The sequence below is a fragment of the Hoyosella altamirensis genome (assembly GCF_014191505.1).
Lineage (GTDB): Bacteria > Actinomycetota > Actinomycetes > Mycobacteriales > Mycobacteriaceae > Hoyosella > Hoyosella altamirensis.
Map to the genome: position 1 here is coordinate 1 of NZ_JACHWS010000006.1, position 98,284 is coordinate 98,284.

At 63.0% G+C, this 98,284-nt stretch carries 95 protein-coding genes and 7 pseudogenes; 57 read left to right on the forward strand and 45 right to left on the reverse strand.

What is annotated here, in order from left to right; all coding sequences use genetic code 11:
• Positions 1-2,090: class I SAM-dependent DNA methyltransferase (locus tag FHU29_RS22005; RefSeq protein WP_183377657.1), on the reverse strand; the 2,090-nt coding region annotated here is incomplete at its 3' end.
• A complete protein-coding gene (locus FHU29_RS22010) occupies positions 2,087-5,335 on the reverse strand; it encodes a helicase-related protein (RefSeq protein WP_074390927.1) in 3,249 nt (1,082 codons plus the stop codon). The genes FHU29_RS22005 and FHU29_RS22010, both read right to left, overlap by 4 nt.
• Before the next feature lie 157 nt (positions 5,336-5,492).
• Here FHU29_RS22010 and FHU29_RS22015 point away from each other — a divergent pair.
• From FHU29_RS22015 to FHU29_RS23465, 4 genes and pseudogenes are all read left to right on the forward strand, one after another.
• Positions 5,493-6,635: pseudogene (locus tag FHU29_RS22015) on the forward strand (IS3 family transposase).
• A 110-nt stretch (positions 6,636-6,745) separates the two neighbouring features.
• Positions 6,746-7,672 (forward strand): TniB family NTP-binding protein, encoded by a 927-nt coding sequence (locus tag FHU29_RS22020; RefSeq protein ID WP_083962518.1) that lies wholly within the window; start codon positions 6,746-6,748, stop codon positions 7,670-7,672.
• Positions 7,669-8,661 carry a TniQ family protein gene (locus FHU29_RS22025; protein ID WP_064442202.1) on the forward strand — a complete coding sequence of 331 codons (993 nt, stop codon included), beginning with the start codon at positions 7,669-7,671 and terminating at the stop codon, positions 8,659-8,661. Before FHU29_RS22020 ends, FHU29_RS22025 begins: the two co-directional genes overlap by 4 nt.
• Before the next feature lie 305 nt (positions 8,662-8,966).
• The gene (locus tag FHU29_RS23465; RefSeq protein ID WP_260153021.1) at positions 8,967-9,092 is read left to right on the forward strand and encodes a hypothetical protein; all 126 of its coding nucleotides are present in this window, start codon (positions 8,967-8,969) and stop codon (positions 9,090-9,092) included.
• 693 nt (positions 9,093-9,785) lie between these two features.
• Here the strand turns inward: FHU29_RS23465 and FHU29_RS22030 are convergent.
• Positions 9,786-10,915 (reverse strand): IS3 family transposase gene (locus FHU29_RS22030; protein WP_183377658.1). Its coding sequence is split into 2 segments (ribosomal slippage): positions 9,786-10,648 and positions 10,648-10,915, totalling 1,131 coding nucleotides; the frame shifts between segments, so codons are not numbered across the junction.
• 109 nt (positions 10,916-11,024) lie between these two features.
• Here FHU29_RS22030 and FHU29_RS22035 point away from each other — a divergent pair.
• Positions 11,025-11,612 (forward strand): hypothetical protein, encoded by a 588-nt coding sequence (locus FHU29_RS22035; RefSeq protein ID WP_183377659.1) that lies wholly within the window; start codon positions 11,025-11,027, stop codon positions 11,610-11,612.
• Between the two features lie 96 nt (positions 11,613-11,708).
• Positions 11,709-12,029, forward strand: a complete 321-nt coding sequence (locus tag FHU29_RS22040; RefSeq protein WP_183377660.1) for a cation:proton antiporter — start codon at positions 11,709-11,711, stop codon at positions 12,027-12,029.
• Here FHU29_RS22040 and secF read toward each other — a convergent pair.
• Complete coding sequence (gene secF, locus FHU29_RS22045) at positions 12,026-13,054, reverse strand: protein translocase subunit SecF (protein WP_183377661.1); 1,029 nt, start codon at positions 13,052-13,054, stop codon at positions 12,026-12,028. The two genes, FHU29_RS22040 and secF, sit on opposite strands and share 4 nt — an antisense overlap.
• A gap of 66 nt (positions 13,055-13,120) precedes the next feature.
• A complete protein-coding gene (locus tag FHU29_RS22050) occupies positions 13,121-13,972 on the reverse strand; it encodes a universal stress protein (RefSeq protein WP_157095468.1) in 852 nt (283 codons plus the stop codon).
• A gap of 48 nt (positions 13,973-14,020) precedes the next feature.
• On the opposite strand from FHU29_RS22050, the gene FHU29_RS22055 reads away from it, so the two are divergent.
• Positions 14,021-15,496 carry a potassium/proton antiporter gene (locus FHU29_RS22055; RefSeq protein ID WP_064442683.1) on the forward strand — a complete coding sequence of 492 codons (1,476 nt, stop codon included), beginning with the start codon at positions 14,021-14,023 and terminating at the stop codon, positions 15,494-15,496.
• Positions 15,497-15,582: 86 nt separating this feature from the next.
• A complete protein-coding gene (locus FHU29_RS22060; protein ID WP_183377662.1) occupies positions 15,583-16,092 on the forward strand; it encodes a hypothetical protein in 510 nt (169 codons plus the stop codon).
• 361 nt (positions 16,093-16,453) lie between these two features.
• Here FHU29_RS22060 and FHU29_RS22065 read toward each other — a convergent pair whose 3' ends face one another.
• The gene (locus FHU29_RS22065) at positions 16,454-16,822 is read right to left on the reverse strand and encodes a hypothetical protein (RefSeq protein ID WP_064442665.1); all 369 of its coding nucleotides are present in this window, start codon (positions 16,820-16,822) and stop codon (positions 16,454-16,456) included.
• Positions 16,823-17,039: 217 nt separating this feature from the next.
• Between FHU29_RS22065 and FHU29_RS22070 the strand changes: the two genes are divergently transcribed.
• From FHU29_RS22070 to FHU29_RS22085, 4 genes are all read left to right on the forward strand, one after another.
• On the forward strand, positions 17,040-17,714 hold the full coding sequence (locus FHU29_RS22070; RefSeq protein WP_232323102.1) for a helix-turn-helix domain-containing protein: 675 nt from the start codon (positions 17,040-17,042) through the stop codon (positions 17,712-17,714).
• Positions 17,708-18,409, forward strand: coding sequence for an RES domain-containing protein (locus FHU29_RS22075; RefSeq protein WP_064442664.1), 702 nt, complete (start codon positions 17,708-17,710; stop codon positions 18,407-18,409). Before FHU29_RS22070 ends, FHU29_RS22075 begins: the two co-directional genes overlap by 7 nt.
• Positions 18,410-18,934: 525 nt before the next feature.
• Positions 18,935-19,300, forward strand: a complete 366-nt coding sequence (locus FHU29_RS22080) for a hypothetical protein (protein WP_064442663.1) — start codon at positions 18,935-18,937, stop codon at positions 19,298-19,300.
• Positions 19,301-19,581: 281 nt separating this feature from the next.
• Positions 19,582-20,736 carry a hypothetical protein gene (locus tag FHU29_RS22085; RefSeq protein WP_064442662.1) on the forward strand — a complete coding sequence of 385 codons (1,155 nt, stop codon included), beginning with the start codon at positions 19,582-19,584 and terminating at the stop codon, positions 20,734-20,736.
• Positions 20,737-21,098: 362 nt separating this feature from the next.
• On the opposite strand, the gene FHU29_RS23470 is transcribed toward FHU29_RS22085, so the two are convergent.
• From FHU29_RS23470 to FHU29_RS22095, 3 genes are all read right to left on the reverse strand, one after another.
• A complete protein-coding gene (locus FHU29_RS23470) occupies positions 21,099-21,233 on the reverse strand; it encodes a hypothetical protein (RefSeq protein ID WP_260153022.1) in 135 nt (44 codons plus the stop codon).
• A gap of 77 nt (positions 21,234-21,310) precedes the next feature.
• Positions 21,311-21,859 carry a DUF3995 domain-containing protein gene (locus tag FHU29_RS22090; protein WP_064442661.1) on the reverse strand — a complete coding sequence of 183 codons (549 nt, stop codon included), beginning with the start codon at positions 21,857-21,859 and terminating at the stop codon, positions 21,311-21,313.
• Complete coding sequence (locus FHU29_RS22095) at positions 21,856-22,896, reverse strand: alpha/beta fold hydrolase (protein WP_183377663.1); 1,041 nt, start codon at positions 22,894-22,896, stop codon at positions 21,856-21,858. The genes FHU29_RS22090 and FHU29_RS22095 overlap by 4 nt, the downstream gene beginning before the upstream one ends.
• An 89-nt stretch (positions 22,897-22,985) precedes the next feature.
• Between FHU29_RS22095 and FHU29_RS22100 the strand changes: the two genes are divergently transcribed.
• The 5 genes from FHU29_RS22100 (at position 22,986) to FHU29_RS22120 (ending at position 25,966) form a co-directional block, all read left to right on the forward strand.
• Positions 22,986-23,564, forward strand: coding sequence for a TetR/AcrR family transcriptional regulator (locus FHU29_RS22100; protein WP_183377664.1), 579 nt, complete (start codon positions 22,986-22,988; stop codon positions 23,562-23,564).
• A 79-nt stretch (positions 23,565-23,643) separates the two neighbouring features.
• A complete protein-coding gene (locus FHU29_RS22105; protein ID WP_064442658.1) occupies positions 23,644-23,937 on the forward strand; it encodes a DUF1330 domain-containing protein in 294 nt (97 codons plus the stop codon).
• A gap of 664 nt (positions 23,938-24,601) precedes the next feature.
• Entirely contained in the window at positions 24,602-24,787 is a 186-nt protein-coding gene (locus tag FHU29_RS23865; RefSeq protein ID WP_083962616.1) for a helix-turn-helix domain-containing protein, read from the forward strand.
• Positions 24,788-25,353: 566 nt separating this feature from the next.
• Positions 25,354-25,776 (forward strand): hypothetical protein, encoded by a 423-nt coding sequence (locus FHU29_RS22115; RefSeq protein WP_064442656.1) that lies wholly within the window; start codon positions 25,354-25,356, stop codon positions 25,774-25,776.
• Between the two features lie 16 nt (positions 25,777-25,792).
• Positions 25,793-25,966 carry a response regulator gene (locus tag FHU29_RS22120; protein WP_157095462.1) on the forward strand — a complete coding sequence of 58 codons (174 nt, stop codon included), beginning with the start codon at positions 25,793-25,795 and terminating at the stop codon, positions 25,964-25,966.
• 78 nt (positions 25,967-26,044) lie between these two features.
• On the opposite strand, the gene FHU29_RS22125 is transcribed toward FHU29_RS22120, so the two are convergent.
• The 4 genes from FHU29_RS22125 to FHU29_RS22140 form a co-directional block, all read right to left on the reverse strand.
• Positions 26,045-26,620 carry a hypothetical protein gene (locus tag FHU29_RS22125; RefSeq protein WP_064442655.1) on the reverse strand — a complete coding sequence of 192 codons (576 nt, stop codon included), beginning with the start codon at positions 26,618-26,620 and terminating at the stop codon, positions 26,045-26,047.
• Positions 26,617-27,534 carry a ParA family protein gene (locus FHU29_RS22130; RefSeq protein WP_064442654.1) on the reverse strand — a complete coding sequence of 306 codons (918 nt, stop codon included), beginning with the start codon at positions 27,532-27,534 and terminating at the stop codon, positions 26,617-26,619. The genes FHU29_RS22125 and FHU29_RS22130 overlap by 4 nt, the downstream gene beginning before the upstream one ends.
• An 827-nt stretch (positions 27,535-28,361) precedes the next feature.
• The gene (locus tag FHU29_RS23870; RefSeq protein ID WP_083962621.1) at positions 28,362-28,583 is read right to left on the reverse strand and encodes a tyrosine-type recombinase/integrase; all 222 of its coding nucleotides are present in this window, start codon (positions 28,581-28,583) and stop codon (positions 28,362-28,364) included.
• A gap of 229 nt (positions 28,584-28,812) precedes the next feature.
• Positions 28,813-29,388 carry a hypothetical protein gene (locus FHU29_RS22140; protein ID WP_064442653.1) on the reverse strand — a complete coding sequence of 192 codons (576 nt, stop codon included), beginning with the start codon at positions 29,386-29,388 and terminating at the stop codon, positions 28,813-28,815.
• 771 nt (positions 29,389-30,159) lie between these two features.
• On the opposite strand from FHU29_RS22140, the gene FHU29_RS22145 reads away from it, so the two are divergent.
• The 11 genes and pseudogenes from FHU29_RS22145 to FHU29_RS22195 all read left to right on the forward strand — a co-directional run bounded on the left by FHU29_RS22145 (position 30,160) and on the right by FHU29_RS22195 (position 41,917).
• Positions 30,160-33,057, forward strand: coding sequence for a Tn3 family transposase (locus FHU29_RS22145; RefSeq protein WP_064442682.1), 2,898 nt, complete (start codon positions 30,160-30,162; stop codon positions 33,055-33,057).
• A gap of 242 nt (positions 33,058-33,299) precedes the next feature.
• Entirely contained in the window at positions 33,300-33,911 is a 612-nt protein-coding gene (locus tag FHU29_RS22150) for a recombinase family protein (RefSeq protein WP_064442681.1), read from the forward strand.
• Between the two features lie 197 nt (positions 33,912-34,108).
• A complete protein-coding gene (locus tag FHU29_RS22155; protein WP_064442705.1) occupies positions 34,109-34,687 on the forward strand; it encodes a hypothetical protein in 579 nt (192 codons plus the stop codon).
• Positions 34,681-35,304 (forward strand): RES family NAD+ phosphorylase, encoded by a 624-nt coding sequence (locus FHU29_RS22160; protein ID WP_064442704.1) that lies wholly within the window; start codon positions 34,681-34,683, stop codon positions 35,302-35,304. Before FHU29_RS22155 ends, FHU29_RS22160 begins: the two co-directional genes overlap by 7 nt.
• Before the next feature lie 285 nt (positions 35,305-35,589).
• On the forward strand, positions 35,590-36,255 hold the full coding sequence (locus tag FHU29_RS22165) for a VTT domain-containing protein (protein WP_198156575.1): 666 nt from the start codon (positions 35,590-35,592) through the stop codon (positions 36,253-36,255).
• A gap of 178 nt (positions 36,256-36,433) precedes the next feature.
• Entirely contained in the window at positions 36,434-37,267 is an 834-nt protein-coding gene (locus FHU29_RS22170) for an undecaprenyl-diphosphate phosphatase (protein ID WP_064442651.1), read from the forward strand.
• 13 nt (positions 37,268-37,280) lie between these two features.
• Entirely contained in the window at positions 37,281-37,445 is a 165-nt protein-coding gene (locus tag FHU29_RS22175) for a hypothetical protein (RefSeq protein ID WP_157095459.1), read from the forward strand.
• 39 nt (positions 37,446-37,484) lie between these two features.
• Positions 37,485-37,820, forward strand: coding sequence for a tripartite tricarboxylate transporter TctB family protein (locus FHU29_RS22180; RefSeq protein WP_083962614.1), 336 nt, complete (start codon positions 37,485-37,487; stop codon positions 37,818-37,820).
• Positions 37,820-39,325: pseudogene (locus tag FHU29_RS22185) on the forward strand (tripartite tricarboxylate transporter permease). Before FHU29_RS22180 ends, FHU29_RS22185 begins: the two are co-directional and overlap by 1 nt.
• Before the next feature lie 176 nt (positions 39,326-39,501).
• Complete coding sequence (locus tag FHU29_RS22190) at positions 39,502-40,896, forward strand: hemolysin family protein (RefSeq protein ID WP_064442649.1); 1,395 nt, start codon at positions 39,502-39,504, stop codon at positions 40,894-40,896.
• A complete protein-coding gene (locus FHU29_RS22195; RefSeq protein WP_064442648.1) occupies positions 40,889-41,917 on the forward strand; it encodes a hemolysin family protein in 1,029 nt (342 codons plus the stop codon). The genes FHU29_RS22190 and FHU29_RS22195 overlap by 8 nt, the downstream gene beginning before the upstream one ends.
• Before the next feature lie 317 nt (positions 41,918-42,234).
• On the opposite strand, the gene FHU29_RS22200 is transcribed toward FHU29_RS22195, so the two are convergent.
• Positions 42,235-43,389 (reverse strand): Replication protein Rep, encoded by a 1,155-nt coding sequence (locus FHU29_RS22200; protein ID WP_341478993.1) that lies wholly within the window; start codon positions 43,387-43,389, stop codon positions 42,235-42,237.
• A gap of 713 nt (positions 43,390-44,102) precedes the next feature.
• Entirely contained in the window at positions 44,103-44,318 is a 216-nt protein-coding gene (locus FHU29_RS22205) for a hypothetical protein (protein ID WP_157095457.1), read from the reverse strand.
• A gap of 593 nt (positions 44,319-44,911) precedes the next feature.
• On the opposite strand from FHU29_RS22205, the gene FHU29_RS23780 reads away from it, so the two are divergent.
• Positions 44,912-45,634 carry an ANTAR domain-containing protein gene (locus FHU29_RS23780; protein ID WP_183377665.1) on the forward strand — a complete coding sequence of 241 codons (723 nt, stop codon included), beginning with the start codon at positions 44,912-44,914 and terminating at the stop codon, positions 45,632-45,634.
• A gap of 310 nt (positions 45,635-45,944) precedes the next feature.
• A complete protein-coding gene (locus FHU29_RS22215) occupies positions 45,945-46,541 on the forward strand; it encodes a TetR/AcrR family transcriptional regulator (protein ID WP_064442650.1) in 597 nt (198 codons plus the stop codon).
• Positions 46,542-46,550: 9 nt separating this feature from the next.
• On the opposite strand, the gene FHU29_RS22220 is transcribed toward FHU29_RS22215, so the two are convergent.
• From FHU29_RS22220 to FHU29_RS22230, 3 genes are all read right to left on the reverse strand, one after another.
• Positions 46,551-47,471 carry an alpha/beta hydrolase gene (locus FHU29_RS22220; protein ID WP_064442644.1) on the reverse strand — a complete coding sequence of 307 codons (921 nt, stop codon included), beginning with the start codon at positions 47,469-47,471 and terminating at the stop codon, positions 46,551-46,553.
• Between the two features lie 796 nt (positions 47,472-48,267).
• Positions 48,268-49,305, reverse strand: coding sequence for a hemolysin family protein (locus tag FHU29_RS22225; protein WP_064442643.1), 1,038 nt, complete (start codon positions 49,303-49,305; stop codon positions 48,268-48,270).
• Complete coding sequence (locus FHU29_RS22230; RefSeq protein ID WP_064442642.1) at positions 49,298-50,695, reverse strand: hemolysin family protein; 1,398 nt, start codon at positions 50,693-50,695, stop codon at positions 49,298-49,300. The genes FHU29_RS22225 and FHU29_RS22230 overlap by 8 nt, the downstream gene beginning before the upstream one ends.
• Positions 50,696-51,158: 463 nt before the next feature.
• Between FHU29_RS22230 and FHU29_RS22235 the strand changes: the two genes are divergently transcribed.
• The 7 genes and pseudogenes from FHU29_RS22235 to FHU29_RS22265 all read left to right on the forward strand — a co-directional run bounded on the left by FHU29_RS22235 (position 51,159) and on the right by FHU29_RS22265 (position 57,219).
• Positions 51,159-51,860 carry a hypothetical protein gene (locus FHU29_RS22235; protein WP_157095455.1) on the forward strand — a complete coding sequence of 234 codons (702 nt, stop codon included), beginning with the start codon at positions 51,159-51,161 and terminating at the stop codon, positions 51,858-51,860.
• Between the two features lie 12 nt (positions 51,861-51,872).
• Positions 51,873-52,184: a response regulator gene (locus FHU29_RS22240; RefSeq protein WP_183377666.1), complete on the forward strand. Its 312-nt coding sequence runs from the start codon at positions 51,873-51,875 to the stop codon at positions 52,182-52,184.
• Between the two features lie 49 nt (positions 52,185-52,233).
• Positions 52,234-53,466, forward strand: coding sequence for an IS256 family transposase (locus tag FHU29_RS22245; protein WP_064442702.1), 1,233 nt, complete (start codon positions 52,234-52,236; stop codon positions 53,464-53,466).
• Between the two features lie 77 nt (positions 53,467-53,543).
• On the forward strand, positions 53,544-53,990 hold the full coding sequence (locus FHU29_RS23785) for a response regulator transcription factor (protein WP_341478996.1): 447 nt from the start codon (positions 53,544-53,546) through the stop codon (positions 53,988-53,990).
• Complete coding sequence (locus FHU29_RS22255) at positions 53,987-55,405, forward strand: HAMP domain-containing sensor histidine kinase (protein WP_064442692.1); 1,419 nt, start codon at positions 53,987-53,989, stop codon at positions 55,403-55,405. Before FHU29_RS23785 ends, FHU29_RS22255 begins: the two co-directional genes overlap by 4 nt.
• Positions 55,406-55,560: 155 nt before the next feature.
• Positions 55,561-55,872: a hypothetical protein gene (locus FHU29_RS22260; protein WP_064442691.1), complete on the forward strand. Its 312-nt coding sequence runs from the start codon at positions 55,561-55,563 to the stop codon at positions 55,870-55,872.
• Between the two features lie 227 nt (positions 55,873-56,099).
• Positions 56,100-57,219, forward strand: a pseudogene (locus FHU29_RS22265) (IS3 family transposase).
• A 37-nt stretch (positions 57,220-57,256) separates the two neighbouring features.
• On the opposite strand, the pseudogene FHU29_RS22270 reads toward FHU29_RS22265, so the two are convergent.
• From FHU29_RS22270 to FHU29_RS22275, 3 genes and pseudogenes are all read right to left on the reverse strand, one after another.
• Positions 57,257-58,465: pseudogene (locus tag FHU29_RS22270) on the reverse strand (IS3 family transposase).
• A gap of 449 nt (positions 58,466-58,914) precedes the next feature.
• Positions 58,915-59,037: a hypothetical protein gene (locus FHU29_RS23495; protein ID WP_260153023.1), complete on the reverse strand. Its 123-nt coding sequence runs from the start codon at positions 59,035-59,037 to the stop codon at positions 58,915-58,917.
• Positions 59,038-59,244: 207 nt separating this feature from the next.
• Positions 59,245-59,523: a hypothetical protein gene (locus FHU29_RS22275; protein WP_064442242.1), complete on the reverse strand. Its 279-nt coding sequence runs from the start codon at positions 59,521-59,523 to the stop codon at positions 59,245-59,247.
• Between the two features lie 238 nt (positions 59,524-59,761).
• Here FHU29_RS22275 and FHU29_RS22280 point away from each other — a divergent pair, with 238 nt between their 5' ends.
• From FHU29_RS22280 to FHU29_RS22290, 3 genes are all read left to right on the forward strand, one after another.
• A complete protein-coding gene (locus tag FHU29_RS22280; protein ID WP_074390930.1) occupies positions 59,762-60,067 on the forward strand; it encodes a hypothetical protein in 306 nt (101 codons plus the stop codon).
• Entirely contained in the window at positions 60,064-60,285 is a 222-nt protein-coding gene (locus tag FHU29_RS22285; RefSeq protein WP_064442240.1) for a YlcI/YnfO family protein, read from the forward strand. Before FHU29_RS22280 ends, FHU29_RS22285 begins: the two co-directional genes overlap by 4 nt.
• 125 nt (positions 60,286-60,410) lie before the next feature.
• Positions 60,411-60,986 carry a recombinase family protein gene (locus FHU29_RS22290; protein ID WP_064442239.1) on the forward strand — a complete coding sequence of 192 codons (576 nt, stop codon included), beginning with the start codon at positions 60,411-60,413 and terminating at the stop codon, positions 60,984-60,986.
• A gap of 195 nt (positions 60,987-61,181) precedes the next feature.
• Here the strand turns inward: FHU29_RS22290 and FHU29_RS22295 are convergent, their stop codons facing one another.
• The 3 genes from FHU29_RS22295 to FHU29_RS22305 all read right to left on the reverse strand — a co-directional run bounded on the left by FHU29_RS22295 (position 61,182) and on the right by FHU29_RS22305 (position 63,131).
• On the reverse strand, positions 61,182-61,796 hold the full coding sequence (locus FHU29_RS22295; protein WP_064442238.1) for an RES family NAD+ phosphorylase: 615 nt from the start codon (positions 61,794-61,796) through the stop codon (positions 61,182-61,184).
• Positions 61,793-62,311 carry a hypothetical protein gene (locus tag FHU29_RS22300; protein WP_064442237.1) on the reverse strand — a complete coding sequence of 173 codons (519 nt, stop codon included), beginning with the start codon at positions 62,309-62,311 and terminating at the stop codon, positions 61,793-61,795. The genes FHU29_RS22295 and FHU29_RS22300 overlap by 4 nt, the downstream gene beginning before the upstream one ends.
• 391 nt (positions 62,312-62,702) lie before the next feature.
• Positions 62,703-63,131 (reverse strand): hypothetical protein, encoded by a 429-nt coding sequence (locus tag FHU29_RS22305; protein WP_064442236.1) that lies wholly within the window; start codon positions 63,129-63,131, stop codon positions 62,703-62,705.
• 669 nt (positions 63,132-63,800) lie between these two features.
• Here FHU29_RS22305 and FHU29_RS22310 point away from each other — a divergent pair.
• The 9 genes from FHU29_RS22310 (at position 63,801) to FHU29_RS22350 (ending at position 70,910) form a co-directional block, all read left to right on the forward strand.
• Positions 63,801-64,799, forward strand: coding sequence for a hypothetical protein (locus FHU29_RS22310; protein ID WP_183377668.1), 999 nt, complete (start codon positions 63,801-63,803; stop codon positions 64,797-64,799).
• The gene (locus FHU29_RS22315; protein ID WP_064442234.1) at positions 64,780-65,517 is read left to right on the forward strand and encodes a DUF8176 domain-containing protein; all 738 of its coding nucleotides are present in this window, start codon (positions 64,780-64,782) and stop codon (positions 65,515-65,517) included. Before FHU29_RS22310 ends, FHU29_RS22315 begins: the two co-directional genes overlap by 20 nt.
• Entirely contained in the window at positions 65,484-67,307 is a 1,824-nt protein-coding gene (locus FHU29_RS22320) for a hypothetical protein (RefSeq protein WP_064442233.1), read from the forward strand. Before FHU29_RS22315 ends, FHU29_RS22320 begins: the two co-directional genes overlap by 34 nt.
• Positions 67,308-67,412: 105 nt before the next feature.
• Positions 67,413-68,045 (forward strand): DUF6668 family protein, encoded by a 633-nt coding sequence (locus FHU29_RS22325; RefSeq protein ID WP_064442232.1) that lies wholly within the window; start codon positions 67,413-67,415, stop codon positions 68,043-68,045.
• On the forward strand, positions 68,042-68,341 hold the full coding sequence (locus tag FHU29_RS22330) for a hypothetical protein (protein ID WP_064442231.1): 300 nt from the start codon (positions 68,042-68,044) through the stop codon (positions 68,339-68,341). The genes FHU29_RS22325 and FHU29_RS22330 overlap by 4 nt, the downstream gene beginning before the upstream one ends.
• A complete protein-coding gene (locus FHU29_RS22335; RefSeq protein ID WP_064442230.1) occupies positions 68,341-68,604 on the forward strand; it encodes a hypothetical protein in 264 nt (87 codons plus the stop codon). The genes FHU29_RS22330 and FHU29_RS22335 overlap by 1 nt, the downstream gene beginning before the upstream one ends.
• Before the next feature lie 55 nt (positions 68,605-68,659).
• Complete coding sequence (locus tag FHU29_RS22340) at positions 68,660-69,307, forward strand: DUF8175 domain-containg protein (protein ID WP_064442229.1); 648 nt, start codon at positions 68,660-68,662, stop codon at positions 69,305-69,307.
• The gene (locus tag FHU29_RS22345) at positions 69,304-70,152 is read left to right on the forward strand and encodes a DUF8175 domain-containg protein (protein ID WP_064442228.1); all 849 of its coding nucleotides are present in this window, start codon (positions 69,304-69,306) and stop codon (positions 70,150-70,152) included. Before FHU29_RS22340 ends, FHU29_RS22345 begins: the two co-directional genes overlap by 4 nt.
• A complete protein-coding gene (locus tag FHU29_RS22350) occupies positions 70,137-70,910 on the forward strand; it encodes a hypothetical protein (RefSeq protein ID WP_064442227.1) in 774 nt (257 codons plus the stop codon). Before FHU29_RS22345 ends, FHU29_RS22350 begins: the two co-directional genes overlap by 16 nt.
• A gap of 41 nt (positions 70,911-70,951) precedes the next feature.
• On the opposite strand, the gene FHU29_RS22355 is transcribed toward FHU29_RS22350, so the two are convergent.
• The 6 genes from FHU29_RS22355 to FHU29_RS22380 all read right to left on the reverse strand — a co-directional run bounded on the left by FHU29_RS22355 (position 70,952) and on the right by FHU29_RS22380 (position 75,483).
• Positions 70,952-71,905 carry a tyrosine-type recombinase/integrase gene (locus FHU29_RS22355; RefSeq protein ID WP_017682183.1) on the reverse strand — a complete coding sequence of 318 codons (954 nt, stop codon included), beginning with the start codon at positions 71,903-71,905 and terminating at the stop codon, positions 70,952-70,954.
• A 117-nt stretch (positions 71,906-72,022) separates the two neighbouring features.
• On the reverse strand, positions 72,023-73,402 hold the full coding sequence (locus FHU29_RS22360; protein ID WP_010596918.1) for a dihydrolipoyl dehydrogenase family protein: 1,380 nt from the start codon (positions 73,400-73,402) through the stop codon (positions 72,023-72,025).
• Positions 73,399-74,295 carry a cytochrome c biogenesis CcdA family protein gene (locus FHU29_RS22365; RefSeq protein ID WP_064442226.1) on the reverse strand — a complete coding sequence of 299 codons (897 nt, stop codon included), beginning with the start codon at positions 74,293-74,295 and terminating at the stop codon, positions 73,399-73,401. The genes FHU29_RS22360 and FHU29_RS22365 overlap by 4 nt, the downstream gene beginning before the upstream one ends.
• On the reverse strand, positions 74,292-74,798 hold the full coding sequence (locus FHU29_RS22370; protein ID WP_010596916.1) for a TlpA family protein disulfide reductase: 507 nt from the start codon (positions 74,796-74,798) through the stop codon (positions 74,292-74,294). The genes FHU29_RS22365 and FHU29_RS22370 overlap by 4 nt, the downstream gene beginning before the upstream one ends.
• Positions 74,795-75,094 carry a hypothetical protein gene (locus tag FHU29_RS22375; RefSeq protein WP_010596915.1) on the reverse strand — a complete coding sequence of 100 codons (300 nt, stop codon included), beginning with the start codon at positions 75,092-75,094 and terminating at the stop codon, positions 74,795-74,797. The genes FHU29_RS22370 and FHU29_RS22375 overlap by 4 nt, the downstream gene beginning before the upstream one ends.
• On the reverse strand, positions 75,094-75,483 hold the full coding sequence (locus FHU29_RS22380; protein WP_026138108.1) for an ArsR/SmtB family transcription factor: 390 nt from the start codon (positions 75,481-75,483) through the stop codon (positions 75,094-75,096). Before FHU29_RS22380 ends, FHU29_RS22375 begins: the two co-directional genes overlap by 1 nt.
• A gap of 128 nt (positions 75,484-75,611) precedes the next feature.
• Between FHU29_RS22380 and merA the strand changes: the two genes are divergently transcribed.
• From merA to merB, 4 genes and pseudogenes are all read left to right on the forward strand, one after another.
• Positions 75,612-77,051, forward strand: coding sequence for a mercury(II) reductase (gene merA / locus FHU29_RS22385; RefSeq protein WP_010596913.1), 1,440 nt, complete (start codon positions 75,612-75,614; stop codon positions 77,049-77,051).
• 18 nt (positions 77,052-77,069) lie between these two features.
• Entirely contained in the window at positions 77,070-77,513 is a 444-nt protein-coding gene (locus FHU29_RS22390; RefSeq protein WP_010596912.1) for a MerR family transcriptional regulator, read from the forward strand.
• An 11-nt stretch (positions 77,514-77,524) separates the two neighbouring features.
• Complete coding sequence (locus tag FHU29_RS23500) at positions 77,525-77,872, forward strand: hypothetical protein (protein WP_232323074.1); 348 nt, start codon at positions 77,525-77,527, stop codon at positions 77,870-77,872.
• Between the two features lie 12 nt (positions 77,873-77,884).
• Positions 77,885-78,229, forward strand: a pseudogene (merB, locus tag FHU29_RS23505) (organomercurial lyase); the annotation flags it as partial.
• A 68-nt stretch (positions 78,230-78,297) separates the two neighbouring features.
• Here merB and FHU29_RS22400 read toward each other — a convergent pair.
• A complete protein-coding gene (locus FHU29_RS22400; RefSeq protein WP_017682184.1) occupies positions 78,298-81,309 on the reverse strand; it encodes a Tn3 family transposase in 3,012 nt (1,003 codons plus the stop codon).
• Between the two features lie 170 nt (positions 81,310-81,479).
• Positions 81,480-85,703 carry a MobF family relaxase gene (gene mobF / locus FHU29_RS22405; RefSeq protein ID WP_083962526.1) on the reverse strand — a complete coding sequence of 1,408 codons (4,224 nt, stop codon included), beginning with the start codon at positions 85,701-85,703 and terminating at the stop codon, positions 81,480-81,482.
• A 315-nt stretch (positions 85,704-86,018) separates the two neighbouring features.
• Here mobF and FHU29_RS22410 point away from each other — a divergent pair, with 315 nt between their 5' ends.
• On the forward strand, positions 86,019-86,444 hold the full coding sequence (locus FHU29_RS22410; RefSeq protein WP_183377669.1) for a hypothetical protein: 426 nt from the start codon (positions 86,019-86,021) through the stop codon (positions 86,442-86,444).
• Positions 86,445-86,650: 206 nt separating this feature from the next.
• A complete protein-coding gene (locus FHU29_RS22415) occupies positions 86,651-87,148 on the forward strand; it encodes a hypothetical protein (RefSeq protein ID WP_064442223.1) in 498 nt (165 codons plus the stop codon).
• A gap of 410 nt (positions 87,149-87,558) precedes the next feature.
• Here FHU29_RS22415 and FHU29_RS22420 read toward each other — a convergent pair whose 3' ends face one another.
• From FHU29_RS22420 to FHU29_RS23510, 12 genes and pseudogenes are all read right to left on the reverse strand, one after another.
• Complete coding sequence (locus FHU29_RS22420) at positions 87,559-87,798, reverse strand: hypothetical protein (protein ID WP_232323073.1); 240 nt, start codon at positions 87,796-87,798, stop codon at positions 87,559-87,561.
• Positions 87,795-88,022 carry a hypothetical protein gene (locus FHU29_RS22425; protein ID WP_064442222.1) on the reverse strand — a complete coding sequence of 76 codons (228 nt, stop codon included), beginning with the start codon at positions 88,020-88,022 and terminating at the stop codon, positions 87,795-87,797. The genes FHU29_RS22420 and FHU29_RS22425 overlap by 4 nt, the downstream gene beginning before the upstream one ends.
• Before the next feature lie 320 nt (positions 88,023-88,342).
• Positions 88,343-88,612: a hypothetical protein gene (locus FHU29_RS22430; RefSeq protein ID WP_064442221.1), complete on the reverse strand. Its 270-nt coding sequence runs from the start codon at positions 88,610-88,612 to the stop codon at positions 88,343-88,345.
• Positions 88,609-88,983: a DUF3846 domain-containing protein gene (locus tag FHU29_RS22435; protein ID WP_064442220.1), complete on the reverse strand. Its 375-nt coding sequence runs from the start codon at positions 88,981-88,983 to the stop codon at positions 88,609-88,611. Before FHU29_RS22435 ends, FHU29_RS22430 begins: the two co-directional genes overlap by 4 nt.
• 20 nt (positions 88,984-89,003) lie before the next feature.
• Positions 89,004-89,429, reverse strand: a complete 426-nt coding sequence (locus FHU29_RS22440) for a hypothetical protein (RefSeq protein WP_064442219.1) — start codon at positions 89,427-89,429, stop codon at positions 89,004-89,006.
• Between the two features lie 743 nt (positions 89,430-90,172).
• Entirely contained in the window at positions 90,173-90,499 is a 327-nt protein-coding gene (locus FHU29_RS22445) for a hypothetical protein (protein WP_064442218.1), read from the reverse strand.
• Between the two features lie 67 nt (positions 90,500-90,566).
• Entirely contained in the window at positions 90,567-90,794 is a 228-nt protein-coding gene (locus FHU29_RS22450; protein ID WP_064442217.1) for a hypothetical protein, read from the reverse strand.
• Between the two features lie 68 nt (positions 90,795-90,862).
• Complete coding sequence (locus tag FHU29_RS22455) at positions 90,863-91,078, reverse strand: hypothetical protein (RefSeq protein ID WP_064442216.1); 216 nt, start codon at positions 91,076-91,078, stop codon at positions 90,863-90,865.
• Between the two features lie 1,453 nt (positions 91,079-92,531).
• The gene (locus tag FHU29_RS22460; RefSeq protein ID WP_183377670.1) at positions 92,532-93,302 is read right to left on the reverse strand and encodes a Fic/DOC family protein; all 771 of its coding nucleotides are present in this window, start codon (positions 93,300-93,302) and stop codon (positions 92,532-92,534) included.
• A complete protein-coding gene (locus FHU29_RS22465; RefSeq protein ID WP_157095365.1) occupies positions 93,299-93,505 on the reverse strand; it encodes an antitoxin VbhA family protein in 207 nt (68 codons plus the stop codon). Before FHU29_RS22465 ends, FHU29_RS22460 begins: the two co-directional genes overlap by 4 nt.
• Positions 93,506-93,750: 245 nt before the next feature.
• Entirely contained in the window at positions 93,751-93,945 is a 195-nt protein-coding gene (locus FHU29_RS23560) for a hypothetical protein (RefSeq protein ID WP_269747872.1), read from the reverse strand.
• A 10-nt stretch (positions 93,946-93,955) separates the two neighbouring features.
• Positions 93,956-94,609, reverse strand: a pseudogene (locus FHU29_RS23510) (Mu transposase domain-containing protein); the annotation flags it as partial.
• 251 nt (positions 94,610-94,860) lie between these two features.
• Between FHU29_RS23510 and FHU29_RS22485 the strand changes: the two are divergent.
• The gene (locus FHU29_RS22485; protein WP_064442210.1) at positions 94,861-96,591 is read left to right on the forward strand and encodes a GmrSD restriction endonuclease domain-containing protein; all 1,731 of its coding nucleotides are present in this window, start codon (positions 94,861-94,863) and stop codon (positions 96,589-96,591) included.
• 229 nt (positions 96,592-96,820) lie between these two features.
• Here the strand turns inward: FHU29_RS22485 and FHU29_RS22490 are convergent, their stop codons facing one another.
• Positions 96,821-97,531 (reverse strand): hypothetical protein, encoded by a 711-nt coding sequence (locus FHU29_RS22490; protein WP_183377671.1) that lies wholly within the window; start codon positions 97,529-97,531, stop codon positions 96,821-96,823.
• A 422-nt stretch (positions 97,532-97,953) separates the two neighbouring features.
• Between FHU29_RS22490 and FHU29_RS23515 the strand changes: the two are divergent.
• Positions 97,954-98,284 (forward strand): annotated as a pseudogene (locus FHU29_RS23515) (helix-turn-helix domain-containing protein); the annotation flags it as partial.

Here is a 98,284-nt window from a genome sequence, read left to right on the forward strand (position 1 = left end):
TGCTTGTTGCTCAGGATGACCTTCGACCCGACAAATGGGCGAACGTATCGCGCCGCGACCGGATCCGCCATGAATTTCTCGTACTCACCGACAGTGTTGATGAGCAGATTGCCATTGTCACAGGGCATCGTCCCGTAGTTCACTTCAGCGACCTGCGGCGAAAGTGGCCTGGTTCGCGGAGTGACAAGCACGTTCGGACGGTCGAGCAAATATGCGTTGATCTGGTCTAAGACGGGAACTTCTTTGGCCGGTGAGCTGATCGTCTCGTAGTCCCAGAGTCGCGGTTGTGTAATGGCATCGCGGGTGAACCCAATGATGACGCAATGAACGCCTGCCGGACCCGTGGCTTCTGATGTCCATTTGAAGGTGCGGTGGGCGAACTTGATGCGCCAGCCTGCCGCGAAGATCGCGCCGAACAGCGGCTGGACGCCCTGCCCTTGCGCGATCGAGTTCGTAGTGACAAACGCGAACTCGCCATCACGGTCAGCAAGAAGTTCGAGCGACTTGGCATGCCAGGCGGTGACGTAGTCGAGCGCGCCACTGGGGTTCGCGCCCCAGGCCCGCGAGAGGTCACGTTTGATGTGGTCCTTGCGCTCCCTGTGCCCGACGAACGGCGGATTTCCAAGCACGATGGTTCTGCCGTCGGTGCGGGGGACCAGCTTGGTCCAGTCCACCTCGACGGCATTCGCGTGCCGAATCGTCGGTGCGATTTCGATAGGGAGCCGGTCCGGAGCCACACCGAACTCGAGTGTCATTCGCTGGTTCGCGAGATGATCGACGAGCAGCATCGCCGTCTCAGCAATTCGCGCCGGCCATTCCTCGATCTCGATGCCGTAGAAGTTGTCGAGAGTCACCCTGATCAGGTCGGTGACGTCGAGGGTCATCTGGGTCCGGTCGACCTTCAACTTCTTTGTCTCTGTGTCGTCAATGTCGAGGTCGCGACGCCGTATGAGCAGCTCGAGTTCCAGAGCACGCAACTCACGGTAGGCGACGATGAGGAAGTTTCCGCAGCCGCACGCGGGGTCCAGGAACCGCAGCTTGCCAAGTTCGTTGTGTAGCTTCGTGAGCTGAGCCTTGTTATCCCACGCTCGATCGAGGCGGTCACGGTACTCGTCGAGGAACAGCGGCCTGATGGTTTTTAGGATGTTCTCCTCGGTGGTGTAGTGCTCACCGCCGCCGCGGCGCGCTTCCTTGCTCTTGACCGTCTGGAACATCGACCCGAACACTGCGGGGCTAATGACCGACCAATCGAACTCGCATGCCTCGAGCAATGCGGTGCGGAAGTTTGTGGTCAAGGCGGGCAGGGGGAGCTGGTCGTGAAACAGACCGCCATTGACGTAGCGGAAGATCGTGTACGGACTGCCTGCTGGCAGGTTACGCCTTCGCTCATCGGTGTCGAGAGCGACGAATAGCTCGATGAGGTCGGCATGCAGCGTTGCGTCCGCAGTGTTCTCGCGAAGGAAAGTCTCGAACAGGTTTTCCGGTTCCCACATTCCTGCGTCGTCTCCGAACAGCAGGAACAGCAGTCGTGCAAGGAGCAGGGTGGCGTCATGGTCTACAACGCCTGCCACTTCAAGCTCGGAGTAGAGGGTGCCCATAAGTCGAGCTGCTGCGACTGATGCGGTTTCAGCTTCCTGATCGAACGCGTCCCGCATCTTTTCCAGCAGCGCAACCAACGACACGTTCTCGTCGAAGTCCAGCTCAATCGCTTTGAGGCGTTGCGTTAGGTGCGTGTTGCGATCTCCGACAACGTGTTCGTGGGCAAGCAGTTTCGCGTTCGTCCCGCCGAGCTGGGCGCGCCGCGGCCAGCGCCAATCTTGACGAGTGGGGCTGGTGAAGATGAGGAGCCGTTCCTGATTCGACTGGCCCACCAGTACATCGAGGGCGCGCTGGATCTTTCGTGGCGGCAGGTCAGCACAGTGCCATATCCGCATGCCTTTGTAACCGGCGACCTGGCTGAACGTGTACTTGTGCCCGTCAACGTCGAAGCTGGTGTCGGGTTGGTTCGGGTTTTCCCAACCCAGCTCGTCGATGAACAGGGTGCGAAAGTCGCGGGCGTCGACAAGGTCCAGGAGCCGGTTGTCGGTCATGCGCGTACTCCCATGCTGGACACGATGCGGATGGGGTCTTTCCCGGTACGAGTGGTGAGGACGAGCTGGCCGTCTCGATGCAGCGCCGCCAGGAACGTGGACAGGTCATCGTCGGTTGCGCCGTTGCGGATGCTGCGGCGCAACCGGTTCTCGGCATCTTTCGTAAGTGGATGCTGGTAGAGCTCATCTAGGGCTGCCTGTGTTTCGGCGTCGTGGTTGTGCAGCGTCGCGCCTAAGCGGTTCCACAAACTTCGTCTCACACCACGCAGTCGGCCCGCGGCCAAATTCGGAGTTGCCAGCGATCCGCGGACCAGGGCTTCCAGTAGCTGGTCGTGGTTGTCTGATTGTTCGAGCCCAAGTTCGTGCGGATCGGCCTCGAAGGCTTTGAGAACCTCATGCCCGGTCAACAGGCGTTGGCCGGCGTCGGTTGCTTGCCCGAATCCGTCAATGCCGGATTCTGTCCGCACGTAACAGATCACCGCATCGGTTTCGCCGATACGACGCTTTCGAGTGGCGGTAATCATGTCCGGCAGCGCTGCGATCTTTGCTGCCAGTTCGGGGTCGTCAGTTTGTGCGGTGAGCCAGCGTTGGTAGGCCAAGCTGGAGGCGTCAACATCGTCGGTGTCTTCGGTGTCGTCGAGCTTTCCGTTGTATAGGTCGGTGATTGCGATTTCGTCCTCGCGGTCAAAGAACCTTTCGTCCGACCCGAATGCGACAGCGCTGGCAGTCAACCGTTGCGAAATGCGTTGCCGCAGGTTGATGACGTTGTCGACCGACTCGTGAAAGAAGCTGTAGAGCAGCACCGTGTCGGACTGTTGTCCGACTCGGTCGATGCGGCCGGCCCGCTGAATAAGGCGGATGATTGCCCAGGGCAGGTCGTAGTTCACCACGATGTGAGCGTCCTGCAGGTTCTGGCCCTCGCTGAGAACGTCGGTTGCCACAAGGACACGTAACTCGTCTTCGGCGGTAACAGTCTGTGGGTGTCCAGGCAGGGTGTTTGAACGCGGGGAAAACCGTTGCGCGAGCACGGTGGGATCGTCACTGTCTCCGGTCGCGACGCCCACCTGCTCGATTCCGGCAGCTTTGAGTGCGGCCGCGATATATACCGCTGTGTCCTTGTATTCGGTGAAGATCAGCACTTTGTCGGCGGGGTGTTTGACCGTTAGTAGCTCCACGAGTTTCGCGAGTTTCGAGTCACGTTTGGCGTCCCATTCGCCGTAGGCGGTGAGCAGCGCGCGGATCGCTTTAGTGTCCGCGGCCAGATGCTCGCGCAGTTGTGCGGTGAAAATTGCGGGGTTGACCCAATTCAGGCCGGCTGGGTTGGCAGCCAGCAACGCTTCGTACCGTTTTGAAGACTCGGTGCTGGTGTCCTCGTCGGTCGCGTCGGCGTTGGGATCTTCGTCCTCGCCGAAGGCGTTCTCCGTTATCGTGCCCGTCGGTAAGGCGAGACCATTGTCGATGGCGTACATGAACAATTCATTGCGGGCGACGTGACGCTTCAGCGACACGGTGAACGAGTGTCCGCAGGAAGACAGGCGCTTGTAGAACGTGGTGCGGACGAAGCCTGCTACGTTCCCGCGACCACGCGCGAGGTTATCGACGAATTCACGCTCTGCGTCCGTGAGCGCTACGGTCGGCGAAATATATGCACCCAGTTCGTATCTCGGCAGTATTAGCGCATAGATGGTGTCGAGCGTTTGATTGCTCGCCATGACCGTTGCGGGATCGTCTTTCCCGAACGAATGGTCGACCGGTTTCGGCAGCCGCGTCGGAAAGCGGAACTTGGTCCCATCGGCGAACTGCAAATAGGGGCCGACCTCATCGGTCAGCGAATAGTTGTTCTTGATGAACGTCCGCGTCCTGCGCACCAGGTGCTCGCTCATCAAACGTTTCCAGTCGTCCGGATGTTCAGACTTGCGGAACGCTGCCATCGTGGTCGTCTTACCATCGACCTTGTCTGGCAATCGGGGGTCCAACTCGATCGCTTTGACCGGGGCGATCCCCAGATCGTCGTCATCGTCGATGTACAAACCGAGCTGGTTCGCTACGTCTTGAAAGCGAATGTTGTACGGCGTCGCGGTCAACAACAACGCCTTGGAAGCGTTGGCGTCGATATAGTCCCGAATCGCCTTGTAATCACGACGGGTGTCGTTGCGCAGGGTGTGGGATTCATCAACGATCACGAAGGCGTAGCGGCGCAACTCGGGCAGGATCGCGTGCGCCATCGAGTACGGAACAACCCGACCGTGTAGCTCATAGGCCTCAAAATGGTCTTCCCACATCGACTGAAGGTTCTTAGGGCACACCACCAGCGGCATGTAACCGTGCTCATCGCGCAGCATCAATGCCACAGCGATCGCGGTCAACGTTTTACCCAAACCGACAACATCGCCAAGCATCGTGCCTTTGCGGGTCATGATCCTGCGCGCCAACGTCCGCACAGCCGTCGCCTGATACTCGAGCAACTGACCTGAAATCGTTGACGGCACCGAATATTCCGCCAGACCTTCACGAACGTCGCGGGACAGGTCGTAACAGACCTTAAGGAAAACTTCGTAGGGCCGGCGGGGGGTTGTGGTGGCCCACGACTCGTCAATCAAGTCGAGAATGTCTTTGGTGATCACCCGGCTGAACTTGTCGTTCCAGCGGTCCTCAAACCAGCCCGCCAACGATGTTGCCGCCTGACCATCGACAACATCGACGTTGAGCTCGTAGTTGTGCATCAGTCCGGGTGCGGTGAGGTTCGACGATCCCACGATCCCAAACACAGGGGTGATGGGGTCTTGGCGGTGGCAGATGTATGTCTTGCCGTGCAGCGGTCGGCGAGTAAAGACCTTCAACTCGACCACACCCTGGTCAAGCAAGTTCCGCAGTGACTGCAACGCGGCCCGGTCGGCATTAGTCGGTAGGCCACGCATCAGCTGGGCCCGTAAATGTTCGACTAATTGAGCTTTGCGTTCACGCATGACGGTGCTGTCGGCGTCATGTTCTGTGACGCCGTCCACTGCTGCCTGTAACTGGTCGAGTGCTTCTTGCTGTGCGTCTCCCATCACCATGCCGACAAGAACACGAACAACCGGATTGGGTGCGCCGGCTGCAACCTTGTCGTTGACCAGCGCATCGAACGCGGACCAGCCGCGGAGATTGAAATAGCCGACAGCGACATCCATGCGGTCCGAAATCTGGAACGACTGCTGAAGGTGCTGGCCTAGTTGGACTTTGATGTTGTCGTAGATCCGCGTCAACGCTGGTCCGATCCCCCGTATCGCTGCTTGTTTAGGGTAACCCTAGTGCGGGTGACTATGACAGCTTGATTCAGTGGCGTGTTCCCTGCAAATCGGTCCGGGTGGTTCTGGAGTCCTGAGACCCCTGCTGGTTGGGCTGAGAGGATAATCAGGGCTGATGTCTGGACGGAGGAAGCACTCGGCTGAAGAGATCGTTCGGCAAGCTGCGCAAGGCGGACGAGCTGGCCGCTGCGGGCAAGACTGGGGAGGAGATTGCTGCGGCGCTCGAAGTGTCGCCGGCGACGCTATACAACTGGCGCCGCGCCTACGGCGGCATGGATACCGACGCGGCGAAAGAGCTCAAGGAGTTGCGTGAGCAGAACGCGCGGTTAAAGCGGCTGCTGGCCGATGCGGAGCTGGAGAAGGACGCGCTGCGGGAAATCAGCCGGGGAAAATTCTGAGCCCAGCTGCGAAACGCCGCGCGATCGACATGCTCAAACAGGTTAAGGACATGTCAGAAAGATTCGCGTGCAAGGTGGTTCGGCTACCTCGATCTACGTACCGGCGACTGCCGCTGGCGCAGACACCAGGCGACCCGGACGCTGCGCTGCGCAGCCAGTTGCGGGAGTATTCGACCAAGAATCCCTGCCACGGGTTCCGCCGCGCCTGGGCGCATCTGCGCTATGACCAGCAACAGCTCGTGAACAAGAAGAAGATCCACCGGCTGTGGTGCGAGGAAGGCCTGCCGCGGCGAGTCAGGGTCCGCCGCAAAAAGACAGGCCGGTCGACATACCCGCAGGTTGCCGCGGATGCCGCGAACGTCGTGTGGGCAGCCGGAGTTGAGGGGGAGCTTTCCAGTTCGATTTCACCATCGACGGCAAGGCGATCAAGATCGCGTCGATGGTCGACGAGCACACCCGCGAATCCCTGTTAAACATCGTGGACCGGTCGGTCACCAGCGAGTGCGTGGTCGACGGACTCTAGAAGGTCTTCTCCGCGCGCAGCGAAACCGCTTGTCCTGCGGCTGGACAACGGACCAGAGATGATCTCGCGTGCGCTGCAGACGTTCTGTGCGAACCAGGTCGGCATCGACTACATCCCGCCCGGCACGCCGTGGAACAACGGCTACATCGAATCGTTCCACTCAAGGCAGCGGCGCGAGTGCCTGGAACGAAACCACTGGACCAGCGTCCTAGAGGCCAGGGTCGTCATCGGCGACTACAAGCACGAACACAACACACGACACCGGCACTCAGCACTCGGCCACCGCACCCCGGCCGAGTACGCTGCCCACTGTCGATGCATGCCTCAACTAACTTGAGAATGCCTCAACAAGGGTGAGACAGGACAACAAGTAGGGGCATCGAGTTCGCAAGTTCTGCGACTCGATATCTATTAGCTGACATAATATAAGTTATCGGCCAATACTAGGTGAACCTGCTTGAACCTCGGATCTACGATGGACTCGACGATCTGGACCGCGAGAAGTACGACGAGCGGCGAATCGCCTACCACTCTGAGCTCGTGATCATCGAAACCTCCACCGTGCGCGAGATTATTCATCAGGGTCGGCTGCTGATGCTGCTCAACCAGCGCGACATCAGTGCGCGACGATCGCTGATCGTGGACGGTCCCTGGGCCAGCGGCAAGTCCACCACGATCAAGCTGCTCGGCCGTATCCACGAACAACGTGTACGGCGCCGCCACCCCAGCCAAGACCGGATCCCCGTCGTCTACATCACCACCCCACCGAAGGGATCGCCGCGCAAGCTCGCAACCGAATTCGCGCACTTCCTCGGGCTGCCGTATCGGCCGCGATCGAACACGACCGATATCGCCGACGCGGTCTGCCACGTGCTGACCCAGGCACGCACCGACCTGGTGATCGTCGACGAGATCCACAACCTGAACCTCGCAACGTCGGCCGGTGAAGACATGTCCGACCACCTCAAATACTTCACCGAGCACATGCCCGCAACATTCGTCTACGCCGGAATTAACGTTGAACGCTCCGGCCTATTCACAGGCGTTCGGGGCAAGCAAATCTCGGCACGGTCGGTTCTCGTGCGCACAGGTCCGTTCCCTTACGGCGATGAGTGGCGCGCTCTCGTAGCATCGCTGGAACAAGCCCTGCGCCTCTTCGGACATCGCCACGGCACGCTGACCCGCAATGCGAAGTATCTGCACCAACGCACCGGAGGCAGTATCTCCAGCCTCTCGCAGCTGATCAGGACTGCCGCCATCTCGGCGATTCTGACAGGTGATGAGGCCGTCACGCGTGATCTGCTCGACGCAACCGCCCTTGACCACGCCGCTGAGTCAGTCACTCCGCGCCCAGGGGCAGCGAACGCGGGATGATCCTGTCAGCCGACCTGCAGGCGCCGCTTCGGCGCCTGCCGAGAACTGTCGTACCGGCTGCTGATGAATCCCTCGACTCCTACCTGCGGCGGCTCGCGCACGCCAACCGGCTCAATCCCGACGAACTCCGGCGGTGGCTCACCGGCAACCGAAAGTCGGACCCGGTGGCAGTCGCGTCACTCGCAGCGGTGAGCGGCCGGCCAGCTGCTTCGCTGCGATGGGCAATGCTCGAACTCTGCAGCCGGGACGATCTGGCCAGCATGCGGTTGAGAACCCGGCCCGACCCCTTTGGGCCCACACGCCCCGAGTGCAGACTCTGCAGCCTCGCGCGTGGCCACGAAGTCGCACCGCATTGTCGACACCTGCACGAGCATGTCGTCTGCCTCCGACACCAGCGTTGGATCGGCAGCGCAAGGGACCAGACGATGCGGACAAAGCCCAGCCTTCGCCAGCATCCCGAAATCCTGTCCGCGAACGTCCAGCATCGGCGGCTCATCCGCCGCCACGGCCGCCACTCCGTGATCTCAGCGTTCCGGGAGGCCACCTACATTGGACGCAGCTGGCACCAACGGCAAGAACACGACGACTCTTACCGCGAGTTAATGGAACGGTTCCACGGCGCAGACTGGATGATATCCACAGTCGATCCCACAATCCCCGCTGCCACCTACCCGCAACGTGTCGCGCTCACGATGTTGCTCATGAAACACCGCTGGCCAGACAAGCCAGCCGACGAATCGCCGCAGCTGGCCGCGTTCATTGGGGAGCTGCGACGGACAGCGGCACCGAACTACGAATGGAGCCGCCGCAGCTACTACCGCAGACGCGACCCACTCGTCGAAGTCATAGACGCACGCTACGACGACCCTGACGTTCTCGGCGAGTTCGACATCAACCCCAGGAACGACACAAACTGGCTCGAACGTCACCTCACCTACCACTATGCGGGCAGTGCGGGTCGGTTCCGAGGATTGCCAAACATTGACTGATCAGCAGAGGCAATGCCTGATCCGCTTCCCCACGCTCAACAGAAGCCCGATTCTCGGGTGACCGGAGGCTGGGCGCTCGTCGCCCTGCTGATCAAGAGCGGAACATGATCGTCAATGTAGATCGGGAAACGTCGATCCGCGACAACTAAAGTGAGCAAACTTGCCCGACGGTGCTCAGTTTAGTTGTCGCACCGCAGGTCAGATTACTGCCCTGTGTCAACTTAGTTGAGCAAGGACAATTGCATGCAACCCGTGACCCGCCGCACCCAGGGATACGTCAGGCTCACATACGGCATAGTGGTTGCGTGGGGAACAGCGAGAAAGAGTTCATCGACGAGCAGGTGCGCCGCATGCAGCGAGTGCGGCTCGTGATCAGTGCTGTGGTATTCGTTATCACCGTCATCCTCGTCATCGGACTTGCGCTCATTTGACCCATTTGGGTGAGGGTTAACTATGGAAGACCGCTCGTTCCTGGCCGGGAAGCGGCACAAGTAACCCTCTGCTATTCTGGGGACCTCCAGCGACGTAAGACGTTTCGGAGTGCCGGTCTTGACCTTGCCGGGTGGCGTAGTGGAGTGGAATGATTCGTGGATTCGGGTTGGAGAGGTTTCAGCGGCGACGGTAGAGGGTTCCTCGCTGCCGGAGCAGCTCTGGTTATCGGGGGTGCGCTCTCCCTGCTTACCGGACGGCCTATTTTCGGCGCTATTCTACTCATCATTGGCGGCCTTTTGATGTACGTAGGTGATGAGAAGCTAGCTAAATAGTCCCTGAGGACGTCTCCGGTGCGCGACGGACGATTTCGGCTACCGTCGTTAAGAGCTTTCAACCATGCGTCCCCTCCTGTTGCTGTTGGGTATCATCGGCGGAGCTGGAGCAGCCCTTAATACAAACACGGCTCTTTACTCGCGCCAATGTGTGGTTGCGGCTGTAATGTTGTGTCCGGCCGCTCGCTCGTGTAGGGGCGTTGAAGATGCTGACCGGTTCTTTCAAAGGTTCCGCTACCTCACCCGTACGTGGGATCGTGCATGAATGCGGTATATCCAGAGCCCTAGGCAAGCGGCAATCAATGCTGCCGACAAGCTGCGGCAGATGGGGTGGAATGCCCCCGGTAAATGGTCCATGCGTTATGCGGCCTTGGTTTGGGGTTGACAGGTTGCAGCGTACTCGCTGGGTGTGAGGTAGTTCAGCGCCGAGTGCCGGTGGGTGAGGTTATATGTCTGCTTCCAGTCGCCGATGACGACCCGTGCTTCGAGGATGCTGTGGAACACGTTGAGGTTGAGGCATTCATCGCGCAGCCGGTTGTTGAATGATTCGATATGACCGTTGCACCAGGGACTGCCGGGCGGGATGTAGGCGATGCCGATGCTGCCCTCGCAGAATCGGTTGAGTGCCCGGGAGATCAGTTCCGGGCCGTTGTCGCAGCGCAACACTGTTGGGGCGGTGCCGCGGCGCGCGATCACCGCGGTCAATTCGGCCACGAGATCGTCGGCGGTGATCGACCGGCCGACGATGTTGAGCAGCGATTCCCGGGTGTGTTCGTCGACCATTGACGCGATTTTGAAGGTGCGCCCGTCGGCGGTGGTGTCAAATTGGAAGTCGATGGCCCACACCTCATTCGGTGCCATGGCTTCGGTGATCGGTACCGTCGATGCGCCGACACGTTTGCGTCTGCGCCGCCGCTGCGCGACTCGCAGTCCTTCCTCCCGCCACAGCCGGTGCACTTTCTTGCGATTAATGACCATGCCCTCTGCCCGCAGCGCCGCCCACGCCCGCCGGTAGCCCTTGCGGGGGTGAGATTTCGCCCAGTCACGCAGCCATTGCCGCACACCAGAATCCGGATCGGCAGGCGTCTGGTCCGCAGGTGGTTTGCGCTGGGCCGAACGATGCTGCCCGGCAACGCGGCACGCGAGCCGCTCCGATAACCCCAAACGAGTTTGGAGCATCGTCACGGCCCGCCGCTTCGCCGCCGGGCCTAGAAGTTTCCCCGCGCGATCTCCCGCAACGCGTCCTTCTCCAGCTCCGCCTCCGCAAGCAGCCGCTTCAAGCGCTTGTTCTCCGCGTCAAGCTCTTTGAGCCGCTTCGCGTCGTCGGCTTTCATGCCGCCGTACTGTTTACGCCAGTTGTACAACGTGGCGGTCGAGATCCCGAGCTGACGCGCAATCTCATCCACGTCCGTATCCCGCGCCGCGAGCTCATCAGCCGTGCGCAACTTACGGATGATCTCCTCCGGGGAATGACGTTTCCGTCCAGCCATAATGTCCAGCCTTCCATGAAATCAGAAGGACTCACATAACAGCCGGACCACTCGGAGGGGAGCACACCAGGGGTTTGCTGACGCGCGGCTGGCCAGCGGGGGCGAGACGGTGAGTATCGAGATTGTCTCGTCCAGCGCGGTCGCAGGGGTTTCCTGGCGCGGCGGCCGGGTCAGTCAGGATGATCTGCAGCGCTTGGCGGGGCTGCGCAACCGCGGTGCCAATCTTGAGATACTCTACTTCGCGGACACCGGCTATATGGAGAGCGCCATGGAGTACGCCAACCGCCATGGCATCTTCCTTTTTCTTTACGAGCAGTCAGGCGAGATCAGCCCGGCCAGCTATTGCGCGCGGCGCCTGGAGTACCTGCAGACCGGTGCTGCACCCTATTCTTCCGACGCCGAGGCTGCTCAGGCGAACAAAAAGCTCAGCAGGGTGGTGGGGGCAGTCGCTTTCGTTATTCTGGGTCTCGTCATACTGATGATCGTTATCAGCAGCAGGGATGGCGTGGAATCCCTGCCGGGCGCAGTGATAGCGGCGGGTTTCCCTGGCGATTGTGGCGGATACCATTTGCCGCTCGCCGGTAGAATACCGGGTAGCCACGGGCATTGGGCTGCTGAAATGATCCAGTTCAGCTTTCGCGGATTGGTAGTTCGTCAAGAAGCGTCCTTGACCTCGGGGCGCGACGAAAAGGGGTAGGGGGTCTGCCGGGCAGGATGGAGAACGCCCCGGTATTTTTTGCCAGCACAGGAGGGATGGGCGTTGCTGAGTCTGCTCGGTACCATCGTCATATTGATGGGCGTTCTGGCGTTTGTGGTTGCCGCGATCGGGGTGATCAAGCTTCCAGACATGTATTCACGGATCAGTGCGGTGACCACTGCTTCGGGACTGGGTTTAGCACTGATTATTGCGGGTGTGTTTCTCCAGCATCCGTCGCTGAGTAACGGGATAAAGGCAGGGCTGGCTATCGTGATCAATTTAGCCACATCGGCCGTCGGCGGTCATGCCATCGCGCGGGCTGGATACCTGACGGGGTCCCCCCGCGCCCGGATGCAATACGACGACCTGGCCGACGATATCCGGAACTCTGCCGGGGAGCGGCGTTGCGGATCCTAGGATGCCATTGCGCCGTCCGTAGCCCGGGTTTCTTGGACCGACACGGTGTGGCTCTGGATGGCTTTGGTGCGTTCTTTCATCGAGACAAGCAGTGGAGCCGCGAAGAAGGGTGAGGAGTATGTTCCGATGATGACTCCGACCAGCTGGACCAGGGCGAGATCTTTGAGTGTTCCCACGCCAAGCATCCACACGGCCACGATCAATAGCGAGAGAATAGGAAGCATACTAGTTAATGAGGTGTTGAACGATCTCATCAAGGTTTGATTCACGCCCAGGTTTGCACGCTCAGCGTAAGTGCCCTCATATTGTTTCGTGACATTTTTGGTGTTTTCCGCAACTTTATCAAAAACCACCACGGTGTCGTATAGGGAGTAGCCCATGATTGTGAGCAGGCCGATCACTGTTGCGGGGCTTACCTCGAAGCCGATCAGGGCGTAAATGCCGGCAGTCACTGTCAGGTCGACTATTACCGCCGCGATCGCGGCTAGTGCCATGTGCCACTCGAACCGCAGACTGATGTAAGCAAACACTATGATCAGGAAAACCGCGAGCGCGAGAGCAGCCTTCTGGGTTACTTGCCCTCCCCAAGTCTCACTGACTGCGGAGATGCTGACCGCATTCTGCGCCGTGCCAGTTCCGGCCGACTGATTCAGGACAGACTGGAATGCGTTCTCAACGGCGCGGATCTGGGTTTCATCGAGAGGTTCCGAGCGGATCTGTATTGACGAGGCAGGACCGGCGCCCACCACCTGCACAGTGGTGGGAGAGATGCCGGAGCTTTCACTGAATACTTGTTCCGCCTCAGCGGTGTCTAACTGTATAGCAGGAATTTCCACGCGGGTGCCGCCGGTAAAGTCAATGCCGAAAGTAAAACCGCGGAGCAAGATGCCAGAAAGTGATAGTGCTACCAGGACAGCAGTAATTAAATAGAAGATGCGCCTGCGACCGATGATGTCGAATGCGCCCGTTCCGGTGTAAAGACGTTTCAGGAGTGATACCGGAGCGCTGTTCTTCTGCAGGGTCATTTTCTGTGGTCTTCCTTGTGAGACAACTTGATAGCCTGCTGAGTCCTATATCAGGCAGCAGGGAGTCTAGAGATGCTGGGCGGGTTTCGCTAACAGCACTGGTGAGGTGGTGTGCGCCAGCACGGTTGCGGTGACACTTCCGAGCACCCATCTGGTGACTCCCCGGTTGCGACTGGTCAATACCGCCAGTGTTCCCGGCGTGTCTGTCTGAAACGACATGATCCCTTCGGCAATGTCGCTGTCGGTGAGGTGCGAGTAGTCTGCACGGATTCCGGCCTGCGTGAAATCGCTGGCCAGGGAGGCGAGGGTTTCTTCGTATATCCGCGGTTCTTCGGGTTTGCTGGGAGAGTCGATATGCACAAGATGCAGCGTGAGGTCTAGCTGCTGCGCCCATACTCGGGCGGTGTGCAGGGCTGCCTCATCGCGGCCGCTGCCGTCGAGGCAGACGATGCAGTCGCGATACTGGTCGGGCTCAAACGCTGGCTCATACTCAGGCCCGACCATGAGGACCGGCCTCGCGGAATGTCTGATCACATGTTCGGTCACGCTGCCGGTGATCATCCGGGAGAACCGGTCTCTATTGTGGGTTGCCAGGCAGATCACCGCGCCGGGGGTTTCCTGCGCGGAATGGATGAGGTGATCTCCGGCCCAGCCCGCGCTAACGCACACGACCTCTACATGGGCGTAGCCTATCTCGCCGGCGACTGAATCTATCCCGGTAGCCCACCGGCCTCGCACGGGATCGTGCACGGTGAACAGCTCTAACGGAATCTGGAGCTGGCGGGCGATCTTCAGCGCGGGAGTGATCGCTGTCTCCGCTTCATGGGTGCCGTCGAGCGGGACGATCAGTCTTTCGATCGGCGGCGGCTGGGTTTTGTCCTTCCGCCTGCGTGACAGAGCTGGGGGCACATCAGCCACAGGTAAGCTCCTTCCTGTCGTCCACTCAAAACCAGCACCAAGAGGATTATGAGCCTTCAACTTCCTGCTGACCGCTGGGTTCTCGCAGCTGCACTGTTGCTCATCGCGGCAATTCTGGCGTCCGGCTTGGCTCAGCGTATCCGGATGCCAGGCCTTTTGCTGTTCTTAGGTCTCGGCATGCTCATTTCCGATGACGGACTGGGCCTGGTTTCATTGGCCGATCCTGAGATCGCGCAGATAGTCGGTACCGTAGCGCTGCTGCTCATTCTTTACGAGGGCGGCTTAACCACAAAGCCCAGCGACGTCCGCAGGGCAGCAGCTCCGGGTTTGCTGTTAGCCACAGTCGCGGTGATCATCACGGCGGCGGTGCTGGGCGGAGCCACCTATCTCATCTTGAACGTCGATATTCTGACTGCTTTGCTGATCGGGGCCGTCGTCGCGTCGACCGATGCGGCTGCGGTATTCGCGATGCTGCGCCGCGCGCCGCTGCCCCGCAAAATGTCAGCTCTGCTCGAGGTGGAGTCAGGCGCGAACGATCCAATGGCGATCATGCTGACAGTCGGGCTGATCGCGACCTGGACTGAATCACCGCCCGCAGGTGACTGGATTTCCTTCGCGGTCACCCAACTCGGCGGCGGCCTGCTCATCGGCGGGCTCGTCGGGCTTGCGGGCAGCCGCCTGCTGCTTGTCACCACCCTGGGCCCAGCGGGTGTCTATCCCGTGCTTGCTCTAGGTGTCGCCGGCTTATCGTATGGCCTCGCAGCCGCCGGGGGCGCATCAGGATTCCTTGCCGTATACGTCACCGGGCTAATCGTGGGGGCCCGGGTACCACTGCACAGGCGCGGAATCAGAACGTTCCACGAAGGGTTGGCCAACACCGCAGAAGTGGGCCTGTTCCTGATGCTCGGAATGCTGGTTTTCCCCTCAAGCCTTGTCGATGTCGCCCTCCCCGGCCTGGCAATCGCAGCAGTCCTGATCCTCGTCGCACGCCCCATCGCGGTTGTAGCGTGCCTGATCTGGTTCCCATTCACGTGGCGCGAACTTACCTTCGCCAGCTGGGTGGGGCTGCGCGGCGCTGTCCCGATCTTCCTCGCGACCTTCCCCGCCGTTGCCGGCTACCCAGACGGGGACCTGATCTTCAACATGGTCTTCTTCGTTGTCCTTATCTCCGCACTTGTGCAGGGAATGAGCATCCGCACCGTGGCTAGGTGGCTGAACCTCACACAGGAAGGTGATGTCTGGAGCCCAGTCGCGGAAGGAATCCCTATCGGGGACCTCAACGCTGAACTCGTCGAAGTCCGTGTCACCTCCAGCCTGCCCATCGCCGGAAAATACCTCAGCGAGGTCATGCCCCCCATCGGTTTGATCACCACTATCGCCCGCGGGCCCCGGCTGCTCATCCCCACCCCGCGCACCAAACTCCGTGAAGGCGACCTAGTCATCGTGGCAATGCCTCGCCGGCCCGACGCGAACAAAATCGTCACCGCATGGGCCAAAGGTGAAAACACGCCCGACCCAAGCTAAGAACCCGCCGGGCCGACACGACTCGGAGGAAACTCCAGCAAAGCGTCCCGTGCCACTACCAATCGGTACGGCTAGGCTCAGATGCGATGGAACCGGTGAGATATGACCAGACTATCGGAGACCGAGGCTATAGCGGAAACGCGGTCATTGCCCAGCATCCCCACGGGCGGGGCTCGGACAGCATTGCACAGCGCCTCGATATCAACACGGCAGAATACCTTCTGCTCGGGCTAACCGTGTGGTCGTCACAGAGCAGCGATACGTCCTGGCCTACCGCAGCGACCGGTCTCACCGCCTATGTCGCAGAACGAAAAACGATCAGCTCGCACCCCGGCGGACTGCCCGCCCTCCTCGCTACCGGTGACCCAATCCCGGTACAGCAGTGGCACTACCACTGCGAAAGTACCGAGCTCGGTCAGGCCTATGATGCACTCACCCTCGTAATGCTCGCATCACAGTCCATCCGTATCGAACTATGGTGCCCCGAAATCGCCGAACACGGTATCGCCACGCTCAACTGGAAAATCACCAATCAGCTCGAGTTCGAACGCCGCGGCAGCAAATGGAACCGGACTCAAGCCGGAGGGCTTGCCTGATCAACGAATTGACCTAGCTTGGGCCATTTGATGGCAATCCGTTCAGCGAGTCACTTGGTCACAACGATCAAGTACGCCCACTCCCGCTCAGGCCTGTTCGGCAGCCTTGCCCACGGGTGGGCAGGTAGATGACGTCGGAGGTCCATACCGCATCGAGCACACCGCGGGAGAACTCAAGGTAGGATCGTGTGATCCGCGCCAATCGTGGTCTCCGGCCGCCACTGGCGGACTAATCCCTGGATACCGTTGGCACGCATGATCTTCGCGACCGTCTTGGGGTGCCTATGAAGAACTGGGGCATCAGGTACATGAAGCTGTCGTTTAACTCGTTTTCCGCAGCCCTGTGCCCGGGTTACGGCCCTCACACGCAAGGCGTCGGCTCATCACGCTCCGCTTCTGCGCCGCCTGACGTTTCGTCATCGAATGTAATCGTCAGTGATGTTCGGAGGCCGCCCTGGGAGCCGTACGACGATGTCCGTCGCCTGAAGGGTTTCTCACCGACATACCAGGCATCGGTCGCGACGTAACTGAATCCGTCCTGGGAGCGCTCCAATTCCATCTTTCTCCACATGAAGGTGACATGCCTGCCAACTTCCAACCCGAAAGCGCGGCGTTCGACCGACGGTGTCGTTATGTGAATCCAACAGCCACCGGGTGTATCGGGCGAGTCAATCACACCCCATCCCTCATCGTGATTCCACATGCGGACTGTTCCAGTACTGGTCGTCATAGTCTGATATTGCACCCAGTCGTTTGGTGACGTTCTGAGGTTCCCTAGCGGTAGTGGACATCTGATTAGCAGGCCCTTCGGGCCTGTGGGAAGGCGTTCGGAGGCCGCGCCGCCCATTTGGACTTATTTTCGGGCCGACAAGGCCCTGATTAACAACCTTAGGCGACCTAGCTCTGTTGTAACTTGTTTATCTTGTTTTGCGGTGTAGCATGGGGTTATGAGCAGTAAGGCCCGGAACCAAGACGGGGTCGCTACGCCCGCTGCGGGCAAGCACAAGGCCCGGCGTGGGCGGGCGGGCAGAATAACCGGCCGTAGGCCTGCAGCGCGCAGGACCGTGCCAGCTTTGGATCAGTCCAGCTTCTCAGCTGTGATCAGGGATGTGCTTGGCACCGTTCCGGAATCGACACGCCAGGGTTTCGTGCAAAGCGTGATGGGCAACGAGCGTGAGACGGGTCTGGACGCTTCCTTGTGGGGCGCGGCGCCGTCACCGGCCGAGCAGAAGCAGGCCGCCCTGGAAAACCTGCGCCGTCAGTACGAGGCGCGGCGCGCGATCGTAGATACCTCGCTAACCCGGACCGAAGCAGCTGAACTGCTTAGCGTCTCAGAGCAGGCGATACTCGATCGCTTGGAAACAGGGGACCTGGTCGGCCTGAAAAAGGGACGTGAATGGAGGCTGCCTCCATGGCAATTCAGCCCCGACACGGAACGGGGGTTCGTCCCAGGAGTGGCGCAGCTGCGCCACGTTTACCCCGGCGGCGCGGTGTCGCTGACACAGTGGGCTACCACCCCGAACGCAGAACTCGATGGTGCAACTCCAGCTGAGGAACTCGCAGCAGGACGTATCGACGCGGTCCTTAAGGCGGCTGAGACCGGCACCTCTGCGGCGTGGTAGCGCCGCTCCCAGCACCAGCGAGGCCGCTGAGCGGCGGGCGGGCCTGGAACTGGCAGTGGCGCACCCCCAGCCACCGTCACCCGTGGCGCTGGTGCCGCATCTACCACCAGTCACACCACACCCCCGACGGGATCACGCACCGCACCTACGGTCCGCTCAGCAGGCTCGATCCTCAGATACCAGCACCGGACGGAGAACCCTGGCAATGCCCGGACGGGCGGTCCGTGCTCTACATCGCCGGGAACCTGAGCACAGCGATCGGTGAGGTGTTCGGAGACTTCCCCGAGGCCGCTGTCTGTCCGCGCTTCCGCGTAGCGCTGCTGCGGCCCACCGGCCCTATCGCCACACTCAACCTCCGCAGTCAGGGAGCCGCGATGCGGATCGGAGCGCTGCCCTCGCTAGCCACCGGCGACTACCCACGCCCACGCACCCAGGAGTGGGCCCGAGCCATTTACGAAGACCAGCCCGTCACCCGCAGGCACATCCACGGCGTGTATTACGACGCCGCCCACTCCAATGGGCCCGCTCTGGCGCTCTGGAACACCGAACACCACGTCAGCGTGCTCACAGACCCCACCGGCGCGGACCAGGACTTCGCGCTCAGCGACCCACAGCTCTGGCCACGAGTCGTCCACGCTGCCGTAACCCTCGGAATGCGAGCTGACCTCGTACCGCACTGTCCCAACTGTCCCTAGCGGGCACTGCATCACGCGTCGAACACGGCAAGGTCCGTCAGAAATCACGGGCAACATCAAATGAGATCCCCCGCTACGAGCTGGCGCCACACGGATGCGCCGCTCGAATAGATGCAGCGCCGGGACGCTCGGCGCACGACGACCAACGTCGGACGAGCGTTCTGTGCCTGCTCAACAACTCAGGCCCGAAGGTCCGCGCCGGTGAAGGCTTCGGGCTGACAACCTGTTATTCGCTAAGGGAGTTGTCACCGCTACCCGCAAAGCCGCCGACACCGCTAGAGATCTGCAACCCACAAGCCCAGCCTGGGCACGGGCGCCCAGGAAGGGAGTTGGTCGCGGCACTCTCGAGTTACTTGTTCCGCAGACCTACTACCTCAAGAAGAAGTTCGAGGGGATGTCCACCCCGGAAGCCCTTCGGTGCCTCAAACGTCGGCTCGCTCGAGTCGTCTTCAACAACCTGAGAACCGACCGTCAAACCGGTGTTAGAACTTGCGTTCCGGCCGCCGCTTGACATAGAAGAAACGCATGACGAGCTACAGCACGCCGCCGACCGATGAGCAGATCGTCAGGGCCTTCACGTCGTACGCGAACGATCGTGCCGCGGCGGGCGTCATGATCGCTAAGGCCGTGACCGAGGTGTCGTTCGGCGACGGCCGGGTGAGGGTCGTGCTCGATCCGGCGAAGTCAGGAGCGCAGTACTGGGCGCTCATCGAGACCGCTGCGTTCGAGAACCTCGCCGAGCTGTTCGGCATCCCGGCAGCGTTCGATGACGACAAGGGCATCTGGCTGCGCACCCGCGTGGTGAGCGTGGACGTGCGCGATGTCGACGGCCGACCTCTGGGCATTTGCACGACGGGCGAACTGAACGACCGAGCCATCGGGCGGAGGTAATCAGTCGGCCCGCCGCACGCACACCACATCAAGCCCAGCACACGCGGTCCGCACGGCAGCCACAGCCGTCGGTACCTCCGAACAAACATGTCCGAGTTCAGGCCGAAGTCCTTCCGGGCTTTCAGGACCGTCATAGGTGTACCGCTCAGGGATGCTCAAACAGGACAGAATCTGAGAAGTGGCCCGAGAGGCGGGGGCGGAAAGAACTTCGTTTCCAGGACTCTTGAGTTCAACTGGGTGTATCTAACGGGGGCAGGCACAGGTATATCGATAATGAACCAGTGAACCCGCGATTCTCAGAGCCTGAGTACCAGCTCGTGTGGCCCCGTGATCTCTTCAAGGCTGAAGCTGCGAAGTTACTGAACATGCGCGACATCCAGGGCTGGGATGACGACTGCGCGCTTCTACTTGAGGATGCCTTTATCCGGGGATATCGGAGTGGACCACTGAGCGAGTTTTACGACGTACCCGCAGTTCTCGACCCTCGCATATGGGGGACGGAAACGGTCACCAGAACCACCAGCCGGTTGACGCCTCGTCAAGAGCATCTGCGCTTCTTGATGGCAAATGCGGATCAGCTCCGAGAAGATCCACCCCCGCGTCGACGCTACTGGAGTGCGCGAAAAGCAGGACAAGCCCCTGCGGCTACAGCTCTAGAAATGCCGACCCTGGTCCGTGAGTTCGTATCCCTCATCAGCGAATTCGACAACGCCGGGTATCTCGAAAACCGGTTCGGGAAGGACTGCGTAGACGACCCGCGCGATGACACCGTCCACACGCTGATCTATAAGGAACTCGGAGTGGAGGGGATCTGGCCATTAGGCACCGACCGTCTCACGGACGACACCGATCTTTTCTACGACATCGTTGAGCTGCTACACGATCAAGTCGCGCGGCCGAGCACTCGGTTCCACCACGACTACTGCGAATGTGGCTGGCATCATGGAAAGTTCGACATCGGGTCGGGTCGAATCGTTTATCGGTGGCGGGTGAACAAGCTCTTCGGCAACAGCGCTCTGGGACTGCGGCTATCCGGAGATGGCGAAGATATTGGCCGTTTGGTGACCGTTACAGATGAAGCGCGTACCGCCCTGGCCCAGTCTGTTGCTGCTCGTTCCGATGGGGAGTCAGCGGACCAGGTGCGCCATGCACTTGCCCTCTTCCGTGAACGGGGAAGCGACCGCAATCAGAAGAGGTCCGCGGTTTCTGCACTCGCCCTTGTTCTGGAGGAACGGCGGCATGGCGTACTTGCTGACGCGCTCGCAAAGAGTGATCGGGGAGCATTGTTCGACCTCGCCAACAACTTCCACGTACGCCACCAGGACGCCAAGCAAAAGCGGGACTATGACGACTTTTATCTTGACTGGATCTTCTGGGTGTACCTGTCCACCATCGAGCTGACAAACCAGGTTCTCGATGCTCAGCGGACTGGCTGATGTGACGCAGAATTCAAATCCGGTGACATGCACATGGTGCAGAGGCCGATCCAGTCTTCATAGAAGGTCGCACCAGCACCTCTCCAGATCCTCGAATGGAGCACGGAGATGCACGACCGTTCCACCTACCCCTGATCCAAGTGTCTGCACACACTGCTGGCTCTTTTCGAGCCTCTGCAGTGTCCTTTCTGCTCACCGGTCACCGGTGAGCAGGGTCCACCAGCTTTGCACGCCTTTCGCGGGCCGAAGCGCTGGTTCGAGCCCTTATCGAGGGCACCGGTATGTGCGGCGCGTCAGTTCCGCGGCTACGGCAAGTGTCGGTGGCACGTTCCCACCCAGATCGGCGGTCAGAAAGAGGACCTTCAACGTTCATCGTCTCCTTCGAGTCGGCGCTTCGCGGTGCGCTTGGCGAGCAAGATAGCGACAATCCCGCCGATCACTGAGGAGGCGGACATGAGGAGCTCGATCACGACGGCGAGGCCGATCGGGAAACTCATGCGAAAGTTCGATCATCAGCTGCTGTTTGATCCGGACGGTCGACGTGGTGCCGCCCGGAGAGTCATGGGGTCCCGCTTCAATGTGTGGAGTGGGTTGCTCGCGCCTCCCTCGGGGCGGCTCGCGCGCGATCACGGGTGATGAAGAGGAGACCGAACAGGATTCCTCCCGCTATGAAGTTGATGTCCATGAGGTGTGAGGCCCAGAGCGTCTCCGTGTTCGGGTCTGCCACCCCGTAGATCTGCTGGTAGGTCAGACCGGAGATGCCTCTGTCGGCGAGCCCGGTTTCTCGTAACCATGTGTCGATGAGACCGCTCATTCCCCTGGCGCACAGCATGATGCTCGCTATCGCTGAGTACGCGGTCATGACCCATGCGGGCGGCCTGTGCTGATCGGGGCGCATGCTCAGCACGATCAGGCCAAGTCCTATCGAGAATGCCAGGAGGATCGCGATGGTCAAGGCCACGGTCCCCATCGAGCCGACCTCGGGCGTGGTCTTCTCGGCGTCTCCGAAACCGATGGTTCCGCCGAGCTCCCAGTAGACGTGCATCCCCGCGAACAGCACCATCCACGCCAGGGCGCCGATTCTCGCCCGCAGACTCCACTGCCGCCTCCGGCCCTGGTTCATTGGCCGTCTCGATCGTGGTCAGCGATGAACGATGAGATCACGGGGAGGAGATCGTCGTGGTGCTCGATGTGGACGGCGTGGGACGCGTTGGGCTCGATCCGAACCCGCACATTGGGCATCGTGGTCGCGGTCTCAGCGGCGTCTTGTGCGTCATGGACCACGCTTTGTCCGGCGAGCACCGCGAGGGTCGGAGTCTCGATCCCGGCGAGCCTTTCGGAGGGGAGCTGTTCAGGGATGGGGAGTTTGGTTGCGTAGTGTCGCCGGCCATGGTCGAGCAGGCCCGCTAGGGGGCTGTTGGTGGCCGCGTCCGTGCCCCCGGAGATCCAGCTGGTGTACCAGGTCGCGAAGGAATCCGGCATCAGGGGAAAGCTGGCGACGAAACCGCCCACCAGGAACCGCTTGCTCACTGGCGCGAACACATAGGCGGGGTCGAGGAGGGTGAGGCTGGCCACGTGATCCGGGTGCTGGGATGCGTAGGTGGCGGCCGTCAGCCCACCGAAAGAGAAACCCGCCAGGTGGGCACGGTCAACGTCGAGTCCGGTGAGCACCTCGTGCAGCCAGTGGACCTGATCGTCAGCTGACGTAATCGGCTCGACCTGGTCAGACATGCCGGCCATACCCAAGGTGTCGATAGCGATCACCGGCCGCTCGGCAGCCAGGTCGGCGATGCTCGCATACCAGGTCACGGCCGGCCCACCGAAACCTGGAAGCAGCACCACAGGCGTGCGGTCGTGGTCTCCTGAAGGCGATGCCTGTGCCGTGAACAAGTACGCGCGCACCGTGCCGAAGTCAGTCTGGACGTCGTGCTGTTCGGTCGGCTCGGGCATCAGCTTCATCGCTTGCCCGTACAGGTGCTCGTACTGCTGCTTCGCCTCGTCGCTGCGCCAGTGACCGACCGGTGAATCGCTGCTCAGGAGCGCGATGTTCAGTCCAGTGAACCCCGCGCAGAACAGTGCCAGGGCGCTCACACCGATCACGGTGCTGCGGGTCACTCGACGCAGGCGTGGTCTCGCGGGAACCGGCTCCTTGCCACCCATGCTTAACTCCCTCATGTTTTCAATGCGGTCGCACCGTAGCATGCTTCAGGGCTGGAATGCAATGCGGGTGCATTGGTACGCTGGTGGGTATGCCGAGACATGTGGATCATGACGAACGCCGCGAAGAGATCGTGATCGGGGTGATCGCGGTGATGGCCGAGCAGGGCTTCGGAGCGGTGAGCTTGCGGAGTGTGGCGCAAGCCGCCGGAGTGTCGATGGGACGGGTGCAGCACTACTTCAGCAGCAAGGCCGAGCTGATCCAGCACGCCTGCAAGCTATTCATCCAACGCGCGACGGCGCAGCATGTCGAGTCTGGCCGGCTGCCCCGCAGGGAACGGCTCGAGGCTCTGCTCACGATGGGGATCCCCGGCTCGGCCGATGAGCGGGTCGGAACCGCGGTCTGGTATGAGTTTGTCATCGTCGGCACGAAGGATGACACGATCGCCGACTTGGTCGCAGCCGCCTGGCGAGAACGTCACGACAACATCGTCAAACTGCTCGATGTCGGCGAAGGCCGGCGCTCCCTCCCGTCGCACGAGGCGGCCAAGCTGCTCGCGGCGACCTCCGAGGGGCTGGCCGTCGCCGCGATGCTTGGACGCATCAGCGGCGATGATGCGCGTTCACTCATCGCGAAACAGATCAACGAACTGGAAGCCGATTCCCCATGATTCCGTAGACAACATCGCCGACGACCATCCGAGACCCACCCGTACGTCAGATCAGTTCATTCCACCACTGGAGGTTCCTATGCCCAAGGGCTACTGGGTCAGCGTCTACCGCACCATTTCCGATCCTGAGAAGCTAGCCGCTTACAACGAGCTGGCCCGGCTGGCCGTCGAGCCCGGGGGTGGCCGGACCCTCGTCGTTGGCGGTCGGGTCGCGGGGTATGACGCCGGAATCGCCGAGCGCACCGTCCTGGTCGAGTTCGACAGCTTTGAGCAGGCCGTCGCGGTGCGCGAGAGCGCTGCCTACCAGAAAGCACTGGCCGCCCTCTCCGACGGCGTCGAGCGCGACTTCCGCATCGTCGAAGGCATCGACTGACCGGGATCCTTCAGCCGGATCTTCACGGAATGCCCACAGAGCCGTAAGAAGCTCGACTCGCCGAGGTGCCTGCGGCCACGGTGATGTCGCGGCCTGGTGTTGCCAGCCATACGCGAAGGCGGCAGCGACCGGCCCGCCGTCCTGTGCGCGACAAGCCGCAGTTTCGAAGGCTGGGGCATCCGAAACCGCGACAGCACCGTTCGCGCCAGGCCCGGTGAGCCTGCGTGTCTCCCAGGCACCCGAGCCGAGCGACACCGCTGGTGCCGAAACGTGATCCGAGTCCGTTCCGATCTCTACCCGGTCGTGCGGCGTTGCCGGGCCACGCTCGCCTTGTCGATGTAGCCCTGGGCATTGTCGCACTACAACGACCCCAGGGGGCGTCGCGAACTGATCACGCAGCTGCAGTCACACGCGCGCGGCAGAGCGGGCGTGAGCAGTCTGTTCGACGCGCTGAGCGGCGCCGGAGATTCCTTTGAACTCGCGCGCATGGCCCTTGTCAGCTCACCGCCAGGCAAGAACGTGAACGTATTCGAAGAGAACCCAATTGGTATAGCCGCAGTGTGTTCTCCCATCGTCATGAAACATGTGGCCTCACATGTACCGGCCAGGCTGAATATCCTGCCCGATGACGAGAGGCAGATTCTGATCGACACTCTGCGCTTGGATCGACGCCGACGGATCAACAGCCAAAGCTGCCGCGCGACTCGTCTGCCACCCAAACACCGTCCGGTACCGGTTGCGGAGAATCGAGCAGCACATCGGCCGGCAACTCAGTAAACCTGCAGACACCGCAGCCATATGCCTGGCGTTAGAGATCGAGCTGGCGACGAAGTCCAAAAACGACACCTAGAACGGATGAACGCTAGCTCCGCGCTCTCACCTGGCTTCGGGTTAGCCGCGTTCTGCTAAAGCACCTTGAGCGGAACCGCTGAAGCGAATAATGGTCGCCTTGAACACCTGCGTGGGGTCGCCCTCAGATTGCGGAATCTCACCCTCTACATCTTGCCGTCACTCATCCACTCTGGTCAGTACCAGTCGCATCAACGTGCTCTAGCTCCGGAAGAAGGGGCCGGTATAGATAGTAGGTAGGCGCGAACTCAATGGCTGCACGCGCGAAGAAGGCGGCTATGCGCCGAGCGAAATGAATGCGGTCGGCGCGCTCTCCGACATCTACGCCTCACGACGTTCCTATGGTGAAGGCGAAGGGCATCACCGTCGTCGACGCGTCCTGGCCGTGAGGAGACGGACTTCATCCTGCGTGCGAGCACCTCCGACGAGACGGAACGGTCGTCGCGGAAACTACTCGATGTATCGGGTGACAAACTCTAATGACTGCCTAATACTTCCGTAAAAGCCACTGAAAACTCCGCTCCTAGCGTCGACAACGCAAGATCAACCAATCGATGGGAGCAGGAAATGAGCTGGACCAAAACACGAGTCGCATCAGCGTCGGGAGCATTCGCGGTAGCGGCAGCGGTGACAGCAACTTCAGTGGCGTGGGCGGACGATTCGGACACAACGGAGGGCTCATCGATCGCGACGCCGGAGTCGTGTGTGCAGCTCTTGCCGGAAGGTGTGAAGCCACCGCAGATCATCTTCGGAGAACAGGCCGCCGATGACGCGGTTCACTGTGTCGTGGCGCCAGGAACCGAACCAGGCGGGATGCCGACCCATATCCCGGATGACTGCGAGGTCATCCGTACTGATGATGCGATGAGCGAGGGGATCCGCGGAGAGGACGGTCCCAAGCGTGTGCTTCACCGCGCCGACCACCGCGTCAGCGGAGGTGAGCCTACGTGCGTTATCACCATAATCGAGCGAGATGGCGGTGAGGGCTGACAGGCATAGTGGTTCTATGCCGCATCCAATTTTGCTTGTGGATGACGACCCACGGGTCCTCACCTCCGTTGGGCGAGGACTTGAGGTGTCTGAGTTCCTCGTGCTCACTGCCGTGGACGGCGTCGCTGCCCTGGAAGCGGTGCGGAGGTCATCGCCCACGCTCGGCACCCCAGCAAATACCCACACCTAACAGCAAACCCCGCGTGAAGACCTAGCGCGGTAAACAAATGACTCATCATGTACCACTCCCCTACCAGGGGCGGGTTTGCTATTTGTGGCTGATTTTGAGGTATCGGCGCAGTGCTTCTTCCACGAGAGCGCTTCGGCTGCCCGCTCCCCACTCGGTGGCGAGGGTGTCGAGCTGGCGGATGTCTTCGGGGATGATCCCGGCCAGCGGTATCCGGGCCGGGGAGCTCGCGTGCCGACGCCGCCGCGGCTGCGACGGATCCACCCGCCGGAACAACCGGCTCGCAGCCGGAACCGCGGCGGTTTCCCGCCAGTGCGAGGCCAGATCATCAGCATGAGCTTCAACCGCGTCGAGCACAACCTGACCGTAAGAACGTGCCCGGTCCGGCTTTTCCTGGCGTTCCCGCATGGTCAGCTTCCGCAGCGTCTGATACACCTCAGGCGCCACCACCGCTTCCGGCGGTGCGGACCGCGCCGACCGCACAGCCGACGCCGATTGTGGTGCACTCACACTCGCCCGCGCAGGCTCATCCGGCGCCGGGCTAGCCTGCACGGGCCGTATCGGTGTCGGCCGCGGAGGACTCTGCGGCAGCAAAGAATCAATATCCCCGCCAAGCGCATTCGGATCAAACGCGCCGCGCCGCTTGGTGCTGCTCATGACACACCCCCCGGCACCGCAGCGGTTTCCCGCTCCGCGACCCGCTGCAGAATCTCACGAGTCAGCAACTGATAATCAGACGCCAAACCAGACGGATCACGCGACCACATACGCCGCTCCCCCGCGATCTTCGTGCGCAACTGCTGAATCCGGGTGCGCTGATGCTCCTCCGCAGCAGCAACCAGCTCCGACGGTGTCAAATGCCTGGTCCGCAGATCCACCGCAGCAGCACGATCCGAGCGGATCATCGTCTGAAACGGCTGCGCATTGCTCCCCTCCAGAAGATCCTCAATCTGGCTCATCGCGTCCCTGTTCCGCACCGTCGCCCGCGGATTCACATCGAACAGGACCACACCGAGCAGCTCGATCGCCGCGCCGTCCCGCCGCGCCCGCAGATAACGGCGAGCCAGCAGTTCCACACCGGACAGGCTGGCATCATCATCCTTAGTGGGCACCACCAGATACGTACAGCTGCCCAGCAGCGCATCCAGCAACGGTGCGTCTCCTGGGCCCGAGTCCACCAGCACCAGGTCATAACCTTCTTGCTGCTGCAGAGCCGACATCACCTGAACGAGGTTCGCGCGCATGTCAATACCCGAATGCGCCGCCGTGTTCGCGGCAGCACCAACGAGCGCGAGCGCGGTCCCACCCGCAACGAGATCCAGATTAGGCCGCACATCTTTGAGCGGCGTCAATGGCTGGGCATACTGCAGCGCCATACTCAGCGCTCCCCCGCCATCACCTTCCACACCCAGGTCGGAGACAGTGGCGTTGGCCTGCTGATCGGCGTCGACAATAAGAACGCGGCGTCCAGTCGCGGCCACCATACTCGCCACCGAAGTGACGATCGACGTCTTCCCAACGCCACCTTTCTGGTTCGCGACAAGGACACTGCGCAAGGGCTGTGTGGTCATACCTGGGAGATTACTTCCCGCAGGTTTAGATGTCGTCGTGTGACACGGTTCTGATGCTGTCCTGCAAGGTATTTGAGACCTGCGGCAGTAGCGGTCGTAGAGTGGTATCGCCGCGTGACCTGTTAAGGGGCATGCCCGGCCCCGATATATACCTTCGCCGTGGGTGCATCACACGGCCCTCCCTAATCCCACTCGCATGGGTGTACGTATGGTCTTACAACGGGCGTTGCTCAGCCCCTGCGCAGACTCTTATACACCGCCTTGCTTAACGCCTGCTACACGTCACGGCTTTTGTCTTACTACGTCTTTGTGTCTGGTGGTTCCCAGGCACATGCATGCGACGCTTTATGGTCCTTTCCTACGCCCGTTGCAGGTCCGTTGTACACACCGGAGCCAGATACTCTCTCCTTGTCTGGTCCCCCTCCGTACGCCGAGTACGGCGCAATTCCTTTTTTGCGACACAGCAAACTCCTACCTATCGGCCCTATCTATTCCCCTGTACCGCCCGATTGTCAGTCACTTGCTAGCGACGTACGCCAGCCTGTGACAGGGCGTCTTGTTCAGCCGTACAAAGCGTCGGCTTATGGCCAAAACAGCTGGCATAGCTAGCGTCTGCCAGCAGGCCGCGAAAAGGCGTACTACATGGCTTTTCCATTGCTTTAGCAGGGCCTTTTCCTACGCATTGCCTCTGACGTTAATTACGGCCGGTGACATGACGTGTGGAAGAGGATGTCTCCAGGCCGGTCCTCCGACACGGCGCATGGGCCGCACAGCCGACGGTCGCGGGGACCGGTCGATGCCCGTGTAAATTCCTCTTGGGTTAACGATTACCGCAGGTAGCGAGTGGCGTTGTCGGTGAGGTTGGCGGTGGTATAGATGTAGCGGTCGAGCATTTCGTAGGACGCGTGGCCGGTCTGCTGACGGATGAGTCTGACAGGGACGCCCTTCTTCGCCGCGGTGGTAACGAATCCCGAGCGCAGCGAGTGGGCGCTATATGTGTTGGAGTCTTCCCCGATCGCGCGAACTGCGTTTTTGACAATGTGAGTGATGGTAGCGGGGAGAGGCGGGCGGAACGGTTCCCGTTACGGCTTCCGCCGATGTTCGTAAACAGGGGCCCCGGTTGCTGTCCGCGTATCTGCAGCCACTGTTTCACCGCCATAACGGGGCACGTGTCGCTGGCTTGGTAGTTGATGGGGATATACCTGCCGCGGCCCTTCTGGTCGGTTTTGGATGCGCGGAGGTGAAGGAACATCCCGTCGTCGTTGTCGTCGTCGAAGGTCACGTCGGCAAGGTCAATGCTGATGAGTTCGGAGCGGCGGAATGCGCCGTAGAACCCGGTGAGCAGATAGCTTTGTTGCGTCGGCCTAGGGGAGTGGCGGGTAAAGCGCGCGCTGCGGCGTCGAGCTTTTGGAGGGAGAGGGCGCGTGCACGTCCTGGCGTGGCCTTCTGTGCGCGGGCGATGTAGTCGAGCGTGTAATCGAGGAGATTGTCTTCACCGCTGCGGTATTGGGGCCACGGCTGGCTGGTCGCGGCATGCCAGGCTTTTAGGCCCGAGATTCGGCGGGCGAGTGTTACTGGGCTCAGCAGTTCGTCGTCGCTGTGACGCGTTGCGGCCGAATCACCCCAGTACAGAAGGTAGCCGATCAGGGTTTGTTCCCCGGCGGGCAGCGCGGTAATTTCTCGTTTTTCGCACCAGGTTTCGAAGTGTGTCCGGTCGGATTTGTAGGCGCGGGGGGTGTTTGGTGCGCACAACGCTTGGCGCATGCGCGCACCGTATTCAGCACGGAATGTCGCCTCATCCGAGAGGACACCAGGCGCTGCGCCGCCTGCTGGCGGCCGGTCGAGTGTAGTCACGAGCAGGCCCGGCACCCTCTCTGGCAGTGGGGGATTGTCTTGCCTGACTGTAGCTTTCGACTCTGACAATCCGACCCGACAGAGGATTACCTGTCACGTGACGTATTAACACTGGAGGGTCTAGTTGGCATCGTGGAAGATCAATCAGTTCAGGGGAATTGATGATAAGTCGCTATTACCGTCAATTCGACGGCGCACGAGACTGCGAGGGGGGAGCACACCTCTGCCTGCCAGTGCCGGGCAGGCAGAGGTGGTTTGCCGGATCTCTTTGTGCGTGTCCAATTAATTTTCCTCGCCCGCAGCATCCGGACGAGTACGAGCAAGCACGCACCTGCATATGCAGTCTGGGTCGAATACGCGATGTTCGATTTCGACGTGCCCTGCGGCGACGGCGTCACCACTACACCCCCGCTCAGTCCACACTAAGAATGGAGGGACCCGCGTCCGGCCGTCCTGGATCGACCTCCGCAAGCTTCCGGATACGCGCATGCGTGCCAGTGAAGGTCGGCACGCACCTGCGCCCAAAGTTCGTAGCCACCAGATTGTCAGGCGACGGCTATCGCTGAGAGTGCGGATCGTCGGCGCAGGGCCCCGGGGTCGTATCCACCCTGCACTCACGTTACGAGGACACTCCACGAATGACGGCCGTGTCCCCATCAGCCGCCTGTCGACGCCACCGTACCTGGCCCGGAACTCCCGAAGCTGGCCTGAGCCGCAAGGTAGCGCTGTCTCGGTCAGCGGTCGGCTTTGACCTGGTCTACTGTTCGGCTCATGCGCCAGGATTGGTCGGTTGAGGATCTGGTCGCGTCGTGGACGCTGATCGGAGAGGACTGGCGTCTTGTCGGGAACAAGACTGGGGCTACCCGTCTGGCGTTCGCGGTGATGCTGAAATTCTTCGAGATCGAGGCCCGGTTCCCGAGCCAGGCCAGCGAAATCCCTACCGATGCGGTGGCTTACGTCGCCGAACAGGTAAGTGTCGACCCGACGGAGTTCCCAAACTATCGGTGGGCGGGCAGGACGATCGAGTACCACCGCGCCCAGATTAGGGCGGTGTTCGGGTTCCGGGAGTTCACCCGTGCTGACGAGGACAAACTCGCGGATTGGCTGTCGCTTGAGGTGTGTCCGGTCGAGCTGCGCGATGAACAATTGCGGGAGGCTTTGCTGGTTCGGTGCCGGGTTGAACGGATCGAGCCACCGGGCAGGATCGAGCGGATCATCCGGTCGGCGCGAGCGGGTTTCGACCAGCGTTTCTGTAGCACGACGGTGGATCGTCTCGGTGAAGACTGTGTAGCGCGGCTGGAAGAACTGGCCGGTTCGCCGCTGCTGGCGGAGTTGAAGGCCGATCCCGGCCAGCTCGGGCTCGAAACACTGTTGCGTGAGATCGGCAAGCTCGATTCGGTCCGTAGTCTTCAGCTGCCGGAAGGTTTGTTCGCCGATGCCTCGGACAAGTTGGTGCATGCGTGGCGTGCTCGCGCAGCCCGCTCGTATCCATCGGATTTGAAGGCAGCACCGCGAGCGATTCGACTGACCTTGCTGGCTGCGTTGTGCTGGGTTCGGTCGGCAGAGATCATCGACGCGCTGGTGGATCTGTTGATCGGGTTGGTGCATCGGATCAACGCCCGCGCCGACCGTCGCGTCGAACGCGAGTTGATCGACGACCTGCGGCGAGTTCGGGGCAAGGAGTCGATCCTGTTCCGGATCGCTGAAGCAGCGGTGGACCACCCTGATGACACGGTTCGTGACGTGTTGTTCCCGGTGGTCGGTGAGAAGAAGCTGCATGATTTGGTCCGGGAAGCCCGCGCCAACGAGCAATCGTTCCAAGCCCGGGTCCGCACTGTGCTGAGGGGCTCGTACAGCAGCTACTACCGGCGGATGCTCCCAGCACTGTTGGTTGCCTTGGATTTCCGCTGCAACAACACTGCCTACCGGCCTGTCATGCAAGCGTTGGATCTGCTGGCCCGCTACGCGAACACTGATGGGAAGGCCCGGTTCTATGCACCCGATGATCTGGTGCCACTCGACGGGGTTGTTCCGCGAGCATGGCGTGACGCGGTGCTTGATGACCGGGGTCGGATCGAACGCATCCCCTATGAGCTGTGCGTATTGATCGCGTTGCGGGATGCATTGCGACGCCGAGAAATCTACGCCGGTGGCGGGAACCGGTGGCGCAACCCTGACGAGGATCTCCCTCGCGATTTCGACACTGCACGCGAGATCCACTACGCCGCGTTGCGGAAGCCGCTCGACGCCAGCGAATTCATCACTAGCCTGCAGCAACGGATGAGCGATGCCCTGTCGCGACTGGATGCCGCGTTGACCGACCGCAGCGCTGGTGTCAGCCTCACCACGCGAGCCGGGCAGCCGTGGATCACCGTGCCCCGACTCGAACCACTGCCCGAACCAGTGAACCTCGCCGCGGTAAAAGACGAAGTACAGCGACGATGGGGCACCCTGGACCTTCTCGATGTGCTCAAGGAAGCCGACTTCCTTGCCGAGTTCACCGGCGAATTCACCTCAGTCGCCTCCCGTGAAGTGATCGACCGCGACACGCTGCGGCGGCGCCTGCTGCTGTGCCTTTTCGCCCTTGGTACGAACATGGGTATCCGCGCGATCGTGGCCACCGGTGAACACGGTGAATCAGAAGCCGCGCTGCGGCATGTGCGGCGGCACTTCATCACCCGCGACAACCTGCGCCGAGCGATCGCCAAACTGGTGAACTCGACATTCGAGGCGCGTGACCCAGCATGGTGGGGCAACGGCACTACCTGTGCGAGCGATTCGAAGAAGTTCGGGTCGTGGGAATCGAACCTGATGACTGAATGGCATCAACGCTACGGCGGCGCCGGGGTGATGATCTACTGGCACGTCGAACGCCGCTCCACCTGCATCTACTCCCAGCTGAAATCGTGCTCGTCGTCTGAGGTTGCAGCGATGATTGAAGGGCTGCTGCGGCACTGCACCGACGCGGACATCGACACCAGCTACGTCGACACCCACGGCGCATCAGTCGTCGGCTTCGCATTCACCGAACTACTGGGGTTCCGGCTGTTGCCCCGGTTGAAAAACATTGGCTCGATCCGGCTTTACCGTCCCGACGACACCTCAGCATACGGGCAACTCAGCCCAGTCCTCACGCGCCCGATCCGCTGGGACGTGATCACTCAGCAGTACGACCAAATGGTCCGCTACGCCACCGCACTACGGCTCGGTACCGCCGAATCCGAGTCGATCCTGCGCCGGTTCACTCGAGGCGGACCAAAACACCCCACCTACCAGGCCCTCGAAGAATTGGGTCGCGCGGTACGCACGATCTTCGCCTGCGACTTTCTCGCCTCACCAGAGTTGCGGCGGGAGATCCACGGCGGCCTGCAAGTCGTGGAGAACTGGAACTCCGGCAATACCGTCATCTTTTACGGCAAAGACGGCGACCTGACTGGCCCCGACCGCGAACACACCGAAGTATCGATGCTTGCCCTTCACCTGCTCCAGTCCGCCCTGGTCCACATCAACACCCTGCTGGTTCAGGATGTCCTCAACGATGCCCGGTTCCGCGAACTGATCGGCCCCGACGAACGGCGTGGACTGTCACCACTGTTCTGGTCCCACATCAACCCCTACGGACGGTTTCGCCTCGACATGGACTCACGCCTCGGCCTGACCGGCAGCTGAAATCTCCCGCAGTCCGCGCCTACACCTACAAGTGACCACCAAAGATCACATACGTGAGGGCTCGGAACATCATGCGGAATCAAGCCAGGCGGCGCTGACCGCGTGTATATGCGCATAAACGAGCATTTTCGGCAAGGTGCCGAAACGCTTCGCCGCGCCGACAGCTTCTTTGCAAAACCCTTTGCGAAACATCCGGTTCGGAACATACAGTTTTGATAGGTTTTCGCAAAGGTGGAGCGGGTATGCGCAACGCTTACGACGAACTCATCAACCCCGAGGGTGATCCCCGCTCCATAGCCTATGCGCGCGTCTCTACCGCCGATCAAGACCCACAGCTGCAGATCGATGCCCTGACCGCACACGGATGCCGAAGGCTATTCATCGAGAAGGTCAGCTCGCGCGAGAAGGACCGCCCCGGTCTAGCAGCCGCGCTCCACCGGCTCGACCCGGGCGACACCCTCGTCGTCTGGAAACTCGACCGGCTCGGACGCTCGGTTACCGAAGTCGTCGGTCTCGCCGAGAAACTCCATGCAATCGGCGTCGGCCTACACATCCTCGCCGGAACCCTCGAAGGCCGCTACAGCGCAACCGGGTCCGGGAAGTTCTTCTTCACCGTCATGGCAGCCTTCGCCGAACTCGAACGCGACCTCATCCACGAACGGACCATGGCAGGCCTGGCCGCGGCGCGTGCCGCAGGACGCGTCGGCGGCCGGCCGCGCAAGCTCGACCCCGACAAACTCGCTGCCGCCAGAGCAAGACGCGCACGAGGAGAATCCCTGCCTCAGATCGCCAAAGCGCTGAACGTCTCCGCCTCCACTATTCACCGGCACCTCAAACAGGCCGATTCAGGTTAAGAACCCAGTCAGCGCAGCCAACCTTCCCGGACCAATCGCTACCTTGCGGCTCAGGCCAGCTTCGGGAGTTCCAGGCCTACCTGGCGACCCATCCTCTAGTGAGGTTCTCGTGCGTCGCCACCGCCTTCGCTCCTACGTTCGCACCATAGCGCACTCGTGTGCGGTACTGTGCGTAGAGTTTGTGGAGGTGCAATCCGATGTCGGCAATCAAGGATGTGCTTGACCGGTACAACGTGGGTTTGACGGAGCAAGACCTGGCGAGCGAGCTCGACGCGGCACTGCGATCGGTTCAGCGTCCCGGCTCCGCGCCGCTCACCGCCCATGAACTGGACTACCTCAGCCAGCATGCTGGTGAGGGCACCGATGCGGTGCTAGCGCAATGGGATCCCGCAGACGAACAGCATCGCCACGCCGTCGCCGTCGCCAGCTCCGTTAAGGATCTCGTTGCCAGTTCCCTGAGCCGGACGCAGGCAGCACGGCAGCTAGGGGTCGACCCGTCGGGGATTTCACGCCGCATCCACGAAGATGCCCTGTGGTCGTTCAAAGTGGGTTCACGACTCCGCATTCCAAGCTGGCAGTTCGCCGGGAACGCCCTACTTCCCGGGCTGGCTGAGGTGGTTGCGGCGATCCCGGAAGGTGCGCATCCCCTCGATATCGCCGCGATGATGACCAGCCCGCACGAGTTCCTCGATGGCCACACGCCAGCGCAGTGGCTTGCCGCTGGCCGCGACCCGGGCGTCATCGTCAGCATGGCTGCAGACTTCGATCGGTGGTGAAACCGAAGGTTCCTCGTGAACCACATTCGCCGCTAGTTCGCAATGAGGGTGACGTCATCGAGTATGCCGGTCCAGTGTGGAGAATTCACCGAACCCGCGGAACGCATGTCCTGCCGTGGAACTCGTTTCGTGAGTTCGGTCCCGTAGTGAGCTCGCGCTACGATCCGCACCCTCCGGAGCGGGGAATCCACCCTGGTTTCGGCATCATGTATACCGCGTGCAGTGTGCGCACCTCTGTGGCGGAGGTATTTCAGACCACTCGCAGGGTCAACACGATGACCGGTGCGCCCTACCTGACTTCGTGGATGCCGGTCCGGCCGCTGAAGTTACTTGATCTCACGCAGAGCTGGGCAGTGAAAAACAATGCCGCGTACGCGCTCACGGCGGCTCCGCGGCCGACCTGCCGGGCTTGGTCTCATGCCATTCACCAGCAGTGGGAAGACCTCGATGGGCTGTGGGCGCCGTCCACGATGACCGGTGAATCCATGCCGGTGCTATATGACCGGGCAGCAGCGGCGATCCCGTCCGCACCTGATTTTTCGAGGCCACTCTCGCATCCGCTGGTGTGGTCACTGATTGAACGAGCCGCCGAAACAGTCGGCTACGGTGCACATTAACCGTGAGAGGGCATACCTATTCCTTGGAGTGCGACTGTGATGAAGTCGGGGAATCCGGGCGTGGTGAAATCGATACGGGGCCGGGAGCGGCGCGTAGATAGTGCCTTTCGCGATAGGGAGGCACGTAGGGGACTGATTTGCTGGGGTTTTGCCCAGATTCCGCGATCTGATCAAGGATGTCCACCAAACGGGGTCACCTCAATCGAGGTGGATTACTGAGAAATGTTTGAGGGTTTTGTTTAGTGTGAGCTGAGTCGTGCTGCTGTGCTGTGGCGGTGGCGTAGCGTGCCGCTAGTGATCTCCGAGTATGCGTACGGTCCGGATTGGCTGAATCCGGCGGCCATCATTGAGCAGTTCGGCGCGTTTGGTTTTGCTGCCGTTGTGGTGATCGTGTTTATCGAGTCAGGTCTGCTAGTGGGGTTTTTCCTGCCGGGCGATTCGCTGTTGTTCACCGCTGGACTGTTTTCCGCGACGCATCCGGATTCTTTTGCGCCTTTGTGGCTGCTGATGGCGTGTGTTCCTGTCGCGGCGATTCTGGGGGACCAGTTAGGCTACGCGATTGGGCGCAGGGCAGGCCCTGCGATTTTCAGCAGGCCAGAGTCGCGTGTGTTCCGCCGTGAACACGTGCGGAAATCGGAAGCCTTCTTCGCTAAGCATGGGCCCAAAACTGTTGTGCTGGCCCGGTTTGTGCCGATCGTGCGGACGTTTGTTCCGGTTATCGCCGGTGTGTCCCGTATGCATTACCGCACGTTCTGCATCTTCAATATTATCGGTGGTATTGCGTGGGGCGCAGGGCTGACCTTGCTCGGGTATGTGCTCGGGGACCGTGTTCCCTGGGTGCGTGACAACCTTGACCTGGTTATCGTGCTGATCGTCGCATTTTCGGTGATGCCGGTTCTGGTCGAGTTTACTCGCTCCCGCCGTGCTGCTGCGCGAGCAGAGGTCCAGTAGCGCAGAACCCTTGTTCCGTCGGGCGGGTGCTTTGACAGCGCGGCATCATAGGCAAGTCAGGGAAGCAATGTGTACTGGGACGTGGATGTGGTGGGAGGCCTGCTGATGTGGCAGTGTGATCGCTTCAAGGAGGCAGTGGTTGTCTGATGTGGCGCTCGCAGCCGCCGCTGAGGAGCAAATGTCGTGGCTTCAGGTTCTTGTTCTGTCTATGGTTCAGGGTTTGACTGAGTTCCTTCCAGTGTCTTCTTCCGGGCATTTACTTCTCGCGGGCGAGGTGTTTTTCGGCGCTGATGCGGGGGCGTCGTTCACGGCTGTGTGCCAGCTCGGCACTGAAGCCGCGGTAGTCGTCTATTTCGCGCGGGACATCGCCCGGATTGTCAGGGCCTGGATCCGTGGGATCTTTATCCCGAGTGTGCGGAAACAGGCCGATTACCGTCTAGGCTGGTTAGTCATCGCGGGTTCGCTGCCGATCGGGGTACTGGGGTTCTTCTTCCGTGACGATATCCGGACGGTAGCGCGTAATTTGTGGCTGGTCGCGGCGATGCTGATTGTGGCCGGGGTGATCCTCGGTGTCGCTGAGTACGCTGGTCGAAAGCAGCGCGAACTCAGCACACTTACGCTGCGTGACACGCTTGTAATGGGTACCGCTCAGGCCGCTGCGCTGATTCCGGGGGTATCACGGTCAGGAGGAACGATTAGTGCTGGCCTTTTCCTAGGTCTGTCGCGGTACGCGGCCGCGAGGTACTCGTTTCTGCTCGCGATTCCCGCTGTGGTTGCTTCAGGGCTGTTCAGCCTTCCGGATGCGCTGAGCCCGCAGAGTTCTGGGCTCACAGCGGATGCGTGGCAACTCTCAGTTTCGGTGGGTATCACGTTTGTTGTTGGTTACGCCTGCATCGCGTTCTTCCTCGCTTTTGTGCAGCGCTATTCGATGTACTGGTTTGTTGGGTACCGGATAATTGTAGGCGGCGGTGTGCTTATGCTTCTCGGTACCGGAACTATCAGCGCTAGTTAACACGTTACGTGGAATGCTGTTAGCTCGTTTTGGAGGCGGTGGTGGCGATTTCTCCGGCGAGTTTTTCGATGACGTCCTCGACGTATTGCTGCACCGAAGGTCGCTTGAGGCCGTCCTTGAGGCTGGTGGTGGCGGTTACCCGGTTGATCGTCCGGAGGTGGTCCGAGGAAGTCCTTGATGTGCACGTAGCCGGTGCAGTCAGTGGGGCTTCTGCTTCTTGATAGCGGCGCTGCTGGCCGTCAGCATCCTGCGCAACCCGGATGTACCCGAACCCATACTCAATGAGCGTGGGCAGCCGATCCAGGCACCGGCAAGTAACTGGCGGGCCGCCGGTATCACCATCGGGTCCTTTGTGGCGTTCGCGGTGCTGCTGCTGCCTGCCGGATGGATAATTGCCGGAGCCGTTGTGTTCTGGGGAGTGACGGTGGGACTGGGCGGTACAAACTATCTGCGTAACCTGCTGATCGGATTTGCGATGTCCTCAATCGTGCAGCTGGTTTTTGCGGGAATGCTCGGTCTCACTCTTCCACCCGGCGTGATGGGGATGTTCTGATGGACTCAATAATTGGTCTGATCGGGGGATTCGGCGATGTCTTTACCCCCACCAACCTGCTTTACGTTCTCATTGGTGCGCTGATCGGCACTGCCGTCGGAGTCCTTCCGGGGCTGGGATCGGCGATGGCAGTAGCGTTGCTGTTGCCGATCACCTTCACTCTCGACCCGCTAGCCGCATTGGTTATGTTTGCCGGAATCTACTTCGGTGGGTTGTTCGGTGATGCCATATCCGGCATCCTCATGAATACTCCGGGCAATTCCACGGCAATCGCTGGATCGATCGAGGGACACCGGATGGCGAAGCTGGGGCGTGCCCCACAAGCACTGGCGACCTCAGCGATCGGTGCGTTCATCGGAGGAATGATCGCCACCGTGCTGGTGGTGTTCTTTGCGCCCACCCTGGCGGATCTGGCCACGAAGTTCGGGCCGGGCGAATACTTCGCACTCGCGCTGTTTGCGTTCATCGCCACCTCTGTGGTTGTGTCCGACTCCGTCCTTAAGGGTATGGCGGCGCTACTGATCGGATTGGTGCTGGCCATGATCGGCACCGATCAGGTCAGCGGGTCGCAGCGCTTCACTTTCGGGAACGTTGCACTGTTTGACGGTGTGAGCATTGTCGTGATCACTGTGGCGATGCTCGCGGTCGGTGAAGTCATCTACATCGCTTCGCGTATCGGAAGACCGGACGACCGCAGCCTCGTTCCTTCGAAGGGCAGGCCGTTTCTCACCAGAGCCGAGTTCCGCGAAGCCCTCCCGGCATGGTTGCGCGGCACCGCATTCGGTGTCCCGTTCGGGGTCATCCCTGCGGGTGGCGCTGAGGTCCCGACGTTCCTTTCCTACGGTGCCGAGCAGCGGCTGGACCGCCGCCGGAAGTTCCCCATGTTCGGCAAGGGCGCGATCCGTGGAGTTGCCGGTCCCGAAGCGGCCGGCAACTCCACGGCCGGCACAGCGATGGGGGCGCTTCTGGCTCTGGGGCTGCCGACCTCCGCGACCGCGGCGATGCTGCTCGCCGCCTTCCAGCAGTACGGTATGTAGCCGGGCCCGCTGCTGTTCACCCGCAACGCCGAACTCGTCTGGGCCCTGCTCGCCAGCCTCTTCATCGGGATGGTTGTCCTGCTCATCCTGAATCTGCCGTTCGCCCCGCTGTGGGCGAAGTTACTGAACATCCCCCGCGAATACTTGTACGCAGGGATCGCCCTGTTCGCGTGCTTCGGTGTGTACGCCGCTAGCGCCTCACTCGTTGATGTCGTGTTCATGCTCGCCCTGGGTGTCCTCGGGTTTGCTATGCGGCGATACGGCGTTCCTCTCGCACCGGTACTGATCGCGGTCATCCTTGGCCCACTGGCGGAAACTTCGCTGCGCGCTGCGATGAACAACTCGGAGAATAACCCGCTCACGCTAGTAAGCACACCCATCACACTTACCCTCTATTTCTTGCTGATCGTTGTCATCGCGATCAGCGCATACAATAAGTTGCGCCTCCGCACGAGTGCAGATCTGTGACGTGTCCGGTGGCCGCGGCTCGCGCCACCAGCTGCAAAGCCGACCGAACCGAATAGATCCTCAGTCCGATATCGAAAGGTACGTGTTTCATCCATGAGACGCGCTAAGCGAAAACCTCGAAGACAGCCCCCGCCCCCGAAGAACGGCCACTGCGCAGCCGAATACCGGACTCCGCCGTGCTGACCGTCCTTGGAATCGCGCTCGGCATCCTCGTCGTCGTGGTTATTACCGCCGTCACCGGTTACTTCGTGGCGCAAGAGTTCGCTTACATGGCAGTTGACCGCTCTCGCCTGAAGGCCCGCGCCGAAGATGGTGACACCGCCGCCGCACGTGCCCTATCGGTCACACGCCGCACCTCCTTCATGCTCTCCGGCGCGCAGCTGGGCATCACTGTTACTGGCCTGCTGGTCGGATACGTTGCCGAGCCGCTGATTGGGAGCGGAATTGGCGAGCTGCTGGGCGGTGTCGGCGTCCCGACCGCCGTTGGGGTAGCCATAGGAACCGTGCTCGCTGTGGCTCTAGCCACCATTGTGCAGATGGTCTTCGGTGAGCTGTTCCCCAAGAACCTGGCAATCGCGCGGCCCGAACCAGTTGCGCGCTGGCTGGCTCTTTCCACCACAATCTATCTGAAGCTATTCGGCTGGCTGATCAAGCTGTTCGACGCGTCGTCGAACCTGCTGCTGCGTACACTGCGCATCGAACCGGTCCACGACGTGGAACATTCAGCCAATCCCAGGGACCTCGAGCACATTGTTGCGGAATCCCGCGACACCGGGGAACTCCCGAAGGAACTGTCGACGCTGCTCGACCGCATCCTCGACTTCCCGACTTGTACCGCCGAGCATGCAATGATCCCGCGATCCCGGGTCGACTACGTATCCCTGGACGAACCGGTAGTGCAGGTGTTAGCGAAGGTGAGCACCGGACACACGCGCTACCCGGTTGTCGGCACGTCCACTGATGACCTGCGTGGTGTGGTGCACCTGCACGACCTGCTCGCCCGCGACGCTGCCACCGGCACCGCCGCGACGGTGTGCCGGCCCGCGGTGATAGTACCTACCACCCTGCCACTGACAGAGGTGCTGGCCCGGTTAACCGAGGCCCGCGAGGAGATGGCACTGGTGATCGACGAATACGGCGGCTTCGCTGGTGTCGTCACCGTCGAGGACATCGCTGAGGAACTCGTCGGTGAGATCGCCGACGAACACGATCCCGCCATCGAGGCCGACGTGATCACACCCGAAGGTGACGGCTGGCTCGTCCGCGGAGACCTGCATCTCGACGAGCTCGCCCGCACACTGGACTACGAACTTCCCGAAGGTAACTACGAGACTCTCGCCGGTCTGGTCATTGCAGAATATGGCGGGCTGCCAGCGGTCGGGGACACCGTGGTGATCGCCCTCGAGCCGGACCCAGCCGACCTCGTGCACGACGCCGACCCGCCCACCCGGAGAATGATCGCCGAAGTCCGTGAGGTCGCCAGCTACGTACCGACGTCACTGCGGGTCACCATACAAATCGATACGGCCAGACCCGTCGCAACGGGCGACGAGGAGAACGACAATGAGTAATCCCTGGATCGTCCTCGCCGTCACAGTCGGGCTGATCACGGCGAGCGCATTCTTCGTTGCGGTGGAGTTCGCACTCATCGCCGCCCGCCGCCACCGTCTCGAAGACGCCGCCCCGCACAGCCGTTCAGCACGCGCTGCCCTGCGCAGCGCCTCGGAACTGTCGGTGCTGCTGGCCGGTTCGCAACTCGGTATTACCGTGTGCACCCTGGCTCTCGGTGCGGTAACCAAGCCGGCAGTGCACCATTGGCTCACCCCAGCATTCGAAGCCGTTGGTGCCCCGCTGTGGGTCGCTGATGTGGCCGGATTCGTTCTCGCACTGGTCATCGTGACCTTCCTGCATCTGGTGGTCGGGGAGATGGCCCCGAAATCGTGGGCAATCGCGCACCCGGAAAAGTCGGCCACGATGCTCGCGATCCCCATGCGCGCATTCATGTGGCTGACCCGGCCAGTCATCGCGCAGCTCAACCACCTGGCTAACTGGTGCCTGCACAAGGTAGGCGTCGACCCCGTCGATCAGGTCAGTACCGGGCAAAATTCGGACACGCTCCGGCATCTCGTTGAGCATTCAGCCACGGCCGGAACGCTCGACGAGCGCTACCACGGTCATTTGACGAGCGCACTCGAACTCGAGGCCCTCACCGTGGGTGACATCGTTCGGCCGAATGCCCGGCCGAGTAGCGTGCCGCCCGAGGCCACCTCTGCCGAGATACGGGACACCGCCCGCCGGACCGGTCACCTGAGACTGCTGGTACGCGGAAACGGGCACGTCGACGGCGTAGTCCACGTGCGCGACAGTCTCCAGGCGGCACCCACACTCACCGCAGGTGAACTCATGCGCCCGGCCCTCACCGTCGATGCCGGCATCCCCGTCTACGAGGCACTGCGGATCATGCGAGAGACACGGAGCCACCTTGCAACCATCACCAACGATGGCAAGGTGACCGGGATAGTCACCCTCAGCGATGTGCTAGAACGCCTGCTTCCAATCACCCAAACGGTGGCCGACAGTCAGCACACCTAGTAGTAAACCGCCTGTAAGTATTTGGGTGGCCGACCCGGTGCTGGCTGACAGGATCAGTGTCGTCGCGACAACCGGTGGGACTCGTGAAAAACGGCCGCTGGCGGGACGCAGTGTCACCTGGCCCACGTCATCAGTCTCGCTAGCCCGAATCTTCGGGCACGCCATGGCGCTCCTGATGTTCGCCCATGGGCGGAGCCTCCTGTACGCCCATGCGCACGGGATTACGTTAGGGCGTATGTATGGGCTTAGTATAGCGGTGCTGCGAAAATTGGCTAGATAATCGCGCAACTTTGGGTCAGGCGAAATGCCACGTCGTTCTATGCACCCCTTTTCTGTTGAGGCGGTAGTTCACTCCTTTGTAGTTTCATCCAGACTTCGTGCTGCTCCTCAGTGTGGTTGCAGCGGACGGCGAGCTCGGGGCCGGTGTAGTTCTGTGGTGGTGTGCGCCAGCCGTGTTCGTCGCAGTGGGGGCAGTGTGCGCGCTGGCGGCGCTGCTCAGCTGCTTCGGTTTCGCGGGCGATGTCGGCGGCAGCGGGGCGGTCGTTGAGGTCGAGGGTTGTGAGGATTCTGCCGATGAGTCCGATGGGGCGGTGGGGTTTGTGGGGAAGATAGTGGCCGAGTGATTGCCAGTCGCGTAGCGCCTGGTTGAGATCCCGGCCGCTCCAGCCGTGGCGGGCAGGTTTGGTGAGGACACGGGCCCACCCATGGGGGGTGTGTCTGTGCGCCCAGCGTGGTGTTGAGGGGTCGGAAAGCCAGGTTCTGGCGAGCCACAGCCCGTCCGGATCGACAGGGCGGCCTGGCTCGGTAGGTGAGGGCGCCGTAGGCGCTCGTTTTTCCACAGGCTTGCCTGTAGTTATTTTTCTCTCAACGTAAGAGGTAATTTCAGAGTGACCCCTACGGGGGTGGGTGGACATTTTGTTGTGTGGCGCACTTTTTACGTGCGAGTTATCCACAGGGATAGTGGGTTTGGGGTGGTGGAGTGCCCACACCGAGGCCCAGCCGCGGGCGTGGTCGCCGCAGCGCCAGGAGGCCATCCGTTCGGTGCGTGTGCGCTGGCGGCCGCGGAGTATTTCGGTGGCAAGGCCGAGTTCGCGCAGGAGGTTGCGGGCGCGGGTGACAGTTTTTGTGGCGCACTGGAGTTTCGCGGCGATGGTGGTGTTGTCGACGCGGGAGTTGCGGCCGGTGGCGTGATCTGCGGCATCGGCCATGACGGTCGCGACGCGCAGGAGTGTTTTGAGGCTAACCCCCGCTGTGAGGTTGCGGCGGGCCTGGCTGTAGTGGCGCGTGTAGACACGCTCGAGGTCCGCTAGCCATGTATCGCGGCGGTACCAGCAGGGAACGCCCTGGTATGCATCGGGTTCGAGTTCCAGCGCGACAGGTCGAGTGGGGGCGAGCGCGGCCACTATTGCCGGTGCAGTGCGCGCGGTACCGCGCCTGCGCCGAGTGTGGGTACAGCCGCGGTATCGCGACACACACGGTGTTTTGGCTGAAAACGTTGAAGCGATATGAGGGTATGCGCTACCCTCAGAACTGCCTGTAAGCAATTCTGTCCTCTCAGTTGGACCAGACCGAAACGAAGCGCCAACTTCGTTTCACCCTGACGAAAGTTTCAAAACCCCCCTTGCCCGGGGGTTTTCGTCATTTCTGGGGTGTGTGTCTGATCAGTGACGAATGCAGTTGTCCGATCGATGTGCTGGGGTACCTCCTTCCCGCCGGAAGCTGGGTGCAGCTCTTACGGCCACACTCGGTTGGGGATCGATGCCGAGGGCCGCCAAGATTTAGGTGGATGCTCGTCGAATTCGGTTGAGTCAGTTGACGTACCGGCCTAACGCGACCAAACGGCTGAGCGATGCGACGCGGCAACTGGGAGGCTTGGTGAACGTGCAATGACCCACTAAGCGCCCCTGGGAGGGGCAACAAGACTCTGAACGGCGAGGTCATGCGACAAGTTTCCACGTGATGTTTATGGAACTTTGTGCGTGTTTCGCTCGTGTTCAGTTGAATGGTGTGAGGGTGCACGGTACCCTCAAAACTGCCGACAAGCAGTTTTGCTCCTCTCAAAGGGGCAGCACAGGATCAGAGAAAGCCTGGCTCTCTGGTTGGCTCTTAGAAGACCCCGGTGGCCGCCGGGGTCTTCTTGTCTCTGCAGATCCTGTACCGCCGGTATGTACGAGTCCGCTCGTGTTTAGGCGGTCTTCTGCAGTGGCAGTACCTCCTGGTAGTCCACAAGATGCGTCCGGCCGGTGTGCTCAGCAATCAGCACAGCAATCAGGTCGTTCGCGGTGATTCCTCGGTCCTGAGCCGCCTTTTGCAGGGCGGCTTTCAACTCGGGGTGCATGCGCGCGAGAAAGGCTTCTCTCGGCCCCTTGCTCGGGCGACCAGGTTTGCGTAATCCAGCCATGGGCACAATCTTGCCGTTTTGGCTATCCGCTAACGGGGAGGACACGCCGGCGAGTTGCGGATAGCCAATTTCGAATGCAGGTGGCGCTTAATGACCATCAGCGCATCGGCTGCCCAATGTGGCGCTATTGAAGGGAAATGTGATGACACCCTTGGGTACACCAAGTTTCGGAGTGTCCCTGGTAGATGCGGCCAGCGTTCAACCGCTCGTCGCCTTTCCGCGCCCTGTTTGGAGGCACACGGGTACCTGCGCAGGCAGGAGGAAACTCGGCTGGAGGTCGTGTACGAGTTCGCCTCCCCGGTAAAACGAGAATCGTGAACGCATCCGGCTCGATCACCCGGCTCGGTGATGTTTCTGCGCCCGCACCGTTTTCTGGGCAGAGTTGGTGCGGGCCCCCTCTCTGTAGAAGCTTGACGGCTGGCGTCGGGATGGAAGTATAGGTTCACGCTAGTCTCAGCGAACCTTCCCAAGGGTGCTGTGAGGGACGGGCGAAGAGGCAATCTCACGCTTCACCGCGGGATTTACAGTGATTCGTGAAGGCATCACTAGTTTCGCCGCGGCAAGGCGGTACGAATTGAAGGCGGGTGTGGGCAGTGCAGCGGTTTGAGGACCTGTTTGAGGTGTTCGGCGGTCTGACCCAGGCGCTGCTGAAGCAGTCCGACACGGCCGCTGATGTAGCTGAACACGTGACAGCGGCTGCGAACCTGCTGATCGACGGTGCGGATTTCGTCAGTATCACGCTGCGGGACAGCAAAGGCAATTATTTCACTCCTATCGCGACGAGCGAAGTGTGTACCGAGCTGGATCTGGCGCAATACAGCTATAGGGAGGGCCCCTGTGTGGAATGCGCCCGCAAGCCGGGGCCAGGTTACGCCTACAGTGCCCGTCTCAGCACCGATGAACGGTGGCCCCGGTTCGGTCCCGCCGCGGCCAGTCTCGGGGTGGAATCTGTGCTCGCGGTGACACTGACACCGGATCGGCGCTGTGTGTACCCGCCGGGCGCGCTTAATGTGTACTCCACGCAAGCCCATGGCTTGTCCGAAGACGAAAAGCACAAGGTGCTGATTCTCGCCGCGCATGCCTCGCTCGCGCTCGCGCACACCAGCGCCCTGACCTACCTCCAGCTGCGCGAACACCAGCTCCAGCAGGCACTCGCCAGCCGTGACGTGATCGGGCAGGCGAAAGGCATTTTGATGGCCCGCCAGGGCATCAGCGCCAGCGACGCATTCGAACTGCTGAAACGCACCTCCCAGGACATGAACCTCAAACTCGCCGAGATCGCGAAAACCATCGCCAGCCGACATTCAGACACGTAAACAGCCGGGTGACACAGCACGGCAGCCGCGTCACCGCAATCCCGGGCGGCTTTGCTGGCTGACTGCTTAACCAGCAAAGCCAGTAGTGCACAGCCTCTAGCAGTGCACTGCTCTTTTCCTACCCACAGCGCCCTCACGGGTAACCACCCCCATGCCCAAGACCCTCGATAGCGGCACATGCCGCTGCGCGCCCGGTCTGCCCATGCTTGCGAGCAGACTCAGCTGCAGGTTTCCGCAGCTGACGAGCCACAGATAGATGCATTTTTCACACGGTCAGATTTTGGGCGGTGGTTTTGAGATACTGGAGTGCATGGGACTGCCCGCGACGCGCGATAGGGTCCGCAAGTACCCGCGGCAGGGCCGCTCGAGGGACACGGTGAGCGTGCTGCTGGAAGCCGCGGCGCAAATGTTTAACCGGGAAGGACTGACAGCGACGACCAACCGGATCGCCGAGCGTGCCGGGGTGTCCATCGGCACGCTATACCAGTATTTCCCGAACAAGCACGGGATGCTTCGTGAGCTGGCCGTGCGGCACCTCATGGCGGGCGGCGAGCAGCTTGGCCAGGTGTTCGCGATGCTCCGGGAAACCAGGCCACCGTTCGAGGAAACGATGCGCGCGATCGTCGAGGTGATTGTCTCCCTGCACAGCGAGCGGCCCGCTTTGCACGCTCTCTTGCACCGGGTCGCCGCGCGACTGCCCCAGGACCTCGCCGTGATGTGCGCATTCGAGGACTATCTCGTTGACGAGATCGGGTATCACCTCGAGCGCTGCGGCCGCGGCGGCGACGATGTGTCCCTGACCGCGCGGACACTGGTCCATGCCGTCGACGCGCAGGTGCACCGGGTCCCAGCGCGGCACCCGATCACAGCCGAGCAGGTAATGTCACTCATCCGGAAACTCACCTAGGAATACTGCTCACTTCGCCGGGCCGGGCAGTGTCGCGAGCAGCGACCGCAAGGTAGCCGCGAGCTGGGACAAGCCCGGTTCCTCGATCGGGAAGTGACCGCAGTTGCCGAGGAGAACCAGTTGTGTGCGATCGGGTATCCGTTCAAGGAACCGGATGCTCAGTTCGGCCGGTGTCCAGCGATCCATCGCTGGATGTACCAGTGTGAGCGGTGCGGCACAGAATGTTTCCGGGGGCGTGTGCCGGAACCCGAGAAAACTGCTGAGGAAGGCGATTGGTACCGACACGCCCCCGCCCTTGGGGTCGGTGGCGCATGCGTGCGACAGAGCGGGGTTGAGGCTCATGTTGTTCATGTCCACCGCCCAGCGGATTGGTATCCGTACACGGCCAAGCAGTGGTTCGATCACACGTAGCGCACCCGGCGCGGCACGCCCCATAAACGCCCAGCGTGCGGCCGCGCTGCGGGCAGCGGGATCCTCGGGGTCGAGAAGACACGTCGCGACCACATGGGCAACGGCGCCGGTGCGGGCAGCAACCTCGTAGGCCAGCATCCCGCCCATACTGGCGCCGAACACAACCAGCGGCCGGTCATCGGATGCTGTTTCAGCGAGCACGAAGTCACACAGCAGATCGATCCAATCGGGGTATCTCACCGACCCCGGATCCGGATCGGCGGTGTCACCGTACAGCGGCAGATCCACGGCCATCACTTCTACGCCCTCCCGCGCGGCGAGCGCGGCGAATGGCCACAACAAACCTGAGTGGCCGCCCGCCCCGTGGATGGCCAGGACCCGCACGTCCGCGTCCGGGCTACCAGCGCGGGCGACGTGAACACGTTTGCCGCGCCACGACCACCACGTCGGCACCGGAGCGATCAGCGAATCCCGGCGGTATTCGCCGGGAAGGAACTCCGCATATCCGAGGTAATCCATATGTTGATCATCGACGCCCCGATCACTCGGCACAACTCGCATTCAGTACCCGCCGGAATCACGCGAAAACATCCTCTCAACTGCAAACACTCATCAGCTGACGCTGCCTGCTGCATTGCCTGCTCGCATTACGCGTGAACAACCCCTCAATCCACCGGATCCTGTGCATAAGCGTGGGCCTCGTAATGAACCATCATTGCCGGAGGCTTGAGTTGATTCGAGCGCCACCCGGGCCGGTGCCTAGGTGGCTGTGGGGTCGATGTCTTTGCAGAGGGCCTGGGCGGCGGCATCCAGAATGGCCGGATGGTCCAGGGCTAGCTCGAGCGTTCGGATGTAGTTGTTTCCGCGCGGCGGCTGTTGACTCGTCTCCGAGGTAACCCAAATGCCACGCGCAGCCTGACTTGAGGCTGGCGCTGAGCGCCGGTCTATGCGTTCAGAGTTGTTTGCCCGAGGCCGACGGCGTTGCGGCGTGCCGTCATCAACATTGGCCGTCTGTAATTCTCGTATCCGGAAGTATCCCGATACGGAAACCCGCTGAGGTCACCGAAACATGCACCGGGGTCACTTATTATCACCATCGCGATCCCTCCTGGGCACCGATGAGCACAGTAATCGCGGCCGCCCGTTACATCTGGGACCCAGCCCGTGGGCATAATTCATCGGATGCCTCCGCCAGAGGCCGCTACCGAATTGCGGCGTAGCTGCGCCGCTGAGAGTGTTTGTGCTGTGTTGCTGCGGATGATGGCCTCAAGGCTGCACGGCCCAAGCGTGGCGGTGACATCCGCAGGGAGTGGTTTTAGCTGACTTTGGTGGCGGTGTCGGCGATTTCTCCGACGAGTTTTTCGATGACGTCTTCGAGCATGGCTGCACCGATTGTGTCGGTGGAGTCGTTGCTGGTGACGAGTGCGACGTGGGTGCCGAGTGATTGCATGTCGCTGAGGACGTCATCGAGACTGGTGGTCGCGGTTACGCGGGTGATCTGCCGGATGTGCTCTGCGGGCAGGACGGTGTGGGTGTCAAGGTCGAGGATGTCTTTGATGTGGACGTAGCCGGTGATGGTTCCGGCGCTGTCGGTGGTGGGGATGCGGGAGTAGCCGGTCGTGATGCAGGTTTGCTGGAGCTCGCCGATGCGGGTATCGACGGGGGTGGTGACGAGGCTGTTGAGGGGAACCATGATTGAGGTGACGGTGTCCTCTGCGATCGCGACCGAGCCTGCTAGCAGAGTGTAGGTGCTTGGGTCGAGCAGTCCTTCGCGTTTTGCTTCGTCGATGATTCCGGCGACTTCGTCAGCGGTGAAGGCGGATGCGACTTCTTCGCGCGGTGTGACGCGGAGCAAGCGCAGGACGAGGTTCGCGATCGAGTTGATGACGATGAGCAGCGGTTTGAACAACAGTACGATCGCGTATAGCGGTGGGCCGAGCAGCAGTGCCGACCGTTCAGGACCGGCGATCGCGATGTTTTTAGGCACCATTTCTCCAATCGTCATATGCAGTGACAGCACGATGGTCAGCGCGATCACGAGCGCGATGGGGTGCAGCAGCGCGGAGGGTACACCGAGCGCTTCGAGGGGGACTTCGAGGGCGTAGGCGATCGCGGGTTCGGCGACGGCACCGAGACCGAGTGAGCACATGGTGATGCCGAGTTGCGCACCGGCCATCATGAGTGACACGCGTTCGAGGGCGCGCAGGGTGATCCGTGCGCTGCGGCTGCCCGCGGCGGCGCGGGGCTCGATCTGGGTGCGCCGCGCGGCGATGAGCGCGAACTCGGCTCCGACGAAAAAGGCGTTCCCCAGCAGCAGCGCGATACCGATGACCATTCCGGTGATATCAACCATGCTGGTTCTCCGTCCGCGGGCTGTGTGTTGTGGGGTGCGTAGCAGCGGTGTGTATCCGGCTGAGCCGGACGCGGGCGATCCGCCGCCCGTCTGTCTGCGTTACGCGCAGCCGCGCTGTGATGGGGGTGGGCATGCCGTCGCTGTCGCGCTCGGTGAGATCGGCCGCGCTGAGATCGACGGTGTCACCGGGTTGGGCGAACCGGGCGATTTGTTCGGTGATCAGACCGCCGAGGGTGTCACTGTGTTCGGCTTCGGGAAGCTCTATGCCGGTGATGTCGGCGGCCTCGTCGGGGCGGATCAGGCCGGGAAGCGACCATGAACCGTCCGTGAGACGCCGGGGCCGCCCGCTGGGGCGGTCTTGTTCGTCGTCGATTTCCCCAAGGACTTCTTCAACGAGGTCCTCGAGGGTGACAATGCCTGCGGTTCCGCCGTATTCGTCGATGACCACAGCGAGTTGCAGTCCGCTGCGCAATTCCTCGAGCACACCGCCGAGCCCCATCGAGGCGGGGACCGCGCGGACACCCGTCATGATGTCGGCGGCAGTGACGCGCGACCGCTGCTGCGGGGGCACGGCGAGCGCGGACTTAAAATGCACGACACCGGCGATGTCGTCAACCGAGCGGCGCTGGACGGGGAACCGCGCGTGACCGGACGCCGTCACCAGTGCCAGGATGTCGCGCACCGGCGTGGTGGTATCGATGAAACTGACCCGCGGGCGCGGGGTCATCACATCGGCGGCCGTGCGCCGCGCGAAAGCCGAGGCCTCTTCCACACGCCGGGCGATCGCCTGGTCGAGCAACCCCTGCTGCGCTGACCGCACAGCAAGGGCGCCAAGCTCCTGAGCGGAGCGGGCTGAGGCGAGTTCCTCACGTGGCTCGATGCCCAGCGCGCGCACGATCCGGTTCGAGATGCCGTTAAGAACCATGATCAACGGTTTCGCGGCGGCGGTGAAACCGCGCTGCGCCCCGGCCACGGCCCGGGAGACCCGCCACGGCTCCGAGATCGCCCAGTTCTTCGGAACCAGTTCACCGAACACCATCTGGGTCACTGTGGCAATTATGAAGGCCGCACCCAGGGCTACCCCGAGACTGGCCTGCTCGGGCACCCCCGACCACGCGATCGGACCGCGCAGCAGCGCGGCGATCGAGGGTTCGGCGACAAAACCGACCAGCAGACTGGTCGCGGTGATACCGAGCTGCGCGCCCGAAAGCTGAGTCGATAATGTTTGCAGCGCCTTCTGTACCGAGCGCGCGCGTTTGTCCCCGCCCGCCGCGGCGTCTCGCACAGTGGGCCGGTCGACCGTGACCAGGGCGAACTCAGCCGCGACGAACAAGGCATTCGCAGAAATCAGAACGATAACAAGTAAAACCAGAAGCCACTCCGTTACCACCGCGGCGCCTCCACGCGCATCAGCAGCAACGGGCAGGGTCTGTCACCAGGATCATCCACATCCCGACTATAAACGACCACAGTAGGCCCGTGGTCTAGCACCAGTTTGTCTCCGTGGATCCGTGACGCTGCCCGCATCTCTCCAGGAGCAGCATTGGGACCTTCGGGCCGGAACAGGGCTACATCGCTGTGGGAGCCGGGCGTCTTATACCGGGCTAACCCGGCGGCGGGCCGATGCTGCGGGCGCTGAGTTTTATGTGTGCGCTGTGGCCTATCGCGCGCGCCTGGCTGCGTACAGGGTTGGCCGCTGCAGGGTGTGCCAAGGATGAGAAGGCTCTAATGCTGGGTTAATCGGGGTCCCATTGCTGGGGGTGAGAGTGGAAGGAGGGCACATCACGTGATGGGAAGGAAACATAGCGATGACGCTTGCAGGGATGAAAACACAAGGTGGGGCGGTAAAATCAGTGAATAAGACACGGCTCACCGGTAGCGTCCGCACGGCCGGTTCCGGTGCTGCGGCGCTCATGGCGACTGTGGTGCTGGCGGGGTGCGGGACGCAGGCGCCGCCGGTGGAGGGGGCGCATCTGGAGAATTCCCCGGCGGCGACGGGGCTGATGCAGTCCGAACCGGCGGGTGAGGGGCGTGAGGGCGGTGCTGAGACACCTGATCCGGGTGCCGACGGTGATGTGGTGGTCTCCGCGGGTGATGCGGGTGCGGTTCTTGTACGTCTTGATGGGGGCGTGCTCACGCTGATCGACGTGGTGCCGGAACCGAGCTGGGAGCAAGTCAAGCTGGAGCAGGAGCCCGGGGAGATCGAGGTGGATTTCGTGCGCGGCGCGGACACGGTGGAGGTGGAAATCGAGATTGATGACGGCCGTCTTGACATCGAGATCGACACGAAAACCCCGGCCACCGACGGGGAACGCATTTATTCGCTCGAAGGGGCCGGTAGCGTCACTATCGACGTGCGTGCAGGATTTGTGTCACTGATCAGCGTCGATGTCACGGACGGGTGGGTTGCCAGCGTGGATGAGGACGAACTGCGCGAGGGTGAGGTTGAAATTGATCTGCGTAACAGCGCAACAGGACAGACCGTGGAGTTCGACGTGGAAGTTGATGATGGGCGCCTTGAGGTTGATCGCACCTACACAAGCCCCCTGCGCTGAGACGAGCCCGTGATGCGGGTACTGGTGATCGAGGACGAACCGCGCATTGCGTCGTTCATTGAGTTCGGTTTAACCGCGGAAGGCTTCACCGTGGAGGTCGCCGATAACGGCGCCGATGGGCTGGGCCTGGCCGAATCGGCCGGTTTCGATGTGATCGTGCTGGACCTGATGCTGCCGCGCATGATTGGTGAGGAAGTTCTGCGCCGGCTGCGCGCGGGGGGGGCGTGTCATGACAAGTGTGTAAGTCCTGGGTGGGTCAAGATCGGCTGGTGTGAGGACCGGTCAGGAAGGACACCTTGTGGCAGAGAAGATATCGGCTGGTGAGAAGGTGGTGCCCCCGGTGCTGGCGGGCGATGGGGGTGCCGCGCGGCTGCTGGCGCAGGTTTTGCCGGAGGAGAAGATTGATTCTCTTATTCAGGAGGCGAAATCTTCCGGGACGCCGCTTGATGGTGTGGATGGCCTGCTGAATCACATGACCAGGGCGGTGCTGGAGCGGGTTCTGGATGTGGAAATGACTGAGCATCTTGGTTACGAGACTGGTGACCCGGCCGGGCGCGGCACGGGTAATTCCCGGAATGGGAAAAACACGAAAACTGTTTCCACACATAATGGGCCCGTTGAGATTTCGGTGCCGCGTGACCGTCAGGGCAGTTTCGAGCCGAGGATCGTGCCGAAACGCAAGCGGCGGACGGGCAGCATCGAGGAGATGATCCTGTCGCTGTACTCGCGCGGTATGACCACCCGTGATATCGAGGCGCACCTGAAGGAGGTGTACGGTGTCTCCGCATCCCGGGAGCTGATCTCGAAGGTCACCGACGTGGTCGAGGACGAGATCCGGCAGTGGCAGTCCCGCCCGCTCGATGAGGTGTACCCGATCCTGTACGTCGACGGGATCCGCATCAAAGTCCGCGACAACGGCATCGTGTCCACCAAGGTGGCGTACCTGGCCATCGGTGTGGACACCGATGGGTTCAAGCATGCCCTGGGCTGCTGGATCGCGGATAGCGAGGCGGCGCGCTTCTGGCAGAAAGTCGTCACCGATCTGCGCAACCGCGGCGTGCGTGACATCCTCATCGCCTGCTGCGACGGCCTGACCGGGCTGCCCGACGCGATCCGCTCGGTGTTCCCCGATACCACGGTTCAGACATGTGTCGTGCATGTCCTGCGCAATGCGATACGGTTCGTCTCTCACGATGACCGCAAGAGGGTCGCCGCAGCGATGCGGCGGATCTACACCGCCCCGAACCTCGAGGGCGCCGAGCTCGCGCTGAAAGAATTCCGGAAACAATTCGGTGATAAATACCCAGGCGCCGTGGATGTGTGGGAACTGGCGTGGGAGGAATTCATTCCATTCCTCGACTATCCAGCCGAGCTGAGAAAAGTCGTGTACACGACAAATATGATCGAATCGATCAATTTCCAGCTCCGGAAAATAACGAAGAACCGGGGGCATTTCCCGGACAATGATGCCGCGATGAAGCTGTTCTACCTGGGATTACGAAACATCTCTAGCTGGCGTGGCGGCACGTCCGGCACTGCGACACCCGGCTGGAAAATCGCCCTCAACACACTGGCGAGAACCTTCCCGGGAAGACTGAAATTCTGATAGCGTAAAAACGGACGTAAGTCATCTAGAACTTACACAGAAATCGTGACAGGCCCGCGGGGGGCTCAACCGTGCCGGTGGTGGTGCTGACAGCGAAAGACGCCGTCCTTGACCGTGTCACCACTCTCAACGCCGGAGCCGATGACTACCTGGTCAAACCGTTCAGTTTCGCGGAACTGCTCGCCCGCATCCGGGCGCGACTGCGCTCCGCACCCGCCGCTACGGACCCGACAGTGCTGACTGCGGGCAGGATCCGGATCGATCTGGCTCGGCGGCGCTGCTGGACCGGGGACCGCCCCGTCGAGTTGACGAACCGTGAGTTCCGGTTGCTGGAAGTGTTCATGCGCCATCCCGGGCACGTGCTCTCCCATGCGCAGCTGCTTGACCTGGCGTGGGGGTACTCGCACGACCCCGTCTCGAATATCGTCGAGGTTTACATCAGCTACCTGCGCAAGAAGATCGGCGCGGACACCATCGAAACAGTCCGCGGCGGTGGCTACCGGCTCGTGGACGGCAGCGCGTGAAATCACTGCGCATCCGGCTGCCGCTGATCGCGGCCGCGATCCTCGCCAGCAGTCTCGCGCTTGCGGTGCTGCTCGCTTACCAGCTGCTCAGCCTGGTCGGTCAGCGTGATCTCGATCAGGCGCTGCAGCGCGAACTCAACCGGTTCACGCTCGCGCTCACCGAATACTCCGAAGAACACCGCGAACCAGACGGGGTGATCTCGGCGGAGACGCTGCGCAACGCTGTCAATGACTACTACCGGCTCAACCCCGGCAGTGATACTTACCTCACCGTAATCCGGCTCGGTAACTCGGTGTTCGTGTCTCCCGCACCGCCCGCTCAACTGACTGACCTCAGTGACCGGCTCGCAATACCCCCCAACGCGGGCACCGGATTTGAAACCCTCGACAGCCAGGCAGGGACGCTTCGAGCTGTGCAGGCACCCATCACCGTCAACGGTGAGACCGCCGGATCCGCGCAAGTGGTGGGTGCCCTCGATCCGATCTCTGACCAGACTTCCCAGTCGCTGGTCTGGCTGGGTATTGTCGCCGCGATCAGTCTGGTGACCGGCGGAACGGCCCTGTCAATTGTGATCACCCGGACCCTCGCACCGCTGCGTGATCTCGCCGCGACCGCGCAGCAGACCGGTCAGCTCCACGACCTTGACGCACGAGTGCCGCAACCCGCCCGCCGCGACGAGATCGGCATCCTCGCCGAGGAATTCAACCGGATGCTTGACCGTCTGCAGGGCGCGGCGCAGGCACAAACCGACTTCATGGCACGCGTCTCCCACGAGCTGCGCACACCCATCACGATCGCGCGCGGGCACACCGAAACCCTCGAGTACAGTCCTACCACCGACCCTCGCAGGATCCAGCACACTGCCGCTATCGTGCGCGAAGAAATCGACCGGATCGCCGGGCTCGTCGAGGACCTGTTCGCCCTCGCCCGCGCTGACCAGCCAAACTTCATCGCGCCCGAACCCGTCGCGCTGCCCCAGTTCTTCCGCGACCTCACCACCCGAGCGGCGGGACTGCAGCTGACCGGAGTGAACATCCTCCCGCCTCCAGGCGTCACTATCAACGCCGACCCCACCCGGCTGAGCCAGGCGATCCTCAACCTGCTGCGCAACGCCGCGATTCACACCCCCGACGGCACCATAATCACCCTCACCGCCCACGCAGATGCTCATGACGTGCAGTTCATTGTCACCGACGACGGACCCGGAATACCGTCCGCGCTGCTCCGCGACATCACTGAGCCTTACGTGCGCGGGCCACGCCCGCCGCACCACGATTCCACCGGGCTCGGACTCGCCGTGGTCAATGAAATAGCCCGCGCCCACCACGGAGAACTCCGGATCACCAGCACCCCATCCGGAACCACCGCCACCATCAGCCTTCCACGACGGGCAACTCCGGCCAGCCCCGCGTGAACGCAGCCCAATGACGCCTGCGCGGGTGAAAGCACCAGGTGGCGGCAGCGCAGGCGAGGGGTGCCCGCACTAGCTTTGCCCAGCAACCAGTGCGGGCGCAGAAGCACAGCTTGCCGCGACCTGATCGATCCGTCCGTGCCAGACTGGCATCCCCCGTGCCCGGGAAGCGCGAACTCGTACACGACCTCCAGCCAAGTTTCCTCCTGCCTGCGCACGTACCCGTGTGCCTCCAGACAGGCGCACCCGGCAGCGATGCAATCCGGGGCGTAACCCCGGTGTTCGCGTCATCAAGCAGCAGCCAGGCCGCCACCGCCAGCAACTACACCGATGCGTTCACCAGCGCGTACGACGCCTACAACCACATGTTCATGACCGCCGAAGTTCTCGCGGGCGGAATTGTCGCGTTTATGGGCGAGGCGATGCCAGAAGGCGGCGTCGAAACCGGAGGTGGTGGAACCGCAAAGTAACCACCCAATCGTTGCGCGGATCTAGCCGAGCTTTCCACTCCTTCACCCGGCTGGGCCCGCGTGGCTCTCCATCTGACGGGATCCGTCACATGCCTCGACGAATCGTGCTCCACCTGTTGGCGCTCGCACTTGTCGCGGGCTGCGGGAGCGCCGGTGAATGGTGTGCTCCCCTCCGATTGGTCCGGCTGTTATGTGAGTCCTTCTGATTTCATAGAAGGCTGGACATTATGGCTGGACGGAAACGTCATTCCCCGGAGGAGATCATCCGTAAGTTGCGCAAAGCTGATGAGCTCGCGGCGCGGGATACGGACGTGGATGAGATTGCGCGTCAGCTCGGGATCTCGACCGCCACGTTGTACAACTGGCGCAAACAGTACGGCGGCATGAAAGCCGACGACGCGAAGCGGCTCAAAGAGCTTGACGCGGAGAACAAGCGCTTGAAGCGGCTGCTTGCGGAGGCGGAGCTGGAGAAGGACGCGTTGCGGGAGATCGCGCGGGGAAACTTCTAGGCCCGGCGGCGAAGCGGCGGGCCGTGACGATCGTTTGGGGTTATCGGAGCGGCTCGCGTGCCGCGTTGCCGGGCAGCATCGTTCGACCCAGCGCAAACCACCTGCGGACCAGACGCCTGCCGATCCGGATTCTGGTGTGCGGCAATGGCTGCGTGACTGGGCGAAATCTCACCCCCGCAAGGGCTACCGGCGGGCGTGGGCGGCGCTGCGGGCAGAGGGCATGGTCATTAATCGCAAGAAAGTGCACCGGCTGTGGCGGGAGGAAGGACTGCGAGTCGCGCAGCGGAGGCGCAGACGCAAACGTGTCGGCGCACCGCCGGTACCGATCACCGAAGCCATGGCACCGAATGAGGTGTGGGCCATCGACTTCCAATTTGACACCACCGCCGACGGATGCACCTTCAAAATCGCGTCAACGGTCGACGAACACACCCGGGAATCGCTGCTCAACATCGTCGGCCGGTCGATCACCGCCGACGATCTGATCGTCGCGCTGACCGCCGTGATCGCGCGCCGCGGCACCGCCCCAACAGTGCTGCGCTGCGACAACGGCCCGGAACTGATCTCCCGGGCACTCAACAACTTCTGCGAGGGCAGGATCGGCATCGCCTACATCCCGCCCGCAAGCCCCTGGTGCAACGGTCATATCGAATCATTCAACAACCGGCTGCGCGACGAATGCCTCAACCTCAACGTATTCCACAGCATCCTCGAAGCACGGGTCGTCATCGGCGACTGGAAGCAAACATATAACCTCACCCACCGGCACTCGGCGCTGAACTACCTCACACCAATCGAGTACGCTGCAACCTGTCAACCCCAAACCAAGGCCGCATAACGCCTGGTGGGGTTGACCCCGTTTGGTGGACATCGGTTTAAGCGGCTTGAACCGCTGGGATCATGAGTTGCTGCTCGAACGTTACCGGGCTGATCATCCCGAGCCGTGTGTGCCGGCGACGCCGGTTGTAGACCCGTTCGATCCAGTCCCCGGTCGCAAGCTTCGCCGCAGCCTTGGCCGGCCACGAATGCCGATCGTAGAACTCGGTTTTCAGAGTGGACCAGAACGATTCCTGCTGAGCGTTGTCCCAGCACACCCCGGTCCGGCCGGCCGAGAGCCGCACCCCGAGCTCGCCGACCACGCCTGGCCAGCTGCGCCGAGGTGTACTGACAGCCGCGGTCCGCATGCAAGATCACCCCGGCCACGTCCCGGCCCCGCAGTGCGACCGCCCGGCGCAGCGCGGTCTCCACCAGATCAGTGCGCATGTGGTCCTCAATCGCCCAGCCGAGTACCCGCCGCGAGCAGCCATCGCGGACCGCGCACAGATACAGCCAGCCCTGCCCGGTGGCCAGGTACGTGATGTCCGAGGTCCAGACCGCATCAAGCTGCCCGCGGTCGAAGTCGCGGTTCACCAAATCCGGGAGCGAGTGCGCGGACTCGCCGGCAAGCGTCGTCACTGGTCGCCACCTGGCCGGGCTGATGCCTTGAATACCATTGTGTCGCATGATTTTCGCGACGGTCTTGCGAGACACGGTTTCACCGTCATCGCGCAGGTCGGCCAGGATTCTGGGCGCACCGTTAACCCCGTCGGATGCGATGTGCGCATCAACAATCTTCGTGTTGAGTTCTGCACGGCGCTGAGCTCGCGGGCCGGGCTCGCTGGCCTGGCGCTGTTTCCACGCGTAGTAGCCGGAGCGGGACACCCCGAGCAGTTCGGCCATGCGGGTGATACCGAAGCTCGCCTTCTCCACGTCCATCAGCGTGAACATGGCTACCGGTTCTGGTTCTCGGTCGCGAAGAAGGCGGCCGCTTTTTTCAGAAACTCGCGGTCCATCCGCAGCTCGGTGACCTCGCGGCGCAGCCGTTCGAGCTCGGCACGTTCATCGGCATCCAGCGCCGGTGGCGGGTCGTCCATCTTCGCCCGCTCGATCGCGACCCACCGGCCCAGCAGGGCTTCGCCCACGCCGATCTCTTTAGCGACGTGTGCAATCGGGCGGCCGGTGTCGATCACCAGATGCGCGGCATCACGCCGGTACGCCGCGGTGTAGCTCTTGCGTTTACTCCCACAGGAACATCCTCCTGCCAGGCATGCCTGGCCATCAAGGACGTCCACCAAACGGGGTCAACCCCACGCCAACCGTGGGCCCAGAGTTGCGCCTCATCACCTGCGGCGGCGACTTCGATAATCGAGAACACAGCTACCGAGACAACATCATCGCATTCGCAGCTATTACCGGCTAAACACAGAGAAGAGGCCCAACATGAAGAGTCAACTACGATTATGGGTCCCCTGACTGCCGCAGCTGCAATGTTGCTCACCGGATGTGCCAGCCGAACGACCGAATGCCGACAGAGCCTGAGACGGCAATAACGGTTCCAGTCGAGTCCGCGCATCGGCCACCTGACTCCTTACCGAAGCCGCACGGTCGCAGGGCCACGAATCCCGCCTGGCTGCAGCAGGTGTACAGGATCGCTTGGTCCAGGTCGGCAGCCTGCGGCCATGGCGGTCCCAGCCTCCGCGCTGGCACTTGCCGTTCAGTTGAGCGCATCGAGCATGGGACTGCCTGAATAACGGTGGATCTGGTCTTGGTCTGACACGCCGAGCAGCCCTGCGGCATGTGGTTCCTGCCCACGTTCACGGGTGTTGAGGGAGTCCATTGAGAGCAAGTGGCTACCACAGCGATCGGCGCCAATCCCCTTATATGAATGGCGGGCGGGCCGGAGACCACGCGCAGGGGTGGTGTGCGGACTTCCTGGCTCTTGCCCTCTCTGAACAGGCTGGCGAACTGAGCACAATGTTGATTGATAATTGTTGTACCAATTCATTAATTCAAGTGGACTCGCCACAAGGGCGTGTGGATTGGCTCATCTGTTCTTTCCGAGCCACGCTGTGAGGGCCTCGTTGGTGATGTCGCGGATCTTCATGTCCTTATCGACTGCAGCCGGGCGTACCTCCCTGAGAAGTTCCGGCGTGATCCGCGTGCTGAACGGCACGAGCATCTTCGCGGCTGCCGGTGCCGTGACGGTGGACTTAGGAGCAGGCTTTGTCGCAGGTGTCGGCTCTGGCGCAAGCGGATGGCTCTTCCGAGGTGCCTTCTGCAGCCTGGCGCCGAACGCGCTGACTGGCTCCTTGCGTGCGGGCATTACTTACTGCCTCCATTCGTGATCCTTGGCAGATGCACATCGAACGCCGCGATGAGATCAGCCGCGCGGCTGCCGTATGAGTGGATCGGCTCGCGGGCACCCACGCTTCCGCGATGACGGTGCGGAGTGGAATGCGAATACAAGGTGGTTAACGCATCTGCACCGCCCGAGCCCGCCGCTGGGTGGTGGCCGTCCCTTCCAGGTGTTCAAATGTAGTCACTTGTAATACATTGATTCTGTGGCGGAACTCTTCGATCTGGACCTTCTTGATGGAGACGACCCGTTCGAGATCGACGTTCAAGCCGCACACCTGTTCAAACATCCCCGCCTGGGCATCGAGGACATCCACGAGGTCTGGGCATCCGACCCCATGTTTTATCCCGCAAAACCACCCGCGCACTGGCTGATGGTCGCCGAGGTCCATGGCCAGATCCTCATGGTCCCCCTCGCCCCATCCCGAGACGCAAACCCCGCAAAATGCCGCCCCATCGGCTGCTACCAAGCATCCAAACACCTCGCCGACCAGTACCGGAGAGACCGATGAACCAGCCCATGACCCCCGACGAGGAATACGACTTCTACGCCCGCGCCGAGAACCAGGAACCCCAAGGCCCCGGACGGCGCCGGCTGACGGCTACGGTGCCGGTTCGCTTCCCAGCCGACCTGCTGGAGAAGATCCGCGCAGCAGCTGCTGCCGACGACCGGTCCGTCTCAGCCTGGATTCGCCGCGCCGTCGAGCACGAACTCCGCGATTCCGCCTAAAGCGCTCACGAGTCCCGACGCCCGCGCGGTCGCACATCCAGGTATACAAGAACCCACGCAGACACCGCTACCGCCTTATATCGGAAACGACCGTCTGCGCGGGACCCGCCCGCAGCCCCCTTCGAGTGGGACACAACATCGGGTACGCCAGAATCTCGACCGCCGATCAGAACCCGCAGCTGCAGCTCGACGCACTGGACGCAGCGGACTGCCTGAAGGTCTACACTGACACCGCGACCGGCACCAAAGCCGACCGGCCGCAATGGAACGCCTGCCTGGGTGATCTGCGTCCCGGCGACACCCTGCTCATCTGGAAGATCGACCGGCTCGGCCGCAACCTGCGGGACCTCATCGACATAGTGACCACCCTGCAGGCCCGGGGCGTCGGGGTGCGCTCGCTGACCAATGGGATTGTCGACACCGCCACCGCGCACGGCAAACTCGTCTTCGGCATGTTCGCCCTGATGGCCGAATACGAGGCTGCGCTCATCAAGGAACGCACCGAGGCAGGGTTGGCTGCCGCGCGTGCCCGAGGACGTAAAGGCGGGCGCAAACCGAAAATGACTCCCACCCTGATCGGCAAGGCCCAGCGCATGTACGACTCGCGCCAGTTCACCATGGCCGAGATCGCCCAATCCTGCGGGGTCACACCCATGACGATCTACCGCACCATCAGAACCAGCCGCCCCGCAACGTCCTAAACCCCAAACCACCGCTAGCGCTAACGGCTGCGCGGATCATCCTCAAGCCCGGGTTTCGGCGCGGCAGTCACGGTCGCGCAGAAGGTGCTGACTCCTGAGGTGGCTCAGGTGGCGATCGCCGGGATCACCGACCCGGCAGCGGCACTGACCCGGATCAGGTTGCCGGTGTCGTAGTAGTCGATGTCTGACCAAGACCTATTGCGGCGGCTGAATGATCGTGACCGACCGGACTGGTGGCGCGACTCGTATTCCGCATTGCCGCGCGGCAGCGGTGTAGGGGGTGGGTGTCGTATCGTATTCCCATGTTCCACGTCCGGCGTTACTGAACAGCGCGATTGCTTGGCTGGCTCCGGTAGTGAATCTGGATTGATAGACGATTCCGGCGAAATTTTTCGCAAAAGCCGCCGCCCATTCTCGTGGCACTGTGTAGGGGGTGGTGGTGCCGAGTTCGCGTGTTAAGCCGTAACTAGCGGCCTGTTCGCGGCAGGTGTTCGCTAGCCGCTTCGTCGCTGGCGCACGCAGTTTCGATACCACCCGAGTGTTCGCAAATTCTGCGCTGACCACGCCCAATTGGACGAGTGTTGTACCGGCGGTTTCGCGTACAGCAGTGCACGGGTCGAAGGCGAGATAGCAGGTGCCGCGCGGGGCTTCGAGGTCAAACCGCCCTTCCCCTGAGGATGAGAACCACCAGGGGCTGAGATCACGACGGTGTGCCCGGTATAACGTGCGAGCGCGAGTCAACCGGTATTGTGGGAATGTTGACAGGTCGCGGTCACCGGGCGGTGGCAGCGCAGGTTGTTGACGTGTCACGCGCCCCACCGGGCTGCGTCAACATGGGCGAGTTCTAATACCGCACTCGTGCGGCCAGCTCGTATCGCCTCCACTGCTGTCTCGCCGAGTTGTTCGTTCTCCGCACACATCCATACCGCACACGTCCACGGGTCTGCCCCCGCTCGAAGAACCTTCCAGACATCATTGAGGCCGGGATGTAGTGCGCCGCTTGAGGTGAACTGCCACACCGGGTACACCCACTGGCGGTCTTCAAGCTGGCAGGCAATAAGTGACCCAGCATGAACTCGCTTCGCGATTGCTTGCCGACTTGTCCCGAGCCATCGCACAAGACCTGCGGTGTCATAAAAGGGGCCGACCAGGCGATCGAAAACATGACTTGAAGGTAGCGCGGCGATCATCGCTTCCGCTAGGGCTTCAGCGTCGTCAAACGCCGAATGAGGGACACCTCCCTTACGTGCGGCCATGAACGCGTGGTGGACCCGGTTGCGCAGCACGTCCATAAGTTCACGTTCTTTGTCATCGAGTGACGACATCGCACCTCCAGGGACGGTCAACCTTGTCAACCAAGCTTAACAGCTGGGCTGTCAACCATGTCAACCCCCATTTCTTTAGTAATGTTCCATTCGCCGAGACGCGTTGGCACGGCTCACCCTCAGCATATCCTCGTCATTTTCCTTCGAAAGAAGTCTGCAGCCAGGGGTGCATATGACAGACAAACTCGCCTACGCAGTGGAAGACGCACGATACAGAACTTGTGTCGTCCCTTCAGTACCAGTAATCGGGGAGGCCGGGGACATAGCGGATGAGCGCGCTCAAGTCGCCTCTGCAGGGTCGCCAGGTTCAGTGATCGGGTGAAGGACTACCGCGGCGTGAGCAACGCTGGTGCTCACCAGACGCAGCAATCTTAGGGGAGAGGGGTGCGTTCTATTTGCGGCGCCTGGTACGGAGTCGGCGCACGAGATCGAGGATGATGCTGCGGTCCTCGTCGCTGAGTTCTTTTGCTGCGGCGGCTATTTCATCCGTGTCGTCATTTGTGCGTGCGTTGATGGGGTCTTCTGCTGAGGAGTGCTCGTCAGCAGCTAGCCGGCTGAGGTGCGTTTTGATTCGTTCGAACTCTTCTTCTGGGCCGAAGAAGTCGAGCGGTACTTCGAAGACGTCGCAGAGGTGTTTCACTGTTTCGAATCCGGGATGCTGGCGTTTACGGCTCAGCAGTTGAGACAGGTTCGCTTCTCCGATGGTTCCGCCGTGAGCGCGGACCATCCTGACTATCTCGGCCTGGCTGTAGGGTCCGCGGCCGGGAGGGTGCACGTTGTCGATCAGATACCGGAGCCTGTCCGCGAAGTCAGTGCCCATCCCAGACCTTCCCTTCGGTGAAGCTTCGACTGTCCGTATCGCGGGCGTGCTACCACCCTAATCTAGGGCCACCGGGGTCTAAAGTGCATTTAGCGCGCCGTTCAGCGCTAAGAACGTTTGAGCGGTACGCCGGGAGCGCGTCTCCACCAACCGTTCACTGTTGCAAAGCCGTTATCGGTGTGGTTGTATCCGCTTCGGGAGGTTTTACGGGGGTGAACGGAAGATGATCTGCGAGCCAGACGCTCATGAGCTGCGTGCTTGCACCGGGGGGCCGGGTACGAACAGTGTGATACGCGGTCCTGACGTGTTCTTGTCAATCTGAGTAATAGACCTCTCCGCCAGCAGTCATGTCGGCAAACAAGTATCTGCTGGCGGGAGGTGCTACGCACCCCGCCTGCGCCCAATGAGGCCTGTAGGCGCACATCAGTTCGCAGCGGAGCTCCTCTATTCTAGGCGCCTCGCTGTCGGACCTGTCGACAGCAAGGAGGAGCGCGCCGTTTTGTGATTGCAGTGTGAGATTCCCGCGGTCCCGCTCGGATTGCCCACTTTCGCGTTGCGGCTCGCTGTACGCGGCTGCAGGAAGGACGCTTCCGGGCGCTCTTTCCTTCCCAACTCACTCGTTCTGCCCCCATTTGTAGGGGCACGTCATGCCATTTGAGAGGAAAATCGTTGAGGAAGAACGTCATCCGTTCTGTGGCCGCTGTGTCTGCGGCTGCGTTGTCCGCACCCTTGTTTGGCGGAATCGCGTCTGCGAATCCGCAGCCTGGGCTGGCGTCTCCACCATCAGGTGGGGGCCAGCCCGGATTGACTAGCCCTGATCCTGCGCCTGCCCCGCAGCGTCAGGTGTGGGTGGAAGTCCCGCAGCAGCAGCGCTATCAGAACGTGCAGTGGCGCCAGTATGACGCACCCGAGCAGTACAGCGCTCCTGCCCAGAGCGCACCTGCTGCGGTACAGGAAGTTACACCGTCAGCCCCTGCTCCTCCCACCGCTGTGATCGCCCCGATAGCTGCTCCCGAGGGGCGTCTGCGTATCGGTGACTTCATCACTGACAAGCCGGAGTGGATGAGCGAGGACGATCTCGAGAAGACGAACAACCAGTCCGCGCTGATCGAGGCAGATATCGCGAACGCGTGGGTGGATGCCGGACTGGGTGACGCGGATCGTGCAGACAAGGTCGCGGCCGCAACGATGGCCGGCGGCGCTACGGGAGCGCTGCTCGCTGGAGGTGTGGGCGCTGTCGCTGGTGGTGCCGCTGGTGCAGCAATCGGCACGCCGATCGGGGCCGCGGGTGGCTCCGTGTTCGTTCCTGGTGTGGGCACGGTTGCCGGCGGCACAGCAGGCGCGGTCACTGGCGGCGCGGTCGGTGCGACCGCTGTCGGTCTCCCGGCTGCGATCGCGGGCGGCGCGGCGGGCGCGTTCGCGGGTGCCGCGTTCGGTGCGGGCGACACCCTGCCGGACGAGGAAGCGCGTGAGCTTTTCCCCGAGCCTGAACCGCTCGTGATGCCCGGGGCAGAGAACATTCCCGGCCTGGAGGCATTCGTCTTGCCGCCCGCTGAAGTGCCGGTGTTCTCCGACGTTCTGCCAGAGCCGCGGTTCGTTGTCGATGCCCCGGGTGAGGCAGCGTCAGATCCCGTGCAGGAGATGGTGAATGCCTTCCTCCAAGGATGAGGAAAGCGGCCCTATCCAGCCGGATCCCGTAAGTGGCTCCTGGCAGGACTGGGCACAATTCTCGGCCGGAACGGCACCAGGCGGGGGCACGGCTTGCGATACACCGCATCCGGGTGAACGTCTTGCGGGTCCTGTTTCCCGGCGTAACCCCACCCTTGTGGCGGCAGGAATCATCGCCGGGGGTTTCGTCATTGCTGGAGTCTTGGGCGGGACTATCGCGGGACTGCTGATGGCGTCTCGTGATGCTCCTGCTTCGAGTGACCCGATCGGATTGGCGAGCAACTCACCCACAGTCACGGGCGCGGCGGCCATGAGTGAAGAACCGGAGCCAGACGAGGAATCAGCACCCGCATGGTGTGAGTCCTCAGCGTCCGGGCAGAAAGTCACCGGTAACGGGTCCGGCGATGATCAGACACTTCCGGGCGCGATTTTCGCGCTTCAGTATGCCTACTACGTCGACCGGGACGGGGAATCAGCAGCGCGTGTACTCGCGCCAGAGTCCGGCATCACCGCTGAGGGTGTGCAGGAGGGGATCAACTCGATCCCTAAGGGCACGCAGCACTGCGTGGAAATCATCCTGACTAGGGAATCTACCGCCGAGGTGCTGGTGACGCAGATGGCCCCAGATGGTGGCGTCGATTTGTTCAGTTCCACGGTCACGGCTCGTCAGACTGATGGTGGGGCGTGGCGTCTCACCTCGATCCGCGGCGGGGGATGACCACGATGGCCCTTGTCAAACGTGTGGCCGCGGTGGCGGTCGCGGTCCTGGTAGCCGCGGGCGTCGTCGGTGTACCGTCCGCAGCCGCGCAACCGCGGACCGGGGATCTGGCCACGATTCTCGACGGCCAGTGCCCGCGGCTGCTTGCGGTCGTCGTTCCTGGCACAGGCGAGGCGTCATGGGTAACTGACCCGTCGATGGATTCGGGCATGCTGACCCAAGTCACCGTGCCGGTCGCGACCACGACAGATACGACGGAGTTCAACCGGTACGTGGTGCCATACGCGGGGGACTTCGGCTTTCAGGGCACTCCGTACATCGAGTCGGTAGCGACTGGCGTCGCGGGCGCGATCAGCGTGCTCGAAGAGTTTCAGCAGCTGTGTGGTCAAGGCCAGGCGGGCCTGACAGGCCCAGCCGCAGAAACCGTCGCCCCTGAGCCTGGAACCGGTCGTACCGATGATTCTGCGTGGGAGCCAGTAGAGGAGCCGGTGCCGGCAAGCGGTGTCACGCCGTCGTGGCTGACAGCGCCTTCTGAGGCGAGCCCCGTTGATGGAGAGCAGCTTTCACCGTCGTGGCTGAGTGCACCCGAGTCCAGTGCCGTCCCGGGAGGTGCGGAAGCGGAATTATCACCGTCGTGGCTGTCCGGCGGAGACGGGATCTCTGCGCCGGAGCTGGGCAGTAAGGCCGAGGAAGTGCGCCCGGCTTCTCAGCCACGGATGAGCGGCCGGGAGGTGTCGAAGGCCGCAGTGGTGGGGTTCTCGCAGGGCGCTCAGGTTGTTCGCGAGGTGCTCGCAGCGATAGCGCAGGGAGACACCGGAGTTGACCCAGACTTTATCGCTGCGGGCGCGTTGTTCTCTGATCCAGGCCGGGCCGCAGGGAGCGGCTTCTTCCCGGGCAAGCCTGCCTCGGCGGTATCTCCTGACCCCGTCCCGGGCACAGACGGGCAGGCTGTCACCGCGCTGCGGACGATCACGCTTGAACCTGCACCAGGTGCGGGCATCGCACCGATCGGCACGAGTGATTTCGGTGCGCTGACTGGGCGCGTTATGTCACTGTGCATTGCCGGTGACCTGGCGTGCTCGGCACCGGATGCACCTATCTCACGGGTAGTCACCGGCGTTGCCGGGCGGCTGGACCTCAACGCACAGGACCCGGTAGGGGTGGCGTTCTCGGTTGCGGAAACGTTGTCGGGAATGACGCTGCGTACGGCGAACACTCTGGTCGCGGACGGCGCTCTCGACAATCTGGTTTCTGGGAAGCCTCTCGGTGGTGAGCGCACGCTGGCGGATTACCTGGCTGATCAGGCTCAGGTCGGCTCCGAAGCGGAACATGATCCGTTCGCGGGGCTGGCTGAGCTGGGACGGTTCGGTTTCGGCGCGGCAGTCACGGTCGCGCAGAGGGTGCTGACTCCTGAGGTGATTGCTCAGGTGGCGATCGCCGGGATCACTGACCCTGCAGCGGCACTGACCGTCCTCGGTACGCACCTCGTGAGCGCGGTTGCGGAGGTGTTTCCTCCTGAGGCGGTACTGAATTCGCTGGCGGCGACGGTGCAGCAGGAAGTCGCGCAGGGGCTTACTGATAATGGCGAGCTGATCCGCGCGGCAACGGACGCACGTTTCCATCAGGGGATTGCGCTGCACGGCGCGTATCCCTCGTGGCCGATTGGTGAGTTCGGGCAGACCAGCACGCAGTGGGTCGCGGACTGGCTCAGGGCCATCATTTCCGACCTGACACCGGGGTCGGTAGTGACTGAAATCGACGCCGCACGATCGCTGGCCGCACAGCAGTGAGGAGTCAAGCAATGAGGAGCCACCGCGACCAGCTCCAGTACCGTCGCCTGCCGGAAGCTGCGGCTCCACGTCACGCGTCAACGGCGTGGGTCCCGGAGGCGATATATGAGCGTTGAGGACGAGCTGGCCGTACCAGAAACTGTGTGGCGCACCCCTATTCCCGCAGAGGGCCGCGAAGGCGCGCCTGCCCCGGCTTTCTGGTTGTTCGGTGCTCATGGCGGGGCCGGGGTTTCCACGCTGACCCGGGTGATGCTTCCAGCGGGGGATTGCATGCGGAGGTGGCCGTCCGGGCACTCGAGCGAGTCCCCGCTGGTGGTGATCGTTTCCCGGACTCACGGAGCGGGTCTCAGTGCCGCACACCGGCAGATCGCCCGGTATCACCCGCAGGGCGCAGTCCCGGCACGACTCGTTTTCGCGGGTTTGATCACGATCCCGGACGCGCCGGGCAAACTGCCGCCTGAGATGCGCCACCACCTCGCTTTGGTGGCCGATGCAGCCCGCAAAGCCGGTGGTGAGCACTGGCACCTGCCCTGGATCGAGGAATGGCGCACGTGTCCCCGTGAGGACTTACCGCGGTGGCACCCCCGTGACCGGCCGATGGTTGGCCGGTCACGGATTGCTTCCGATCACGGCGCACAGCCTCCCCTGGAAGTGATCGAGGCAGGGCAGGCACTAATCCGCAGAGCCAGCGATGTGATCGCGCAGAACACGCTCTCCACTGAAAGGAACGTCAGTTGACCACCGAACTTCTCCTCGCCGGAAGCGAAACCGCCCAGTACCTCGCCCAGATCAACCCCGGATCTCCGCAGGCCCCACCCGGTGGTGACCGCATCTTGCTGGTTGTCCGCTGGATCCTGTGGGGCCTGGTCGTCATGTGCATCGTCGGTGTCAGCGCTGCCGGGGCAATGCTCGCACTCGGCCGCAACGGCATGATGCAGATGACCGACACCGCAGAAGGCCGCCTGCTGAAAGGCATTCTCGGCGCCGCGGTATTCGGTATCGCCGGGACACTCGTCAACACCCTCGTTTTCTGATGAGCCCGTGGCTCTACGCGCTTCCCGGCAAGCCCCTGCCGGAGGAAGTGACCAGCGCAATGACGCGGGTAACCGGCTGGCTGAGCTGGATCATCGCGATTGCGCTTATCGCCAGCATCTCGGCGGCTGGCGCGCTGTGGTGGCGGCAGCGAAACAGCGAAGACATCACCGAATCACCCATCACCCGCGTGCTGATCGGCTCCGCACTGATCAGCGCATTCCTCACAGCAGGCGCAGCAGGACTGACACAAATCCTGACCTGACGTGACTGCACCTTCCGCTACGACTGCTGTACCGACAGCCAAGGAGACCTGGAACATGCGTAAAACGCTCACAGCGGCGATAGCTGCCGCGTTCGTTTTCGCCGTGGGCTGCGGCAGCACGACGAACGACGCCAACGCCGATCGTCTGGTGGAGTCGCAGATGGCCGCACCGCCGGACGCGGCCTGGACGTCGCTGCGTGGGGTGCAGGTCCCTTCAGGGGCCGATGGCCCCAGATCCGGATCTGGGGCAGAGCGCACTGGCTACGCACGTACCCCGCATGGCGCTCTGCTCGCTGCCCTCAACGCTGAGACCGCCGTCAGCCTCGCGAGTGACAGCGAGTGGGCGCGAGTTCTGACATCCATGACGGTGCCCGGTCCGGGGCGCGACGAATACGCCGCGGCACGCGCGCTTGTCTCCATCACCGGAGAAGCTGGCGCATCCGCACCCCGGTGGGCGGGATACCGCTGGATCAGCTGGGACGACAAGAAAGCGAGCCTCGAAGCCGTCACCGAAACACCGGACGGTGAGCTCCACGCGCGGGAACTGAGGGTGCAGTGGATGATCAATCCCTCCGCAGCCGAGGGTGAAACAGAAGGCGACTGGCGGCTGGTGCTTGAACCCACTGGTGAAGCACAACCGCCACGCCCGGTCGGCAGCCTCGATAACTACTACGCCTTCTCCGCTGAGGAGAGTGCGTCATGAGCGGGAACAACACCGGGACCACGCCCCCTACACCGCGAATCACGTTCTCTGCCGCCTGGGCTGGCGCCGCCGCTTTCCTCGCGATCATCCTCGTTATCGCAGTCACGATCATGATCAGCCGCAACACTGGCGGCAACGAGGAAACCAAACCCGCGCCACCACCAGAGACTGGGCAGCCGGTAGGTGGGTTCCACTCCTCGATCACTGACGTGTGGGGCAACGTGATCCTCAGACCAGTAAACCCCGAAGGAGAACCGCTGAACCCTAATCCCAGCCGGGACTGGGAAGCAGGCCACCCCATCACGGCCCCCGTAGCCATCGAATGGCAACTCACCGCATACGGAGCGCTGCCCTTCTCCGGCGACGGCCCCTACGAAGTCGCTGACTGCCGCGCCAAGGGATACTCCCGCACCCCCCAAGGCGCAGCACTCGCGGCAGTCCAACTCCGTGCGCGAGCAAGCTGGTGCGACTCTGACAGCGGCGAAGGGCTGATTGACGAGCAGCTGGTCACCCTCGACGCCAGAAATCGGGTTCAGCCGCTAGAAGACCTTGTGCGGGCACGCGTGATCCAAGGATGGCGTGAACACGCCACCTCGCTTGAGGCAGAGGGTGTTACTCGGAGTCAGGCCGCGCAGTATGTGAACTACAAGTACGACGCATTCCGCATAGAGAGTTTCGACAGAAACCGCGCCGCGATTGACGTGGCTACCCGGCTTTCCGATCATCAGTGGTCAGTAGCCCGGTTACACGTTGTGTGGCACGAAGGCGACTGGAAATACATACCGGACGCAGGAGAGAAGCAGAATCATCTCAATGCACTGCCTGAGGGATGGGTTCAGTGGTAGAGGGCCGCAGAGTCTGCTCATGCAGTGTTGCGGGCGTAATTGCGCTGATCGCTGTGCTGTTGCTTGGAGCCGGACCGAATGTGCCCCAAGCAGATGCACAGATTCCGATGCTTCCGGGAGTGCCATCCCTCCCTGCCGGTGCTGCCGAAAGCGCCGTATGCGAAACACTCGACATCCTCAACGCTATGGATCGCGAGGAGTGTGGCGAGCGAGCAGCGAGTGTGCGTGATGCGATTCCAAGTCCGGCGACCGGGCTAAGCGATGCCGGGGAGGCTGCGCTTTCGCGCATGGCGCAGGGGGCGCTCGGGGCTGCGGCTGAGTCTGCATGGTCGACTGCTGAACGGGTCATGAAAATGATGCTGACCTGGTGGATCAGCATCGATACACCGGTTCTGTATGAGACCGACAACTCCGGTGTGCCCGTGGCGAATGAGTCCGGTGACATGGTCATGTCGAGCTTGTTGAAGCTGGTCAATGACCATACAGTGCGGCTCCAGATTTGGCTGGCGTTCATATCGCTGTCGATCGTGTGTCTGCGTGCCGCCGTTTCGTGGAACAAGCACCGCTCGGAAGAGGCGCAGAACGCGATGGCGGCAGTGCTGCGGATGGCGATGGTAGCAACGCTGTTTTCAGCACTGGTGGTGGTGGCCACGGCTGCGTCGGATGCGATCGCGGACTGGATCGTGCAGGGCGTCATGGATCAGCAGATCATCGGGGTCCCGGCAGTAATGGCGCAAAAAACAACGAGGTTCGCGTAGCGCCTGGTCCGGGTAGACGGACGAGTCGTTGTTGGTGGCCGCTATCGGTGGCCGCGGTCGGGACCGAGGAGGCTGGTGATGCCGCGCATGGCCGCCGGTGAGGGTTTGAAGTAGCGGCGCAGGTTGTCGGGTTTGCGGTGGCGGGACTTGGCCATTAGCTCGAGCAGGCTGGCTCCGGCCTCGCCGAGATGCGTCAGGCCAGAATGCCGGAGTTCGTGCAGGTCCCAGCCGGTGCCGGGTCCGTTGGTGGCGGTGGCGGCATCGAGCAGGGCGCGGGCCTGGCCGTAGGACAACCTGGCCAGGCCGGTGTCGGGGCAGATGTCGCGGTCGGCGACGGCTTTGCGGGGTCCGGGTCGGCGGTGGGTGACGAACAGCGGTCCGCGGGTGCGGCCCTTGGTGAGGCGTGGCAGGAGCCGGGCGGTACCCGCGTCCCAGTACACGAGCTCGTGCGCGTACTCGTGATGGGCGGCGCCGCGGCGGCGGGTGCGGGGCTTGGCGCCCTTGGACTTCACCGGGCAGCACCGCCCGGCCAGGTCGAGGTCTTCGATGTTGACCTGGAGCAGTTCCTCGGTGCGGGCGCATGTTTCGTAGAGCATCCGCCACAGCGTCTTATCCCGCAGGTCGATGTCGCGGCGGGTGATGAGCCGGTCGATCGCGGTGCGCGAGCGCACCGGGGTGGCCGAGTCCGGCGGGGTGGAGCGTTTCACCCACGCGGGGACCGCCGGGGCGAGGTGTCCGTGCTCGCGGCACCACGCCAGCCAAGACGCGACCGCGGCGCGGCGGGCGTTCCAGGTGTTGACCGCCGCCTCGCCCCACAAAGTTTCCAGGGTTTCGCCGATCTCGTCGTCGGCGACATTGGCCAGCGGCCGGGCCTCGCCGAGCCTGGCGGTGGTCTTATCGACGGCGATGGCGTAGGAGCGGCGGGTGTTCGGGGAGCGGATCGAGTCGAGGAAGCCGTCGCCGGCGGCGCGGACGGTGATCCCGGACGACAACATTGTGACCTCCCTGGCCTGCTTGCCACAGATAACAGGGCCGCTTCGCGCACCGCCGGAGCGGAGTCGTCGCAGGCCGGGTTTCATGGTGCCACAGATAACAGGGTGTTATCTGTGGGATCAGTCGGCGGCGGGTCGGTGGACGCCGCCGGCGGCGGCGTTGACGGCTTCGGCGAGGGTGGGGTGGATGTGGATGGCGGCGGCGAGTTGGCCGTAGGTGGCGCCGCAGGTCATGGCGATGACGGCTTCGTGGACGAGGTCGCCGCCGTCGGGTCCGGCGATGTGGCAGCCGAGGATCCGGTCGGTGGCGGCGTCGGCGACGAATTTGACCAGGCCGCGGGTGTTGCCGATGGCGCGTGCTTTGGCAACGCCGGTGAAGTTCTGGCGGCCGATGATCACGTCGTAGCCGGCTGCGCGGGCGGCGGGTTCGGTCAGGCCGACGGCTCCGACTTCGGGGTCGGTGAACACCGCGTGCGGCACGACACGTCCGGTGGTGGTGCGGTCCTGGTCGCGGTAGACGGTGCGGTAGACGATGTCGGCGTCGTCGCGGGCGGTGTGGGTGAACATCGGCCCGCCCCGCAGGTCGCCGATCGCCCACACGTTGTCGGCGGAGGTGTTCAGGGTGTCGCCGACGGTGAGGAAGCCGTGCGGGTCGGGTTGCAGGTCGAGGTGTTCCAGGCCCAGGGCGTCGGTGTTGGGGGTGCGCCCGGTGGCGAGCAGCAGGTGGCTGCCGGTGATCTCGGCGGTCTCGGTGCCGGTGCAGCCGATCCGGATGTTGCCGGCCGTCCCGGCGGCGTGAGTACAGGTGGTGGCGGTCGCGACAGTGATGCCGTCGGCAGTCATGCCGTCGGCGACGGCGGCGCTGATGTCGGGGTCTTCCCCGGGCAGCAGCCGGTCGGCGCGCTGGACGATGGTGACCTCGGCGCCGAATCGCCGGAACATCTGCGCGAATTCGCAGCCGACGTAGCCGCCGCCGACGACGAGCAGGTGGGCGGGTAGTTCGGTGAGGTCGAGCAGCGTGCGGGAGGTGTAGTAGGGCACGGCATCCAAGCCGTCGATGGCCGGGAGGGTGGTGCGGGTGCCGGTCGCGAGGATGATCCGGTCCGCGGTCAGGGTGGTGCCGTCGACGGTGAGGCGCCGGTTACCGGTGAATTGTCCTGCGGCGTGGTAGAAGTCGAGGTCGGCGGATTTTTCGACGGCCCGATACGATCCGGCCCGGATGGAATCGACGAGGGTGTTCTTACGCTCCACCACGGCGGCCAGGTCGACGGTGACCGGACCGCCGACGCGGACGCCGAACTCGGCGGCGCGGCGGGCCTGATGGGCGACGGCGGCGGAGGCGATCATCGTCTTGGTGGGGATGCAGCCCCGGTTCAGGCAGGTCCCGCCGAGCAGTTCCTTCTCGACGAAGGCGACCCGGCCGTGGCGGGCGGCGCGCAGCGCCAGTGGCAGCCCGGACATTCCGCCGCCGAGCACGAGGGTGTCGTAGCGTTCGGTCATTGCGGGCGCCCTTCCTCGATGACGGTCGTCGGGGTGCAGCAGTCGACGGGTGCGGCATCGGTAACGCGGCGCCGGATCATGCGGTGAGCGAGGACGGTGACGGCGGCGGTGAGCACGGTCAGTGCCGCGATCGTCGCCATCAGTGGTGTGTGGTTCTGCAGCCAGGTGCTGGCGGTGGTGGACAGGGCCGCGAATCCGTTGGTGCCGGTGGTGTCGCCGGTGACGGCGGGCAGCCAGTACCAGGCCAGGTAGGCGCCGGTGAGGATGAGCACGGTCGCGGTGATGCGGGTGCCGTGCCGGGCGAGGGCGGCGAGATGGTGGGTGAGCGCGGTACCGGCGGCCGCGGCGGCGAGGCTGACCAGCAGCAGGATCGTCGCGGCGCCGAGGGTGTAGGCGACGAACACCGCGAGCAGCGCACCCCAGCCCGCGGTGGCCTGGGCCTGGGCGATGACGGCCAGCAGCACCCCGAACGTGCACGACAGCGACGCCGCGGCGTAGCCGATCCCGGCGAGGACGATCCCGGTTGTGCCGCCCGGCCCGGTGGCCGGGCGCAGCGCTCGGGTGGGCAGTCGCAGACCGAGCACGCGGCCGGTGAACATGACGACACCGAGCAATACCAGGGCGACACCGACGACCAGACCGAGCCACGGCGCGGCGCTGATCAGCGCGCGGGCACCGGCGCTGATGGCCAGCCCCGCCACGGTCAGGGTGCCCGCGAACCCGAGGGTAAAAGCGACGCCGGTTCGCAGCGCCCGCGCCGTGCGTACCCCGAGCGGTTCGGTGGCGGTGTCGCCGAGGGTGTGGGTGATCCAGGCCGGCAGCAGCGCGAAACCGCACGGATTGACCGGGGCGAGCATGCCCGCGGTGAACGCCAAGGCCAGCAGCCCGTTCACCGGTCCCCGGCCTTCGCCAGCGCGGCGGTGATCTGATCGGCGGACGGGTCGGCGGCCCGGTAGGCGACCGCACCGCCGGGGTCGACGACGAGCAGGGTCGACAGGGCGGCCACGGAGTACCGCTTGGTCAGGGTCGCATCGGTGTCGATGACCGCGGGCACGGTGTCGGTCCCGGTTTGCTGCTGGAAGTCGGTGACGACCTGGGCAGGTTCGGCCGGATCCATGTCGACCAGGACGAAAGCGGCGGTGTCACCGAGTTGTCGCGCAGCCTGCGACAGCGACTTCGCGCCGCCCACGCATTCACCGCAGCCGACCGAAAAGAAGAACATCGCCGTCGGCTTGCCGCTGGGCACGGTCACCGGCGCCCCGGACAGCGCGGTGACCGTGACGGGGTCGGTGGCGGCGCGGGGCGAGGCGGTGTCGGTGCCGCAGGCAGCCAGCACCGTGACCGCCAGGGCGGCGAGCGCCGCGCTCACCGTGCGTCGGGTGATCGGCGTGGTCACGGCTGGGAACTCCGATCGGTCGACGCGTTGGGCTGATGCGATCGGCGGGTGCCCAGCAGTCCGCGGACTGTCCCTCGCTGCGGCGGCTTACGACGGCGCGCGGTGTAGCCGACGGCGGCGAGGACCATCACCGCGGCGGCCACGATCGGTCCCCAACTGCGCAGCGCACCGCCGAGGGCGGTGAGCGCACCGGCCGCGATCAAGGCCGGTCCGGCGCAGCACACGATCATGGCCACGGCGGCACCCACCACCGCGAGCGGGCCGCCGATCCCCGTGGAGTTGTTGCGTACGTTCATCAATGTCCTGCTCCGTTCACACGAGCGGTGTCGATGCGGGTGCAGCAGGTCAGCGCGGCGGCGTTGTCGGCGGCGAGGGAGCGGGCCAGCATCACCAGGTCCGCGACGCGTGGGTCGCCGACGGAGTAGCGCAGCTTCTTGCCGTCACGGCGCGCGGTCACATAACCGCAGTCGGCCAGGCAGGACAGGTGCACCGACACCCGCGGCTGGGAGATCCCGGCATGCTCGACACACTCCGCGGAGGTGCGCTCGGCGGCCAAGATGAACTCCAGCAGCTTCAACCGCGTCGGATCCGACAGCGCGCGAAAGAACTTCGCCGTCGCATCCAGGTGCGTGCAGGCCGTCTCGCCACCGGGCGCGGTGACGGCGGCGGTCGTGGACCGGGGCAAGGGGATCGCCTCCACAAGAAGAAAGTTGAACTATTCGGATAAGCGCATAGTATGATGTCCGGAGATATTCGTCAACGCGAATAGCAACCTGTTCCGTGACCGGAGTCCCCCAGCAAGGAGAACCCGCCGTGACCACGACATCCCCGCGCGCCGATCTGGCGATCATCGGTTCCGGTTCGGCGGCGTTCGCCGCCGCCATCGCCGCGGTCAACCTCGGCAAACGGGTGGTGATGGTCGAGCGCGCCGCGATCGGCGGCACCTGCGTGAACGTGGGCTGCGTGCCGTCGAAGGCGCTGCTGGCCGCCGCGGAGGCCCGGCACACCGCGGCGAGCGCCGACCGGTTCCCGGGGCTGGCGGCGACCGGGGCACCGGTGGACTTCGCCGAGCTGATCGCGGGCAAGAACGCGCTGGTCGACCGGCTTCGCGGCGAGAAGTACCTCGACCTGGCCGCCGACTACGGCTGGGAGATCGTCTCGGGAACCGCCGTCTTCACCGGTACCACCGACGCACCGGTGCTGCGGGTCGAGCAGGGGGCCGATGGCCCGCGGGTGATCGACGCCGATCAGTACCTGATCGCGACCGGCGCCGCGCCGTGGGCGCCGCCGACCGACGGGCTCGCCGAGGCGGGGTATCTGACCTCGACCACCGCGATGGAGCTCGACGTCCTGCCGGGGTCGCTGATCGTGGTGGGCGGCAACGCCATCGGTCTCGAACAGGCACAGTTGTTCGCCCGGCTCGGCACCCGGGTCACGGTGATCGAGGCCCTGGATCGGCTGGCGCCGTTCGAGGAACCCGAGATCTCCCGGGCCATCGCGCAGGTGTTCGCCGACGAAGCCATCACCGTGCTCACCGGCGCCACCCTCGACAAGGCACTGGCCGAGGGCGGCGAGAAACTCGTCACCGTCCGCACCGCCGACGGGGCCACCACCGAACTGCGGGCCGCCCAGCTGCTCATCGCCACCGGCCGCCGCCCCGACACCCCCGGATTGAATCTGGCGGCGGTCGGGGTACGCACCGACGACCGCGGCGCCGTCGTCGTCGACGCCCACCAGCGCAGCAGCAACCCGCGGATCTGGGCCGCGGGCGACGTGGCCGGCGGCCCCCAATTCGTGTACGTCGCGGCGGCGCAGGGCACACTCGCCGCCGGCAACGCCCTCGGGCACGCCGGCCGCACCCTGGACTACACGGCGCTGCCGCGGGTGACATTCACCAGCCCGGCCATCGCCGCGGTCGGCCACACCGACAGCCAAGCCGCCGCAGCCGGATTACGGACCGAGTCGCGGCTGCTCACCGGTGCGAACGTGCCGCGTGCCCTGGTCAACCGGGACACCCGTGGTGTGGTCAAACTCGTCGCCGAGGCCGGGACCGGGCGGGTGCTAGGCGTGCACGCCGTCGCCGAGGGTGCCGGGGATCTGATCACCGCCGCCGGGTACGCGATCACCGCGGGCATGACCGTCGACCAGCTCGCCCGCACCTGGGCGCCGTATCTGACCATGGCCGAAGCGCTGAAACTCACCGCCCAAACCTTCACCGCCGATGTCGCCAAGCTGTCCTGCTGCGCGGGCTGAGGACCGGATCGAGCCGTCATGAACACACCGGTGATGACCATCGGAGACCTGGCCCGCCGCACCGGAGTGCCGGCGAAAGTACTACGCCGCCACCACGACCTGGGCCTGATCTACAGCCTCGGCCGCAGCCGGGCCGGATACCGGCTCTTCGACGAACACGCGCTGTGGTGCGTCGAGGTCATCGCCACCCTGCGCGGCCTCGGCCTCACGGAGGCCGAAATCCGTCAGCTCGCCGCCACCTGCGACGACAGCGCCCGGCCGGTCGGACCGCAGCTGGCCGAACTACTGGCCCGCTCCCGGACCCGGATCGAGGACCGCATCCGCGACCTCGACGAGCAGCGCCGCCGCATCGACGAGTTCGAACACCACCACCACGACGCGTTGACCCGGGCGACCAGCCACGACCGAGCCGCCGCCCCGCCGTGGGTGCCGGATCCGAGGACATGCGGCTGCGGCGCTTGACCTTCCCTGCGGTGGCAAGCCCGACACTCGATCCCACACCCGTGACTACACGCTCCGAGGGGACACCAGCGATGACGACCAACCCGTTCGCCACCACCATCGTCGACACACTGTTCGACTCCACCGCCAATACGGGAACGAACCTGATGGGCACCGCGATGCGGCTGCTCGCGGCCGGTGAACCGATCACCATCGAACAGCTCGCTACCGCCGCCGGCGCCAGCGTCGCCGACGTCGAGAACGCGCCCGCCGCCGCGGACATCGAATACGACGACCGGCACCGCATCCTCGGCTGGGGCCTGACCCTCAATCCCACCCCGCACCGGTTCACCGTCGACGGCCACCAGCTCTACACCTAGTGCGCCGCCGACACCCTGCTGTTCCCCGCCATCATCGGTCGCCCCGCCACCGTCGAATCCACCTGCGCCGCAACCGGAACCACCATCCGACTGTCCGTTGACCCGGCCTCCGGGGTCAGCGGCCTCGACCCGGCCACCGCGGTCATCTCTGTACCCGGCCCCGACGAACTCGACCCGACCCGGGTCCGCGCCACCACCTGCAACCCCGGCCGCTACTTCGCCACCGCCGTGGCGGCCGCCGACTGGCAGAGCCGGCACCCCACCGGGCTCGTGCTGCCCGTCGCCGACGCCTACGCCCAGCTGCGCCCGATCAGCGACCGCATCCTCACCGCCACCGAACCACCACGCTGTCGCTGACCCAACCCAGGCCACCGATGTGCCCAGCTACGCCCCAGCACCCTCTCCCGGAAGGTGGTAGCCGGCGGTCAGAAGAGGGTGTCGCGGACCCGCAGCGGCCGGTACCCGGTGGGGCCGAGCTGGGCCAGTTCGGCGTCGATGTCGACCTCGATGGCGCCGAAGAAGTTGATGTTCTCGCTGTGCGCCGGAGAAATGTGCGCCAGCACCTCGTCATCGATGCGCCGCCCGGCCCGCCGCATCTGTTCGGTCGCCAGACCGTAATACTCCGTGGTCCAGGCGATGACGGCGTTGGTCGCCAACGTGAGGCACCATGCCTGTTCGGTCTGTCCCTCCAGGTGCCTCGCGCGCACGGTTCCTTCATGCGCGTAGAGCAGGTCGCGGCGGAGCGCGTGCAGGGATTCGCCCTTGTTGAGCTGGCGGGAGATCTTGCGTCGATAGCCCGGGTCGGACAGATACCGGGCGGCGTAGATCGTGCGCCGCAGCGCCCCGTACTCCTTGAGCGCCGCCGCGAGGGCGTTCTGCCGGCCCGACGCCGACAGCTTGCCGACCAGCAGCGACGCGGTGGCGTGCCCGAACTTCAGCGACCCGGCCAGCCGGAGCAGGTCGTCGTAGTGCTCGGCGATCAGATCGAGATTGCACCGCCGGGTCAAAAGCGGGCCCGCGTGCGGGAACGCGGACTCGACCTGGGCTCGCGGCGCCGCCCGGTACAGGGTGATCCGGCCCAGGTCCCGGATGCGGGGCGAGAGCTGCAACCCGAGCAGGTCGAACAGCCCGAAGTTCACCAGGGTGACGCCGTGCGTGTCGGTCGCATGCTCGGTGATCGGCAGATCCGTTGCATTGCCGAGGATTTCGTCCAGCACGTAGTGAGCTTCACGTCTCGTCGCGACGATGACCTTCGTGCCGTAGGTGGCGTGCTGATCGGTGACATGGGTATACGTGCTCAGTCCTTCGTTCGCGAAATAGCGGCTCAACGCTCTGGCAGTGACCGATTTGCCACGGGTCGGGAACCGCTGCCCATCACTGGAGGACAGGGTGCCGGCCCCGAAGATCGGGGTCAGCGGCAGGCGTTGGTGGTAGTCGATGATCGTCAGGTTCGCCGCCCGCAGCGTCTCCTCCCGCACATACCACTCCGAAGTCCAGGCCAGGATGTCGTAGGAGATGCCGGAGGCCTCCGCCATACGGGTGAGACCCAGGTTGGTGGAGTAGGCCAGCAGCACCGCGATGAGGTTGCGCTTCAACTCCGGGGTGCGGGACTGCTTACCGCCGGCGTGGGTGAAGCAGTCCAGGTAGCCGGTGCGTTTGTCCAGCTCGATCAACAGCGACACGATCGGCGCGAACGGCAGCATCTCCGTCAACTCCTGCTTCAACGCCACCGCTTCGGCCGGAACGTCTTCTGCCGACAGCGGCGAGACCACCAGGTCACCGGCCTCATCGAGACGGACCGGGCCGTCGCCGTCGGCGAGCACCTTCTCCAACTCGCTCATAGCGTCGTGCAGCTCGTCGGTGGCGGTCGCCAGGGCGCGGGCCGGATCAGCGGACTTGCCGACCAGGCGGCAGAACTCGTCACGCTGCGGCTCCCACGCCTGCGGGGTCAGCAGGTAAGCGGCCGGGTCGGCGTAGCGGCGCGACCCCGGCACGAACACGTCGCCGCTGCGCAACCCGTCCCGCAGCCCCAGCAGCACGCACAGCTCCCAGTAGTGCCGATAGGCGGTGGTGTTGCCGGCTTTGCGGGCCTCGTCGAGGTAGCCGCGCCACTTCGTCGGCACGAACCCCGTCGGCGCGTCGTCGGGCACCTTGCGGGTACCGGTCGCATTCAGCTCCCGCAGCATGTGCACCCCGATCAGCAGCTCGATCGCCGCGGTGCCGCCGGCGAACCGGACTGTCGACAGCACCTGCGGGGTGAACTGCCGCAGATAGGAGTACGAGCTGTCCAGAGCGGCCAGGTGCCCGTGATCGCGCGGCAGCCGAGGTTTGGCCTGCGCGACCGCGGCCCGCAACCGCTCCCATCCGATCCGATCGCCCCGGATCAGGCCGCCGATCTCCTCGTCAGGGATCTGCGTGTCGGTGATGATGGCCAGCAAGTCGTCGAGCAACCCCTGCCGATCCTCTCCGGCCTTACCGCGCTCGGCGAGCTCGTCGCGCATCCGGCGTTCGGCTTTGCTCAACCTGGCCGAGATCGCCTGATCGAACAGCTGCACCACCTCGTCGAGCACATCGGTGGCCGACTGAGCCAACACCGTGAGCAGGATCGGGTAGCGGCGTTGCGGATCCCGGCGTTCCAAGGCTTGGCCCGTCAAGCGTCGGCCCACAGTCGCCAGGAACCGCCGCCGCTCCGCCGGCAGCACCGACATATCCAGCTCATCCGCGCCCAGGTTGCGCAGGAACACCAGCTTCTCGACCTCGGCCTTCACCGCGGTCGCCGACGCCTCCACCGGGCCGGTCGACAACCACCGCAACCGCGACATCCCGATAGACGGGTCGGCGACCAGCAACGCATCCAGTTCCTTACACCGCTGCGGCGTGAACTCGCGCGCCAACCGGTCATAGGTCTCCCGCTGCGCCTGCGTGCGAGCATGCGCGACCCGGCGGACCACCGTGTCCGGGCCCGGCCGGATCACCCGCGCCGAGATCAGGTACTCACACGCCAGCCGGAACAACAGCGTCGGCGAATCGTGCTCCATCGCCCGCGCCAGAAGGAACTCATCCAGCTCCTTCAACTCCATCGACCCGGCAGGCCGCCACCCCAGATACTGGGCCACCAGCCGCACATGCTCGGTCCGCGTCTGCGCCCGCTTGCCATACGAACGAAGCTGCACCGCATCGACATTCAGCTGATCCGCCAACCGGGCCACCGCCACCGGCGGCGCCGACGACACCTTGTCCGGCACGAACCCCAGCCACGGCAAGGTGCACAACGCCACCGCCAGGCCCAGACGGACCGCAGGGCCCCTGCCCTGCGGAGCAACGAACGCCAGATCCGCCGGGGTCAGCGTGAAGTACCGGAACAACTCCTCACGACTGATCTCCGGGAACTCCCGCAGGCGCTGCAACTCCTCGTCCGCGAATACCCGCGTCGCCACGAACCCCAGCCTCCAAAACGCCGACCAACCTCATCGGCAGCCAAGCCAAGCACCAACCACCCCGGCCCGCAGCCCGAACCGAGAAATCACCGCCGACCAGGCGCTACGCGAACCTCGTTGTTTTTTGCGCCATTACTACCGGGACCCCGACTGGTTGAGGCTGTATTCCTTTAGCGTTCTTGCCGTGGCCGGCGGACGTGTTCGCGGCTGATACCTGCCTGCTGCGCGGTGGTCTGCTGTGTTTGCTGTGAGCGGCGCAGCTCGTCTCTGATTTGTTGCTCGCGGTCTCGCGTTTTCGGTGTGAGGGTGTCGCGGCGTTGCTGTTCGCGGCGCAGTGTTTCTTTGCGTTGTTCTTGTTGTTTCGTCCATTGGTCTTGGCGCTGCTGTAGCGCTGGCGCAGATGCGGTGGCTTTTTGCGCGGTGTAGTCGCGATGGTGCTGGGCGCGGGCGAGGTCCTCGTGGTGGGGGCGTGGTTGCTGGGGGCGTATCCGTTCTGCTTCGGTTTCGAGTTGCAGCGCGGCTTGCTTCACTGTCGCGACTTCGGCACGGAGTTGTTCGATCCGTGTGTCGAGGTCTGCCCTGCCTCTTGCGAGCCTGCCCATTCTGGATCGCTGTTGTTGTGCCTGGGAGAGTCGTCGGCGCAGTGCGTCGCGGTGCTGCGCTGCAGGCAGGGCCTGCTTGGCGGCTTGTTCCCACGCGGCCCATTGCTGGTCGAGGCGTACGAGCGCGTCGTAACGCTGCGCCGCCACGCGGGCAGCCTGCTCAGATCCGCTGGCGTTGCTGCTTGGCAGCAGTGCGGGGTCGGTGACGGTGGGCTGTGCGAGGAACGCGCGAAGTTCCGCGTCAGTGTAGAGACGCTCGCGGTGCTTGAGCAGGCTGTCACGCACGGCACGGTCATCGTCGGTGACGACCGTGTCGGCGTGCAGGGTGTCATACCGGTCGGACATGACTGCGGCGTATTCGGCGAGTTCGATGTCCGCGCCAGGGTGCCTCGGCGGCAGCGGGGCGAGACCTTCGGGCTCTGGGGCGCCGCCGGTGAGGCTGTCGATGCGGTGGGAGAGGACGGCGGCCGCATTCTCGGCCGTGACGAGTTCGCGTCGGCTCACGGCCTCGCTGAGCACCCGTTCGGGCTGCTGGCGCGCGTCGTGGATCGCTGCGAGCCGGTTACGGAGCTGGAGGTATCCAGCGGGGTCTTCCTCCCACATAGTCACGACGATCGTGGAGGGCAGGGATCGGTCGATGAGATGGTCAAGATAGGCGTCACACAGCATGACCCGCGCGGTCTCGTAACGCTGTCGCGCCGCATCGGGACTGTCAGCTTCAGCGAGAGCGTTGCGCAGTTGCTCCGTGGCTGACAGCTCGGATGCGTCGGCCGCGAGGATGCGCCGCATACCCACGACCGCCGGACTGAGGGCGTCGTCGTCGGTGTATCCCCACGCGTGGAGACGTTCGTGGTTCCGCTCAGCATCCGGTGCGCGGTGGACGTGCTGACCCTCGATCCCGGAATCGAGTAGCTGGTCCGTGACGACGTAAACGATGTTCTCTGTGCGGCCGCGTGTCAGGCCGACGTAGGCAGATTGGCGTGGCGCGGAACCTGGTGTGGCGAGGTAGTGCCCGGTGTCAACGGTGAGGCCCTGCGCGCGGTGCACGGTACTGGCGTAACCAAGTTCCACAGACTGCTTCACGTACGCGGCGGGCAGTGTGACCGCCCCATGGTGATCGACGTGCCGCACTGACAGCGAGCCGTCACTGTGGGTGCGCTCGACCGTCCACAGGTCACCGTTCATGACGCGGGCGCCGGGCCGGGTGCCGCCTTTGGTGCGAAGGTCTTTGTTGTTGTCGCGAGTGACGACCCTGTCGCCGCGCCCGGCTTCGAGTTCGTCACTGAGCGTCACCGTTGCGGTGGTGTCGGCGCGTCCTGTCTCGCGGTGGTGGTCCTGGATCAGTTCGTTGAGTTGTGTGGTCATGGCGACGGTGTCGGTCATGACGATGGAGGACCGGCCCTGCTGGGTGTCTGCCAGGTGGGCATGTACGACGTTATCGATCAGGGTGTCGCGGTCGCCGCTGCGCAGCCAGCCGCGCTGGTCAAACATGTCGATCGCAGCCGGGTCGCCTTTGCGGAGCAGCAGTGAGTTGCGGGCTTGTCCTTCGTCGTGACCAAAGCGCACCACGGTGGTGAGCTCGGGAGCGTTCGTGTGGTCGGCGAGCAGCCGGAGTGTGCCACTGGTTTCGACGGCGTCGAGCTGAGCGGGATCTCCGAGCATCCGCAGGACTGCGCCGGTCTCGGTGGCGATGGCGCGCAGCGCGTCAAGGTCGTGCAGCGATGTCATCGCTGCCTCGTCCACAAGAATCATCGTCCCCGGCGTGATGTCGCGGACCAGCGTTCCCGCCTCGGTGCCGGGAATGCGGCCTCGCCACGGATAGGTCAAAGACGCGACTGTTTTAGCCTCAGCACCGATTTCTTCACCGAGTTTCTCGGCCGCCGCGGCTGACGGTGCGAGCGCGATGATCGTGCGGCCGGACGCCTGCCACGCGTCCGCGACGGCTTTCATCGCGGTAGTTTTCCCCGCCCCGGCCGCGCCGGTCGCGACGGCGACACGGGCACCGGAGAGGCAGAAGTGCTCCGCGAGTGCCCGCTGACCCTCGTTGGGCTGACGCTGCATAGCCGTGATGGTCCTGGCGAGTTGCGCGCGCGTGGTGAACACGGTGGTCGGTTCGGCGCATGCCTCCAGCAGGCGTGCTTCAGCGTCGAGCACGGCACTGGAGGTGTGCAGCTGTTCGCCGTGGCGAGTCAGCTGAGAGACACCATCGTTTCGCCGCAATGCCTCGGGTACGGGCTCGGTTTCGGGTGGCTCCAGAGCGACGGATTCGCGGTGCAGCGCTCTGTCAGTGACAGCGTCAATCGCGGTGCGGCGCTGCTCAGCAGTCGGGAACTCGACCGCGGCGAGGCGAGCTTCGACCGCCCCCACGATGTGTGGCCGCGCCCAGGTGGCACGCTTCTCGGACACGTCCGCGATAACCGCTTTCGCTTCAGCTTCCACACCCAGGAATGCGCGCGCATTGCGCTGGCGTTCCGGGTGCAGCGCAGTGCTGAGCATCGCGTCGATGCGGGTCTCGCTGCCAAGGATCTTCGCGGCCTGCGCGCGCCACTCGGTGCGGTGCTGGGCGAGTGACTTCGCCTCGTTCTTGCCTTCGCGGGTATCAAGGTTGGCTTGCTGCAGCAGCCGGAACTCCGTTTCCGAGCTGGGGGAGTAGCCGTGCTTGGCGCGGAAGTCCGCCACGAGCTGGTCGCGTCGCTGGCGGATCATGTCGGAGCGTTGTGACCAGCTGCGGCAGAGTCTCTCATCAACGCCCGCGATCTCGAGCACGGGCTGCTTACCGCGGGCGGTGACTCGCTCGACGGTATCCACGCCGAGGCTGCGGCGCAGGTTGTCAACAACGGTGGCGTTGTACCGCTGTGACGCCGCGACCCCGTGCTTGAACACAGCGGTGCCGTCGATGGACCGCCACTTACCGTCGATGCCCTGGATCTTGTTGCTGACCGCACAGTGCGTGTGGAGGTTGGGATCTCCCGCGCGGGTGTCGTAGTGATCGTAGGCAGCGACGATCAGGCCGTTCGTGTTGATCTGACGCTCACCGTTGTCACCGGTGCGCGTGAATGCCGCGTTCTCTTCCAGCCATTCGATCGTCTCCGCTACCGCGCTGCGGTGTGCCTCTTCGACGGCCTGACGTGTCGTGTCGTCGCCGAGTGCCCACAGCACGGACACACTCTTCGCGGGGGTGAATGTCAGGTCGAACCCGGCAACGGGATGACGGACCTGCCGGGCTGATTCGGTCGCGACCCACGAGGACAGCTCCCGGCCGGTCTGCGGGCGCCGTCTGTGCTCCGCCTCAAACAGTGGGCCGGCCGCGGCCATGTGCTGTGCGTGCCGTTCCTCAGCGGTGGGGATGCGTCCGTGTTCCTCCGCGAACGCCCGGTCTGCCTGCACTAGCGCATCACGCATCCGTGACTCGTTCTTGAACTGGGGGAACTTTCTTCCCAGCCGGGTCTGGCGGATCGTCTCCTTGGGTGCACGCTGAATCGCGCGTCGTGTCGAAGCTGCGTCGTAGATGCTGCGGCTGATCGCGTCGGCGTTCGGGTGTAATCCTTCACCGAAAAGCGCTTTCATCTGAGCTTCGGTGACGTTACCTGCGACGACACGTTCTGGCCGCACCTCGCCGCCGTAGGTGGCGAGCCCTGCCACGCCCGCACCCATCCACCGGCCCGGTGGGGTGCCGTTGGTGTGGTAGTAGCTGGCCAGTGACTGCCCCGCTTCGCGCTGCACGTCCTGAGACGCCACGGAGCGTGACAGATACGAATATCCATCGCCCGCGTGGAGGACATGCACAGTCATCACGCGCAAGATCATAACGACGCTTCCCAAAAGTCAGAGCTTCTGCAAGAGGTGTGTAGAGCGAATGTGATGCAAGGCACAGACAACAGGGAAGCGGATTGCTGGCGGGCGTTCACTAGGGGATCGGAGTGGGGTATTTGCATGGATCGGCGTGTTCGGTGGTTGCGCGCCTGAGTGTGGGAGGCAGGCTGATAGCCTGTCTCCCACACCGCGAGTCGCTTCGAGGGTGTGGTTGGTGGCGTTAGGTTGTGCTGTCAATTCCGTTGCGCCACGCCGGATGCGCGGGTGTCAGGGGCAGTTCGTATGATGCTGCGCATGGCATCAACTAGCTCTCAGATATCGGCGCGTGCACAGGCGCGCAAACGGACACAGGAAGCGCTCGCGCAACGGCGGCGGCGTGACGAAGAGAATGCAAAGTACCTCGATACATTCTTCGAGGCGGTCGAGCGTGAGTCAGTGATTGACGAGGAGACTGAACGCAAGATCGTACGACTCCGGGCGGATGCTGAAGAAAAGAAGCGTGCCCTGGCGGCGGCGAAGCGGGACGCGCTCGCCGGGATTAAGAACAACGGTGAGAACATCGGCACCATTGCCGAGTGGACCGGCATGTCCGCCAAGGAGACTCGTGCAGTACTCGGCCACAAACGACACGAGAAAGAAACAGCTTCCGCGCCCGCGGCTTCTGCCGCACACGATAAGGCTGCCCCGGATCCAGAACTGGTCGGCGCTGCCGCGTCGTGACAGCTGACCATGTGAAGCGAAGTCCTCGTTCCGGCGGCGGTAGCGGTGCGCCACCACTGGCTGGTTAGTTAGCCCAGCCTCCGGCCTAGGGCGGGAACATTTTCGGGCGCGTTGGGTGATGTGAAAGTGTGGCTGCCCGTGTACCTGGTGATCCCTCTCGTTGTCACCGCGATGGTCCGTGTCAGGGATCGGAAAGGCACAACACTATGAGCGCTCCGCACCCGTTAGCGATTGATCCGGTCCGTGACGCCGCTGAGGTGTCGCGGTTCTGGTCGTCCGTGGTGCGCGGTCCCGGTGAGGATGACTGCTGGGTATGGGTCGGCGCGATCAGCGACGACGGATACGGCCGCTTCTGGGTGAAAAGAGAGGGCCGTCAGCGTGCGGTGCGTCCGCACCGCTACGCGCTCGTACTGGCCAATGATGGTGCTCCGCTACCACCGGACTGGGTGAGCTTGCACCTCTGTGATGTCGCATTGTGCGTGCGCGCCAACTCGCATGTCGTGGCGGGAACGCCCCGGGAGAACTCGCGTGACATGGCGGAGAAGGGCCGGGTGCGGGGCCGCTGGAACAGGTGGCTTCCTGGCACCGGACGGGACCGGGCGGAACGGTCCCGCGCGGTACGCAACGCACTGCGGGATGGGTGGGACGCGCACCGCTTCCGCGATGCGCTGCATGGCGTGAATGAGCATCCAACGTTGTTCTGATTCTGTCGGCACTTCTCCACAATCCACTCTCACCGCCAGCCAGGGAAGGCGTGGCCTCGACTTTCAGAGACTTTTGTCTTCACGCTTCCGGCACCCCGATGCTGGACGCCTTATTGCCAACGGCGAGCGGGACTCCCTGCGTTGATTCGGAATCGGATGCCGCACTATGACCGCTCCCTTCACTCGGGTGGCGCGCTGAGACCGGGTGCCTCGATGGCGCCCGGTCTCACTCCTGCGGGACGAATCCGGGTCACGGGGCCGTGCTGATGCCGCGTTCGCACCCCGTCAGTGGGGGGGTGTTCTCCGCTCGCCGCCGGGTCCCGCTGTCCGTGGCTTCCTTTCCGGCTAGGTTTGGCGGCGAGCGAAGTAAGGGCGCTACGGCGTCCCTGCTGGTGGTCCTGGTCGCGGGTTTATGTCTGTTGTTCGGGTGCTGGCGTGGTGCGGTAGCCGCGCATCATTGCGCGGTGCTGGTAGATCGCGTTCGTCATGTCGTCGCGTTCCCTGATTTCCTCTTCGGTGAGCGGTGCCCCGCCGGTCCGCAGCATCGGGCCGAACGCGGTGACACATTCTGGGCAGGCTTGACCGGGCTCTGCGACGGGTGTGGTACATGCGGGAAGGACACAGTCGGGGAAGAGATTTGCGTGCATCATGTGCCTGCTCGGTCGGTGCCGTATGCGGTGATGAGTGCGTGGGCTTCCTGCATCGCTGCGTGCCATGTGTCGTGCTCATCGCCGAGCATCGTGATGTGGTCTGTCCCCTCGATCTGTGCGATGGCGCTGACGATCCACCATCCGTAGAGGGTGCCGTCAGCGGTGCTGAATCGTTGTCTTCCTATGTGTGGCTTTTCGGTGATCCGGTAGACCGTGGCATGCATTCCTTTGTTCTCCTTCTCGTAGCCGGGGTGGATCTGCTCCGGCCGGGTGCTGGGGGTGTGAGCGGGTGTTCTTGAGCAACAAGGCGGAGCTGGCAGGGGGAATGTGCCTCTGATCCGTCGTCGCGTCGTTACGGGCTGGAGTGCCGTGGAATGTGCACGCGATTTCCGCTTCGGTGTGCTCGGGGCGGCGCCGGTTGGAACGTGAAGTGGTGGGCGTGAATGTCCCCGAGTGTGGCTGGCATGGGTGGTGCCGTCGCGGTTGCTTTGTGCCGTGAGGGGTGGTCCCGTACTGGGTGTGCGGCCTGGTACGGGACCGTCTGTCAGTGCATGAGTACGTATGCGGGATGTGGTGCGGTGATCACTACCGCTGATCCGTACACCTCGATCGCAAATCCCGCTTCGCTCGCGATCCGCGAGGCTTCCGGGTTGAAGGTGTGGGCGTGGTGCGGGTCGTCGCTGATCCACATGTCGGTCGTATCGGTGAGGGTGAGCGCGTCGAACTGTGCGCCTAAATGGGTGTGGAGAGTGTCACTCGTGCCGTCGGAGAGCTGCTGGTAGATACCGTCTGTGGTGATGAGCGTGGCGATCATTCGCTGGTTCCCTTTCCGGGGTGTGACGTGTTGCGGCTGGGGGTGCTGGCGAGGTCGAGGAGGTGACGGACCTGGTCGATGCTGAGCCCGGTGGTGTCGCCGTTGTCGGTGAATCCGGTGAGCATGACGGGCCCGAAGTAGGGCTGGTGGCAGCGACCGAAACGCTGCGCGACGCGTGTCGCGGTGGTGTTGATGTCGGATGTGTACATGCCTTCGTCGTCCACCCACATGTCGAGCTGGCTGGTGAGCCGGACGACGTCAACGTTTCCGCCACTCGCGCAGTAGTGCTGGAGGGTGGCGAGCTTGCTGCCTTTCTCGGTGAGGTTGATGACTTCGGCGGTGCCGTCGGTAGTGATAAGCAGGGCGTGCATGTGTGTCTCCCTTTGAGGTGTCAGTGCGCCGTGTCGCGCAGGGCGGGGCGGGTGTGCGTCGGGTGGGTGGTGTCGGCGCGTACCTGGTTGGCGATGCGTTCGGCTTGATCGCGGGTGAGTCCGTCGCGGATCAGTGCCACTGGTCCGTGCAATCCGGGTGCGGGCATCGGCATGCGGTGGCGGGTGAAGAAGTGTTCGGCGGCGTGGTTGCGGTCGGTTTGGGTGCCGATTTCGGCGATCGCGTCGACGGTGCCGCGTGGCCCGGTCGCGTGGTGGATTGCCCACCAGGTGTGACCTGAGATAGCGCGGGCGATGGTGTTGATGCGCTGCTGTTCGCTGGTGATTCCCCCGCCGGTAAGGCCGCTGTCGTCGCGCAGATCAACGTCCACGACGCGGATCCTTTCGCGCTCGATCACCACGACGATTTCGGTATCTTTGCGTGTCATCTGGTGTGCCTCTCTCGGTTCGGCCTCGTTCTTTCTGCCTTCCTGGCGGGGATCCGATGACGGCCGCGGGGAAGCGGGTGCAGTGCCACCCCCGGGACCGGGGCGGGGGAGAGAAAGTTTCCCGGCGCGCAGCGCGGACCCGCAGGGCGGGAAAGTTTCTCGGGGGAGTCCCGGCACGCAGTGCGGGGGTTGCGCGGAGCCTGCGCGCGGCCACAATTGGATGCCAGGAGGGCAGCAAAACAACAAGGGTCTTTTCACTGTCCCGGCCGCCAGGCCGGGCCCGAACAGGCCACCACGCGACAGCGTGGTGATCCACCAAGCGGTAGATACCTTTGAGTCCCCGCTGGCTGCGGCCTCCGCTGTGCGGTGGGTAACTCATTCGCTTGTGACGTCTTCAGCCGCGACTCATGTTCCGCACGGTGAATGCGCAGACTGATTGTGGGGCAGGACCAGCGCTTCCCTCGTCATTCCTGCCCCACACACCCAATTATATCGAACACGTGTTCTATGCGGGATAGGATTGGTGTGTGGCCCGGCTGGTTGAGTGGTCTCCGCGCTGTTGCCCGCGCGGTCACCGGCTGGGTCCGGGAACGGTTCTGGTGGGGTGGCAGACCGAGGAGGAACCGTGTTGCCGGACATGGACGTGCCGGGTGTGCGGGTGGGTTTTGCTCGACCGCCCTCGCCGCTCCCGCAGGCATTGGTAAGCACGCGAATAGGGGACAGTACTGGCGCCCCCTTATCCACTAATCGGCGGGGTGGTCGTCGAGCAGGGCTTCGATCGTGCAGTGCTGGCACCGCTGCTGGGTCGTGATGTGCGGGTGGCCGTGCGCGCAGACACGGATATCGTCGTGTGTTTGCCAGTGTGCTGAGTAGTGTTCGCCGCCGCCGTAATCGACGGTGTACTGGCCGGATTCGTCGTCACCGCGCGCGGTGATCGTGTCGCCGGACAGCATCATTTTGCCGATGAACGCGGTGGCCCGGTCGAACGCGGGCTGCCATTGTTTGGGTGTGTACCAGACTTCCGCGCCGCGGCTGTCGGTGAAGAGTACGTAGGTGCGGGTGTGATCCATTCGCATGCTGCCTTTCTCGGAGGTTGTGAGGATGTGCGGCCCCGCTTGTGGCGGGGCCGGTCGGGGGTCATCCGTTGCAGTGGTCGCAGTCGCATCCGGTGTGGATCGCGAGGTGCTCGCAGTCGCCGTTCGTGTCGTAGGTGCTGCACTGGTCGAGGCTGTGGCTGCTGGTGTCGTAGCCGTGCACGAGCTCCGTGGAGCCGGGGCAGTGGCTGTGTTCGGGGTCGGTGCGCCAGTACGCGCCGCAGACCACGCAGGTGGTTCCGAGGTCGGCGGAGATGAGCTGGTGAAACACGGGCGTGCTCCTTTCCGCCGGGACTGGGGGTGCTGTCCAGTCCCGGCGTTGTTCTGTGGGAAGTGGGGTTAGCCGAGGTGGTCGGAGAGGACTTCGAGGGTGGCGCCGAGGATGGGGATGATCATTCGCACCCGCCACTGGGGGCCGTGCTCACGCTCGGCGATGATGGTGGCGATCAGGTCGATCTGGTTCTTGGTGAACGCGCTGGTGTCGGCGTCGAACTTGAACATCTCGACTGCGTCGTTGTCGTGGACGTTGAGGATGATCGCTGCAAATGTGGCCATGATGGTTCGCCTATCCGCTGTGGTGTTGTCGAAGAGTCCGGCGGGAGCTGCGCGGTTCCTGCCGGGGGGCTTGTGTGCCCCTGCTGTGCCTGATCTAGGCGCCGGGCGGGCAAAGGCTGCTGCAGCCTCCGGGACCGGGGCGGGGGAGGAAAGTTTTCCTGGCGCGCGCAGCGCGGACCCGTAGGGCGGGAAAAGTTTTCGGCGGAGGCCCGGCAGCGTGCTGCGGGGGTTGCGGCAGGCGCCGCCTGGTGCACGATCAGAGGTCAGCAGGGGTTAAGCAACCCGGCACCACCCGCCCGCGCACGCGCCTGGAATTGCTAGTCGTCGCAGCGGAACGTACGCAACGGGATGCGCAGTTCCGTGAGCAGCAGCCGCCCTTAAACGGGGAGCCGGTCACGCTTGGAAAATGGGGTTCGTGCTGAGCGGATAAACAACATGACGCCCCTTACTGCTGCCGCCATCGCGCAACGTAACTGCAGTGTGTGCCGCGGTATCGGGTGTCTGCGACCGCCGCAGCGGGGCTGCGCTCTTATCATGGCGATCTCGCACGAGGAGGCGGGCGGCCATGCACAGGTGCACGTCGTGGACCAGTGTCAGTCGGATCGTGGCGGTAGCCGTGCTTGTTGGTCTAACGGCGTGCGGCGAGGGGGAGGATTCAGCGTCTGGGCAGCGGTTCACGGGCCCCTGAAAGACCAGAGGCGACCACCACGGGATGCTGCTGGCATCGGCTCACAAAGCCTGCGGAAACAGGGGTGAGCTGGGCGACGAGAACCAGACACTCGTTATGAGGGTTATCCAGCTGTACGTCGCCCCTCTCCCGAGTCAAGAAGGCAGCAGCGCAGACGTGCGATCCCTGGATTGTGTGCTTGATGCCATCGGCATGCCGCTGAGTGTCCGAACCAGAATCGACAACACTCGGCCTATCGATGGGCAACTCTCAGACTCATGGAACACCATCACGGCACGTGGACGTACTCAGCCAGCAATGGTCTCACGGTAGTGCTGACCGAGGACTGACCACGCCGCCATAAAGCGACGGAACAAGGCCACGGAAACAGCCGCTTTACCGGCCCGCAGGGCGCAGCGACTAAGCACGCCATCTGAAGTGTTCTTAGTCAAGGTGCCGCAGTCAGGGCTCTTCGTTTCGGCCTAGTTGATGTTTTAGGCCGACGCGTCAGGAGTGAGAAGGCTGGCTCATCTTTGTCCACCGGGTGTTATCGGACAGCGACTCTGTGCGGCCTTTTGCTTCTGACGCTTGTCACGGGACGGGCCGCGTTTGTCTCGCCTCCGGATAAGTTGCGGTTTTGGAGCAACACCTATGCGATGTGTACGCTTTGTCCGAGTCAATACTGTGCACAGACTCGTGAACGGGTCGGCGGACACCCCCTGTACCGTCGGCCCGTTCCCCTTTTCCTTCCAGGGTTTCCGATCGGATCGCATCCGCAGCTGTCCTCTAGCGCTCGAGTCCGGGGCATCGGTCACGTCCAGGTTCAGGCGGGAGCGGTTTCGGTGCTTGTGGTTGCCGTGGCTGTTTTTTGAGCATTTCGCTTATCGGTTTGGGGTATGCGGCCGCGATGATGTCGGCTTGCCGCGAAGTGCGGCCTACATTGAGAGCGCTGGATGCAGGATTTTCCGCTCTTTTTTGCCCCGGGTTAAGAGGGGAGACGATGTCGTCGAACACACCGCGTAGCGCGGTCTCTCCATCTCGTGAGGCTTCGACGTTCCGGTGGGGCGTGAGTTGTTCCCAGTCAATCCGGTATCCCGCCTGATGAGCTAGCTGGGAGGTGAAGATCCGCTGGGTTCGGCCGTTTCCTTCCCGGAATGGGTGCAAGTGGTTGATCTGGTCAAACGTCTCCGCGAGGCGGTGGATGAATCGCTGCGGATCGAGGCCGCGCAGATAGTTTCGTTCCTTTATCTGGGCGAACACATAGTCAGCGCCTACCTGCAGGCGGGAGGCTGGCATGAAGCCGCTGCCAGGATCGTTGAGTTTGTAGATCGTGACTGTTCGCAGTTGTCCTGCCCAGTCATAAACGTCCTGGAAGAGATGGTGATGGATGTCTTGCAGGTGGGCGAGGCTGAATGTGCCGCGGATGGGGTGGGCATCGAGCTGGATCGCTCGAGCGGTGATGATCGCGCTTTCCAGCTCGGTGAGTTGCTCTGCCGTTTTCGCGTGAACGAGGTTTCGGAGGATCCCTGTGTGGGGGTCGATGTAGGGGTCGTTCACTTCTCGGCGGGAAGTCCGCATGTTTGCCGGACGCGGCGAACGAGTTCATTTTCGTCGATTCGGCCTTCAACGTAGTCATCGAACGGCTGCTGCTTGTCGGCGGCGATGTAACCGCCCTCAAGTTCGGTGGAGTGCCGCGCGGCCGCATAGCGATGCGCACGCTGGGAGCGTTCATGTGCGCTGCTTGAATGCGCTGTTGTCATCCTTCTGGCCTCCTCACCATGTGAATTCTACCGTTTTCGCAGCTCCTCTACATCGGTGGCACGTCCGCTCGTGTGACGCCTGCGCGCGGTTATCAGCTCACCGACTTCAACATGGTTGATCGCAGTCCTATTCGATGGCGTTGACGTCCTGGAGAGCCAGTAGTTGCCCTGACCGACTGCCAGTTGTGGCGATGTCGGGTCCGGTCGAAAAGTGAGCAGTTCGTCCGGCCGAAAAATGAGCACGTTCAGGTTTCCGAGTCTGCCTTACCGGCGGCAGCAGCGGAAGGCAACGACTCGATCGCGGTGTGCTTGATGCGATAACTCGTGCCCTTCAACGTGATCACATCGGCGGATTCGGCGGCGATCCGCGGGGCATTGAGTGCCCGGGCGTGGTGGGCGATCACCTTGTGCGCCTCCGAGGTGGTGTGACGGGTGCTCATCACGCCACCTTCCGGTTCCGAACACTGCGTCGTAGGTGGCCAGATCCGCGACCTGCACCTCGACCGCACTCCGTGTCGGCTCATTGCGAGGGGCTTGGGCGTGGAGGGCTCGTTGCTGCCGTGCGACGGCGACATTCTCAGGATCGGTCACCACTGCGCCTGGCACCCAACTGCGCCGATGATCGGCGACGAGACGATGATCGCAGGACACACGCACCTGCTGCGGGTCCGCGGTCAGTGTGATCATCCGTCCGATCACTTCCAGATGCACCGAATAGGCGGCCCCGCCGACCTGGATGTAGTCATCGCCGCCCGGTCCTCGGCCATGGCAGCGGCCGGCCGCCGCCGGGTCACCCGGTGAGTGCGTGTGTTGGCCACCGTGAGCCACTGCGTGAGCTGGAGGTTGAAGTCGGCTGGGGAGGTGAACTGTCGGCCTGGCAGAAACGAGGTCCGCAGATAGCCATTGGGGCGTTCGACGATCCCCTTGGTTTCGGGATCGTAGGGCGGTGCCTGCACCATCCGGGTAGCCCGGAGTGCCACAGAACCCGGCGACACCGTCGGCGAGCCGTCCTCGTTGTCCGATTCCGGCTTCGTTGTCCCACAACAGTGTCCGCGGAACCGTTGCGAACGATTCGGCGAGCAGCTGCCACATGCCAGTTCGGAGACCTAGCGAAGGAACGTCTCGATGTCTTCGGACTGGACAGCTCAGGCAAGACCGTGGTGGTCGAGCTGAAACGGGAGTCCGACCCGCGCATCCACTTGCAGGCAATCACCTACGGTGACACATTCGAGGTTCCACGGGCCGTCACCGATAGGCACGGTGCGCGGGGGACGCGTTCGCGCAACGCCGGTAACGTGCCATGTGCGGTGCTGGGGCTTGTTAGCTGGAGCCATCGAACATAGAAGGACATAGCCATGGGGTATTCCGAACCAGCCACTATCGTCAGTCAGTTGCGCAAGATTCAGGATAGGAAACTGGTGCTTCCTGCAATCCAGCGTGATTTCGTGTGGAGCAAACGGCAGATTGAGAATCTGTTCGACAGCATCATGCGTGGCTACCCCATCGGAGCGTTCCTGTCGTGGACCATCGAACCCAGCACAGCTCGCAGTTTTAAGTTCTACGAATTCATGCTCAAGTATCACGAACGTGACAACCCACATTGCAGCGTCCTCGATCTTCCGACAAACACCCCTGTAAGGGCAGTTCTGGATGGGCAGCAGCGGCTGACCGCCTTGAACATCGGCCTGCGTGGCTCCTACGCGGAAAAGCGGCCGGGAGCGTGGCGCACCAATCCCAATGCCTACCCCGCCACGCGCCTGTATCTGAATCTGCGCAACAAGGCTCCTGAGAACGACGAGGGCCGCGAGTTCGACTTCCGGTTCCTCTCGGAGGCACAGCTCGCTAATTTCGCCGGGAATCAAGAATATCTTTGGTTTCCGGTTGCTGAGGTCTACGACCGCAGAATGGGCGAGGTCTACGCCACAGCTCGTGAATTGGACATGGCAGATTCGGCTACCTGGGCGCTGGAGCTGTTCGAACGAGTTAACTCCGATCGTCTGCTTTACTTCTACGACGAGGAGTCCCAGGACATAGACCGAGTCCTGGATATTTTCATCCGCGTCAATTCCGGAGGCACCACTCTCTCCAAGAGTGACCTGCTGATGTCCATTGCAACCGCCCAATGGGCCGAACGGGACGCCCGTGAGGAAATCAACGACTTAGTGCGCTCGGTCAACGCTGCCGGGGAAGGCTTTTCCTTCTCCAGGGACACCGTGCTGAAAGCCGGTCTCGTACTGACCGATATAAGTGATGTTGGATTCAAGGTCGGCAACTTCAACTCTACTAATATGGCCAAGCTTGAAAAGCAATGGGACGAGATTAGCTCATCTCTAACCACTGCGGCCGGTCTCCTGGGCGACTTTGGACTCTCGTCGGCGACACTAACCGCACATAGTGTCCTTATCCCGATCGCTTACTACCTGCACCATCGCGGTCTCGACGACTCGTACCGCACTGCTGTCAAATACGAGAACGATCGGCGACTAGTCAAGTCTTGGGTCTTGCGAAGCCTGATCAAGTCCGGCATCTGGGGGTCCGGACTAGACACACTCCTGCGGGACTTGCGGGTCGTGATCCAGCGTGCCACGCCGACCGCTTTTCCAGCGGAATCGCTTGAGGAAGCCATGGCAGCACGGGGCAAGAGCCTGCGTCTAACAGACCCTGAGATCGACTCGATATTGACGTCCACGTACGGACGACCCGAAACATTCGCTATCTTGGCGATTCTCTTTCCGCACGTCAACACACGTAACATCCACCACGTCGATCATATTTTCCCGAAGTCGCAACTGACTCGGCCCAAGCTGAAAAAAGCAGGGTTAGATCCCGACACCATCGAGTCAATCGTCATGCACAGAGACCAGCTTCCAAACCTAATGCTGCTCGAAATGGGCGCCAATACCAGCAAAGCCGCGACCGATCCCGCGTCCTGGATGAACGGACAACCGGATGAAGCAGCACGCGCAACCGTGGCCTCCCTCAACGCACTTCCGCAGTCACTCCCTAGCAATCCCAGTGGTTTCGAGGCATTTTTCACCGAACGCGCGACCATCCTTGAAGGCCGGATCCGGTCTCTACTTGGGTGACCCGCCTGGGCACATGCTCGGGTGATGGGATTGCTCCGGCATCGAATTTGATGGGTGCGAGGAGCTCGCAAGGTCGGGACAGAAGGATTAAGCCTTCGTATTCCTTCTCTGTCTCACGGCGTAGATGTCGGCGGCAGAAGAGACTCGACGAAAGGTGCTTCCTCCTAGTAACACGGCCGCTAGGATCGCCCTCGGTTTCACTGCACATGCGGCCGTGGCCGAAGGGCCGTTACATGTTTGTCGCTAATTCGGCGGCTCTGCGGGTGGCCTTAACCACGCCCTGAGCGAAGATAAGGTTGCCTCCGGTGCCAATGGCCATACCGATGCCAAACGGGGCCGCCCGGCCGAGTACTACAACACCTTGGCGGGTGCCGTAGCGGGTGACGAAGTTATACCCGAGAACCCGGTTAATGGACCGGATGGTGGTCAGCGGTACAGAGTTGGTTAACAGCTTGCCCAGGTGAGCCCCGGTCCTGCCCGCGGCCTTGCTGACAAATGTGGAGCCACTACCGCCTGCCAGCACAGTCAGCACGATAGCTTTCTGGTGCTCGAGGTCGGTGATGTGGACGCCGTGCACACGCAGCACCGACAGCACGTGCGCGGCTGCAGCGGTCATGAACCACGAGGTGTCACCAGCTGTCATGGCGATCGCCGCTGCAGTTCCCACACCGGGCACCGCAGCAGCACCACCGACGGCGGCGCCGCTGGCGGCCACCGAGGACCGGAATGTGGTTTCAAGTTTCCTGACTAGCTGATCCGCTGTGGCATCGGGATGCCTGGCCTTCAGCCGGTCTATCCGAGAAGCAATGAGACCATCTGCCGCAGCGAATACCTTGTCGAGCAGTGCGAGCACTGCGCCATGGTCGTCATCATATGGACGCGCAGGCAAGCTATTGGAGTCGCGTTTGGTCTCGGCCTCGCCGGCCTTTTCGTCAGTCATCGTGCGGTGCTGTCTCCACAGGCGGAATTGTAGAACGCCACCAGCAAGACCGGGCCCGCGATCTACCCCTTGCAACTCTGCAATTTCAACTTGGCCCCCTGGTTCGGCGGTGTATTCTGGCTCGCCATTGCCGTCTGGTTCCGCTCGGGCAGACATGACCGAGCCTGACGGTCACGGCAGCATCGAACGCTGTTCCGCCTCTGCGGGGTTATCCGCGAAAATGCCGCGACTGGCGCCATGCACGAAACAACTGAGACCCCCAGCAGCATCATCCCAGCAAGATGACCTCACGACGCAGCGTGGTTTCGACCAGCACGATGCGCAAAACAGTCATTGATGGCGACAGCCAGAGTTTTGGGCCCGAACTGATGAACCACGCACCACAGCGTAGCTGAGTGTGGGGGTGAAAGACCTGCGCTTGAATGCAGCACTCTTCGGCCTGTGTCAGGCATCATGGCGATGTGTCCTCCATTCCCGCACCCGTCGAAGTCTCAGTGCTTCGCTGGCGCGCGAATCATGCGGCCTGAGCCCACTCACCGCTGCTCGTCGACTGGGCCTTCCCGATGATCGCGTCCTCAGATGGGTTTCCGGCGACGTGATCCCGACGATCGCCCACTTACGGAAGCCGCGGAGGTATACAAACGTGCCCTCGGCGTGTTCTTCCTATCCGAACCACACCAGGACTTCGATACCCTCCGCAACTTCCGCCGCATCGCCGATGCCGAGGCGGACGTGTGGTCACCCGAACTTCAT

Excerpts from the sequence above, each read along its gene's own strand:
- FHU29_RS22025 (WP_064442202.1), top strand. The coding sequence starts at position 7,669 with ATGATCCTGTCAGCCGACCTGCAGGCGCCGCTTCGGCGCCTGCCGAGA.
- FHU29_RS22040 (WP_183377660.1), top strand. The coding sequence starts at position 11,709 with ATGGGCGTTCTGGCGTTTGTGGTTGCCGCGATCGGGGTGATCAAGCTT.
- secF (WP_183377661.1), bottom strand. The coding sequence starts at position 13,054 with ATGACCCTGCAGAAGAACAGCGCTCCGGTATCACTCCTGAAACGTCTT.
- FHU29_RS22055 (WP_064442683.1), top strand. The coding sequence starts at position 14,021 with ATGAGCCTTCAACTTCCTGCTGACCGCTGGGTTCTCGCAGCTGCACTG.
- FHU29_RS22060 (WP_183377662.1), top strand. The coding sequence starts at position 15,583 with ATGGAACCGGTGAGATATGACCAGACTATCGGAGACCGAGGCTATAGC.
- FHU29_RS22065 (WP_064442665.1), bottom strand. The coding sequence starts at position 16,822 with ATGACGACCAGTACTGGAACAGTCCGCATGTGGAATCACGATGAGGGA.
- FHU29_RS22070 (WP_232323102.1), top strand. The coding sequence starts at position 17,040 with ATGAGCAGTAAGGCCCGGAACCAAGACGGGGTCGCTACGCCCGCTGCG.
- FHU29_RS22080 (WP_064442663.1), top strand. The coding sequence starts at position 18,935 with ATGACGAGCTACAGCACGCCGCCGACCGATGAGCAGATCGTCAGGGCC.
- FHU29_RS23470 (WP_260153022.1), bottom strand. The coding sequence starts at position 21,233 with ATGAGTTTCCCGATCGGCCTCGCCGTCGTGATCGAGCTCCTCATGTCC.
- FHU29_RS22090 (WP_064442661.1), bottom strand. The coding sequence starts at position 21,859 with ATGAACCAGGGCCGGAGGCGGCAGTGGAGTCTGCGGGCGAGAATCGGC.
- FHU29_RS22095 (WP_183377663.1), bottom strand. The coding sequence starts at position 22,896 with ATGGGTGGCAAGGAGCCGGTTCCCGCGAGACCACGCCTGCGTCGAGTG.
- FHU29_RS22100 (WP_183377664.1), top strand. The coding sequence starts at position 22,986 with ATGCCGAGACATGTGGATCATGACGAACGCCGCGAAGAGATCGTGATC.
- FHU29_RS22105 (WP_064442658.1), top strand. The coding sequence starts at position 23,644 with ATGCCCAAGGGCTACTGGGTCAGCGTCTACCGCACCATTTCCGATCCT.
- FHU29_RS22115 (WP_064442656.1), top strand. The coding sequence starts at position 25,354 with ATGAGCTGGACCAAAACACGAGTCGCATCAGCGTCGGGAGCATTCGCG.
- FHU29_RS22120 (WP_157095462.1), top strand. The coding sequence starts at position 25,793 with ATGCCGCATCCAATTTTGCTTGTGGATGACGACCCACGGGTCCTCACC.
- FHU29_RS22125 (WP_064442655.1), bottom strand. The coding sequence starts at position 26,620 with ATGAGCAGCACCAAGCGGCGCGGCGCGTTTGATCCGAATGCGCTTGGC.
- FHU29_RS22130 (WP_064442654.1), bottom strand. The coding sequence starts at position 27,534 with ATGACCACACAGCCCTTGCGCAGTGTCCTTGTCGCGAACCAGAAAGGT.
- FHU29_RS22145 (WP_064442682.1), top strand. The coding sequence starts at position 30,160 with ATGCGCCAGGATTGGTCGGTTGAGGATCTGGTCGCGTCGTGGACGCTG.
- FHU29_RS22150 (WP_064442681.1), top strand. The coding sequence starts at position 33,300 with ATGCGCAACGCTTACGACGAACTCATCAACCCCGAGGGTGATCCCCGC.
- FHU29_RS22155 (WP_064442705.1), top strand. The coding sequence starts at position 34,109 with ATGTCGGCAATCAAGGATGTGCTTGACCGGTACAACGTGGGTTTGACG.
- FHU29_RS22170 (WP_064442651.1), top strand. The coding sequence starts at position 36,434 with ATGTCGTGGCTTCAGGTTCTTGTTCTGTCTATGGTTCAGGGTTTGACT.
- FHU29_RS22175 (WP_157095459.1), top strand. The coding sequence starts at position 37,281 with ATGCTGTTAGCTCGTTTTGGAGGCGGTGGTGGCGATTTCTCCGGCGAG.
- FHU29_RS22195 (WP_064442648.1), top strand. The coding sequence starts at position 40,889 with ATGAGTAATCCCTGGATCGTCCTCGCCGTCACAGTCGGGCTGATCACG.
- FHU29_RS22205 (WP_157095457.1), bottom strand. The coding sequence starts at position 44,318 with ATGGCTGGATTACGCAAACCTGGTCGCCCGAGCAAGGGGCCGAGAGAA.
- FHU29_RS22215 (WP_064442650.1), top strand. The coding sequence starts at position 45,945 with ATGGGACTGCCCGCGACGCGCGATAGGGTCCGCAAGTACCCGCGGCAG.
- FHU29_RS22220 (WP_064442644.1), bottom strand. The coding sequence starts at position 47,471 with ATGGATTACCTCGGATATGCGGAGTTCCTTCCCGGCGAATACCGCCGG.
- FHU29_RS22225 (WP_064442643.1), bottom strand. The coding sequence starts at position 49,305 with ATGGTTGATATCACCGGAATGGTCATCGGTATCGCGCTGCTGCTGGGG.
- FHU29_RS22240 (WP_183377666.1), top strand. The coding sequence starts at position 51,873 with ATGCGGGTACTGGTGATCGAGGACGAACCGCGCATTGCGTCGTTCATT.
- FHU29_RS23495 (WP_260153023.1), bottom strand. The coding sequence starts at position 59,037 with ATGGACTCCCTCAACACCCGTGAACGTGGGCAGGAACCACATGCCGCA.
- FHU29_RS22275 (WP_064442242.1), bottom strand. The coding sequence starts at position 59,523 with ATGCCCGCACGCAAGGAGCCAGTCAGCGCGTTCGGCGCCAGGCTGCAG.
- FHU29_RS22285 (WP_064442240.1), top strand. The coding sequence starts at position 60,064 with ATGAACCAGCCCATGACCCCCGACGAGGAATACGACTTCTACGCCCGC.
- FHU29_RS22300 (WP_064442237.1), bottom strand. The coding sequence starts at position 62,311 with ATGTCGTCACTCGATGACAAAGAACGTGAACTTATGGACGTGCTGCGC.
- FHU29_RS22305 (WP_064442236.1), bottom strand. The coding sequence starts at position 63,131 with ATGGGCACTGACTTCGCGGACAGGCTCCGGTATCTGATCGACAACGTG.
- FHU29_RS22315 (WP_064442234.1), top strand. The coding sequence starts at position 64,780 with ATGCCTTCCTCCAAGGATGAGGAAAGCGGCCCTATCCAGCCGGATCCC.
- FHU29_RS22325 (WP_064442232.1), top strand. The coding sequence starts at position 67,413 with ATGAGCGTTGAGGACGAGCTGGCCGTACCAGAAACTGTGTGGCGCACC.
- FHU29_RS22335 (WP_064442230.1), top strand. The coding sequence starts at position 68,341 with ATGAGCCCGTGGCTCTACGCGCTTCCCGGCAAGCCCCTGCCGGAGGAA.
- FHU29_RS22340 (WP_064442229.1), top strand. The coding sequence starts at position 68,660 with ATGCGTAAAACGCTCACAGCGGCGATAGCTGCCGCGTTCGTTTTCGCC.
- FHU29_RS22345 (WP_064442228.1), top strand. The coding sequence starts at position 69,304 with ATGAGCGGGAACAACACCGGGACCACGCCCCCTACACCGCGAATCACG.
- FHU29_RS22350 (WP_064442227.1), top strand. The coding sequence starts at position 70,137 with ATGGGTTCAGTGGTAGAGGGCCGCAGAGTCTGCTCATGCAGTGTTGCG.
- FHU29_RS22355 (WP_017682183.1), bottom strand. The coding sequence starts at position 71,905 with ATGTTGTCGTCCGGGATCACCGTCCGCGCCGCCGGCGACGGCTTCCTC.
- FHU29_RS22360 (WP_010596918.1), bottom strand. The coding sequence starts at position 73,402 with ATGACCGAACGCTACGACACCCTCGTGCTCGGCGGCGGAATGTCCGGG.
- FHU29_RS22375 (WP_010596915.1), bottom strand. The coding sequence starts at position 75,094 with ATGAACGTACGCAACAACTCCACGGGGATCGGCGGCCCGCTCGCGGTG.
- FHU29_RS22390 (WP_010596912.1), top strand. The coding sequence starts at position 77,070 with ATGAACACACCGGTGATGACCATCGGAGACCTGGCCCGCCGCACCGGA.
- mobF (WP_083962526.1), bottom strand. The coding sequence starts at position 85,703 with ATGACTGTGCATGTCCTCCACGCGGGCGATGGATATTCGTATCTGTCA.
- FHU29_RS22410 (WP_183377669.1), top strand. The coding sequence starts at position 86,019 with ATGGCATCAACTAGCTCTCAGATATCGGCGCGTGCACAGGCGCGCAAA.
- FHU29_RS22415 (WP_064442223.1), top strand. The coding sequence starts at position 86,651 with ATGAGCGCTCCGCACCCGTTAGCGATTGATCCGGTCCGTGACGCCGCT.
- FHU29_RS22420 (WP_232323073.1), bottom strand. The coding sequence starts at position 87,798 with ATGATGCACGCAAATCTCTTCCCCGACTGTGTCCTTCCCGCATGTACC.
- FHU29_RS22425 (WP_064442222.1), bottom strand. The coding sequence starts at position 88,022 with ATGCATGCCACGGTCTACCGGATCACCGAAAAGCCACACATAGGAAGA.
- FHU29_RS22430 (WP_064442221.1), bottom strand. The coding sequence starts at position 88,612 with ATGATCGCCACGCTCATCACCACAGACGGTATCTACCAGCAGCTCTCC.
- FHU29_RS22435 (WP_064442220.1), bottom strand. The coding sequence starts at position 88,983 with ATGCACGCCCTGCTTATCACTACCGACGGCACCGCCGAAGTCATCAAC.
- FHU29_RS22440 (WP_064442219.1), bottom strand. The coding sequence starts at position 89,429 with ATGACACGCAAAGATACCGAAATCGTCGTGGTGATCGAGCGCGAAAGG.
- FHU29_RS22445 (WP_064442218.1), bottom strand. The coding sequence starts at position 90,499 with ATGGATCACACCCGCACCTACGTACTCTTCACCGACAGCCGCGGCGCG.
- FHU29_RS22455 (WP_064442216.1), bottom strand. The coding sequence starts at position 91,078 with ATGGCCACATTTGCAGCGATCATCCTCAACGTCCACGACAACGACGCA.
- FHU29_RS22465 (WP_157095365.1), bottom strand. The coding sequence starts at position 93,505 with ATGACAACAGCGCATTCAAGCAGCGCACATGAACGCTCCCAGCGTGCG.
- FHU29_RS23560 (WP_269747872.1), bottom strand. The coding sequence starts at position 93,945 with ATGAGCACCCGTCACACCACCTCGGAGGCGCACAAGGTGATCGCCCAC.
- FHU29_RS22485 (WP_064442210.1), top strand. The coding sequence starts at position 94,861 with ATGGGGTATTCCGAACCAGCCACTATCGTCAGTCAGTTGCGCAAGATT.
- FHU29_RS22490 (WP_183377671.1), bottom strand. The coding sequence starts at position 97,531 with ATGACTGACGAAAAGGCCGGCGAGGCCGAGACCAAACGCGACTCCAAT.